The sequence below is a fragment of the Arthrobacter sp. Ms25 genome (assembly GCF_059090365.1).
Window position 1 is genome coordinate 55,424 of record NZ_JBNHFP010000002.1, and the last position, 113,476, is coordinate 168,899.

Annotated in this window: 101 protein-coding genes, 1 tRNA gene, 2 pseudogenes and 2 riboswitches (2 of these 106 cut by a window edge); of the genes and pseudogenes, 52 read left to right on the forward strand and 52 right to left on the reverse strand. The window is 66.7% G+C overall.

Features of this window, described 5'->3' with window-relative positions; genetic code table 11:
* The 3 genes from AC5RT8_RS04930 to AC5RT8_RS04940 all read left to right on the forward strand — a co-directional run.
* Nucleotides 1–521, forward strand: partial view of an MFS transporter gene (locus tag AC5RT8_RS04930; protein ID WP_494094597.1) — the 3' end only. It extends 1,045 nt beyond the left edge of the window; only the last 521 of its 1,566 coding nucleotides appear in the window; its start codon lies off the left edge, out of view; the stop codon is at nt 519–521.
* A gap of 129 nt (nt 522–650) precedes the next feature.
* The gene (locus tag AC5RT8_RS04935; RefSeq protein WP_494094598.1) at nt 651–1,724 is read left to right on the forward strand and encodes a lipid II:glycine glycyltransferase FemX; all 1,074 of its coding nucleotides are present in this window, start codon (nt 651–653) and stop codon (nt 1,722–1,724) included.
* Between the two features lie 58 nt (nt 1,725–1,782).
* Nucleotides 1,783–3,711: a threonine/serine exporter family protein gene (locus AC5RT8_RS04940; RefSeq protein WP_494094599.1), complete on the forward strand. Its 1,929-nt coding sequence runs from the start codon at nt 1,783–1,785 to the stop codon at nt 3,709–3,711.
* 66 nt (nt 3,712–3,777) lie between these two features.
* On the opposite strand, the gene AC5RT8_RS04945 is transcribed toward AC5RT8_RS04940, so the two are convergent.
* Both AC5RT8_RS04945 and AC5RT8_RS04950 read right to left on the reverse strand, forming a co-directional pair.
* Nucleotides 3,778–4,641 carry a siderophore-interacting protein gene (locus tag AC5RT8_RS04945; RefSeq protein ID WP_494094600.1) on the reverse strand — a complete coding sequence of 288 codons (864 nt, stop codon included), beginning with the start codon at nt 4,639–4,641 and terminating at the stop codon, nt 3,778–3,780.
* Between the two features lie 46 nt (nt 4,642–4,687).
* A complete protein-coding gene (locus tag AC5RT8_RS04950; RefSeq protein WP_494094601.1) occupies nt 4,688–5,467 on the reverse strand; it encodes a uracil-DNA glycosylase in 780 nt (259 codons plus the stop codon).
* 118 nt (nt 5,468–5,585) lie between these two features.
* On the opposite strand from AC5RT8_RS04950, the gene AC5RT8_RS04955 reads away from it, so the two are divergent.
* From AC5RT8_RS04955 to groL, 4 genes are all read left to right on the forward strand, one after another.
* A complete protein-coding gene (locus AC5RT8_RS04955) occupies nt 5,586–5,894 on the forward strand; it encodes a DUF3263 domain-containing protein (protein ID WP_494094602.1) in 309 nt (102 codons plus the stop codon).
* 67 nt (nt 5,895–5,961) lie between these two features.
* Entirely contained in the window at nt 5,962–6,597 is a 636-nt protein-coding gene (locus tag AC5RT8_RS04960) for a LytR C-terminal domain-containing protein (protein WP_494094603.1), read from the forward strand.
* A gap of 199 nt (nt 6,598–6,796) precedes the next feature.
* The gene (locus AC5RT8_RS04965) at nt 6,797–7,000 is read left to right on the forward strand and encodes a cold-shock protein (protein ID WP_227922942.1); all 204 of its coding nucleotides are present in this window, start codon (nt 6,797–6,799) and stop codon (nt 6,998–7,000) included.
* Nucleotides 7,001–7,356: 356 nt separating this feature from the next.
* Nucleotides 7,357–8,994, forward strand: a complete 1,638-nt coding sequence (groL, locus tag AC5RT8_RS04970; RefSeq protein ID WP_494094604.1) for a chaperonin GroEL — start codon at nt 7,357–7,359, stop codon at nt 8,992–8,994.
* A gap of 130 nt (nt 8,995–9,124) precedes the next feature.
* Here groL and AC5RT8_RS04975 read toward each other — a convergent pair whose 3' ends face one another.
* From AC5RT8_RS04975 to AC5RT8_RS05000, 6 genes are all read right to left on the reverse strand, one after another.
* Nucleotides 9,125–9,415, reverse strand: a complete 291-nt coding sequence (locus AC5RT8_RS04975; protein ID WP_494094605.1) for a WXG100 family type VII secretion target — start codon at nt 9,413–9,415, stop codon at nt 9,125–9,127.
* A 184-nt stretch (nt 9,416–9,599) separates the two neighbouring features.
* Entirely contained in the window at nt 9,600–11,066 is a 1,467-nt protein-coding gene (locus AC5RT8_RS04980) for a sensor histidine kinase (protein ID WP_494094606.1), read from the reverse strand.
* Between the two features lie 4 nt (nt 11,067–11,070).
* Entirely contained in the window at nt 11,071–11,784 is a 714-nt protein-coding gene (locus tag AC5RT8_RS04985) for a response regulator transcription factor (protein WP_227913521.1), read from the reverse strand.
* Between the two features lie 83 nt (nt 11,785–11,867).
* The gene (locus AC5RT8_RS04990; protein ID WP_494094607.1) at nt 11,868–13,514 is read right to left on the reverse strand and encodes a DNA repair helicase XPB; all 1,647 of its coding nucleotides are present in this window, start codon (nt 13,512–13,514) and stop codon (nt 11,868–11,870) included.
* On the reverse strand, nt 13,507–15,942 hold the full coding sequence (locus AC5RT8_RS04995; protein WP_494094608.1) for a helicase-associated domain-containing protein: 2,436 nt from the start codon (nt 15,940–15,942) through the stop codon (nt 13,507–13,509). Before AC5RT8_RS04995 ends, AC5RT8_RS04990 begins: the two co-directional genes overlap by 8 nt.
* A gap of 39 nt (nt 15,943–15,981) precedes the next feature.
* Nucleotides 15,982–16,278, reverse strand: coding sequence for a hypothetical protein (locus AC5RT8_RS05000; RefSeq protein WP_494094609.1), 297 nt, complete (start codon nt 16,276–16,278; stop codon nt 15,982–15,984).
* A gap of 112 nt (nt 16,279–16,390) precedes the next feature.
* Between AC5RT8_RS05000 and AC5RT8_RS05005 the strand changes: the two genes are divergently transcribed.
* From AC5RT8_RS05005 to AC5RT8_RS05020, 4 genes are all read left to right on the forward strand, one after another.
* Nucleotides 16,391–16,774: a VOC family protein gene (locus AC5RT8_RS05005; RefSeq protein ID WP_494094610.1), complete on the forward strand. Its 384-nt coding sequence runs from the start codon at nt 16,391–16,393 to the stop codon at nt 16,772–16,774.
* 225 nt (nt 16,775–16,999) lie between these two features.
* Nucleotides 17,000–17,383: a cold-shock protein gene (locus AC5RT8_RS05010; RefSeq protein ID WP_494094611.1), complete on the forward strand. Its 384-nt coding sequence runs from the start codon at nt 17,000–17,002 to the stop codon at nt 17,381–17,383.
* A gap of 42 nt (nt 17,384–17,425) precedes the next feature.
* Nucleotides 17,426–17,983 carry a DUF3027 domain-containing protein gene (locus tag AC5RT8_RS05015; protein ID WP_494094612.1) on the forward strand — a complete coding sequence of 186 codons (558 nt, stop codon included), beginning with the start codon at nt 17,426–17,428 and terminating at the stop codon, nt 17,981–17,983.
* A gap of 54 nt (nt 17,984–18,037) precedes the next feature.
* Nucleotides 18,038–19,318, forward strand: coding sequence for an MFS transporter (locus AC5RT8_RS05020; protein ID WP_494094613.1), 1,281 nt, complete (start codon nt 18,038–18,040; stop codon nt 19,316–19,318).
* Between the two features lie 21 nt (nt 19,319–19,339).
* Here AC5RT8_RS05020 and serC read toward each other — a convergent pair whose 3' ends face one another.
* The gene (serC, locus tag AC5RT8_RS05025; protein WP_494094614.1) at nt 19,340–20,467 is read right to left on the reverse strand and encodes a phosphoserine transaminase; all 1,128 of its coding nucleotides are present in this window, start codon (nt 20,465–20,467) and stop codon (nt 19,340–19,342) included.
* Between the two features lie 214 nt (nt 20,468–20,681).
* On the opposite strand from serC, the gene AC5RT8_RS05030 reads away from it, so the two are divergent.
* The 9 genes from AC5RT8_RS05030 to fdhD all read left to right on the forward strand — a co-directional run bounded on the left by AC5RT8_RS05030 (nt 20,682) and on the right by fdhD (nt 28,357).
* Nucleotides 20,682–21,380, forward strand: coding sequence for an iron-dependent transcriptional repressor DtxR (locus tag AC5RT8_RS05030; protein WP_494094615.1), 699 nt, complete (start codon nt 20,682–20,684; stop codon nt 21,378–21,380).
* 90 nt (nt 21,381–21,470) lie between these two features.
* Nucleotides 21,471–21,664, forward strand: a riboswitch (cyclic di-AMP (ydaO/yuaA leader).
* 138 nt (nt 21,665–21,802) lie between these two features.
* On the forward strand, nt 21,803–22,432 hold the full coding sequence (locus AC5RT8_RS05035) for a M23 family metallopeptidase (protein WP_494094616.1): 630 nt from the start codon (nt 21,803–21,805) through the stop codon (nt 22,430–22,432).
* 148 nt (nt 22,433–22,580) lie between these two features.
* Nucleotides 22,581–22,740, forward strand: a riboswitch (cyclic di-AMP (ydaO/yuaA leader).
* Between the two features lie 3 nt (nt 22,741–22,743).
* A complete protein-coding gene (locus tag AC5RT8_RS05040; protein ID WP_494094617.1) occupies nt 22,744–23,547 on the forward strand; it encodes an NlpC/P60 family protein in 804 nt (267 codons plus the stop codon).
* Between the two features lie 12 nt (nt 23,548–23,559).
* Complete coding sequence (locus tag AC5RT8_RS05045; RefSeq protein WP_494094618.1) at nt 23,560–24,354, forward strand: NlpC/P60 family protein; 795 nt, start codon at nt 23,560–23,562, stop codon at nt 24,352–24,354.
* 222 nt (nt 24,355–24,576) lie between these two features.
* The gene (locus AC5RT8_RS05050) at nt 24,577–25,077 is read left to right on the forward strand and encodes an HNH endonuclease (RefSeq protein WP_494094619.1); all 501 of its coding nucleotides are present in this window, start codon (nt 24,577–24,579) and stop codon (nt 25,075–25,077) included.
* Complete coding sequence (gene mobA, locus AC5RT8_RS05055) at nt 25,077–25,802, forward strand: molybdenum cofactor guanylyltransferase (RefSeq protein ID WP_494094620.1); 726 nt, start codon at nt 25,077–25,079, stop codon at nt 25,800–25,802. Before AC5RT8_RS05050 ends, mobA begins: the two co-directional genes overlap by 1 nt.
* Nucleotides 25,803–25,838: 36 nt before the next feature.
* Entirely contained in the window at nt 25,839–26,123 is a 285-nt protein-coding gene (locus AC5RT8_RS05060; RefSeq protein ID WP_494094621.1) for a DUF6457 domain-containing protein, read from the forward strand.
* Nucleotides 26,120–27,415: a molybdopterin molybdotransferase MoeA gene (locus tag AC5RT8_RS05065; protein ID WP_494094622.1), complete on the forward strand. Its 1,296-nt coding sequence runs from the start codon at nt 26,120–26,122 to the stop codon at nt 27,413–27,415. Before AC5RT8_RS05060 ends, AC5RT8_RS05065 begins: the two co-directional genes overlap by 4 nt.
* Nucleotides 27,416–27,511: 96 nt before the next feature.
* Complete coding sequence (gene fdhD / locus AC5RT8_RS05070) at nt 27,512–28,357, forward strand: formate dehydrogenase accessory sulfurtransferase FdhD (RefSeq protein ID WP_494094623.1); 846 nt, start codon at nt 27,512–27,514, stop codon at nt 28,355–28,357.
* A 33-nt stretch (nt 28,358–28,390) separates the two neighbouring features.
* On the opposite strand, the gene AC5RT8_RS05075 is transcribed toward fdhD, so the two are convergent.
* Nucleotides 28,391–30,007, reverse strand: coding sequence for an ATP-binding protein (locus AC5RT8_RS05075; protein ID WP_494094624.1), 1,617 nt, complete (start codon nt 30,005–30,007; stop codon nt 28,391–28,393).
* 292 nt (nt 30,008–30,299) lie between these two features.
* Between AC5RT8_RS05075 and AC5RT8_RS05080 the strand changes: the two genes are divergently transcribed.
* Nucleotides 30,300–32,183 (forward strand): ABC transporter ATP-binding protein, encoded by a 1,884-nt coding sequence (locus AC5RT8_RS05080; RefSeq protein WP_494094625.1) that lies wholly within the window; start codon nt 30,300–30,302, stop codon nt 32,181–32,183.
* 45 nt (nt 32,184–32,228) lie between these two features.
* Here AC5RT8_RS05080 and AC5RT8_RS05085 read toward each other — a convergent pair.
* Nucleotides 32,229–32,302: transfer RNA gene (locus tag AC5RT8_RS05085), tRNA-Arg, on the reverse strand.
* A 32-nt stretch (nt 32,303–32,334) separates the two neighbouring features.
* Entirely contained in the window at nt 32,335–32,868 is a 534-nt protein-coding gene (locus AC5RT8_RS05090; protein ID WP_494094626.1) for a MarR family winged helix-turn-helix transcriptional regulator, read from the reverse strand.
* An 84-nt stretch (nt 32,869–32,952) separates the two neighbouring features.
* Between AC5RT8_RS05090 and AC5RT8_RS05095 the strand changes: the two are divergent.
* Nucleotides 32,953–34,914, forward strand: a pseudogene (locus tag AC5RT8_RS05095) (MMPL family transporter); the annotation flags it as partial.
* A gap of 21 nt (nt 34,915–34,935) precedes the next feature.
* Here the strand turns inward: AC5RT8_RS05095 and AC5RT8_RS05100 are convergent.
* Complete coding sequence (locus tag AC5RT8_RS05100) at nt 34,936–35,580, reverse strand: hypothetical protein (RefSeq protein WP_494094627.1); 645 nt, start codon at nt 35,578–35,580, stop codon at nt 34,936–34,938.
* A gap of 89 nt (nt 35,581–35,669) precedes the next feature.
* Between AC5RT8_RS05100 and AC5RT8_RS05105 the strand changes: the two genes are divergently transcribed.
* From AC5RT8_RS05105 to AC5RT8_RS05125, 5 genes are all read left to right on the forward strand, one after another.
* A complete protein-coding gene (locus AC5RT8_RS05105) occupies nt 35,670–36,473 on the forward strand; it encodes an inositol monophosphatase family protein (protein WP_494094628.1) in 804 nt (267 codons plus the stop codon).
* Nucleotides 36,474–36,582: 109 nt separating this feature from the next.
* Nucleotides 36,583–39,033, forward strand: coding sequence for a DNA helicase PcrA (gene pcrA / locus AC5RT8_RS05110; RefSeq protein ID WP_494094629.1), 2,451 nt, complete (start codon nt 36,583–36,585; stop codon nt 39,031–39,033).
* 202 nt (nt 39,034–39,235) lie between these two features.
* Nucleotides 39,236–40,405, forward strand: a complete 1,170-nt coding sequence (gene sucC / locus AC5RT8_RS05115; RefSeq protein ID WP_494094630.1) for an ADP-forming succinate--CoA ligase subunit beta — start codon at nt 39,236–39,238, stop codon at nt 40,403–40,405.
* A 35-nt stretch (nt 40,406–40,440) separates the two neighbouring features.
* On the forward strand, nt 40,441–41,343 hold the full coding sequence (sucD, locus tag AC5RT8_RS05120) for a succinate--CoA ligase subunit alpha (RefSeq protein WP_494094631.1): 903 nt from the start codon (nt 40,441–40,443) through the stop codon (nt 41,341–41,343).
* An 84-nt stretch (nt 41,344–41,427) separates the two neighbouring features.
* Complete coding sequence (locus tag AC5RT8_RS05125; protein WP_494094632.1) at nt 41,428–42,837, forward strand: sugar porter family MFS transporter; 1,410 nt, start codon at nt 41,428–41,430, stop codon at nt 42,835–42,837.
* 62 nt (nt 42,838–42,899) lie between these two features.
* Here AC5RT8_RS05125 and AC5RT8_RS05130 read toward each other — a convergent pair whose 3' ends face one another.
* The 3 genes from AC5RT8_RS05130 to AC5RT8_RS05140 all read right to left on the reverse strand — a co-directional run bounded on the left by AC5RT8_RS05130 (nt 42,900) and on the right by AC5RT8_RS05140 (nt 48,060).
* Nucleotides 42,900–44,462 (reverse strand): alpha/beta hydrolase, encoded by a 1,563-nt coding sequence (locus AC5RT8_RS05130; RefSeq protein ID WP_494094633.1) that lies wholly within the window; start codon nt 44,460–44,462, stop codon nt 42,900–42,902.
* A gap of 263 nt (nt 44,463–44,725) precedes the next feature.
* Nucleotides 44,726–46,633: a BCCT family transporter gene (locus AC5RT8_RS05135; protein ID WP_494094634.1), complete on the reverse strand. Its 1,908-nt coding sequence runs from the start codon at nt 46,631–46,633 to the stop codon at nt 44,726–44,728.
* Nucleotides 46,634–46,935: 302 nt separating this feature from the next.
* Nucleotides 46,936–48,060, reverse strand: a complete 1,125-nt coding sequence (locus AC5RT8_RS05140; RefSeq protein ID WP_494094635.1) for a VIT1/CCC1 transporter family protein — start codon at nt 48,058–48,060, stop codon at nt 46,936–46,938.
* 317 nt (nt 48,061–48,377) lie between these two features.
* Between AC5RT8_RS05140 and AC5RT8_RS05145 the strand changes: the two genes are divergently transcribed.
* Together AC5RT8_RS05145 and AC5RT8_RS05150 are read left to right on the forward strand one after the other, a co-directional pair.
* Nucleotides 48,378–50,171 (forward strand): long-chain-fatty-acid--CoA ligase, encoded by a 1,794-nt coding sequence (locus AC5RT8_RS05145; RefSeq protein ID WP_494094636.1) that lies wholly within the window; start codon nt 48,378–48,380, stop codon nt 50,169–50,171.
* A 16-nt stretch (nt 50,172–50,187) separates the two neighbouring features.
* Nucleotides 50,188–51,354: an AI-2E family transporter gene (locus AC5RT8_RS05150; RefSeq protein ID WP_494094637.1), complete on the forward strand. Its 1,167-nt coding sequence runs from the start codon at nt 50,188–50,190 to the stop codon at nt 51,352–51,354.
* 6 nt (nt 51,355–51,360) lie between these two features.
* Here the strand turns inward: AC5RT8_RS05150 and AC5RT8_RS05155 are convergent, their stop codons facing one another.
* Nucleotides 51,361–52,893 (reverse strand): sodium:solute symporter family protein, encoded by a 1,533-nt coding sequence (locus AC5RT8_RS05155; RefSeq protein WP_494094638.1) that lies wholly within the window; start codon nt 52,891–52,893, stop codon nt 51,361–51,363.
* Nucleotides 52,894–53,034: 141 nt separating this feature from the next.
* Here AC5RT8_RS05155 and AC5RT8_RS05160 point away from each other — a divergent pair, with 141 nt between their 5' ends.
* Nucleotides 53,035–53,610, forward strand: a complete 576-nt coding sequence (locus tag AC5RT8_RS05160) for a helix-turn-helix domain-containing protein (protein ID WP_494094639.1) — start codon at nt 53,035–53,037, stop codon at nt 53,608–53,610.
* Nucleotides 53,611–53,621: 11 nt separating this feature from the next.
* On the opposite strand, the gene AC5RT8_RS05165 is transcribed toward AC5RT8_RS05160, so the two are convergent.
* Nucleotides 53,622–55,319: an FAD-dependent monooxygenase gene (locus tag AC5RT8_RS05165; protein WP_494094640.1), complete on the reverse strand. Its 1,698-nt coding sequence runs from the start codon at nt 55,317–55,319 to the stop codon at nt 53,622–53,624.
* A gap of 123 nt (nt 55,320–55,442) precedes the next feature.
* On the opposite strand from AC5RT8_RS05165, the gene speB reads away from it, so the two are divergent.
* The 4 genes from speB to AC5RT8_RS05185 all read left to right on the forward strand — a co-directional run bounded on the left by speB (nt 55,443) and on the right by AC5RT8_RS05185 (nt 60,394).
* A complete protein-coding gene (gene speB, locus AC5RT8_RS05170; protein WP_494094641.1) occupies nt 55,443–56,417 on the forward strand; it encodes an agmatinase in 975 nt (324 codons plus the stop codon).
* Nucleotides 56,407–58,077, forward strand: coding sequence for a thiamine pyrophosphate-binding protein (locus AC5RT8_RS05175; RefSeq protein ID WP_494094642.1), 1,671 nt, complete (start codon nt 56,407–56,409; stop codon nt 58,075–58,077). Before speB ends, AC5RT8_RS05175 begins: the two co-directional genes overlap by 11 nt.
* Nucleotides 58,078–58,187: 110 nt before the next feature.
* On the forward strand, nt 58,188–58,694 hold the full coding sequence (locus AC5RT8_RS05180; RefSeq protein WP_494094643.1) for a MarR family winged helix-turn-helix transcriptional regulator: 507 nt from the start codon (nt 58,188–58,190) through the stop codon (nt 58,692–58,694).
* A gap of 41 nt (nt 58,695–58,735) precedes the next feature.
* Nucleotides 58,736–60,394, forward strand: a complete 1,659-nt coding sequence (locus AC5RT8_RS05185) for an MDR family MFS transporter (RefSeq protein ID WP_494095177.1) — start codon at nt 58,736–58,738, stop codon at nt 60,392–60,394.
* Nucleotides 60,395–60,400: 6 nt separating this feature from the next.
* Here AC5RT8_RS05185 and AC5RT8_RS05190 read toward each other — a convergent pair whose 3' ends face one another.
* The 6 genes from AC5RT8_RS05190 to AC5RT8_RS05215 all read right to left on the reverse strand — a co-directional run bounded on the left by AC5RT8_RS05190 (nt 60,401) and on the right by AC5RT8_RS05215 (nt 66,588).
* Nucleotides 60,401–61,603, reverse strand: coding sequence for an FAD-dependent oxidoreductase (locus AC5RT8_RS05190; RefSeq protein ID WP_494094644.1), 1,203 nt, complete (start codon nt 61,601–61,603; stop codon nt 60,401–60,403).
* Entirely contained in the window at nt 61,593–62,321 is a 729-nt protein-coding gene (locus tag AC5RT8_RS05195; RefSeq protein WP_494094645.1) for a class I SAM-dependent methyltransferase, read from the reverse strand. The genes AC5RT8_RS05190 and AC5RT8_RS05195 overlap by 11 nt, the downstream gene beginning before the upstream one ends.
* Nucleotides 62,321–63,532, reverse strand: coding sequence for a type III polyketide synthase (locus AC5RT8_RS05200; RefSeq protein WP_494094646.1), 1,212 nt, complete (start codon nt 63,530–63,532; stop codon nt 62,321–62,323). The genes AC5RT8_RS05195 and AC5RT8_RS05200 overlap by 1 nt, the downstream gene beginning before the upstream one ends.
* A 65-nt stretch (nt 63,533–63,597) precedes the next feature.
* Entirely contained in the window at nt 63,598–65,268 is a 1,671-nt protein-coding gene (locus AC5RT8_RS05205) for a RecQ family ATP-dependent DNA helicase (protein WP_494094647.1), read from the reverse strand.
* A gap of 56 nt (nt 65,269–65,324) precedes the next feature.
* Nucleotides 65,325–66,107, reverse strand: a complete 783-nt coding sequence (locus AC5RT8_RS05210; protein WP_494094648.1) for a cytochrome c oxidase assembly protein — start codon at nt 66,105–66,107, stop codon at nt 65,325–65,327.
* The gene (locus tag AC5RT8_RS05215) at nt 66,100–66,588 is read right to left on the reverse strand and encodes a DUF2243 domain-containing protein (RefSeq protein ID WP_494094649.1); all 489 of its coding nucleotides are present in this window, start codon (nt 66,586–66,588) and stop codon (nt 66,100–66,102) included. The genes AC5RT8_RS05210 and AC5RT8_RS05215 overlap by 8 nt, the downstream gene beginning before the upstream one ends.
* A gap of 79 nt (nt 66,589–66,667) precedes the next feature.
* Here AC5RT8_RS05215 and AC5RT8_RS05220 point away from each other — a divergent pair, with 79 nt between their 5' ends.
* The gene (locus AC5RT8_RS05220) at nt 66,668–66,961 is read left to right on the forward strand and encodes a DUF503 domain-containing protein (protein ID WP_494094650.1); all 294 of its coding nucleotides are present in this window, start codon (nt 66,668–66,670) and stop codon (nt 66,959–66,961) included.
* A gap of 54 nt (nt 66,962–67,015) precedes the next feature.
* A complete protein-coding gene (locus tag AC5RT8_RS05225) occupies nt 67,016–69,532 on the forward strand; it encodes a Tex family protein (RefSeq protein WP_494094651.1) in 2,517 nt (838 codons plus the stop codon).
* 30 nt (nt 69,533–69,562) lie between these two features.
* Here the strand turns inward: AC5RT8_RS05225 and AC5RT8_RS05230 are convergent, their stop codons facing one another.
* Genes AC5RT8_RS05230 through AC5RT8_RS05240 form a run of 3 tightly spaced genes read right to left on the reverse strand, consistent with a single transcriptional unit; the run spans nt 69,563 to nt 71,017 of the window.
* Nucleotides 69,563–69,787 (reverse strand): hypothetical protein, encoded by a 225-nt coding sequence (locus tag AC5RT8_RS05230; RefSeq protein ID WP_494094652.1) that lies wholly within the window; start codon nt 69,785–69,787, stop codon nt 69,563–69,565.
* 13 nt (nt 69,788–69,800) lie between these two features.
* A complete protein-coding gene (locus tag AC5RT8_RS05235; protein ID WP_494094653.1) occupies nt 69,801–70,493 on the reverse strand; it encodes an HAD family hydrolase in 693 nt (230 codons plus the stop codon).
* 11 nt (nt 70,494–70,504) lie between these two features.
* Nucleotides 70,505–71,017: a very short patch repair endonuclease gene (locus AC5RT8_RS05240; protein ID WP_494094654.1), complete on the reverse strand. Its 513-nt coding sequence runs from the start codon at nt 71,015–71,017 to the stop codon at nt 70,505–70,507.
* Between the two features lie 126 nt (nt 71,018–71,143).
* Here AC5RT8_RS05240 and AC5RT8_RS05245 point away from each other — a divergent pair, with 126 nt between their 5' ends.
* On the forward strand, nt 71,144–71,380 hold the full coding sequence (locus AC5RT8_RS05245; protein ID WP_494094655.1) for a YegP family protein: 237 nt from the start codon (nt 71,144–71,146) through the stop codon (nt 71,378–71,380).
* A gap of 117 nt (nt 71,381–71,497) precedes the next feature.
* On the opposite strand, the gene AC5RT8_RS05250 is transcribed toward AC5RT8_RS05245, so the two are convergent.
* The gene (locus AC5RT8_RS05250) at nt 71,498–71,641 is read right to left on the reverse strand and encodes a hypothetical protein (protein ID WP_494094656.1); all 144 of its coding nucleotides are present in this window, start codon (nt 71,639–71,641) and stop codon (nt 71,498–71,500) included.
* A gap of 187 nt (nt 71,642–71,828) precedes the next feature.
* Here AC5RT8_RS05250 and AC5RT8_RS05255 point away from each other — a divergent pair, with 187 nt between their 5' ends.
* Nucleotides 71,829–73,493, forward strand: coding sequence for an FAD-binding dehydrogenase (locus AC5RT8_RS05255; RefSeq protein ID WP_494094657.1), 1,665 nt, complete (start codon nt 71,829–71,831; stop codon nt 73,491–73,493).
* Nucleotides 73,494–73,561: 68 nt separating this feature from the next.
* Here the strand turns inward: AC5RT8_RS05255 and AC5RT8_RS05260 are convergent, their stop codons facing one another.
* A complete protein-coding gene (locus tag AC5RT8_RS05260; RefSeq protein ID WP_494094658.1) occupies nt 73,562–74,095 on the reverse strand; it encodes a hypothetical protein in 534 nt (177 codons plus the stop codon).
* 240 nt (nt 74,096–74,335) lie between these two features.
* On the opposite strand from AC5RT8_RS05260, the gene AC5RT8_RS05265 reads away from it, so the two are divergent.
* Entirely contained in the window at nt 74,336–74,986 is a 651-nt protein-coding gene (locus AC5RT8_RS05265) for a CE1759 family FMN reductase (protein WP_494094659.1), read from the forward strand.
* A 20-nt stretch (nt 74,987–75,006) separates the two neighbouring features.
* Here the strand turns inward: AC5RT8_RS05265 and AC5RT8_RS05270 are convergent, their stop codons facing one another.
* From AC5RT8_RS05270 to AC5RT8_RS05280, 3 genes are all read right to left on the reverse strand, one after another.
* Nucleotides 75,007–75,459, reverse strand: a complete 453-nt coding sequence (locus AC5RT8_RS05270) for a MarR family winged helix-turn-helix transcriptional regulator (protein WP_494094660.1) — start codon at nt 75,457–75,459, stop codon at nt 75,007–75,009.
* A 78-nt stretch (nt 75,460–75,537) separates the two neighbouring features.
* A complete protein-coding gene (locus tag AC5RT8_RS05275; protein WP_494094661.1) occupies nt 75,538–75,798 on the reverse strand; it encodes a hypothetical protein in 261 nt (86 codons plus the stop codon).
* A 184-nt stretch (nt 75,799–75,982) separates the two neighbouring features.
* Nucleotides 75,983–79,318 (reverse strand): DEAD/DEAH box helicase, encoded by a 3,336-nt coding sequence (locus AC5RT8_RS05280; protein ID WP_494094662.1) that lies wholly within the window; start codon nt 79,316–79,318, stop codon nt 75,983–75,985.
* 173 nt (nt 79,319–79,491) lie between these two features.
* Here AC5RT8_RS05280 and AC5RT8_RS05285 point away from each other — a divergent pair, with 173 nt between their 5' ends.
* The 3 genes from AC5RT8_RS05285 to AC5RT8_RS05295 all read left to right on the forward strand — a co-directional run bounded on the left by AC5RT8_RS05285 (nt 79,492) and on the right by AC5RT8_RS05295 (nt 83,290).
* On the forward strand, nt 79,492–81,210 hold the full coding sequence (locus tag AC5RT8_RS05285) for a hypothetical protein (RefSeq protein WP_494094663.1): 1,719 nt from the start codon (nt 79,492–79,494) through the stop codon (nt 81,208–81,210).
* Nucleotides 81,211–81,335: 125 nt separating this feature from the next.
* Entirely contained in the window at nt 81,336–81,857 is a 522-nt protein-coding gene (locus AC5RT8_RS05290) for a gluconokinase (RefSeq protein ID WP_494094664.1), read from the forward strand.
* A 29-nt stretch (nt 81,858–81,886) separates the two neighbouring features.
* Entirely contained in the window at nt 81,887–83,290 is a 1,404-nt protein-coding gene (locus AC5RT8_RS05295; protein ID WP_494094665.1) for a GntP family permease, read from the forward strand.
* A gap of 189 nt (nt 83,291–83,479) precedes the next feature.
* Here AC5RT8_RS05295 and AC5RT8_RS05300 read toward each other — a convergent pair.
* From AC5RT8_RS05300 to AC5RT8_RS05315, 4 genes and pseudogenes are all read right to left on the reverse strand, one after another.
* Nucleotides 83,480–84,175: pseudogene (locus AC5RT8_RS05300) on the reverse strand (GntR family transcriptional regulator); the annotation flags it as partial.
* Between the two features lie 45 nt (nt 84,176–84,220).
* Nucleotides 84,221–85,246, reverse strand: a complete 1,026-nt coding sequence (pdxA, locus tag AC5RT8_RS05305) for a 4-hydroxythreonine-4-phosphate dehydrogenase PdxA (RefSeq protein WP_494094666.1) — start codon at nt 85,244–85,246, stop codon at nt 84,221–84,223.
* Nucleotides 85,243–86,541, reverse strand: coding sequence for a four-carbon acid sugar kinase family protein (locus AC5RT8_RS05310; RefSeq protein WP_494094667.1), 1,299 nt, complete (start codon nt 86,539–86,541; stop codon nt 85,243–85,245). The genes pdxA and AC5RT8_RS05310 overlap by 4 nt, the downstream gene beginning before the upstream one ends.
* Nucleotides 86,541–87,566: a 2-keto-3-deoxygluconate permease gene (locus AC5RT8_RS05315; protein ID WP_494094668.1), complete on the reverse strand. Its 1,026-nt coding sequence runs from the start codon at nt 87,564–87,566 to the stop codon at nt 86,541–86,543. Before AC5RT8_RS05315 ends, AC5RT8_RS05310 begins: the two co-directional genes overlap by 1 nt.
* Nucleotides 87,567–87,720: 154 nt before the next feature.
* On the opposite strand from AC5RT8_RS05315, the gene AC5RT8_RS05320 reads away from it, so the two are divergent.
* A complete protein-coding gene (locus AC5RT8_RS05320) occupies nt 87,721–88,320 on the forward strand; it encodes a GNAT family N-acetyltransferase (protein ID WP_494094669.1) in 600 nt (199 codons plus the stop codon).
* Here the strand turns inward: AC5RT8_RS05320 and AC5RT8_RS05325 are convergent.
* From AC5RT8_RS05325 to AC5RT8_RS05340, 4 genes are all read right to left on the reverse strand, one after another.
* A complete protein-coding gene (locus AC5RT8_RS05325; RefSeq protein ID WP_494094670.1) occupies nt 88,290–89,084 on the reverse strand; it encodes an alpha/beta fold hydrolase in 795 nt (264 codons plus the stop codon). The two genes, AC5RT8_RS05320 and AC5RT8_RS05325, sit on opposite strands and share 31 nt — an antisense overlap.
* Before the next feature lie 56 nt (nt 89,085–89,140).
* Entirely contained in the window at nt 89,141–89,878 is a 738-nt protein-coding gene (locus AC5RT8_RS05330; protein ID WP_494094671.1) for a FadR/GntR family transcriptional regulator, read from the reverse strand.
* A gap of 93 nt (nt 89,879–89,971) precedes the next feature.
* Nucleotides 89,972–91,018 carry a polyphosphate kinase 2 gene (gene ppk2 / locus AC5RT8_RS05335; protein WP_494094672.1) on the reverse strand — a complete coding sequence of 349 codons (1,047 nt, stop codon included), beginning with the start codon at nt 91,016–91,018 and terminating at the stop codon, nt 89,972–89,974.
* A 158-nt stretch (nt 91,019–91,176) separates the two neighbouring features.
* Nucleotides 91,177–93,495, reverse strand: a complete 2,319-nt coding sequence (locus AC5RT8_RS05340) for a S8 family serine peptidase (RefSeq protein ID WP_494094673.1) — start codon at nt 93,493–93,495, stop codon at nt 91,177–91,179.
* A gap of 243 nt (nt 93,496–93,738) precedes the next feature.
* On the opposite strand from AC5RT8_RS05340, the gene AC5RT8_RS05345 reads away from it, so the two are divergent.
* The gene (locus AC5RT8_RS05345) at nt 93,739–94,722 is read left to right on the forward strand and encodes a GmrSD restriction endonuclease domain-containing protein (RefSeq protein WP_494094674.1); all 984 of its coding nucleotides are present in this window, start codon (nt 93,739–93,741) and stop codon (nt 94,720–94,722) included.
* A 69-nt stretch (nt 94,723–94,791) separates the two neighbouring features.
* Here AC5RT8_RS05345 and AC5RT8_RS05350 read toward each other — a convergent pair whose 3' ends face one another.
* Genes AC5RT8_RS05350 through AC5RT8_RS05360 form a run of 3 tightly spaced genes read right to left on the reverse strand, consistent with a single transcriptional unit; the run spans nt 94,792 to nt 98,083 of the window.
* Nucleotides 94,792–96,627 carry a glycoside hydrolase family 15 protein gene (locus AC5RT8_RS05350; RefSeq protein ID WP_494094675.1) on the reverse strand — a complete coding sequence of 612 codons (1,836 nt, stop codon included), beginning with the start codon at nt 96,625–96,627 and terminating at the stop codon, nt 94,792–94,794.
* A 27-nt stretch (nt 96,628–96,654) separates the two neighbouring features.
* Nucleotides 96,655–97,551 (reverse strand): tRNA glutamyl-Q(34) synthetase GluQRS, encoded by an 897-nt coding sequence (gene gluQRS / locus AC5RT8_RS05355; protein ID WP_494094676.1) that lies wholly within the window; start codon nt 97,549–97,551, stop codon nt 96,655–96,657.
* 43 nt (nt 97,552–97,594) lie between these two features.
* Nucleotides 97,595–98,083 (reverse strand): carboxymuconolactone decarboxylase family protein, encoded by a 489-nt coding sequence (locus tag AC5RT8_RS05360; RefSeq protein ID WP_494094677.1) that lies wholly within the window; start codon nt 98,081–98,083, stop codon nt 97,595–97,597.
* A 140-nt stretch (nt 98,084–98,223) separates the two neighbouring features.
* Between AC5RT8_RS05360 and AC5RT8_RS05365 the strand changes: the two genes are divergently transcribed.
* A complete protein-coding gene (locus AC5RT8_RS05365) occupies nt 98,224–98,481 on the forward strand; it encodes a hypothetical protein (protein WP_494094678.1) in 258 nt (85 codons plus the stop codon).
* A gap of 66 nt (nt 98,482–98,547) precedes the next feature.
* Here AC5RT8_RS05365 and AC5RT8_RS05370 read toward each other — a convergent pair whose 3' ends face one another.
* The 6 genes from AC5RT8_RS05370 to AC5RT8_RS05395 all read right to left on the reverse strand — a co-directional run bounded on the left by AC5RT8_RS05370 (nt 98,548) and on the right by AC5RT8_RS05395 (nt 102,662).
* Nucleotides 98,548–99,921 carry an amino acid permease gene (locus AC5RT8_RS05370; RefSeq protein ID WP_494095178.1) on the reverse strand — a complete coding sequence of 458 codons (1,374 nt, stop codon included), beginning with the start codon at nt 99,919–99,921 and terminating at the stop codon, nt 98,548–98,550.
* A 238-nt stretch (nt 99,922–100,159) separates the two neighbouring features.
* Complete coding sequence (locus AC5RT8_RS05375) at nt 100,160–100,585, reverse strand: hypothetical protein (protein WP_494094679.1); 426 nt, start codon at nt 100,583–100,585, stop codon at nt 100,160–100,162.
* Nucleotides 100,586–100,847: 262 nt separating this feature from the next.
* On the reverse strand, nt 100,848–101,285 hold the full coding sequence (locus AC5RT8_RS05380) for a VOC family protein (RefSeq protein ID WP_494094680.1): 438 nt from the start codon (nt 101,283–101,285) through the stop codon (nt 100,848–100,850).
* A gap of 2 nt (nt 101,286–101,287) precedes the next feature.
* Nucleotides 101,288–101,791 carry an SRPBCC domain-containing protein gene (locus AC5RT8_RS05385; RefSeq protein ID WP_494095179.1) on the reverse strand — a complete coding sequence of 168 codons (504 nt, stop codon included), beginning with the start codon at nt 101,789–101,791 and terminating at the stop codon, nt 101,288–101,290.
* Entirely contained in the window at nt 101,791–102,297 is a 507-nt protein-coding gene (locus AC5RT8_RS05390; RefSeq protein ID WP_494094681.1) for an SRPBCC family protein, read from the reverse strand. The genes AC5RT8_RS05385 and AC5RT8_RS05390 overlap by 1 nt, the downstream gene beginning before the upstream one ends.
* On the reverse strand, nt 102,294–102,662 hold the full coding sequence (locus tag AC5RT8_RS05395) for an ArsR/SmtB family transcription factor (protein WP_494094682.1): 369 nt from the start codon (nt 102,660–102,662) through the stop codon (nt 102,294–102,296). Before AC5RT8_RS05395 ends, AC5RT8_RS05390 begins: the two co-directional genes overlap by 4 nt.
* Nucleotides 102,663–102,916: 254 nt before the next feature.
* Between AC5RT8_RS05395 and AC5RT8_RS05400 the strand changes: the two genes are divergently transcribed.
* The 7 genes from AC5RT8_RS05400 (at nt 102,917) to AC5RT8_RS05430 (ending at nt 110,439) form a co-directional block, all read left to right on the forward strand.
* Nucleotides 102,917–103,879 (forward strand): VOC family protein, encoded by a 963-nt coding sequence (locus tag AC5RT8_RS05400; protein WP_494094683.1) that lies wholly within the window; start codon nt 102,917–102,919, stop codon nt 103,877–103,879.
* Nucleotides 103,880–103,972: 93 nt separating this feature from the next.
* Nucleotides 103,973–104,623, forward strand: a complete 651-nt coding sequence (locus AC5RT8_RS05405) for an alpha/beta hydrolase (protein ID WP_494094684.1) — start codon at nt 103,973–103,975, stop codon at nt 104,621–104,623.
* A 2-nt stretch (nt 104,624–104,625) separates the two neighbouring features.
* Entirely contained in the window at nt 104,626–105,690 is a 1,065-nt protein-coding gene (locus tag AC5RT8_RS05410) for a maleylacetate reductase (RefSeq protein ID WP_494094685.1), read from the forward strand.
* Between the two features lie 92 nt (nt 105,691–105,782).
* Nucleotides 105,783–106,658 carry an MBL fold metallo-hydrolase gene (locus tag AC5RT8_RS05415; RefSeq protein WP_494094686.1) on the forward strand — a complete coding sequence of 292 codons (876 nt, stop codon included), beginning with the start codon at nt 105,783–105,785 and terminating at the stop codon, nt 106,656–106,658.
* Between the two features lie 71 nt (nt 106,659–106,729).
* Complete coding sequence (locus tag AC5RT8_RS05420; protein ID WP_494094687.1) at nt 106,730–108,055, forward strand: NRAMP family divalent metal transporter; 1,326 nt, start codon at nt 106,730–106,732, stop codon at nt 108,053–108,055.
* Nucleotides 108,056–108,336: 281 nt separating this feature from the next.
* Nucleotides 108,337–109,554 carry an NRAMP family divalent metal transporter gene (locus AC5RT8_RS05425; RefSeq protein WP_494094688.1) on the forward strand — a complete coding sequence of 406 codons (1,218 nt, stop codon included), beginning with the start codon at nt 108,337–108,339 and terminating at the stop codon, nt 109,552–109,554.
* Between the two features lie 45 nt (nt 109,555–109,599).
* The gene (locus tag AC5RT8_RS05430; RefSeq protein WP_494094689.1) at nt 109,600–110,439 is read left to right on the forward strand and encodes a putative hydro-lyase; all 840 of its coding nucleotides are present in this window, start codon (nt 109,600–109,602) and stop codon (nt 110,437–110,439) included.
* 21 nt (nt 110,440–110,460) lie between these two features.
* On the opposite strand, the gene AC5RT8_RS05435 is transcribed toward AC5RT8_RS05430, so the two are convergent.
* From AC5RT8_RS05435 to AC5RT8_RS05445, 3 genes are all read right to left on the reverse strand, one after another.
* Entirely contained in the window at nt 110,461–111,126 is a 666-nt protein-coding gene (locus AC5RT8_RS05435; RefSeq protein ID WP_494094690.1) for a GntR family transcriptional regulator, read from the reverse strand.
* Nucleotides 111,127–111,217: 91 nt separating this feature from the next.
* Nucleotides 111,218–112,957 carry an acetyl/propionyl/methylcrotonyl-CoA carboxylase subunit alpha gene (locus AC5RT8_RS05440; RefSeq protein ID WP_494094691.1) on the reverse strand — a complete coding sequence of 580 codons (1,740 nt, stop codon included), beginning with the start codon at nt 112,955–112,957 and terminating at the stop codon, nt 111,218–111,220.
* Nucleotides 112,954–113,476, reverse strand: partial view of a 5-oxoprolinase subunit B/C family protein gene (locus tag AC5RT8_RS05445; RefSeq protein WP_494094692.1) — the end only. The gene runs 1,178 nt beyond the window's last position; only the last 523 of its 1,701 coding nucleotides appear in the window; its start codon lies off the right edge, out of view; its stop codon occupies nt 112,954–112,956. Before AC5RT8_RS05445 ends, AC5RT8_RS05440 begins: the two co-directional genes overlap by 4 nt.

Genomic DNA, 113,476 nt, shown 5'->3' on the forward strand with positions numbered 1-113,476 from the left:
TGGTCGCCGCCGGCACGCAGGCCGTGGGCGCCGTTTTCTGGGGCTCCGGTGCCACGGGTGCCGGATATGCCCCGACCCTGGCGTTCGCCGCCGGCGTCCTGCTGCTGGCCGGAGCCAGCGTCGCGGTGTTTCCGCTGCTGCCGGGTACCGGCCGCCTGGACCGCAGCGTCGCCGGTACGGAGTTGGAGCTTCCGGACGGTGACGAACCGAAGCCCGGTGCCGGTCCGGTGACAATCCTTATTGCCTATGAGGTACCTGCGGACCGGGGTGAAGAGTTTGTGGCGGCCATGCACAGGGTCCGCCTGTCACGCCTGCGCACGGGTGCCACCGACTGGGAACTGGTGCACTCGGTCACCGACCGGGACCAGTTCCGGGAGATCTACGATGTGCCGACCTGGCGGGAGTATCTCCGGCAGGAACAGACCCGGACGACGGGGGAGGACCGCCGGATCATCCAGCGCGCGTGGGACCTGGCGGAGGCGGAACCGCGGGTGCGGTGGTTCCTTCCCGCCTCCGCCTAGGCGTTCGGTGCCGCGGCGGTGCAACGGATAGACTGGGACCCGGTTCGAAGGCCGTTTCCACGGCGGGCCGGCGCGTTGGAAGCGATGCGCTGAGAACGATGCAGTGAACAAACCGTTAGTTGAGGTATTTTGCGAGATTTTAGTGCACGCCTGGCCACTGCCGAGGAGATCGCCAACTGGGACAAGCACGTGCTGGCCAACCCCGGCGGCGGCAACGTCCTCCAGTCTGCATCCTTCGCGGAAGTGAAGTCCCACCACGGCTGGAATCCTGTGTACCTGGCCTTCACCGGACCGGAGTACGTCACGTATACGCTGGCGATCGAGAAGAAGGTTCCGGCGCTCGGCAGCCTCTGGTACTTGATCAAGGGTCCCGACGTCGCCGCCCCCGAAGACGTGCCGCTGGTGGTCAACGCGCTGTCCCGGTTCATTAAGCAGACCCGCCGCAAGGTATTCGCCATCAAGGTCGAGCCGGACATCGTGGACAGCGAAGAGGTCCAGGCCCTGTTCACCGGCGCCGGATTCATCAAGACCTTCAATCTGCAGCCCAACGATTCAACGGCCCTGCTGGACACCACCCCGGATGAGGAGCAGCTGCTCAAGAACCTCTCCTCCCGCGGCCGCAACGCGGTACGCCGGGCGATCCGCGAGGGCGCGGACGTCCGCCGGGTCGAGCCGACCGAAGAAAACATGCGGACCATGTACCAGCTGATGGCCCACATCGAGGACCGTTCCGCAGCACGGCTGCGTTCCTATGAGTACTACCACCGGTTCTGGTCGAACTTCGTCGCCGCCGGCCAGGGGCGCTTCTACTTCGCGTTCGAGGACGGGGAGCCCACCGTGGGCGCCTTCGTGATTGCCTACGGAAACAAAGGCACGTACAAGGACGGCGGGTCCAAGCCGCGGCGGTCCCAGTATGGGGATTCGCACCTGGTGCAGTGGACCGCGATCACCGAGCTCAAGAAGGAATGCGGCATTGTCCAGTACGACTTCTGCGGCACACCGCCGAGCAGCCAACTCAAGGACAAGAGCCACCCGCACCACGGGCTGGGCCTGTTCAAGACCAGTTTTTCCAAGACTGTTACGGATTTCGTCGGCTGCTATGACTTCGTGGTGGACCCGGTCCGCTACCGGATCTGGAACACCATCGGTGAGCGGGTAGCGCGGCAGATTTACTGGCGCCGCCACCAGCAGCCTTTCTACTAAGCAGCAGTTCCACAGGCAACAACCCGGGGGGTCCCGGAACAGGCGAAAGGGTGAATCCTTGGAGAACACGTCCGATCCGGGTGGGCGCAAGCCCGGATCGAATCCGGATTCGGCACCGAATCCGGACCCGGTTGCGGGGCCTATCCCGCTGATCAGCGTGCCGTCCGGCCGGCGGGCCGGGGGAGAGCCCCGGGACGCCTCGGCACGGAAAGAGTCGACGGGCAAGGGCGCGAATGGGAAGCCGGGAACCTCCCCGACCCAAAGGGCCAAGACCGGCAAGGGCTCCCGGCAGGGGCAGGGTACGGCCGCGCGCTCCCTGCGGCCTGCGGCGAAGGTGCCGGCTCCGCCTGTGAACGCGCCGGGGCAGCCGCGCATGGAGGTGCCCACCACTGCCCTGCGGAGCACCCGGCCCAAGCCGCCGCCGGCCACTACTTCGGTGACTATCCCCGCAGGCACCAAGTCACTGCGGTCCCAGCCGGGCCGCGGCAGGACCCCTGCGGAACCGCGTGAAAAACGCCCTGTCCGCGCGCGCAAGAGCGTTCCCCCTGGGACCACGCCCCTGAGTCCTGCGGGCGTACGCTCCGACCGCTCATCTGCTGCGGCGCGACGGATGCTGCGCAAGCTGGTCCAGGGGGAGAACCCTCCCACGCAGGCCATGTCCATCGTGGAACGCCTGGCCGGCAGCCCCTACGCCAACCCCCTCGTGCGGACGGCCGGACCGGACGCGAATGCGCGCAAGACCCTGGACCTGGCCCTGGGCATGGCCGAAACCATGTTCCGCTACGGCGCCGGTGCCCTGGAGGTGGAAACCGCGATCATCGCAGTGACCGCCGCATTCGGGTTGGAGAGCATTGAAGTGGACATCACCAACCAGTCGGTGCTGCTCAACTATTCCCCGAAAGACCAGACCCCCATCACGGTCATGCGGGTGGTGCGGTCCTGGACCAACAACTATGCCGGGCTCGGCCTGGTCCACCAGCTGGTCACGGACATTATTGACGGCGGGCTCTCCCGCGCGGAGGCGGCCAACCGGCTCAACGAAATCACCCGCCAGCCCAAACCGTTCCCGCGCTGGGCCGTGACCGTGTCCGCGGGCGTCTTCGCCGCGGCCATCGTCGGGTTCATCGGCGGCGGTCCGCTGGCGTCCATGGTGGGCTTCGCCGGCACCATCATGGTGAGCCTGCTCCAGCGGGTGCTGGGCAGGTGGCGGGTCCCGGACTTCTTTACGACGGCGGCCAGCGGCTTCGTGGTTACCGCCATGGCGATGCTTTTCTGGTCCATGGAGGTGCCCATTTCGCCGGGTATCGTCGTGGCCGGCGGGATCCTGCTGATGCTGCCCACCGGCCGGCTGGTCTCCGCTGTGCAGGATGCCATCAACGGGTTCCCGGTCACTGCGTCGGGCCGGTTCCTTTCCGCCTTCCTGACCTTCGGCGCGCTGGTGGCCGGCATCGCCGTCGCGCTGGTGATGGGTGCCCTGATGGGGATGGGCCGGCTGAACGTCACCGACGTCGCGTCGTCGCAGTACTCCTTCCCGGTGACGCTGCTGCTGCTGGCCGTGGCGCTGGCGACCATCTGCATTGTGGAGCAGTCCCCGCGGGAGCTCATGCTGCCCACGGTGCTGATCGGCATTGCCGGTTTCCTGGTGTACCAGGCGGCCGAGGCCGGCGGGATGGGCCCGCGCCTCACTCCGGCGGTCTCGGCCATCTTCATCGGGATGGTTGCCCGCATCGTGGCCTTGAGGATGGGCGCGCCGCAGCTGATCGTGGCGGTGCCGGCAGTGCTCTTCCTCTTCCCCGGGCTGGCGATCTTCCGGTCCATGTACGGGCTGAGTATCGGCACCGACGAGATGTACCAAGGCGTGGTGGGACTTTTCGACGCCCTGACCGTCATCCTGGCCATCTCCGGAGGCGTGGTGCTAGGCGACAACCTGGGCCGTCCCTTCACCCGGAACCTCAACGGCAACGACCGCCGCAACCGTCGGCGCTAGCGGCCCCCTTAAATACGAGAGCCCGGCCCCGCTGCAGCAGCGGGACCGGGCTCTTTGCTATCCGGGCTAGAGAATCTTTCCGACGGGTGTGCGTTTCTCCGCCTGGAAGACGTCTTCGGTCCGGCCGGCCGCCCAGTAGCCGGACAGGGAGACCTGCCGGCGGTCCAGCCCCCGGTGGCTGAACAGGACGTCCCGCAGGGACTTCATTGCCTCCCGCTCGCCGTGGGCAAAGACCTGCACTGTCCCGTCGCGCCAGGGTGCCGCCGCAACGGCGTCGGTCAGTATCCGGCTCCGGCCAGCGGGGACCTCGCCGCGGAACAGCCAGGTCAGCTCCACTCCCGCAGGTTTCGGCACCGCCTGGCGGTCATCGGGGCCGGCCACTTCGATAAAAGCGTGCCCGACGGCGTCCTGCGGCAGGGCACGGAGCACGGTGGCAAGTGCCGGCAGCGCTGATTCATCGGCCGCCAGAAGGTACCAGTCGGCGTCGGGGTCCGGGTTGAAGGCGCCGCCGGGACCGGAGAAGGTCAGCGGTTCGCCCGGCTGCGCCGACGCCGCCCACGGTCCGGCCAGGCCTTCATCGCCGTGCACTACGAAGTCGATGCTGATTTCGCGTGCTTCAAGGTCCACGTTCCGGACGGTGTAGGTGCGGGACACCGGCCAGTGCTCCCGTTCACTCCGGGCCCGGATGGTCTCCAGGTCCTCCGTGCCGTCGATCGGTCGGCCGTCCGGCCCGAACCAGATCTTGCAGTAGGCGTCTGCGCAGCTGTTGGGGGAGAAACGGTCAAACCCGGGGCCGCCGGCAACCACGCGGACCATATGGGCGCTGATCTGCTCCCGACGGAGAACCTCGAGGGTCAGCAGCGGGCGTTGCCTCCGCGGAGCCGGAGCTTCGGGCTCGGGCAGGCGCGGGGGAGTTCTGGGTTCTGGCATGGGTGTCTCCTAGGGAAGTGCCTGCAACTACCGTATCGCGCTGCCCTTACCGTTCTCCGTGCAGGCGCCAGTCCACGGGGTCGGCTCCCTGCTGCGCCAGCAGTTCATTGACCCGGCTGAACGGCCGGGAACCAAAGAAGCCGCGTGAAGCCGAGAGGGGGCTGGGATGCGCGGATTCGACGGTCGGCGCACCCCCGAGGAACGGGACAATGCCCTGGGCGTCCCGGCCCCACAGGACAGCGACAAGGGGAACCCGCGTGCCGTCCGGGCGGCGGCGGGCAGCCAGCGCGCGGACGGCGAGCTCGGTGATTTCCTCCCACCCACGCTTCCGATGTGAACCCGCTTCCCCGGCCCGAACCGTGAGCACGCGGTTCATGAGGACCACGCCCTGGTCCGCCCAGGCGCTGAGGTCCCCGGACAGGGAGGGGCTGATGCCCAGGTCGGCATTGAGCTCGGTGAAGATGTTGTTCAGGCTCCGGGGAAGCGGACGCACCCCCTTGCCCACGGAGAAGGAGAGACCCACGGCATGCCCTGGGGTCGGGTAGGGATCCTGGCCCACGATCAGCACGCGGGCATCCGCCAGTGGACGTTGGAAGACCCGCAGGATGTTGCCCGGCGCGGGCAGGATGCGCTGCCCCGCACGGCGCTCTGCTTCCAGCTCTTCGGCTATCTCCTCAAGGTGCGTCTTCACAGGGGCCAGCACATGGGCCCAGTCGGGAGCCATGAGGTCTTCGAGCCGAGCGGGAGCAGCGAAAGGGAACTGCTCGTCCTCACCCGGTGCGGTCGGGCCGGAGTAGGAAAAGAGCTGCGGTTCATCAGTGGTCACTTCTCCATTTTGTCATCGCTCCGCCCGCAGTGCCTGCCGGTCCTTTGCGTAAATGACAACCCTGTTATTCCCAATTAGCATTGGCGTAGATGTATACGGGAATCTTTTGGGAGTGAATGTGGCGGAATCGACTGAAGCTGAGCGGTTCTCCCTCGATGATGCAGTGGATCCGGAAAGTCCTCTGGGCGTCCAGGAGCAGCAGATACTCGCGTTGGAGCGGGCGTGGTGGAAGTACGCGGGCGCCAAGGAACAGGCCATCAAGGACCTTTTCGGGATGTCGGCCACGAGGTACTACCAGGTGCTGAACGCATTGATCGACACCGAGGACGCCCTCGCCCATGATCCGATGCTAGTCAAGCGGTTGCGTAGACTACGTACGACCCGCCAGCGTGCCCGTACCTCCCACCGCCTGGGTGCCGGTATTTGACGCCGGTTCCCACCACCGATGGCAGCCTAGGATGCGGTGCCACCAGAACAAGGATTGAAACTCCACTATGAGCCAATACCCCCGGGACGAGTTCGACAAGGTCCCCGAGTCCTCGGCGCGGCAGGGCGTGCACCGTGAACGCCTCATCCCGTCCCGGTCAAACGGGCTGGGCCTGCTGATCACCGTGGGGGTCCTCGCGCTGCTGATCGGGCTGGCCGCCTACTTTGTCCTGCCGCGGCTGGGTATCGGAGCCGGCTCCGATGATCCGTCCCCGGCGGCAGAGGATGCGGCGACCGCCTCCGCCTCTGCCTCTCCTACGCCCGGCACCGGGGAGGGAACGGCCTCACCGACCCCGACCCCGACGCCGACCCAAGCTCCGTCGTCGTCGCCGACTCCGACCCCGAGCCCGACTCCTGCCCCCACGGAGCCGGCGATTGATCCCACTCAGCCGGTGTCGGTCTTCAACGCCACCGGCGTCACCGGACTCGGTGCCGGCGTTTCCGGGCGCATGTCCGCTGCAGGATGGGCCGTGGGAACAGTGGCGAACTGGACCGGTGCACCCCAGCAGGGATCCGGCGTCTACTACAGCGCCCCGGAACTTGCGGCCAATGCACGGGAAATCGGCGCCCAGCTGGGCATTCCGGCAATGGAAGTACCCGGCTTCTCCAGCGTCACCGTGGTGCTGGGCCCGGGATTCCAGTAACCGGACCGCTCCGGTAAAAAGACCATAACGTTATCAATACCTTCATAGGTGATCCGGACCACCGTGGTTAGAGTGATGCCAGCCGGCCTGCGCCGCTGATTTCGGCCTCTCCCGGCCGACGACGGCGCCGGTTCCGGCGCCTCCGTCGGCCAAGCATGCCGCCGGGGGGCGGCATTGGAATCTAGGTTGGAGAAACATCATGGCGCAGGGGATCGTCAAGTGGTTTAACGGCGAAAAAGGGTACGGCTTTATTACCCTCGACGAGGCAGAAACGGACGTCTTCGTTCACTGGTCGGCCATCCAGGCATCCGGTTACCGGACCCTGGAAGAAGGCCAGCGGGTGGAGTTCGAAATCGGCCAGGGCCAGAAGGGGCCGCAGGCCGAGGAGGTTCGTGCGCTGTAGGCCACTCTGAGGTGCATCCTCCCGGCTTGGGGGCGGGAGCGGCAGCGGCGGAGCCTCGGCTCCGCCGCTGCTTTTTGCCGTCCGGGCCGGCACGCCTGCCGGTTCCTGTGAACCGCGCGGTATCTCGGCGTGATCGCTTGCACTCAGTGTGTGGGAGTGCTAATTATTGACTTAGCACTCTTGCCGGATGACTGCTAAATGTCCGACGGTGTTGAGTGAACCAGCAAACCCACTGGGGTGAGGAACGGGAAGCGCGTAAAGAGATCGCGCGAGCCGGTCCGTCCGTCGCGGGCACTCCAGCCAGGACTGCAACATTTTGCTCCAAGCATGACTGTTCCGGAAGGACGATAGCCGTTATGGCCAAGATCATTGCATTTGAAGAAGAGGCACGCCGCGGCCTCGAGCGCGGGCTGAACACCCTCGCCGACGCCGTCAAGGTGACCCTCGGCCCGCGTGGCCGCAACGTGGTCCTCGAAAAGAAGTGGGGCGCCCCCACGATCACCAATGACGGTGTTTCCATCGCCAAGGAGATCGAGCTGGACGATCCCTACGAGAAGATCGGCGCCGAGCTGGTCAAGGAAGTTGCCAAGAAGACTGACGATGTTGCCGGTGACGGTACCACCACGGCAACCGTCCTCGCCCAGGCACTGGTCAAGGAAGGCCTGCGCAACGTTGCCGCCGGCGCCGACCCACTGAGCCTGAAGCGCGGCATCGAGAAGGCTGTCGCCGCCGTTACCGCCGAACTGCTTGCTTCCGCCAAGGAGATCGAAACCAAGGAGCAGATCGCTGCTACGGCTTCCATCTCCGCCGGTGACCAGCAGATCGGCGACCTGATCGCCGAAGCACTGGACAAGGTCGGCAAGGAAGGCGTCATCACGGTCGAGGAGTCCAACACCTTCGGCCTGGAACTGGAACTTACCGAAGGCATGCGCTTCGACAAGGGCTACATCTCCGGTTACTTCGTCACCGACGCCGAGCGCCAGGAAACGGTCCTCGAGGATCCGTACATCCTGATCGTCAACTCGAAGATCTCCAACGTCAAGGACCTCGTTGCCGTCCTCGAGAAGGTCATGCAGTCCGGCAAGCCGCTGCTGATCATCGCCGAAGACGTTGAGGGCGAAGCCCTGGCGACCCTGGTGGTCAACAAGATCCGCGGCACCTTCAAGTCCGTAGCCGTCAAGGCACCGGGCTTCGGCGACCGTCGCAAGGCCCAGCTGGCCGACATCGCCATCCTCACCGGTGGCCAGGTCATCGCCGAAGAAGTTGGCCTGAAGCTGGAGAACGCCACGCTGGACCTGCTGGGCAAGGCCCGCAAGGTTGTCGTCACCAAGGATGAGACCACCATCGTGGAAGGCGCAGGCGACGCTGAAGAAATCGCCGGCCGCGTCAACCAGATCCGCGCCGAAATCGAAAACTCCGATTCGGACTACGACCGCGAGAAGCTGCAGGAACGCCTGGCCAAGCTGGCCGGCGGCGTCGCAGTCATCAAGGCCGGTGCGGCAACCGAGGTTGAGCTGAAGGAACGCAAGCACCGCATTGAGGACGCTGTCCGCAACGCCAAGGCTGCCGTGGAAGAGGGCATCGTCGCCGGCGGCGGCGTGGCCCTGATCCAGGCCGGCCTCAAGGCCTTCGCCAACCTGTCCCTCGAGGGCGACGAAGCAACGGGCGCGAACATCGTCCGCGTTGCCATCGACGCTCCGCTGAAGCAGATCGCCTTCAACGCCGGCATGGAGCCGGGCGTTGTGGTGGACAAGGTCCGCGGCCTGCCGGAAGGCTTCGGCCTGAACGCCGCCACCGGCGAGTACGAAGACCTGCTGGCAGCCGGCGTCAACGACCCGGTAAAGGTAACCCGTTCTGCCCTGCAGAACGCAGCCTCCATCGCCGGTCTGTTCCTGACCACCGAAGCGGTAGTTGCGGACAAGCCGGAGAAGGCAGCTCCCGCCATGGGCGGCGCTGACGAGATGGCCGGCATGGGCGGCATGGGCGGCTTCTAAGCCTCCAGCAGTTCCTGTCTGAGTAACCAGGCGCGGCACCCGGTCCGGGTGCCGCGCCTGGTCGTTTAACCCTGTATCGGCCGCAGGGACCACCGTGCCAGCCTGGGCGTCGCCGCCGGCCGGTACGGCGTCAGTGCATAAAAAGCGAGGTGTTGGCGGCCTCCGTTTCGGCATACTGTGCGGAGGCGAAGGCCAGGGCCTGGTTGATGCTGTCCAGGGATTCCTCCACGCGGGCCTGCGTGGCCCGCCAATCGGTGACGAGGCTCTGGAAGTTGGCCGAAGCCGATCCCCGCCAGATTTCGCTCAGCGAGGCCAGCCCGGCCTGCATTCCGTTGACGTCCGCCCGCAGGCGCTCAATGGTTCCCTGTACTTCGGCACTCTTGGCGGCCAGTGCTTCACTGTCCACGGCAAATAACGGCATGTTGTCCTCCTGGTGGCGGGTTGGATCCGGTACCGGCAGGCTAGGCGGTCCGTGAAACCGTCCGCGCCGCGAGGAGGAAGGGATGTGGGCAGCCGCAGCAGTCCGCTGCGGCGGCAGCGGGCTGTGGAGGACGGCATGCCCTGGGCCGCCGTCTGCTGTGGCGTTGCCGGAGCGGGCAGGGCCGTCAGCGGCTGTCGGCGTCGTCCGGGTGCTCGGGGAACTGCTCCGGGGCGTGGTAGGGCAGCCGGATGGCCAGAGTGGCACCGCCGCCCTCCGTCTCGGCCAGCCGCACTGTTCCGTCATGCTGGGCCACCAGGGCGGCCACGATGGCCAGCCCGAGGCCCGTACCGCCGGTTTCCCGGTAGCGGGAGGAATCGGCGCGGTAGAAGCGCTCGAAGACCCGGGCGGCGTCGTCCTCCGAAATCCCGGGGCCGTGGTCGCGCACCTCAAGCACGGCGTCCATCCGGTCGTGGATGACGGGGGCAACCCCCACCGCCACTTCGATGGGCGATCCTGCCGGGGTGTAGCGCAGCGCGTTCGTCATCAGGTTGGCCACGACCTGGCGCAGGCGGGCCTCGTCCCCCATGGTGGGGGCGCTCTGCGGTGCATGGCCGTCCAGCCCCACCACCCGAATCTCCCGGTCCGGGGCGCTGGCACGGGCGTCCAGGGCGGCGTCGTTGCCAAGGATCATCAGGTCCACAGGTTCGTATTCCAGCGGCCGCTGCTCATCCACCCGGGCCAGGGTCAGCAGGTCCTCGACCAGCTGCCCCATGCGTTTGGCCTCGCTCTCAATCCGGCCCATGGCCGCGGAGATCTCTTCGGGTTTCTGGAGTGCGCCGTGCCGGTACAGTTCGGAGAATCCGCGGATGGTCACCAGCGGGGTCCTCAGCTCGTGGGAGGCATCCTGCACGAAGCGGCGCATCTTGCGTTCGGACTGCGTACGCGCCGCGAACGCGGTTTCGATATGGGCAAGCATGGCATTGAGGGACCGGGACAGCCGGCCGATTTCGGTGGCCGGGTTGCCGACCTCCACGCGGCGGGACAGATCGCCGGCGGCAATGGCTGCCGCGGTCTTCTCCACCTGGCTCAGGGGGCGGAACTGCCGGGTGACCGCCCAGTAGGCGATGCCGGTGGCGCCGAGAGTGCCGAGCAGCCCGACGGAAAACACGAGTGACGCCGCCTCATCCACCGTCGCCGCAACCGAGTCCAGGGGGATGGCCACGGCAACCGAACCGGGAAGGTTCTGGAAGTCGTAGATCCGCACCCGCCAGCCTTTGGACGTCGGGGACGTGCCGCGGACATCGAAGCCCTCGGTGTCCATGGCGGCCACCTGGTCCGCGGTGTAGTTCTTCAGATCGGGAATGTCGGCGGCGGATTCCGAATGGGTGGCCGGACCGTGGCTGCCGTCTTCGTTCAGGTAGAGCCCGTAATAGCGGAACAGGGACGCGTCGGTGCTCGGCTCGTTGACAAGCAGGTAACGCGAAACCTTGGAAGCGTTTGCATCAATGTCAGCGTCCAGCCGGTCCACCAGGATCTGGCGCAGCAGGGTGATCGTGGCAATACCCGTGATGGTCACCGTGACCACCATCAGCACCGCCATGATGGCGACCAGCTGCGACCGCAGGGAAGCGGATTTCCAGCGGCGTACCAAGGTCCTAGCGCTTCTCCGAGGACCGCAGGAGGTAGCCCACGCCGCGCTTGGTCTGGATCAGTGCCGGCGCATCCGGGCTGCGGTCGATCTTGCGCCGCAGGTAGGAAATGTAGGACTCCACGATGGAGGCGTCGCCGTTGAAGTCGTACTCCCAGACGTGGTCCAGGATCTGTGCCTTGGACAGCACGCGGTTGGGGTTAAGCATCAGGTAGCGCAGCAGCTTGAACTCGGTAGGGGACAGGTCAATGGTGACCCCGCCGCGGCGCACCTCGTGCGCGTCGTCGTCGAGCTCCAGGTCGTCCACGCGGATGACGGCGTCGTCGTCCTCGAGCGGCTGGGTGCGGCGCAGCACGGCGCGGATACGCGCCACCACCTCATCGAGGCTGAAGGGTTTGGTGACGTAGTCATCCCCGCCGACGGTCAGTCCGGTGACCTTGTCCTCGGTGTCGTCGCGGGCGGTCAGGAACACCACGGGGAAGTGCTGCCCTGCGGCGCGCAGGCGGCGCGTGAGCGTGAAGCCGTCCATGTCAGGCAGCATCACGTCCAGGACCGCGAGGTCGGGGTTGTGGGAGTCGACGGCGGCGAGGGCTTCACGGCCGTTGGCGGCGGCGACGACGTCGAACCCTGCGAACCGCAGCGACGTGGACAGCAGTTCGCGGATGTTGGGTTCATCATCGACAACAAGGAGGCGTGCTTCGGGTGCAGACGATTTGTTCACCCGCCCAGTTTCTTACATTTAGCTGGACGTTGTCTGTAGGCAACCGGAGTGGTTTCTGGAAACAGCCGGTGAGCCCAATGACGCTACACCGGCTTTTCGATGTCCGCGGCATCCAGGATGGAATAGGCGTAGCCCTGCTCCGCGAGGAACCGCTGCCGCTTGGCGGCGAAGTCCTGGTCCAGGGTGTCACGCGACACCACGGTGTAGAAGTGCGCGGCCTTGCCGTCCGCCTTCGGGCGCAGCAGCCGGCCGAGCCGCTGGGCTTCTTCCTGCCGGGACCCGAAGGAACCGGAGACCTGGATGGCCACGGACGCCTCGGGCAGGTCGATGGAGAAGTTCGCGACCTTGGAGACCACCAGGGTGCTGAGGGCACCTTCCCGGAATTCGCCGAAGAGCCGCTGGCGTTCCTTCACCGAGGTGTCGCCCTTGATCACGGGAGCGTCGAGCCGTTCGGCCAGTTCATCCAGCTGGTCCAGGTACTGTCCGATCACCAGGGTCTGCTCGCCGGCGTGCCGTTTCACCAACTGTTCGACGACGCCGGTCTTGGTTTCCGACGTCGAGCACAGCCGGTACTTGTCCGCGTCTTCGGCCATGGCGTAGGCCACCCGTTCATCCCGGGGCAGGTCCACCCGGACCTCGATGCACTCTGCCGGGGCAATATAGCCCTGTGCCTCGATATCCTTCCACGGCGCGTCGTAGCGTTTGGGTCCGATCAGGGAAAAGACTTCACCCTCGCGTCCGTCCTCGCGGACCAGGGTGGCGGTCAGGCCGAGCCGGCGGCGGGCCTGCAGGTCCGCGGTCATTCGGAAAATCGGTGCGGGCAGCAGGTGCACCTCGTCATAGATGATCAGGCCCCAGTCATTGGCGTCCAGCAGCTCCAGGTGCGGATACAGGCCGCCGCGCTTGAGCGTGAGGACCTGGTAGGTGGCGATGGTGACCGGGCGGACTTCCTTTACCGCGCCGGAGTATTCGCCGATCTCGTCCTCCGTCAACGAGGTGCGCTTCAGCAGTTCGTCCTTCCACTGCCGGGCGGAGACGGTATTGGTGACCAGGATCAGGGTGGTGGTGGAACTGGTGGCCATGGCCGCAGCACCCACCAGGGTTTTTCCGGCGCCGCAGGGGAGCACCACCACGCCGGAACCGCCGGCCCAGAAGTTTTCGGTCGCGAGCTTCTGGTACGGGCGCAGCGCCCAGCCGTCTTCCTCGAGCAGGATGGGGTGCGGCGTGCCGTCCACATACCCGGCCAGGTCCTCGGCGGGCCAGCCGAGCTTGAGCAGCAGCTGCTTGAGCTGTCCGCGCATGGCCGACTGCACCACCACGGTCTCGCCGTCGATCCGCGGGCCGAGCAGCGGCTGGATCTTCTTCGCGTGCAGCACTTCTTCCAGCACCGGGTAGTCGGTGGTGCGCAGCACCAGTCCGTGCTGGGGATCCTTCTCCAACCGCAGCCGGCCATACCGGGACATGGTTTCTTCGATATCGATCAACAGGGAATGCGGCACCGGGAACCGGGAATAGGTGAGCAGTGTGTTCAGGACCTGTTCGGCGTCGAGTCCCGCGGCGCGCGCATTCCACAGGCCCAGCGGAGTCAGTCGGTAACTGTGGATGTGTTCGGGGGCGCGCTCGAGTTCGGCAAACGCCGCTATGGCGTGGCGGGCTTCAGTTGCCTGTTCATGATCGACCTCCAGGAGAATCGTCTTATCGCTCTGGACAATCAACGGTCCGTCAACCATGCGCCGGGGTACCCTCCACTATTTCCACGTCCATAATCCGATGTACTGACACTGTGCGTTCGACGTCGCGGCGCGGGTCATAGACCCGGACCCTGCCGTCACTCACTGACAGGGGAACGAAAATCTCCTGCCGCTGATTCCCCTGTGCATCGACTACGCCCATCCGGACCGAACTCCGGGTCCGGATCGCCTTGCGCAGGGTTTCCAGGCTGACCAGGGACTGGCTTTCACCGCCGGCATGCGGGACCGGTCCGCCGCCGCGCAGGGCGGCAAGCTGCCGGTCCATGTCCTCCTCCGTGAGCTCCCACGGGTTCAGCCGGGTCGGGGAGGAAGACGGTGCCGGCACCGGAACCATCCGGTGGGACCCGACAGGTTTGCGGGCCGGGCCCTCGAGCGCCGGGGGATAGCCCAGCTCCCGAAGGGAGAAGGTGAGTTCCTTGGCGGGCACGCTGGCTGCGACAACCGTCGGGGCAAGCCGCACCAGTCCCAGGGACGCGGTCCGCGGATCCGCCAGCAGGGCGTTCAGCCCTGCTTCGTCGTCGCTGCGCAGATACGAGCCGGCAGCTCCGACCCGCAGCCGGCCGTACCGGGCCGCAGTGTCCTCCACCAGGTAGCGCAGCGGCTGGGGAACCTCTGTTGCCGAATGCCGCTGCAGGAAGGCCAGGATGCCGTCGGCGTCGAGCCCTTCATCCAGTGCCCGCCGCACGGAGTCGGCCGAGAACCGGTAGATCGTTGCGGGCCCCTGGCCTTCCGCCGTGGCCACCAGTGCAAGTTCGCGGGCGACGTCCGGTTCCAGGTAGCCGGGCGCCACCGCGGTGAGGTCGGCCTGGAGCAGGAAGGAGTTCAACGGTGCCGGCAGGGCGTCCCGCAGGAGAGAGGCGGCACGGGAATAGTCGCTGCCGGCGACGGCCGAACCCAGGACGGTCAACGCGCCGGAACCCAGCAGGCCCAGCTGTGCAGCTTCCTTCAGGATGCCCGGAACCAGGCGGGCAAAGCGCCGCTGCAGCCGCGGCTGGTGCCAGGTCAGGGCGCTGATCAGGTCCTCGGTTTCGAAGGCGGCGACCGTTTCGTCCTCGCCCGCACTCTCGACGTCGGATAGCGCGGCAAGCATTTCCAGGGCCCGGCGGCGGACAACGGGGGCGTCCGGGCGGGAAACTTCGGCTGCCAGCGCATTTACTGCCCCGCCGGCGGGCAGGGGCGCGCCCACCAGGGACGGTGCCCGGTCCGCGGCCAGCCAGGCTTCCACCAGCCGGCGCCACTGCTCTTCGCGGTTCTGGGTAAGCCAGCTTCCCTCCGTGGCTCCCCAGCGTGAGGTTGCTGCATCCAGGGTGATCAGCCCGGCAATGGCCGCCAGTTCCAGCAGCCAGGATGTAGTTCCGCCGTCCAGCCGCAGGGATTCCGAGAGGCGCCGCACCTCGCGTACGCCCACGCCTCCGGAGCGGAGCGTCCCAACGGGGTTGTCGCCGGCAAGGGCCACCAGTTCCGTCACCAGCCGGAGGGTTTCAGCTACGGCACCGAAGGCAGCGTTGTCCCGGAGGCTGCGGGCAACCCGGCGGGGCACGGGCCGGGGAGCGTCCAGTTGGAAGTCGGCGACAATGACGTGGCCCCGGGAAGCCTGGCCGACGGGCCGGGGGAGTTCCACATGGAGCGCGTCCAGGGGGACCAGGAGCCCGCGGGCCACCAGCCATTCCACCGGGGTGGGAGAGGGGTTGTCCAGGACAGCCCGTCCCAACGCGGCTTTCTTGGGGATGGTGCCCACCGGGGAGTATTTGAACCGGCGCAGCAGCTCGGCCGTCTGGGGTGGAGCTCCATCCATGAGCGCGGCCCAACCTGCAGGGTCGGATACCAAATGATGCAGGGAATGCGCGGCGGTGCCCGGGGTGTCAGCCTTCTCCACCGGCAGTCCGCTGCCCCGCAGTCCGTCGACAATGCCGACCAGGCGCTGCCCGAACTCCGGGTGCTGGGCCGCCAGGGTGGAGTAGGGCCGGCCAAGCCCCGCGGGGTAGGCACCCAGTGCCTCGCCGAGGACGGAGACCGGGAGGTAGAACCGGCGGGACGCATCGGCCTTCGGTGCTCCGGGGTGGGGTTTGGCGCGCCGGAGCAGGGCCAGGGAATGCAGGCGCCCCAGGATCGCGTCGAGGGACTTGATGGTTGAGCCGGCGATAGCGGCTTTCAGCCAGGAGGCAGTGGTGCTGAGCTGGGAATCCTCGTTGGTGGTCAGGTCCACCGTTTCCAGAACCTGCAGCTCCGGAGCGGTCAGTTTTTCGAGGATCCGCTGGACACTGACCCGGGTGGAGGCACGGGCGGCCAGGGCCTGGAAATCCGGGACGGGCGGCAGCGCCAGGTCCGGCCTGGCAGTAAGCAATTCACGCAGTTGTTCGTCACTGCGTGCGGCGAGATCTTCGGCCAAAGCTCGAATCGCGGACATCAAGACCACGTTACCCGAGTGAGGCGGAAAACGGACCGATCAGTTCAGGCGCCGGCGCCTGATTCCGTCGATCATCAGGCCGGCCATCAAAAGGAACGCGAGGGGCAGTGCGTAGAAGGACGCTGCCACCAGCCACGGTGCAACTGCCTGGCCCCCGAGGGAAAGAAGCAGCACCGCCGCAAGCGTTCCCAGGCCGAACAGTGCCAGCACCGCCGCAAGGGCGGCAGCGGTCCGACGCAGCGGAGACCGGCGCGCCGGCAGGGACGGCGCCTGGGGCACCTGCCGCGCCGCGGCTACCTCGGAGGCCCGGAGCTGCTCCGGTGGGGTGTTGCTCATGGTCCTTAACGCTAACAGCGCGAAACCGCGGGACAAAGGGGACCCTCATGGGTGGCCCCGGCCGTCGACGGCCCCGGCACCAGGGCCACAGGCTCTCGGCTAGCATGCCCCCATGATGAACATCGTCTGGTGGGAGGTCGAGACCGCGGCGCCCGAGAAATTCATGTCGTTCCATGGCGGGCTCTTCGGTTGGGTGTTCGCTCCCGCGTTCGAGGATTCCGAGCTCGACGCGGGCTACTGGATTATCAGAAGCGGCGGGTCCGGCATCGGCGGTCTGCAGCGTGCGACCGAAGGAACAGTGCCTACGGCCGGAACCCGGGTCTATTTCGAAACCGACGACCTCGAAGGCTTCCTCTCACGAGTCCGGGAGCTCGGCGGCCACGTCGAGCGAAGCAGAACCGACCTCGGCGGCGATGACCGCTGGTTCGCAACGTTCCAGGATCCCTGCGGGGTGTCCTTCGGCATCTGGACGGATAGAGCCCGCAGCAGTTCTTGACCGCTACGATCCCTTCAACCTGGAGTCCGGGGGTGTTCTCCCGGATCGGTTTGTAGACCACGGGTGTCCCAATCCCTAGTCGGGATATTCTAAAGGGAACAGACTTCCCCGTAGTATCTCTGCAGGTACTCCGGCGCCGCTTCGGGCCTGGCGGGCCAACGCGGGTCACGACCACTCCTGCAGCAGGTGTCCTGCTGCAATTAAACTAAGAACGAGGTAATCGAAGTGCCCATCGGCAAGGTCAAATGGTTCGACACTGGTAAGGGTTTTGGGTTTCTCGCCACGGACGAGGGGCAGGAAGTATTCCTGCACGCTTCTGCCCTGCCTGCAGGGGTCACCGAGGTCAAGCCCGGTACCCGCATGGAGTTCGGTGTCGCTGACGGCCGCCGGGGACCGCAGGCCCTTTCCGCCCGCATCCTCGAGGCTCCGCCGTCGGTTGCCAAGGCAACCCGCAAGGATGCCGAGGACATGGCCGTGATCACTGAAGACCTGATCAAGCTGCTGGACGCGATTTCCAATGGGCTGCGGCGGGGCCGTTACCCGGACAAGAAACACGCGGCCAAGGTGGCTGCCGTCCTGCGGGCCGTCGCCGACGATCTGGATATGTAAGGTTCGTGCGCTGAAGTGACTATGACACCGCTAACACCCCCTATGCCTGAATCCGGGTCCGTCCCGGAAAACGCTGCTCCGGCTGCGCGCAAGCGTGCCCCCCGGCGGCCGGGAAAGCCCGACGCCGTCCTCGCGGACGCCGCTGCCGAGGCCCGCGCCGGCCTGCTCGAAGTGGCGTCCGAGGATGAGATCGGCAACTACCTCGGCGCAGTTGCAGACGCCGACCGGCTCGTGACGCACCGTTTCACCTCCCTCCGCCCCGGTTACCGCGGATGGTATTGGTACGTCACGGTGGCCCGGGCACCTCGAAGCAAGAAGGTGACGGTCAGCGAGGTGGGGCTGCTTCCCTCCAACGAGGCGCTGCTGGCGCCGGAATGGGTGCCCTGGTCGGACCGGCTGCGTCCTGAGGACATCGCGGCCGAACAGGAACTGCAGGCCCAGGAGCGCGCTGCCCAGGAGCAGGCAGACCAGGACCGGAGCGCCCAGGACCAGGGCGGCCAGGATGGGGCCGGCGATAGCCGGACGGACCAGGAACAAACGGATCAGGACCGGTCCGGCGGGCAGCATGCCGGCGCGACGGAAGCCGAGGAGGACGAATAATCCCGTGACGGTTGCGGCAACAGGGTTCACTATCCCCAAGGGGGCGTTGAACTGATGTTCCGTTCCCTTCGCATTTTCAACTACCGCATCTGGTTCCTCGGTGCCCTCGTGTCGAATATCGGCACCTGGATGCAGCGCACGGCGCAGGACTGGCTGGTCTACGACATCCTGACGGACCAGGACGCGGCAGCCATGGGTGTTGTCATGGCGCTCCAACTGGGGCCGCAGCTGCTCCTGGCCCCGTGGTCCGGCCTGATCGCCGATACCTACAACCGGCGCAAGGTCCTCCTCCTGACCCAGATCAGCATGGGTGCGCTGGGCCTCGCCCTGGGCCTACTGGTCCTGTCCGGGCACGCCGAGCTGTGGCACGTCTACGCCTTCGCGCTCGCGCTGGGCGTAGTGTCCGCGGTGGACGGGCCGGCGCGCCAGGCCTTTGTCTCCGAGGTGGTCTCCGAACGGGACCTGCCCAACGCCGTCGCCCTCAACAGTGCCTCCTTCAACGGAGCACGCATGGTCGGCCCCGCCGTCGCCGGCCTCCTGACCGTGGCCGTGGGACCGGGCCTGGTCTTCGTGCTCAACGCCGTCACGTTCGGGGCGATGGTGATTGCCCTGCTGAAGATGCGTGCCGGCGAGCTGCGGATCCTGCCCAAGGCGCCTCCGGGGAAAGGCCGCATCAGGGCGGGGCTTGCGTATGTGCGCCACCGGCCCGACCTGATCATGGTGATGCTGGCCATCTTCATCGTTGGCACTTTCGGCATGAACTTCGCCATCTACATAGCAGCCATGGCACGTACGGAGTTCGGCCGGGACGCGGGCATCTTCGGCGTCCTCAATTCGGTCATGGCGATCGGGTCGGTTGCCGGTGCCCTGCTCTCCGCGCGGCGTGACCGGCCGCGCCTGCGGTTTGTTTTCGGCGCCGCCGGGGCCTTCGGTGTGGCCTGCATCCTGTCCGCAGCAGCCCCCACCCTGGTCCTGTTCGCCCTGTCGCTGATCCCCGTCGGCCTCTTTGCGCTGACCCTGATGACCAGCGCCAACGCCTATGTGCAGACCACCACCGCCCAGGTCATGCGCGGACGGGTGATGGCGCTGTATTTCGCCATCTTCATGGGTGGAACGCCCTTGGGGGCGCCGGTGGTGGGATGGGTGTCGAACTCCTTCGGCCCTCGCTGGAGCCTCGGGGTTGCCGCAGCCTCGGGCCTGGTGGCCGCCGCCATCGGCTTCGTCTGGGCCTGGCGGACCTACGGCATGCGTTTCCACTATGACCGCAGCCTGCCGCGCCGGCTCAGCATGACTACGGACGCCACGGAAAAGCAGCAGGACCCGGACAACGCCTAGTCCGGGTCCTGCCCGCGGGGATCAGGAGTTGGCAATCACGTAGTCAATGCACTCCAGCAGGGCGCTCACGTCGTCGGGCTCGATGGACACGAAGGTGGCTATGCGCAGCTGGTTGCGGCCCAGCTTGCGGTACGGCTCAACATCCACCACGCCGTTGGCGCGCAGCGTCTTGGCGATGGCCGAAGCATCGATGCCCTCATCGAAGTCGATGGTGGCAATGACGTTTGACCGGTCCTCCGTTCGTGCCACAAACGGACTGGCCACGGACGACTTCTCCGCCCAGGCATAAATCCGCCCTGCCGAGTCGGCCGTGCGGCCCGTGGCGAAGGGAAGCCCGCCGTTGGCGTTCATCCATTCGATCTGCGCGTTCAGGGTCACCAGCGTGGACAACGACGGCGTGTTGTAGGTCTGGTTCAGGCGGGAGTTGTCGATCGCGGTCTGGAGGTTGAGGAAATCCGGGATCCAGCGGTCCCCGGCATTGATCCGTGCAGCCCGTTCCAAGGCAGCCGGGGAGAACATGCCCAGCCACAGACCGCCGTCGGAGGCGAAGTTCTTCTGCGGGGCGAAGTAGTAGACATCGGACTGGGCCAGGTCCACGTCCAGGCCGCCCGCCGCGGAGGTGGCATCGATCAGGACGAGGGAACCGTCGTCGGCGCCTTCCACGCGGCGCACCGGAGCGGCCACGCCCGTGGACGTTTCGTTCTGCGGCCAGGCGTAGACGTCCACGCCGTTCTCCGCCGCCGGCTCCGGACGGGTACCGGGCTCGGCCTTAATGATGCTCGAGGCCGAAAGGAACGGTGCCTTGTTGGTTGCCGCTGCGAACTTGGAACCGAATTCACCGAAGGACAGGTGCTGGGCCTTTTCCTCCACCAGCCCGAAGGCCGCAATGTCCCAGAAAGCGGTGGAACCGCCCACACCCAGCACCACCTCGTAGCCCTCGGGTGCGGAGAACAAATCCGTCAGGCCCCGGCGAACACTGCCCACCAGGTCCCGTACCGGAGCCTGCCGGTGGGACGTGCCCAGGAGGTGGGCGCCGGCACCGGCAAGTGCCGCCATCTGTTCCGGGCGGACCTTGGACGGACCGGCACCAAAACGGCCGTCCTTGGGAAGGAGTCCAGCGGGAATTTTCAGTGCGGCTGTATCGCCCATGAGGGAACGCTCCAAGCGTGTTTCGTAGGTGGCGGATATGCTCTTCCATTCTGCCGCACCTGCACGGGCAGCGGGGATATATGACCCGCACCACGAACGCCTGTGAAGGGCGCCGCGCAATTATCCGGGGGTCCGGCGGATAGGCTAACGTGTTGGCGTATCCCCGGGCAGCGGCGTGTTGCCCTTCTTTCTCCCTTACTAGGAGCGGCCCGTCATGACGGATCTCATTGACACCACTGAGATGTACCTCAGGACCATCCTGGAATTGGAAGAAGAGAACATTGTTGCCCTGCGTGCGCGCATTGCCGAACGGCTGCGCCACTCCGGGCCCACTGTGTCCCAGACCATCGGGCGGATGGAACGCGACGGACTGGTGGTGGTTGCCGGCACCCGGCGGCTGGAGCTGACGGAACTGGGACGCCGCCGGGCCACCGAGGTCATGCGCAAGCACCGGCTCGCCGAAAGGCTCCTTTCTGACGTGATCGGGCTCGACTGGGCCTATGTTCACGACGAAGCCTGCCGATGGGAACACGTGATGAGCGAACGCGTGGAACGGCGGCTCTACGAGTTGCTGGGCCACCCGACGGAATCGCCGTACGGCAATCCGATCCCGGGCCTCGAAGGAATCGGCGGAGTGGCCGCAGAAGCCGACCACGACGGCGTCGTGGACCTGGTGTCCGCCGTAGCTGCCACCGGGGCAGGGGCGAAGCTCCGGCTGGTCCGGCTCGCGGAACCCATCCAGGTTGAACCCGAACTGCTGTCGCAGCTGGATGAAGCGGGGCTGCGGCCCGCGGCGCAGATCACCGCCGAAGTGGTCGGCGGTTATATTTCCGTGCGGGTTCCGGGGGTCGAAGGTGCCCTGGAACTACCTGCCGAAGTGGCTGCGCACGTCTTTGTTTCCACTATTGGGTAACGGAATGGTCACTTTTGTGACATTTAACCTATAGTAAGTCCCGACGCTGAAACACCATCGTTATCCGGTCCGTCCGCCGAGCCCTGCCAGCGGACCGGAGCACCAAACTCGTCCAGGCAGGGGCGGAGGACCCATTATCCGGCAGTTCCACTGCCTTGGGGTGAAGCCTTCCGGGGATGTCGGTCTTTCCTGCACGGTTGCAGGTAATGTCCGCATTTCCTAAAGGCCGAGTTTCTCTACTCGAATCCGACAGCTAACTTCGCAGGCGATCCATGAGAGGGAAACACTTGTCGAAGCATGCTGCTTCGGGCCGGCGCCGCGCGCCTGCTCACACTGCGCCACTGCGCCCCCGCAACGCCTCCACGTCAGGCCGCCGGCGCGCCGAAACCAAATCCGTGTCCGTTGGCGGTGCCGCCCAGAAAGTGGCAATTACCGCTGCAACTTCCGGACTGATCCTTACCGCCGCCATGCCCACGCACGCAGCGGCCGATGATCCGGTACAGCTTGAGCCGGTTGCTGTCGATGTACCCGTCTCCGCTGATCCGAATGCCGACATCGGATTCGACCGCACCGGGCTGAGCAGCAAGTACGACCCGGACGCCGCGCTGGCCTCCATCACGGTCGCCGCGGGATCGCATGCGGTTCCTGCTGCTGCCAAGGGCACGCTGTCCACACCGCTGGACGCTTCGCTGGTGCAGACCTCCGGGTTCGGGCACCGCGTCAGCCCCATCACCGGAGAAGCCGGCGAGATGCACAACGGACAGGACTTCGCCGCCACCTGCGGGACCGCCGTCAATGCTGCAGCATCGGGCACCGTGGTCTTCGCCGGCTGGCACCCCTACGGCGGCGGAAACCGCGTAGTGATTGACCACGGCAACGGGGTCGAAACCACGTATAACCACCTTTCCAACATTGCGGTCACCGTCGGCGCCGAAATCGACCGGGGATTCCTGGTGGGGGCAAGCGGCACCACCGGTTCTTCAACCGGGTGCCATCTGCATTTCGAAGTCATGGTTAACGGCGAAGTTGTTGACCCTTTGAATTGGCTCTAACCCGCCAAATCAAAGGTCCGTAACCGGTTGAATATCATTTCGTGATCGGAACGTGACATACCTCAAATGTTGCTGTACGCTCGTCCTCGTGCCTGATTCGCCAACGATGGGGCACCTTCGAACAGATCGCCTAGCTCTGCCACTGTTTGAAGTCCGTTCGCAGAATCGCATGGCAGAGGCGGGGGAACCAATTTCGGGTTTCGCAAGAAACCCTTGGGGTTAAGTTGCAAAAGGCCATTAGGCCGGGCAACCGGGTGACTCCCATCCGAATCCGACAGCTCACCTCGTAGGCAATTGGGAGAGGCAAACCTGTGTCATCAAACGCTCATGGCCGCCGTCGTGCTGCCACCGTACAGACCAACCCGATCACTGCACTTTCCAAGGCAGTCAGCAGCAACGCCGGAACCGTAGGCCGCCAGGCCGCCGTCGTAGTTGCAGCATCCGGCCTCGTGCTGGCTGCCGGACTTCCTGCACAGGCTTCCGTAAGCACGGACCGCCAGGCACTCGCAGCAACCCCCCTGAACATCGTGGCCGGCAGCGTCACCGCTCCCGCCGACGCACCGTTCCAGCTTCCCCTGGTGGCCCCCAGCTCGACTTCCGGCGCTGACTACCGCGCACAGGTTGCCGCTGAAGAGGCCGCAGCCCAGGCAGCCGAAGAACTGGCCGCAGCCCAGGCTGCTGAAGCCCAGACCGCCACCCGCAACGCCGCAGCCCAGACGGCCGCTCCGGCCGCTCCGGCAGCCGGCGTCACCTTCCAGGCCGCCAGCAACGCCGCGCCTGCCGCCGCAGTTGAAGCACCGGCCTCCGGAAACGTCGCCTCCGGCCTGGTGGCTTCGGCCTACGGCCAGATCGGCGTTGCACAGGACTGCACCGCCATGGTCGAGAAGGCACTCCGCTCCGTGGGCAAGTCCGTTGGCGACCTCGCTCCGGGCCAGTTCTTCCAGTACGGTTCCGTGGTTTCCTCCCCGGCTCCCGGTGACCTTGTGATCACCGCCGGCCACGTTGCCATCTACGTGGGCAACGGCCAGGTCATCAGCGGTGGCCTGAACGGCATGAACACCGGACTGCACAGCCTCTCCGATCTGCCGGGCGCCAGCTTCGTCCGCGTGAGCTAAGCCCGGGACATCATGACCTCGTCGATTGAGCGCGCCCGCCACCGGGCGCCGGTGGCACGCGCCACCACGCTGAACGCCTTCGCCGGCGCCGTCAGTGCCAATGCCGGAACAGTGGGCCGCCAGGCAGCCGTCATCGCGGCAGCCTCGGGGCTGGTGCTGACAACCGGTGTTGCTGCCAACGCCTCCGGTGCAGACGCACCCCGCGACGTCCGGACCAGCGCACTGAACCTTTCCACGTCACTCCACGTCCCTGCGGACGTGGCCGTGTCGTTCGAACGCGCCGGTATCTCGGGTTCGACGCCGGCACCCGTGGAAGAGCCGGTGCCCGCGCTTGAGGCAGCAGCTGCCGCCGCACCCGCGGCCGGTGCCCAGGAAGCAGCCGCTGCTCCCGTCCAGCAGGCCGGCGGCAATGCCGGTGCTGCGGCTCCCAGCCTCAGCACGGCCTCCGCCGCCCAGCCGGCGCCGGCTGCCCCGTCCGGTGCAGCGTCCACGATTGCCGCCGCTGCCTATGCGCAGCTTGGGGTCAATCAGGACTGCACCATGTTGGTGACCAATGCTTTGGCCGCGGCCGGAATCAGCCACCACGGCTGGCCTGCCAGCTACCTCTCCCTTGGACGGACGGTGAGCGCAGCTGAGGCTATGCCCGGCGACCTGATCTACTACGCCGACGGCGGGATGGGCATGGCCCACATTGCTGTCTATGTCGGCGGTGGACAGGCAGTGCACGGCGGTTTCAACGGCGGCTCCACCGTCGTGGCTCCGGCCGAACTCGGTTCGGGTGGCGTCTACATCCGGGTCGGCGGCTAGGCAGTTCCGGCAACTCAGCGGCAGGGCCCCTCTTTCGAGAGGGGCCCTGCCGCGTTAAACCGGTACGGGCCACCGCCAACGGTGCGCCGGCTGCCGTAACGCAGGGCTAAATGGCCAAGATCGCGTTCCCGTTCTACTCTTGCATAGACAATCCGAAGTGCCGTCTGTGGAACGGTGTCTTGTACTCACCGGTTCGTGGGCGGCAGACGAAGAGGTATGTGCATGCGCACTCTCGTTCTGAATGCTGGATACGAACCACTGGCCGTGATCACCTTCCGCCGCGCTTTGGTGCTGGTTTTGAACGGAAAGGCAAGCGTGGTGCTGGAAAGCGGCGAGCCGGTGGTTGGCCCCAACGAAATCCTTCCCCGGCCGTCGGTCATCCTCCTTCACCGTTACGTCAAGATCCCTTACCGCGAGGGCACTGTTGCCACGCGCCGGGGCGTACTGCGCCGGGACAACCACGAATGCGCATACTGCGGCAAGGCTGCCGCCACCGTTGACCACGTAGTCCCGCGCTCCCGCGGCGGCGACGACAGCTGGGAAAACCTGGTTGCGTGCTGCCTGCGCTGCAATAACACCAAAGGGGACCGGACACTGGCCCAGTTGGGCTGGGAACTGCGGACCGTGCCGAAGGCGCCCCGGGGTGCGCGCTGGCAGATCCGGGAACTCGAACGTCCTTCCCCGCAGTGGGATCCGTTCCTGCAGAACGATACGGCTGCCTGATGCCGGCTGCCCTCCGCTACGACGCGGTTATCCTCGCCGGCGGCCGGTCCACGCGCCTCGGCGGCACCCCCAAGGCACTGCTGCTGGCTGAGGGCCGGACCCTGCTGGAGAGCACCCTTGCCGCTGCGGCCGGTGCGCGGCACGTCGCCGTCGCCGGGCCGCCCGAGCTGGCGGCCCTGTTAACGGCAGCCCCTGTCGGCAGGGTCCCGGGGACACCGGTGCTCGTCCGCGAAGAACCGGCCTACGCCGGGCCGGCCGCGGCGGTTGCAGCCGCCGTCACCGCCCTGGCTGCCCTCGAGGCCAGCGGTGACGGAGACGGCAACGCCCGTGACGACGACGGCGGGGGAGACCAGGGCGGCAGCTGCCCGTGGACGTTGGTCTTGGCCTGCGACATGCCCCGGGTTGCTGCGGCCGTACGGGTCCTGCTGGCAGCGGCGGACGCCGCCCCGGCGGACGCCGCCCCGGCGGACGCCGCCCCGGCGGAGAGCCTGCTGGCAGTGGATTCCACCGGAAACCGCCAGCCGCTGGCAGCGCTGTACCGTACGGCGGAACTGCGCGCCGCCGTCCGGTCCGCCGCTTCGGAAGGGTTGGCGAACAAGTCCATGAAGGCGTTGCTTGCTAGGGTGCAATGGAGGGGTATTGATGTTCCCCCGGGAAGTACAGCCGATGTTGACACCTGGAACGATGCACAGTCCCTAGGTGTGAGCGCCGGGGACCTGCCGTAGGACCGGGCAGTCCCCAAGCGATACGAAGGAGCACGAATGGCAAGCCAGAAGGAACAACTCGAGGCCTGGAGCAGCAGGCTGCTGCAGGCATTGGAACTTGAAGGCACGCCGGTGGATGTCTCTGCTGTCCTCGACCTGGCCGCGGCAGCCGCGCACAGCGTGGTACGGCCGGCGGCGCCGCTGACCACCTACATTGCCGGATACGCCGCAGGCCTTGCAGCCGGTACCGGGCAGGCCGACGGTGCCGTTGCCATGCGCTCGGCCATGGCGGTGGCCGCCGACCAGTGCCGTGCCGCCGCCGCCGAAGGAGACACACAGTGAGCGACTCCGCCGCGCCCGTGATCCTTCCTGCCGGGCCCAACGCGTCGTGGGCCCAGGCCCGGCACGCCGCCTATGCGGCCGCCCGCCCGCTGCCCTATGAAACCGTGCCCCTGGACGAGGCGCTCGGCCGGATCCTGGCCCTCGACACAGTGGCCCTGCAGCCCGTTCCGCACTACGGCTCGGCGGCCATGGACGGGTGGGCCGTCGCCGGTCCGCCGCCGTGGACAGTCATCAGCCACGAGGAACCCGAAATCGAACGCTGGCAGGTCCACCGGGAATCCGGGCGCCGCGCCCTGCAGCCGGGCGAAGCCGTGGAGATCCTTACCGGCGGACTGATCCCGGACGGCGCCGAAGCCGTGCTGCGCTCCGAAAGCGGCGCGGTCTCCGCTGCCACGCCGCCGGTGCTTACGCTCGGCGAACGGGCACGGGAGTCGGAACCGCGGGCCGGAGAGCATATCCGGCCTGCCGGCGAAGAGGCATCGGCGGGGGAGACCGCCATTCCTGCCGGGAAGCTGCTCAACCCCGCACACATTGCCCTGGCCGCCGTATGCGGACATGACACGCTGCCGGTGCTGCGCTCCCCGCGCGTGTCCCTGCTGCTGACCGGTGACGAGGTCATCGAAGCAGGCCTGCCCGAGCCGGGCCAGGTCCGCGACACCTTCGGCCCGCAGCTGCCGCAGCTGATCACGATGCTGGGCGGGCGGATCGACATCGTGCGCCGCCTCCCGGACCGGCTGGAGGAAGTGGTGGCCGCGCTGAGCAGCGAGGCCACCGATGAAGACTCCATCGCCATGTCTTCCGGCGACGTCCTCGTCACCACGGGCGGCACCGGGCGGTCCGCCGCGGACCACCTGCGCCGTGCCCTGGAAGAGGTCGACGCTGAGCTCCTCATCGACGGAATTGCGATGCGTCCGGGGCACCCCACCATGCTCGCCCGCCTGCGGGACGGACGGCTGCTGGTGGCGCTGCCCGGAAACCCGCTGGCGGCCATGATGGCTGTCTTCACCATCGTCCAGCCGCTGCTGGACGGACTCCGGGGCGCCCCGATTTCCCGTGAGCGCCATGTCCTGGCCGGCGTGGACCTGGAACCGCTGCCCGGAAGGACCCGTGTGGTGCCGTGCACCATCCAGGAGGACAGGGCCATGCCTTCTCCCTATTTCCGGTCCGGGATGCTCCGCGGCCTGGCCGAAGCCGACGCCGTAATGGTGGTGCCGCCGGAAGGCTGTATCCGGGACCAGGCCGTCATGGCGCTGCCCCTGCCATGGCAGGTCAACCGCGCACCGGCGGGGTAAGTTCCGGCGGCGAAGGGGTAACCCCGGACAACGGAGAACCCGGGCAGCATCAGCGGCCCGGCTACAGAACCACAGCATCAAAGACAGGAAGACATCATGGGACGGGTTACCCAACGAGGACGGGTTACGCGCTTCCGGCTGGACGGCAACGTCAGCCGGCGGGACGACGTACTGGCAGGAGAGGAACCGCTGGAAATCCGGATCGGAGGCAAGTCCTTCACCGTCACCATGCGGACGCCCGGTGACGATTTCGACCTGGTCGCCGGCTTCCTGGTGTCCGAAGGAGTGATCTGGGACCCGGCGCAGCTGGTCAGCCTGCGGTACTGCTCCGGCGTGGATGAGGAAGGCAACCAGACCTTCAACGTGGTGGACGTCCAGCTCCGGCCCGGCACCAAGCTTCCGGATACCGGAATGGAACGGCACGTCTACACGTCCAGTTCCTGCGGCATCTGCGGCACTGCGTCCATTGAGGCCGTGCGGAAGTCTTCGCATTTCCACCCGTCCGAGGACCAGGTCCGGCTGCCGCTGGACATGCTTGCGGCCCTGCCGGACCGGCTGCGTGAAGGGCAGAAGGTCTTCGACCGGACCGGCGGCGTCCATGCGGCAGGGCTGTTCAACGCCGACGGCGAGCTGCTGTGTCTGCGTGAAGACGTGGGCCGGCACAACGCCGTGGACAAGGTGGTGGGCTGGGCGCTGCGCGCCGGGATGCTTCCGCTGCGCGGCATGGTGCTGCAGGTGTCCGGGCGGGCGTCCTTCGAGCTGGTCCAGAAGGCCCAGCTGGCAGGGATTCCGGTGCTCGCGGCCGTCAGTGCGCCGTCCGCCCTCTCCGTGGAGCTTGCCAAGGACGGCGGAATGACGCTGATCGGCTTCAGCCGCGGCGCGTCCCTGAACTGCTATTCCGCGCCGGAACGGATCCTCGCAGCAGCTCCTGCCGCGGTGTAGGCACCCGGGTTTCCGGCCGCCGCTTCGGATTCCCTAGCGGGCGGCCGGGAGCTGGACGGTGGCTGTTGTGCCCTGTCCCACCGTCGACACGATGCCCAGTTCGCCGCCGTGCTGGAGCACGATGTCCTGGACAATGGCCAGGCCCAGCCCGGTCCCCGGGATGGCAGCGGAGGTGGCATTCGAGGCACGGAAAAAACGCCGGAACAGGTTGGGCAGGTCGGCCTCGGGAATGCCTATGCCGGTATCCCGGACCTGCACCCGCACACCGGGACCGGCGGCGTCGGTCTGCACCAGAGCGGCACTCACTTCCACTGATCCGCCGGCCGGCGTGAATTTCACCGCGTTGGAGCAGAGATTGGTGAATACCTGCTCCAGCTGGGCCCGGTCTCCGTCCACCAGCAGGGCCTCGGAACCAAGTTCCAGGCGCAGGTCCAGGTTGCTGGTGCCGGCGGCGGGCGCCAGTGAGGCCGCAACGGCGCGGAGGAGTTCCTCCAGGTCCACTTCTTCCACCTCGAGGCTGCTCTCGTGCGCATCCTGCCGGGAGATGGTCAGCAGGTCGCTGATCAGCTGATTGAGCCGTACGGCGTTGCGTCCCACGATCTTGAGCATCTGGGCAACGCCGTCCGGCAGGTCCCCGCCGGAGCCGTCAAGGATGAGGTCCAGATACCCGGTGATCGAGGTCAGCGGCGTCCGCAGTTCATGGTTGACCGTGGCCACGAAATCGGTCTTGGCCTGGTCAAGGTCGCGCTGGCGTTTGAGCACCATCCGCTGGGCGGTGATGAGGTTGCCCTGCACAAGGCCGTGTGCGAGGTTTCCGCTGACATGCTGGATCAGGGAAATCTCCGTACTGGTCCAGTCCCGCGGGGCGCCCTCCCCGGCAAGCCAGAGCAGGCCGAACGCCTTGTCCCCGTGGCCCAGCGGAACAATGACCGAGTTCCGCAGCCCCGCGGCACACGCCGCCGGGCTGACCGGCAGCGGCTCATCGGAGGGGGAGCGGTGATCCTCCACCGCCAGTGCACGGCCGCGCTCCCACAAGGCCTCGGCCAGCTCCCCGGCGCTGTGGCCGCCCAGCTCGGGCATACCCGCGGCGACGGCTTCCTCCCGGCTCCAGCTCAGCGCCAGTTCCGGAACGCGTTCATCCGGAAACGTCACGAGCAGGACATGATCGGCTTCGAACGTGGCCCCGAGCCCGTGAACCACCACCTCGGCCATTTGCTGGGGATCGTTCGTGGCCCGGATCGCAGCGGAAATGCGGCGGGTATCCTCCCTCAGTCGGGCCGCTGCCATCCGCCGCCCGCGGCGTGCCTGGGCGGTGGCCAGGATCAGGTTTACCCGCCGGGCGAGGTCCTCGGGATCCACCGGACTCGCCACGAAGTCCGCTATGCCCAGTTCCACCATGAAGTCCATGTCCACGCCGGCCTCGCCGGCCACCAGGATGACCGGCAGCTTGGTGATGGCGGGCTCATGCCGCAGCCGCTTGAGCATGTCCATGCCGGCAACCTCGCGGACGGTGGAGTCCACCACTGCCAGCACCGGCGAGGCAGCCCGGGCAGCTTTCATGGCCTCATCCACGTCCTGCACCGGGACCGCTTCCAGTCCGGCGTCGGAAAGAATGCCGGCCACAACGGAGAAGACCTGTGGGTCCTCCACGGCCACCAACGCTTTGGGGCGGGACCCGGCGCCGGGTTTATCGCCCTCCGTCGATGAGTCGGCGGACGGGAAAGCAGGAGGAGTCAGTGCCGGGGACATAACGACCTTTCGTCAGCGCCCGGTTGAGCTCAAGGGGCAGCGATAGGAAGTGTAACAGCCCCCGGGAAGCTGGAAGTGATGTGACTCACCGTCCGGCAGGAGGTATTGCTGCGGTGTTCAGCCCCTGGCGATCGCCCGGAATCCTCCCCCGTACGGGCTTAAGCTGGAACGTGCAGATTACGGAGGATGCGACATGAGTATGGAAGGCGCAGCGTGGGGTTCGCTGATGCAGATCTCCCGCGCCAAGGGCGGCGACGGGAAAATATCGAGGGAGACGCTGAAGCGGATTGTCCGTTTCGCAGCTCCCTACCGGACGCGGCTCCTCGGGTTCGTGCTCTTGTCGGTGGCGGGGGCATTCCTGGCCGTGGCCACGCCGGTCCTGGCGGGCGAAGTGGTCAACTCCATCGTGGCCGGCACCGCTCCCGGCGTGGTGATCCGGCTCGCGCTGCTGATTGCCGCCGTCGCCGTCGCCGACGCGGCCGTCACCCTGGCCACGCGCTGGTTCTCCTCCCGCATCGGCGAGAGCGTCATCCTCGACCTGCGCACGGCCGTGTTCGACCACGTGCAGAAGATGCCCGTTGCCTTCTTCACCCGCACCCGGACGGGTGCGCTGGTCAGCCGGCTCAACAATGACGTGATCGGAGCCCAGCAGGCGTTCAGCGGAACCCTTTCCGGTGTGGTGAGCAACGTCGTCGCACTGGTGCTGACCCTGATCGTGATGCTCGGAACCTCCTGGCAGGTCACGGTGCTGGCCATGCTGCTGCTGCCGGTGTTCCTGCTCCCGGCACGGCGGATGGGGGGCCGGCTCGCCGCCCTGCGCCGGGAGGCCGCCAACCACAACGCCTCCATGGGCACGCAGATGACCGAGAGGTTCTCCGCCCCCGGCGCCACCCTGGTCAAGCTGTTCGGCCGGCCCGACGCCGAATCCCGCGAGTTCGCGGTCCGCGCCTCCCGGGTGCGAGACATCGGGGTGAAGATGGCTATGATGCAGGCGGTGTTCGTGACCGCGCTGACCCTGGTCTCCGCGCTGGCCCTGGCTTTGGTTTACGGACTCGGCGGCTACCTGGCGCTGCGCGGGAGCCTGAACACGGGCGACGTCGTGACCCTGGCGCTGCTGCTGACCCGCCTGTACGCGCCGCTGACCTCGCTGGCCAACGCCCGGGTGGAAATCATGAGCGCCGTGGTCAGCTTTGAGCGGGTTTTCGAGATCCTGGACCTCCGCCCGCTGATCCGTGAGAAGGACTCCCCGGCTCCGGTGCCGGCGGGACCGCTGAGCGTGGAGTTCGACGACGTCCGGTTCGCTTACCCCACGGCGGAGAAAGTCTCGCTCGCGTCCCTGGAGGAGGTGGCCGTCCTGGATACCCGAGGCGGGGAGGAGGTGCTGCACGGAGTGTCCTTCCGGGTTGAGCCGGGGCAGACCGTGGCCCTGGTCGGGACCTCGGGAGCAGGGAAATCAACCATTGCGCAGTTGCTGGCACGGCTGTACGACGTCGATTCGGGCGCGGTGCGCTTTTCGGGCACCGATGTGCGGGACCTGAGTTTCGCGGGCATCCGGCAGGCTCTGGGCATGGTGACCCAGGACGGGCATCTGTTCCACGAGACCATCCGGGCCAACCTGCTCCTGGCCCGCCCCGAGGCCAGCGAGGAGGAGGTCTGGGATGCCCTCCGCCGGGCCCGGCTGGAGGATATGGTCCGTTCGCTGCCGGACGGCCTGGAGACGCTTGTGGGGGAGCGCGGCTACCGGCTCTCCGGCGGTGAACGCCAGCGCATGACGATTGCCCGGCTCCTGCTGGCCCAGCCCCGGATCGTGATCCTGGACGAAGCCACCGCCGCGCTGGATTCCACGTCCGAGGCAGCCGTCCAGGCGGCACTGGGAGAGGCGCTGGAGGGACGGACCGCCGTGGTCATTGCCCACCGGCTCTCCACCATCCGCAACGCCGACCGGATCCTGGTGATCGAGGGCGGACGGATTGCCGAACAGGGAACGCATGCGCAGCTCCTTGCGCAGGACGGACGCTATGCGGAGTTGTACAACACCCAGTTCGCGGCCGAGCCGGAGACGGAAGCGGCGGAGTAGCGGTTCGCAGGGAGCCGGACTCCTGCCGGTGGTTAAAGAAAAAAGTGCCCCCGGCCGGAATCGAACCGACGACCTGCCCTTTAGGAGAGGGCCGCTCTATCCTACTGAGCTACGGAGGCGGACCGCCGGGCTACCGGCGGGCGCTACCAGCTTACCCGTTTCTTCCGGGCTCTGGTTGCAGCCCGTTCGGTGCGTCCCCGGGAACCGCGGCCGGGGATCCGGTTAGCTGCAGTCCCGCAATATGCTGGGCATAGCTGGCCCGGATCGCCTGCATGAAGCCGAGGATGGTGCGCAGTTCGGTCTCCGTGTACCTCGACAGGACCTCGTCGGTGAGCGCACCGAGCGGGCCGAAGTAGGCACCGGCGAGCTGCATGGCCAGCGGTTCGAAGTGCAGTGTCACCTTCCGCCTGTCCGCGTGGGTGCGGTTGCGGTGAATGTGCCCGATGCGCTCCAAGCGGTCGATCACTGCCGTGGTGGTGCCCGAGGAGGTGCCCAGGCGGGCACTGAGCTGGCCCGCCGTCAGCGCCTGATCCCGGATTTCGGCTTCCATGATGAGCACCAGTGCGCGCATGTCCGTTGCATTGAGTCCGTGCGCGTGCGCGAAAGCATCCGCGACACGCTGGCCGTCCAAGCTCATGCCGCGGAGCGCGTCGACGATATCGCGTCGTAGCTCTTTGTCCTCCACAGCCCAATAGTAACTGGGAATTGAAGTATCTCGATATCTGAGATACTTTCAATCGGAGATACTTCGGACGGCTGGGAGAAGCAGATGTACGCAGGGATAGTGAAGAACGCCAAGTCGGCGTGGATCACTCTGTTGATCGGGGTGGCCGTCATCGTCGGCTTGTTCGCCCTGCCGGCAGAGGAAAACGACGCCACCGGCGTAGGCGGACTGGACGATAAATACCAGTCCACCCAGGTACAGGAGCTGCTCGAGGAATTCCCCGATGCACAGGAATCTTCCGCCATCGTGGTGGTCTCCCGTGAGGACGGCGGGCCGCTGACGGACGCGGACACCGCGGGGATCGCGGAAATCAACGCCGCGGCCACGGAGGCCGGCGCCTCCGGCCCGCCGCCGCAGGTGCCGCCGGTGGTCTCGGAGAACAAGCTCGTTGCGATTGTTCCGCTGACGCTGCAGGCGGCCGCGGACGACGGCGATGCCGTGTCCGCCGAGGTCGAGGACCTGCGAAGCGTCGTTTCCGATGCAGCGCCGGAAGGCGTCAAAGCGGAACTGACCGGCGGGGCGGCCTTCAGCGCCGACCTGGCCGGGGTGTTCTCGGGGGCGAACTTCGTGCTGCTGACCGTCACGGCCGGCGTCGTCGCCATACTGCTGCTGATCACTTACCGCTCGCCGTGGCTCTGGATTGTGCCCCTGGCCATTGTCGGTGCCATCGAACAGCTGGCGGCCAAGGTGGTGGACCTGCTGGCTCCGGCCACCGGGATCACCGTGGACCCGTCCGCCGTCGGTATCACCAGCGTGCTGGTGTTCGGTGCCGCCACCAACTATGCGCTGCTGCTGATTGCCCGCTACCGGGAGGAACTGCGCGCCCATGACTCGGTGTACGAGGCCATGCGCAAGGCCCTGACCCGTACGCGTGAGGCAATCATCGCCAGCGGCGGGACCGTCATCCTGGCGCTGCTGACCCTGCTGTTCACCGATACCCAGAGCTACCGCGGCCTGGGCTTCTCCGCAGCCATCGGCATTGTCCTGGCGATCCTCAGCGCCCTGTTCCTGCTGCCGGTTGCCCTGGTCCTCCTGGGCCGCAAACTCTTCTGGCCGTTCGTACCCAAGGTCGGGGACCCGGCCAAGGAAGGCAAGTTCTGGGGCCGCCTGGGCGAAGCCACCGCACGCCGGCCCAAGACCATTGCCGGCACCGCCGTCATCGTCCTGCTGGCACTGGGCAGCGCCCTGTTCACCCTGCAGATCGGTTTGAGCGAGAACGAACAGTTCCGCGAAAAGCCGCAGGCAGTGACCGCAGCGGAAACCCTCTCCGAAGGCTTCCCCGCCGGCTCCTCCTCGCCCGTCACCGTCCTGGTGGACACCGATTCCGTGGATGAGGCCGTCACCGAGCTTTCCGGGCTGGAAGGCGTCACCTCCGCTACGCCCGGCACCGAACATGACGGACGCACCCGCGTGGAGCTGATTACCGGATACGAAGCCGGCACCGACGAAGCCAACACCTTCATCACCGACCTGCGCGAGGATCTGGCCGGGCAGGACTATGAGGCCCTGGTGGGGGGAGAGGCTGCCGAGCGGGTGGACCAGCTTGCGGCGAACCAGCACGACACCGTCCTGGTGGGCACCTCCGTGATTGTGCTGGTCTTCCTGGTCCTGATGATCCTGCTGCGTTCCCTCGTCGCGCCGGTGCTGCTGGTGGCCTCCGTGCTGCTGACCTTCCTGGCTGCGACCGGGCTCAGCTGGCTGGTGTTCGAGAACGTGCTGGACTTCCCGGCCATGGACGTGCAGACGCTGCTCTACTCGTTCCTGTTCCTGGTGGCCCTGGGCGTGGACTACAACATCTTCCTGACCACCCGGGCACGGGAGAACGCGGTCACCATGGGCACCAAGCAGGGCATGCTGGCGGCCCTGCGCTCCACCGGCGGCGTGATCACGAGCGCGGGCATCCTGCTGGCTGCCGTGTTCGCGGTCCTCGGCGTCCTCCCGCTGGTGACCCTGACCCAGGTGGGCATCATCGTGGCCATCGGCGTCCTGTTCGACACCCTGCTGGTACGGACCGTGGTGGTCCCGGCCCTAACCTTTGTCCTGGGCGACAAGTTCTGGTGGCCGTCCCACCCGGCGGGTAAAGACAGCCACCACGGACGCCACCAGGCTGAGGCCGAGCAGGATCCAGCGGGCGAGGGTCAGCGCGCCGGCCAAAGCGGCATCGCCGCCGGATAGCTCAGCTGCACCGAGGGCGTTGTCGATGGCAATGTTCTCCCAGAGATCGGCCACCACGAAAAGGATCGGCGCACTAAAGAGCACCCAGCGCAGCGCCCTGCGCTGGGTGTTCAGCCCGATGATCAGCAGCCAGGTCAGGCCGAAGACCAGGGGGAACAGCGTGCCGGCGGTCTTGTGCACGTAGCTGAGCTGGCCCAGCGCATCGGCGTCCATCGCCGCACGAAGGGCGGCCAGATGCTCCTGGCCATAGCCGAAGACCATCGAATCGGGCATGGCCAGCCCGTCCGAGAGCTGGGTCAACTGTCCCAGGACCAGCAGGTGCAGGTACCAGAACAGGAACAGGGTGGTCACCACCCCGGCAACGACGATGAGTCCGGGGCTGCTCTTGCCCTGCGGCCCGGTTCCCGGGCCAGCCCCTGCGGGTCCCGGCTTTCCCGTTGGGCCGAAGCCGGCCTGTGGTCCGTGTTTGGCAGCGCGCTGTGCGGCGGTTTTTCCCATAGATACAGTATGGCCGCACCCGCGCGGGCCATGCTTCCCCGCCCAACGGCCTCCTGTCCGGGGCGGTAGCGGACGGCTACGCTGGGGGTATGACTGCCGTTGCGCCTGCCGAAGACCTTGCCCTGGCCGCCCAGCTGGTCCGCGAAGCCGGTCGGCTTGCCCTTCGGATGCGTGCCGAAGGCCTCACCGCGAGCGAAAAAACCTCCGTGTCCGACGTCGTCACCGCCGCGGACCGCGAAGCCGAGGCCCTGGTCGTCCAACGCCTGCGCGAGCTGCGGCCCGAGGACGGAATCGTGGGGGAGGAAGGCGCCAGCCACCAGGGCACCTCCGGCAGGTCCTGGGTCATTGACCCGGTGGACGGAACCTACAACTTCTTTGCCGGCTCCACCTACTGGTGCTCGGCGATCGCGCTGCGGACCGAACCGGGCCCGCACGAGACGCCCGGGGATCCGGAGGTCCTGCTCGGTGCCATTTACCAGCCGCAGGAGGACCAGCTGTGGATCGGAGGCAAGGGAGCCCCGGCCACCCTCAACGGCTCGGTCATCGTCCCGCCGGCCGACGAGCCGCTGGACCGCCTCTCGGCCGGAACCTACATCCACCCCACCTGGCTGCTGCGTCCCGAGGTAACCGGCCCCTGGACGGCGGCGGCCTCCCGCGCCGCGACCATCCGGATGATGGGATCCGGCTCCTGCGACCTGGCCCGCGTGGCGACCGGCCAGTCCGGAGCCTGGTTCCAGCACAGCTGCCCGGAATGGGACTGGCTCCCCGGCAAGGCCATTGTGCTGGCAGCCGGCGGCAGCACCGCCGTCGTTGAAGTCAACGGCTTCCGCTGGCACATCGCCGGGACCGCTTCGGCCGTGCGCGAAATCCACGGAGCCCTAACCGCGGCGTGAAGCGCAGGCGCTCTGCGGGCATCCGCAGGACCGACGCCGGCCGGTCCGCGGAGCCTCCGGTTGCCTGCTCGCCGGAATGTCCGCCGCAGCGCCTAGACTTAAAGCCATCATGGACTATCTCTTTGATCCACTCTTTCCCGCACCCCGCAAAGCCGAACCGTCGCCTGCCGCAACGGCGCCGCACCCCGGCACCGAGCGCAGGGGCTCCTCCCATGCGGATGAAAGCCGCGCTGCGGACCTGCTGCAGGGGTTGAACCCCCAGCAGGAGGAAGCGGTCAAACACGCAGGTTCCCCGCTGCTGATCGTCGCCGGCGCCGGATCCGGCAAGACGCGGGTGCTCAGCCACCGGATCGCCTACCTGCTGGCCACCGGGCGGTCCAACCCGGGGCAGATCCTGGCCATCACCTTCACCAACAAGGCCGCCGCGGAAATGCGGGAGCGGATCGAAAACCTGGTCGGCGGCGTCGCCAAGACCATGTGGATTTCCACCTTCCACTCCTCCTGCGTCCGGATCCTGCGCCGGGAAGCCAAGACAGTGGGGATGAACTCGAACTTCTCCATCTATGACTCGGCCGATTCGCTGCGCCTGATCACGCTCGTGGCCAAGGGCCTGGACCTGGACCCGAAGCGGTTCACGCCCAAGTCGATCATGAACAAGATTTCCGCGCTGAAGAACGAACTCATCGACGAAGAGTCCTACGCCGACACGGCCAACTACGCCGATCCGTTCGAATCCGCCGTTGCCGAGGTCTACAAGGGCTATGCCCAGCGGATGCGCCAGGCCAACGCCATGGACTTCGATGACCTGATTGCGCAGACCGTGTTTATGTTCCGCGCCTTCCCCGGCGTGGCCGAGTACTACCGCCGGCGCTTCCGCCACATTCTCGTGGACGAATACCAGGACACCAACCACGCCCAGTACGCACTGGTCCGCGAGCTCGTAGGGTCCGACGACGACGCCCTGGACGTGCCGCCGGCCGAGCTGACCGTGGTGGGTGACTCCGACCAGTCCATCTACGCCTTCCGCGGCGCCGACGTGCGCAACATCAATGACTTCGAGAAGGACTACCCGAGCGCGCGGACCATCCTGCTGGAGCAGAACTACCGCTCCACGCAGACCATCCTCAACGCGGCGAACGCGGTCATCTCCCGCAACCCCAACCGGCCGGAGAAGCGGTTGTGGACCGCGGAGGGCGACGGCGAGAAGATCATCGGCTACGTGGGCGAGAACGAACACGAGGAAGCCCGGTTCATTGCCGAGGAGATCGACCGGCTGCAGGACGAGGAAAACCTGCGCCCCGGCGACGTCGCCGTGTTCTACCGGACCAACGCCCAGTCCCGTTCCCTCGAAGACGTCCTGGTGCGCGTAGGGCTGCCCTACAAGGTGGTCGGCGGCACCCGGTTCTACGAACGCAAGGAAATCAAGGATGCCCTGGCGTACCTGCGCGTGCTGGTGAACTCCGACGACGTCGTGAACCTGCGCCGGATCCTCAACGAACCCAAGCGCGGCATCGGTGACCGCGCCGAATACTCCGTGGCCGCGCTGGCCGAGCGGGAACGGATCTCCTTCATGGCCGCCCTGCGCCGTGCCGAGGAAGCTCCGGGACTGGCCACCCGTTCGCTCAATTCCATTAACGGCTTCGTGAAACTCATTGATGACCTCGCGGAGGTCGCCAGCGGCTCCGGCGCATCCGCCGCGCTGGAGGCCGTCCTCGAACAGACCGGCTACCTGGCCCAGCTGCGGTCCAGCAGCGACCCGCAGGACGAGTCCCGGGTGGAGAACCTGGCCGAACTGGTGGCGGTGGTCCGCGAATACGAGCGCGACAACCCCGAGGGCTCGCTCGGCGAGTTCCTGGAGCAGGTCTCCCTGGTGGCGGACGCCGATTCCATCCCCGACGCCCCGGGCGGTTCGGCGGAGGAAGTCGCCGCCGCCGTCGAGGAATCCCGGCGGCAGGGCGTGGTGACCCTGATGACCCTGCACACCGCCAAGGGCCTGGAATTCCCGGTGGTGTTCCTCACCGGCATGGAACAGGGTTTGTTCCCGCACCAGCGTTCGGCGACCGATCCGGCGGAACTGGCTGAAGAGCGCCGGCTGGCCTATGTGGGACTGACCCGGGCCCGGCAGCGCCTGTACCTCACCCGGTCCGAGGTCCGCAGTATGTGGGGCCAGAGCCAGTACAACCCGGCCAGCCAGTTCGTCGGAGAAGTGCCGCCGGAGCTGATCGAATGGAAGCGCGAGGGCATGGACCGTCCCACCTGGGGCGGCGGGGGCAGCATCACTTCCAGCCGCTACAGCGGATCCTCCTGGGGGGCGGGATCCCCCATGGGCACCGGCGGCAGCACCGCCAACTCGCCCGTGGCCAAGGCCATCGGCCGCGTGCAGCCGCAGAAGGAAGTCGTCTCCGTGGCCGCCGGGGATCGGGTCAACCACACGTCCTTCGGGTCCGGCACCGTGCTGGCCGTGGAAGGCGCGGGAGACAAGACGGTGGCCAAGGTGAAGTTCGACGTCGGCGAAAAACGCCTCCTGCTGCGGTACGCGCCGCTGACTAAAGAGGTTTGAGCGGGAAGATTTTCATAACCTAAAGTGCCCAATTTCTACAAACGATAGAACTGTGTCCTTTATCACGAAAGGGGTACTCTGGGATCGGCCTTCAGCCCTGAGGGACTAAAGTTCCTCGTGGGGCAGACCGGCCGGATGCATCTGCTCGGCGATCTTCCGGATCGCATGTAAACCCTACTTCGACGTAGAAGGACACTAGCCCGTGGACCTGTTTGAATATCAGGCGCGCGATATGTTTGAGGCGCACGGTGTACCCGTGCTCGCCGGAATCGTGGCGCACACTCCTGAAGAAGCCAAAGCTGCTGCTGAGAAGATCGGCGGCTTTGTAGTCGTCAAGGCGCAGGTCAAGGTTGGTGGCCGAGGCAAGGCCGGCGGCGTGAAGGTCGCCAAGACCGCCGATGAAGCCTTCGAGCATGCATCCAACATCCTCGGCATGGACATCAAGGGCCACACCGTCCACACGGTCATGATCGCCCAGGGCGCCGACATCGCCGAGGAATACTACTTCTCGGTCCTGCTGGACCGCGCAAACCGCAACTACCTGGCCATGTGCTCGGTGGAAGGCGGCATGGAAATCGAGCAGCTGGCCGTGGAGCGTCCCGACGCACTGGCCCGCGTTGCCGTTGATCCCGCCGTGGGCATCGATTCCGCCAAGGCTGCGGAAATTGTCGACGCCGCCGGTTTCGCTCCCGAGCTGCGTGAAGGCGTCATGGACGCCATCATCAAGCTGTGGGATGTCTTCACCAAGGAAGACGCCACCCTCGTCGAGGTCAACCCGCTGGTGAAGACCGGCAACGGGCAGATCCTCGCCCTCGACGGCAAGGTCTCCCTCGACGAAAACGCCGACTTCCGCCAGCCCGGCCACGCCGCACTGGAAGACAAGGACGCCGCGGACCCGCTCGAAGCCAAGGCCAAGGAAAACGACCTTAACTACGTCAAGCTGGACGGCGAAGTGGGCATCATCGGCAACGGCGCCGGCCTGGTCATGTCCACGCTCGACGTCGTCGCCTACGCCGGCGAAAAGCACGGCAACGTGCGTCCCGCCAACTTCCTGGACATCGGCGGCGGCGCGTCCGCCTCCGTCATGGCTGCCGGCCTGGACGTCATCCTGAATGACTCCCAGGTCCGCTCCGTGTTCGTGAACGTCTTCGGCGGCATCACCGCCTGTGACGCCGTGGCCAACGGCATCGTCAAGGCCCTGGAAATCCTGGGCGACGAAGCCAACAAGCCGCTGGTTGTCCGCCTCGACGGCAACAACGTCGACGAAGGCCGCCGCATCCTCGCCGAGGCCAACCACCCGCTGGTCACCCTGGCCACCACCATGGACGAAGGCGCCGACAAGGCCGCCGAGCTCGCTCACGCCGCCCGCTAACCGAGCCTGTCGAAACCTAGAAGAGAGAATCACCTATGTCTATCTACTTGAACAAGGACTCCAAGGTCATCGTTCAGGGCATCACCGGCGGCGAAGGCACCAAGCACACCGCCCTGATGCTCAAGGCCGGGACCCAGGTTGTCGGCGGCGTCAACGCCCGCAAGGCCGGCACCACCGTCACCCACGGCGACGTTGAACTGCCCGTCTTCGGCACCGTCGCCGAAGCCATGGACAAGACCGACGCGGACGTCTCCATCGTCTTCGTACCGCCGGCCTTCACCAAGGACGCCGTGATGGAAGCGATCGACGCCGGCATCGGCCTCGTCGTCGTCATCACCGAAGGCGTTCCGGTGCAGGATTCGGCCGAGTTCTGGGCCCATGCCCAGTCCAAGGTGGACGCCGACGGCAACCAGGTCACCCGCATCATCGGCCCGAACTGCCCCGGCATCATCACCCCCGGCGAAGCGCTGGTCGGCATCACGCCCGCCAACATCACCGGCAAGGGCCCGATCGGCCTGGTCTCCAAGTCCGGCACCCTGACCTACCAGATGATGTACGAGCTGCGCGACCTGGGCTTCTCCACCGCCATCGGCATCGGCGGCGACCCGGTCATCGGCACCACCCACATTGACGCCCTGGCTGCGTTCGAAGCGGATCCCGAAACCAAGGCCATCGTGATGATCGGCGAAATCGGCGGCGACGCCGAAGAGCGTGCCGCCGAGTTCATCAAGGCCAACGTCACCAAGCCCGTTGTCGGCTACGTGGCCGGCTTCACGGCTCCCGAAGGCAAGACCATGGGCCACGCAGGCGCCATCGTTTCCGGTTCCGCCGGAACCGCCCAGGCCAAGAAGGAAGCCCTCGAAGCTGCAGGCGTGAAGGTCGGCAAGACGCCGTCCGAGACCGCCACGCTGCTGCGCGAAGTCTACGCAGCCCTGTAGTTCTTTTCGGCGCATGCCCCCGTCCAGCGGATTTATCCGGCGGACGGGGGTTTTGTGCGTCCTGATCCGGTAAGAAAGTTAGACATGTCCACCTCAGTATCAAACGGCTCCTCCGCAGCCGGCACCGGCTCCCGGCCTAGACGGACCCTGCGCCGCGCGTCCTGGATTGTCACCCTCGGCGGGTTCCTCTTCGGCTACGACACGGGTGTCATCAACGGCGCGCTGCCCTACATGGAAGACGACCTGGGCCTCACCCCCTTCACAGAAGGACTGATCACGTCCAGCCTGCTCTTTGGCGCAGCGTTCGGCGGGGTTATCTCCGGCAAGCTGACCGATCGGTTCGGCCGGCGCCGTGTGCTCATGGGGCTCGCCGTCGTGTTCCTGCTGGGAACCCTGGGCACCTCGCTGGCCCCGGGCATTGCCGTGATGGTGATTTCCCGTGTGGTGCTTGGCCTGGCTGTGGGTGGCGCGTCCGCGCTGGTCCCGGTCTTCCTGGCCGAACTGGCGCCTGCGGAGCGCCGCGGGCAGATGGTGACCCGGGACCAGCTGATGATCGTCACCGGGCAGCTGGTTGCCTTCATTGCCAACGCCGTGATCGGAAACATCTGGGGCGAGGACCAGGGCGTCTGGCGCTGGATGCTCGTGGTGGCCACGCTGCCGGCCATCGCCCTGTGGATCGGGGTCAGCTTTGTTCCGGAAAGCCCGCGCTGGCTGGCCTCCAAGGGCCGCTTCGCTGAGACACTCGCTGCCCTCCGCCGGATCCGCAGCGAGGAAGTGGCGCAGGCTGAAAGCGCCGAAGTCCGGGGACTGGCGGAGAAGGACTCTGCGGAAACCGGCACCCTGCGTGACTTCGCCGAGCCCTGGCTGTTCCGGGTGCTGCTCATCGGTATGGGATTGTCCGTTGTCCAGCAGATCACCGGCGTGAACGCCATCATGTATTACGGCACGCAGATCCTGGAGGACGCCGGCTTCGGCACCGAAGCGGCACTGACCGCCAACATTGCCAACGGTGTGGTGTCCGTGGCCGCCGCTATCTTCGGTATCTGGCTCCTGGGCCGGGTCCGCCGGCGGCACATGCTGATGACCGGCCTGATCGGCACCGGCTCCTCGCTGCTGCTGATCGGCCTGGTGTCGATCTTCGTTGCCGAAGGTGATGTGCGCGGTTACCTCATCCTGGCCCTGACCGTGATGTTCCTGGGCTTCCAGCAGGGTGCGGTTTCACCAGTCACCTGGCTGATGCTCTCGGAAATCTTCCCGCTGAAGGTCCGCGGTCTCGGCATCGGCCTCTCGGTCTTCGTGCAGTGGATGACCAACTTTGCCGTCGGTTTCTCCTTCCCGATCCTGATGGACGCCATCGGCATCTCGAAGACGTTCTTTATCTTCGTAGTGCTGGGACTGCTGGCGCTGGCCTTCGTCCGCCGCTTTGTCCCTGAAACCAAGGGCCAGAGCCTCGAGCAGGTGGAAGCGCAGCTCCGCGCTGCGGGCACCAAATAGCCGGACGCACATAACGAAGGGAGCCTGCCGCGGGCAGGCTCCCTTCGTCTGTTAAGCGGCCGCTAGGGTATTGCCGGATAGGCGGCCACGGTGGGAACGGCCACCGATGCCGTGAAGCTGGTCAGCGCCGTCGCCTTCGGCAGCGCATAGACGGAGGTCGCCGGAGTGACCTGCAGGACCAGCCGGGTGTTGGGACCGGCAGTGTAGGAAACCTCTTCCAGGGGGAGGGTCAGGGTATGTTCCTTCCCGTCCAGGATCAGCGGGACCGGCGTAACCTGGTTGCCCAGCACCAGGGAGGCACGTGATTTGTCGATGATCTGGGCGTAGACGTGGGTGTTTGCCTGGCGGGCGGAACCGCGGTACGTCAGCGTCAGCTGTGGTGCGCCGAAGACCGACGTCGTCACGGCAGGGGCAGCGATGGGCACGTTGACAGCCACCGGTGCGACGGCGGCCGCGACGACTGCTCCGCTGACCGCGGCGGGGGAGAGGACAATCGCCCCCTTTCCGGTACCGGACAGGGTGCCGGTGGCCTCCGGGTAGCCGGGTGCCCCGCGGGTCACGCCGTTCTGGTCGATGAACTGGAACGCCGCGCCGGTGTCCACCGGTTCATCGCGCAGGTATGTGGCGAACCAGTCCAGCACGGCCGGGGTGATGCGGTCCGGCCCGGCCGTGGAATTGCACAGGCCGTGTCCGCCGCAGAACTGCAGCATCTTGGTGGGTGTTCCGGTGCTGCTGATCAGGCGATAGTTCCGCGTTGCTTCATCCAAGGTGAAAAGCGTGTCCGCGGTGCCCTGGATGATGAGGGTGGGCGCCGTGATGGAAGTGAACATCCTTTCCGGGGTCAGGGATTCGAAGTAGGCGATGGACTCCGGGCTGAGCTGGTTGGGGTAGGTCAGGCCTTCCGTGCAGGCCTTGCGGACGGGAGCGGCGAGGGCTCCCTGGTTCCCCACCAGGGAACCAAGCTGGCCCAGGGCTGTTCCTTCCGCGCAGAGCAGGGCGCCCCATCCGCTCTTGAATGAGCCCGCCTTGTACAGGCTGGTGGTCAGGTTGTTCCAGGCGATGGTGGGCGTGATGGCGTCCACCCGCTGGTCCTGGGACGCAAGGACAAACTGGATGCCGCCGCCGTAGGATGCCCCGGCCATGCCGAGGACGGGGTCGCCGGGGGACTCCAGTTGGGCTTCGGGCTGGGCCGCGATGTAGTCAATGATGGCCGAGCCGTCGCGTCCTTCGTAGGCCGGGTTGTTGACGTAGGCTTCACCGCCGCTGAGCCCGAACCCGCGCGGATCCCAGGTCACTACGTTGTAGCCGGCGTCCCGCAGCGGGGCGATACCGATGGAGCCGATGAGGGTGCTGGTGGTGGTGACGGGGAGGCGTCCGCCGGGGAGCCCGAACCCGGGGCCGACCATCACGGTGGGTGCCTGCTGCCCGGCGGCAAGCCCGGTGGCAGGGAAGAAGTTGGTGTGGATGGGGGTGCCGTCGAAACTGGTGACGACGACGTCGGTGCGGCTGGCAGGTGCTGGTGCAGCAACCGGAGCTGCGGGTGCTGCGACGGCGGGTGCTGCGGCCAGGGATGAACCCAGCAGCAGTGCGGTGGACACCGCCACGATGCCCAGATGTTTCCTCATAGTGACCTCATTGTCGTGGGGAACGTGCGGATAGTTACCGTTCGGTAACTTTCCGCAGACTATGAGGAGGAGGGTGTGGCTACAAGGCCACCGGGGAAACTCGCCCGAGGGGAGCCGGATTTCGGTGGTATCTGTTGCACATTGATCGTGTCCGGTGATACGGCAGCCATCACAAAACACTGGAAGGCCCCCGCACGGATATCGTGCGGGGGCCTTCCATGATGAGGTGCTGCCTCGTAGGTGAGGGTCTTCCTGCTTTCCGGCTACCTGTGTCCCGGCGCCGGAACCTTGGGCTCGCTGGCATCCGGGCCGTCGTCGTGCTCGGTGGTGTGCAGATCGAAGGAGGAACCGTGTTCTTCCACCCCTGCCTGGATGGCCCGGTCCACCACGGACACGGCAAGCCGCCGGCGCAGTGAGAGCGGATCCTTGGCCAGGTCCTTGGCGAGGGCAATGGTCATCAGCAGCATCACCACGGCGAACGGCAGTGCCGCGACAATGGTGATGCGCTGCAGGCCGTCCAGTGCTTCGGCAGGTTCGTCCCCGCCGGCCAGCAGCATCACCGCAGCCACGGCTCCGGTGAGGATCCCCCAGAAGACGATGACGCCGCGGGACGGATGCTCGGCACCGTTGGAGCTCAGCGACGCCATGATGATGGAAGCCGAATCCGCCCCGGTCACGAAGAAGATGGCCACCAGGACCATGGCCAGGATGCCCACTGCCGTTGCCAGGAGGTTCGGCATGGGCAGGGCCGCAATCAGGTCGAACAGGGAACCGTCGAAGTCGATGGTGGGTTCGCCGTCGACCATGGTGGTGAGCCCCGGCGTGCCTTCGGCTGCCGCGTCGCGCTGGATGCCGATGGAGGCACCGCCGAAGATGGAGAACCAGGCCACGCTGACGATGAAAGGAACCACCAGGACGCCGGTGACGAACTGGCGGATGGTGCGTCCGCGGCTGATGCGGGCGATGAACATCCCGACGAACGGGGTCCAGGACAGCCACCAGGCCCAGTAGAAGATGGTCCAGCTGGAGAGCCAGGCACGCATGGACTCGTCGCCCGAAACCTCGGTGCGGGACGCCATGGAAGCCAGATTGGCGGCGTAATCACCGATGGCAGCCGGAACCACGTTAAGGATGAACAGGGTCGGCCCGACCACAAAGACGACGGCGGCCAGCACCACGGCCAGGACCATGTTGATATTGGACAGCCACTGGATGCCGCGGGAAATCCCGGAAACGGCGGACGCGACAAAGCAGCCGGTCAGGATGGCGACAATCGCCACCAGGACGGTGGTGCCTGCGGTCCCGAGGAAACCGACGGACTGCATGCCGCTGCCGATCTGCAGGGCGCCGAGCCCCAGGGACGCTGCGGTGCCGAAGAGCGTGGCGAAAATGGCGAAGATGTTCAACACCTTGCCCAGCGGTCCCTCCACCCGCTTCACGCCGAAGAGCGACGTGAAGGCAGAGGAAATCAGCTGGCGGCGGCCCAGACGGTAGGTGCCGTAGGCCATGGCGATGCCGACGACGGCGTACATTGCCCACGGGTGCAGGCCCCAGTGGAACAGCGAAGTGCCCATGGCGGTCTGCAGTGCCTCCGGCGTCTGTCCTTCCACGGTGCCCGGGGGAGGGGAGATGTAGTAGAACAGGGGTTCGGCCGCGCCGTAGAACATCAGTCCGATGCCCATGCCGGCGGCGAACATCATGGAGATCCAGGACACCGTTTTGAACTGCGGTTCTTCGCCGTCCTGGCCCAGGGGGATCTTGCCGTACCGTCCCACGGCAAGCCAGATCACGTACACGACGAGGAACGACGCGAGCAGGACGAAGAACCAGCCGGCGTTGGTGATGACCCAGTCGAGGGCGGTCTGCGAGACGGAGGAGAGATTGTCGGTGGCGAACAGGCCCCACGCGATGAAGGCGAGGGCGAGGACGCCGGTGACGGCGAAGATGACTTTGTCCAGCCGGGCGGGGATTCCGCGGCGAAGTGCCTCCTCCTGCTCCCGCTGCGCCTCGATCACCTGCTGGACGAGCTCGTGCTCCTGTTCCACAACGGGAAGCGATGAGGTGGAGGAATCCTCCGTCGCCACGGAGGAGTGGATGGAAGCGGGAACCGGGGCAACGGGGTCAGCTGCATGCCTCCCGGCGTCGCGCGGTGGACCGTCAGTGGTAGCCATAGGCCTTCCTTATGTCAGCGCAAAAGGGCCCGAGCCCTCATGGAGGTCTCGGGCAGGCAGAATGGCAGCACTCATCATTGGAGTCTGTGGGGGCGGGTTTCCCGTCCACGGGAATCTATAAAGTAACGCTGCCTAGCTTCTGCGTCCCTTTACATAATTCGCAAGTGTGTTATTTCCAGAGTCGCGGCCTGCGGCGTGTCAAGTCAAATTGGGCGGCTTCCGCTCCGGACGCCGCAGGGCCGGTTCCATCCTCATCCGCTGCCGAAAAGCGCCGCCCCCGGTGGGCGGCGCCGGGCAGGTAGCTACAGTGCCGTCGTGCCGAAGATCATACCCAGCAGATAGGTGGCGCCGGCCGCACCCAGGCCGATGGCCAGCTGCCGCAGCGCCCGCTTGACGGGAGAGGCACCGGAGAGCAGGCCGACGACGGCGCCGGTCATCAGCAGTGCCAGGCCCACCAACACACAGGAGAGGACAACGGCCGTCATCCCGGTCAGGCCGAACAGATACGGGAGCACCGGAACCACCGCTCCGGAGGCGAAGAAGCAGAAGCTGGACGCCGCAGCGCCCAAACCTGTCCCCACCGACTCGTGGTCGTTCCGCGTGTCGTCCTCTTCGGGGTTGAGCGAGAAACTCGGATCACAGTCGCAGCTGAACAGGCCCATCCGTTCCGCGGCCCGGTGCTCGGCAGCTTCCTTGGTCATGCCGCGTGCACGGTAGACCAGCACCAGCTCGTTGGCGTCGATGTCCAGTGACTTGGCCGCGGAAAGCGTGATCTGGGTGGGCCGGGAGGCGTCCAGGAGTTCGCGCTGGGACCGGACCGACACGTACTCTCCTGCACCCATGGACAGCGCGCCGGACAGCAGTCCGGCCAGTCCGCTGATCAGGATGAAGGTGCTGGACACTCCGGTGGCACCGATGCCCATGATGAGGGCCAGGTTGCTGACGAGCCCGTCATTGGCGCCGAACACCGCCGCGCGGAAGTTCCCCGACAACCGGGTCCGCCCCCGGGTTGCCAGGCCGCGGATCACTTCTTCGTGGATCTGTTCATCCGCAGCCATGGCACTGGTGGCATTGGGATCGCCTGCATAGGGGGAGCGCCCTTCGGCGCGCTGGGCCAGGGCCAGCACGAAGACGGAACCGAAGCGGCGGGCCAGCAGCCCGAGAACCCGGTTCCGGAAGGAAGCGCGCACCCCGGGTCCGGCGTCGTCGCCCAGCAAGGTGCGCCAGTGTTCCTCATGCCGTCCCTCGGCGTCGGCCAGTGCCAGGAGGATGTCACGCTCTTCACCGTCACGGCGTTCGGCCAGATACCTGTAGGTGGCCGCCTCCGCCCGTTCATCGGCCAGATACTGGCGCCAGCGCTTCAGATCGGCATTGGACGGCAAGGACGGTTCGCTGGAGGAAGGGTCCGGCGGGGAATCGGAATTCACGGTGCTCCTGACAGGGACCGGAAAAAGGGGATCCGGTCAGTTAACAGACATCTCTTCTGACCGAAGGTCTCGCTCGCCCGCGGCACGTGCCGGCAGGTGGACTGCCGGGACGCTGCGGCGTCCAGTATGTCGACAGGCCTCGGCGTGCCAATGGCCACATGGCCCATGGTCGCCGGAGCTACTCCCCTTCGCGTGTCCAAGTGTAGCCGAATCCGGCAGCAGGGCCGGGCGAAAACCGCGCGATACGCCCGCTGCTGATGTCGGTTCCTCAGTACCCTGACTTCTTGTCCCTGTCGGGCAGGCGCTAGAGTCGGATTGTGAGCAAAAACTTCCCTCTTACGGATCCGGACCGGCCATGGACCCGCCACTACAGCGAGGGAGTTCTGGAAGGCTTCAGCCTTCCGGACGAGTCCCTCGTTGATGTGGTGGAGCGCTCGGTCCGCAACTACCGGTCAAAGACCGCCCTGCAGTTTTTTGGCGCCACTACGTCCTATGAGGAACTGGGAGACCAGATCCGTCGGGCAGCAGCAGGATTACTGAAGCTCGGTGTCCGCAAGGGGGACCGGGTGGCGCTTGTGCTGCCCAATTCGCCCCAGCACGTCGTTGCGTTCTACGCAGTGCTGCGGCTGGGTGCCGTGGTCGTGGAGCACAACCCGCTCTACACGGACCGTGAACTTCGGCACCAGTTCGAGGACCACGGCGCCACCGTCGCGGTGGTCTGGGACAAGGTCGTGGAGAATGTCCAGAAGCTGCCGGCGGACATTCCCGTCCGCAGCATCGTGTCGGTGGAACTGATCCCGGCCATGCCGCTGGTGAATCGGCTGGCGTTGAAGCTGCCCGTGCCGGCCCTGCGCGCTGCCCGCGCCGCGTTGTCCGCGGAAAAGCGTCCGCCCCGGCACCCGCGGAAACTCGTCCGCTGGCAGGACCTCCTGGACAACCGTCCGCTGCGCAAGCGCTATCCCCGCCCGGAAGCCGCGGACCTGGCGGCCATCCAGTACACCAGCGGAACCACGGCCGATCCCAAGGGCGCGATGCTCACGCACGCGAACCTCGTGGCCAACGCCGCCCAGGGACGGGCCTGGGTTCCGGGGCTGAGGCCCGGCAAGGAAACCTTCTACGCCGTGCTGCCCATGTTTCATGCGTACGGGCTGACGCTCTGCGTGACCACGGCCATGAGCCTGGGTGCCAAGGTGGTGCTGTTCCCCAAGTTTGACGTGGACATGACGCTCAAAGCCATGAAGAAGACCCCGGCGACCTTCCTTCCCGCCGTGCCGCCGATTTACCAGCGTCTGGCCGAAGCAGCCAAGGAACAGAACATTTCCCTCCAAGGCGTCCGGTCGGCCATCTCCGGCGCCATGAACCTCCCGCCGGAAACGGTCGATATCTGGGAAGAAGCCACCGGCGGGCTGCTGATTGAAGGCTACGGCCTGACGGAAACCTCTCCGATCGCGCTGGGCAACCCGTTCGCGAAGTCACGGAAACCAGGGACGGTGGGTGTGCCCTTCCCGCTGACCGACATCCGGGTGGTGGATCCCGAGCATCCCAGCGTCGAGGTCCCCCGGGGCAGCCGGGGCGAGCTCTTGATCAAGGGTCCGCAGGTCTTTGCCGGCTACTGGAACAAGCCCCGCGAAACCGAGGCAGTACTGCTCGACGGCGGCTGGTTCCGGACCGGGGACATCGTCACCGTGGACGAGGACGGTTTTGTCACCATCGTGGACCGCATCAAGGAGCTGATTATTACCGGCGGCTTCAACGTTTCCCCGTCCGAAGTGGAAGCAGCGCTGAAACGCCATGAATCGGTCGACGACGTCGCCGTCGTCGGTCTCCTCCGTTCCGGCGGCGGTGAGGACGTGGTGGCAGCGGTGGTGCGGAAAGCCGGGGCCCGGTTCAACGCCGAGGAACTGCGGGCCTATGTCCGCAAGGAACTCGCAGCATACAAGGTCCCGCGCCGGATCGTGGAGATCCAGGAGCTGCCCAAATCCCTGATCGGCAAGGTCCTGCGCCGGCATGTGCGTGACAGCCTGCAGAATGATCACAACGCATCCGCGGGTACAACCACGGATGGTGCAGTCGACGCGATTTCCCCTACCGACCTCCAGAACAAACCCTGACCAGGAAGAAGCGAACATGAGCGCATCAAGCCCGAACAGGGCTAACCGGCCTCCCCAGCAGGACCATGCAGGGCCCGGACGCTACTGGAGCGGTGCCCTCGGCCATGCCGGGCAGCGTTCGGCCCAGATCCTGCTGATCCTGCTTCTGGTCTCGGTAACCGTCTACGGGCTGATGCAGGTCACGCTTGTGGTGATTCCTGTGTTGCTGGCGTTGATCCTTGGCGCTGCGATTGCTCCGTTCGTGAACTGGCTGCGCCGGAAGGGCTGGCCCAGTGCGCTGGCAACGGGCCTGTCCTTCCTCCTGCTGCTCGGTATTTTCGGCGGGCTGGTCACCGGCATCGTCTTCGCCATCCGGAGCGAATGGAGCGACCTGGTGGACCAGGCGGTTGCCGGGTTCGACAAGCTCTACGATTTCGTCCGCAACGGACCGCTGCCGGTGGATGAGAACATGCTCAGCAACGCACGGGACGCGGTCATTGATTTTGCCACCAGCAGCACGGTGAGCAACGGGGCCATTGCCGGCATCTCCGCCGCCACCTCGTTTGCCACCGGCTTCCTGCTGATGGCAGTGGTGCTGTTCTACTTCCTCAAGGACGGGGACCGCATCTGGGCCTTCTTCCTGCGCATGTTCCCCGAGGGGGACCGGCGGGAAAAGGCGCGGCTCTCCGGCTTCCGCGTCATGGAGGTCCTCGGCGGCTATATCCGCGGCACCGCCATCGTGGCGTTGGTTGATTCGGTCTGCATTGGCGCAGCACTGTTCATCCTGCAGGTTCCGCTCGCGCTGCCGCTGACCGTCATTGTCTTTGTCGGCTCGTTCATCCCGCTGGTCGGCGCCACGGCGGCCGGTGTCTTCGCGGCCCTGATCGCCCTGGTGGCCAACGGGCCGCTCGTGGCCCTGATCGTGGTGATCGTGATCATCGCCGTGAACCAGCTCGAGGGCAACTTCCTGCAGCCGGTGGTGATGGGCAAGTCCCTGAGCATCCACGCCCTGGTGATCCTGCTGGCCCTGACCGCGGGAACCATCCTCGCCGGCATCATCGGCGCGATCCTGGCCGTTCCGATCGCTGCCGTGGGCTGGGCCGTGATCAAGGTCTGGACCGGAGAGGACGACGGCGAGGACCTGGATGCGAAGGAAATCCCGAATCCGGAGGACCAACCGGAAATGGAATCCTTGGAGAAGTAAGCCCTCCTAGGGGGTGGGTACCTCTTCCGTCCGTGCGGCGGGGGAGGTGCCCGCTACCCGCTTCTCCCATGCTTCCCGTACCTCGGGGGCGGTGGGCCGGGAGAGCAACGAAACCGCCCAGTAGGAGATTCCTGAGGCGAGGAGCCCGAAGTAGATCGGCTCATTCGCGTATACGCCCTCGTACGGGGCGGCGGCCCGGACCTCCAGGTAGATCATGGTTCCCAGCGTGACGACGGTGCCGACCCCCATGGAGACCCCTGCACCCAGTCCTGTGCCGCGCTTCCACACCAGCCCGCCCAGGATGCTCACCAGCAGCCCGCCCACCAGGATGTCGTAGGCGATGGTCAGGGCCGCGACCACGTCCTGGACCACGATGGCCACGAGGATCGCGACGATCCCCAGGCCCAGCACCCAGTAGCGGTTGGACGCAATGTCCTCCCCGTCTTCCCGGGCATCCGCTGCTGTTCCTGCGCCCTGCGCCGGGGCGGAGCTGCCGGAACGCCGGAACCAGCTGTTGACGAAGGGGACAACGTCGGTCCGGGCGACGGTGGCGGCGGCGATCAGCGCCCCCGAGGCGGTGGACATCATGGCGGCCACCGCAGCGGCGAGGACGAGTCCGCCAAGGCCAACGGGCAGCAGGTTCATGGCAACGTCCGCGTACACGTCATCCTGGGACTCCACCGCGGAAAGGGCAACGCTGGCACCCATGCCGATCAGGGCGCCGGCCACCCCGTACAGGATGCAGTAGATGCCGGCCGCGGTGCCGCCCCAGCGGGCGACCAATGGCGTGCGTGCGGTGAAGACCCGCTGCCAGATGTCCTGGCCGATCAGCAGGCCCAGCGTGTAAACCACGAAATACGTAATGATGCTTTGCGCGCCGATACCGGTGATGCTGAAGAATTCCGCTCCCGCCCGCTCCCGGATGCCGTCAAACCCTCCGGCTGCGGAGAGCGTGAAGGGCAGCATCAGGGCGAAGACGCCAATGGTCTTGATGACGAACTGCGCCATGTCGGCCAGCGTGATCGACCACATGCCGCCGATGGTGGAATAGATGAGGACGACGGCGCCGCCCACGGCGATGGCCAGCCACCGTTCGAAGCCGAAGAGGACCACGAAAATCGTGGCATACGCACCGGTGGAGGTGGCGCAGAGCATCAGTGTGTAGGCAAGCATCACCATCGAGGAAACCTTGGTGGATTCGGTTCCGTAACGCAGGGACAGCATCTGCGACACGGTGTAGATCCGCAGCTTCTGCAAGGTGGAGGCGAAAAGCAGGCTGAGGAGCAGGACACCGGTGCCGATGGCGACCACGAGCCACATGCCCGAGATGCCGTAGGTATAGCCGAGCCCCACCCCGCCCACTGTGGAGGCACCGCCGAGGACCACGGCTGCCATGGTGCCGGTATAGAAGAGGGGGCCCAGCCGGCGGCCGGCCACCAGATAGTCGCTGACGTTTTTGGTGCGTGACTTACCCCACCAGCCGAAACCCAGCATGGCCAACAGGTAGAGAACCACGATGGTCCCGTTGATGTATTCCATTTGCGATCCTCGGGGTTCGGGAATTGCCTGCGCGGCAACAAGTGTTTACCGAAGCTAGTGTGTGTCCGGTCACTGCGTCAATCCGGCAGCCCCAGCCGCCCGGCACATTACGCGCAGCTATCCCTCGGTATGCTCGTAAACATGAAGGCCTTGCCCGTAGAACCAACCAACGCCCCGGTGGCCATCGGTGTGCGGATCCGCTCTGCCCGCCAGGCCCGGCACCTGACCATTGAGCAGGTGGCGGATGCCACCGGGCTTACTAAGGGTTTCCTGAGCCGGGTGGAGCGGGACCTGACCTCTCCGTCGGTAGCCTCGCTGCTCACCCTGTGCCAGGTGCTGTCCATTTCCATCGGGGACCTGTTCGCTGCACCGGAAACCAATGTGACGCGTTGGGAGGATGCCCCGCGCATCAGCCTCGGCGGCGAAGGCATCGTGGAACGGCTGGTGACGGCGCGGACCGAGCGCCGCGTCCAGGTGGTGCGGTCCGTGATTGCACCGGGCGGATCGGGAGAAGCCGATCTTTATTCGGTGGACTGCGAGGTGGAGGTGCTGCATGTGGCCCAGGGCAGCTTCGAACTGATCCTCGGCAGTGAGCGGATCGAACTCACCACGGGCGACACAGTGACCTTCCCGGGCCGGGAGCCACACTCGTGGCACAATCCGTCCGACGAGGAGGCCATTGTGCTCTGGACCCTCGTCAGCCCGGGCGGTGCCTAAGCCTTAGGGTCTCAGGCTGATGTGCTTCCGGCTGCTGCCGCCTCGGCCACCGGCTCGCCCGTCAGCTGCTGCAGGTACTCCACGGCGCCGCTGATGTCGCGCCCCGCGGACCGGTAGCCCACATAGCCGTCGGGGCGGATGACCAGCAGCTCAGGCCGCCGGGAGCTCAGCCCCAAGCGGTGGAAGGCCAGGCCGCTGACGTCCTTGATGATGCCGGGAGCGTTGGCAATGAGGTTGCTGCCGACCGTCAGTTGCTGGATGTTCAGCAGGCCGGTGAGCTGCGGCAATGCCGAGCGGAGCTGCTGCGGGGCATCCTGCGGCCAGCCGGGTCCGCTGAGGAGGACGGAGAAGCCGGGCAGGGCCACGAGATCCTGCAGGCGCCGTTCCCGGTCCTGGTAGATAACATCGGCGTCCGGCAGCCGGTCTCCCGGGCGCGGGCCGCGGGAAAGGATATCCGGCAGGCGGGACGCCCCGGCGTCCACGATGCTGCTGCCGCGGTAGTTGATGTTCAACTGCGCCATAGAGCGGAAGAGCCGGGAGCGCAGTCCGTCCCAGGCCACGGCCTTGGGTGCCAAGGCGGGCAGCAGCTTGGTGCGGGGGAGCTTCGTAAGCCCCTTCCGGCTGGTGGCCAGCTTGAAGATGCGGTCAGTGGTCGACACCACGTCGGAGCCAACGGGCCGGCGCTCGGCATGGTAGCTGTCAATCAGTTCGTCGCTGGCAAGCCCCCGGGCCCCAAGGGCAAGTTTCCACCCCAGGTTCAGGGCGTCCTGGATGCCGGTGTTCATGCCCTGGGCGGCCACGGGGGAGTGGACGTGTGCTGCGTCGCCCGCGAGGAACACGGAGCCCTGCTGGAAGTACTCTGCCATCTGGTGCGACAGACGGAAGGTGCTGATCCACTGCGGATCCCGGAGCTGCAGTGCGCCGTGGGTAAAGGTGTCGGCAAGCCCCTGGAGTGTTTCCCGTGTGGCCGGCTCGTGCGGCGGCTTGATGGCGATCATGCGCCAGGTGGCCGGGCCGCCGAGCGGGAACAGGAAGAGGAAGCCGTCTTCGGTGGGGTAGGAATGCACCGTGTCGGGTTCCGCGCCGTCGATTTCGAGGTCCGCCAGGATGAAGGTGTCCGGGTAGGCGCCGCCGCGCCAGTCCATGCCGGCCTTGGCCCGGACCGTGCTCTCGGCACCGTCTGCACCCACGACGTACCGGGCACGGATGCGTTCGATGCCGCGGTCCATCCGCTGGATCTTCGCTTCCATGCCGGCAAACGGGTCCTCGGGATCCAGCCGTTCCAGGTCCTGCAGCTCGACGCCGCGTTCAACCCGGACCCGGCGGGAAAGCAGGTGCTGGGTCAGGATGCGTTCGGTCTCTGTCTGGGACAGGAAGAGCAACTGCTGGAAGGCGGAATCCTCCAACCCGGAATCGAACAGGTCCACTTCCAGGGTTTCCTCCGGGAGGTGGAGGTGCAGCTCGCGGGCCGGCCGTCCGGCGGCGACCAGTTCCCCGCTGACGCCGAAGGGCCGCAGCGCTTCCAAGGTGCGGGGCTGGATGGCAATGGCCCGCGATTCGGTCCCGGGAGACTGGCGCCGGTCAATGATGCGGAAGCTGGCACCGAATGCGGCCAGCTGTGCAGCCAGGGCAAGGCCCGTGGGGCCCGCGCCCACAATGAGGACATCGACGTCGTAATTAGGGTCTGCGCTGTTATCGTGGGCGGCCATGCTCTCAGCCTAGTCTTGACCATGAGGGCAGTTCCACTTTAGCTTTTCGGTAAACTTTTGGTTACCCTCAGGTAACCCTCGCGCCGTTCAACGGCGCGCCCACCTGAACCGGAGACAGTGCTTATGGATAACCTTCCCCGCGTAAATGCCAACGGCCACATCGGACCCGTGGATGCCGCCCAGGTTCCGCGCTACGCGGGGGCCGCGACCTTTGCCCGCCTCCCGCGGCTGGACCAAGTGGAGCAGGCAGATGTGGCCGTCGTGGGCGTGCCCTTCGACAGCGGCGTGTCCTACCGGCCCGGCGCCCGGTTCGGCGGCAACCACGTGCGTGAGGCCAGCCGGCTGCTGCGGCCGTATCACCCGGCACTGGACGCCTCACCGTTCGCGAACCTCCAGGTGGCCGACGCCGGCGACATGGCGGTCAACCCCTTCAATATCAACGAGGCCATCGAAACCGTCCAGCAGAACGCCCTGGACCTGACGGAACGCGGCACCAAGCTGCTGACCCTGGGCGGGGACCACACGATCGCCCTGCCGCTGCTGCGCGCCGCGGCCGAGCGTGCCGGGTCCCCGGTCGCCATGCTGCACTTCGACGCCCACCTGGACACCTGGGATACCTACTTCGGCGCCGAATACACGCACGGCACCCCGTTCCGCCGCGCGGTCGAGGAAGGCATCCTGGACACCGAAGCCATTTCCCACGTCGGAACCCGCGGCCCGCTGTACGGCAAGAAGGACCTCGAAGATGACCGCCGCTTCGGCTTCGGCATCCTGACCTCCTCCGATGTCTACCGGCAGGGTGTGGATGAAGTGGTGGCGAAGCTGCGCGACCGGATCGGCAGCCGGCCGCTGTACGTCTCCGTGGATATCGATGTCCTGGACCCGGCCCATGCACCGGGCACCGGCACCCCCGAAGCAGGCGGCATCACCAGCCGGGAACTGCTGGAGATCCTGCGCGGACTGCGGGGGCTCAACCTGGTGGGGGCCGACGTCGTCGAAGTCGCCCCGGCCTACGACCATGCCGACATCACCGCCGTGGCCGCCTCGCACGTGGCATACGACCTCATCACCCTGATGGGACTGCCGGATGGGCACTGACTCCGCTGCCCCGGGGCCGGCCGTCTCCGGGACGGTCCGGAACGGGGGAGACCTGGTGGTGGAAACCCTGGAGGCCCTCGGTGCCAGCAAGGTGTTCGGCATCCCCGGCCAGCACGCCCTGGGCCTCTTCGATGCACTCTCGCGCTCGCGGCTGGAATTCATCTCCTCCCGGGTGGAAAACAACTCGGCCTTTGCCGCCGACGGTTTTTCCCGGGCGACCGGGCAGGTCGGGGTGTTGTTCCTCTCCACCGGTCCCGGTGCCCTGACGTCCCTGGCCGGGCTGCAGGAGGCCTATGCCACCGGCGTGCCGATGATAGTGGTGGCCAGCCAGATTCCCCTTGACGGCCTCGGCGCACGGCGCCGGGGGATGCTGCACCAGCTCGATGACCAGAAGGCCTCGGCGGCCAATGTCACCAAGAGCCAGCGGCTGATCCAGCATGCCTCCGGCATACCCTCCGCGATCCAGGATGCCTGGACCGAAGCCATTTCCTCTCCGGCAGGACCGGTCTGGATCGAGGTCCCGCAGAACGTGCTGCTCAATCCGGTGATGGTTCCCGCCGTGGAGGACGCGCTGGCCGAGCCGTTCGACAACCCGCCGCGCAGCGAACTGGTGAAGGAAGCGGTGCGCTGGCTGGCGGAGGCCCGGCGGCCGGCGATCATTGCCGGAGGCGGCGTGCGGCGCAGTGGTGCCGAGGCGCCGCTGCTGTCCATCGCGGAGAAGCTCCATGCCCCCGTCATCTGCACTCCCGGCGGCAACGGCGCCTTTCCCTGGGAGCATCCGCTGTCCCTGCAGTCCTGGATGGAGGACCGGTATATGACGGAGGTGCTGGAGGATGCCGACGTCCTGGTGGTCATCGGCTCTTCATTGGGGGAAGTGACGTCCAATTACTTCACCATGGAACCCCGCGGCCGGATCATCCAGATCGACGCGGAGCCGCGGGTGCTGGAGTCCAACCGCCCCGGGCTGGGGATCCGCGCCGACGCCCGCCAGGCGCTGGACGCCCTCGACGCCGCCCTCCCGGACGCCGAATGCCGTCCCGACTGGCACGGCCAAACCGCCGAGGAGCTGGTATCCGGCGCCCTGGCCCGGGTGTCCGCACGGCTGGACGCGCAGGGCCTGGAGATGGAACGCACATTCATGGCGGACATCCGCGCCGCCGTCCCGGACGACATGCAGACCTACTGGGATATGACCATCTCCGCCTACTGGGCCTGGAGCTGCTGGGATGCGAAGTCGGGGCAGTTCCATTCGGCCCAGGGTGCCGGCGGACTGGGGTACGGCTTCCCCGGGGCGATCGGCGGGGCCGTGGGGCTAGGGAAACGGGTGCTTGCCGTGTCAGGAGACGGTTCGGCCATGTACTCCATTGCCGAGCTGGCAACCGCCCGGCAGCATGACCTTCCGGTCACCTGGCTGATTGTCGACGACGGGGGCTACGGCATCCTGCGCGAATACATGGAGGACGCCTTCGGGGCAGCCACTGCCACGGAACTCGCCCGCCCGGATTTCGTGAAGCTTGCGGAATCCTTCGGCGTGCCCGCACGCCGCTGCGCTCCGGCCGATATCCGCACTGCGTTGGAGGAGTCCTTCGCTGCGGAAGGCCCCAACGTGGTGGTGGTCGAGGCCCGGATAGGACTGTTCGCCCCGACCCATCTGGCATAGCACCCGGGCCCTGCGGGAGCGGGAAGCCCACTTAGTTAGTTGACCTAGGCAATTTTCGCTGTATAGTTGCCTAGGTCAACTATCAATGCTTAACCTCCGGAGACCCATCCATGCCCATGCAGCAGGACACTGCGGATGACCTGATCCGGAAAATCTTCGCCCTGCAACGGACGTTGCGGTGCGTGACCCAGCACAGTGCCGATACCGGCGGACCCGGCGTGGCGCTGCAGGGCGTCATGAGGATGGTCGGCGAAGACGGCGAGCTGAGGGCCACCGAACTCGCCGCCAAGCTCGGCATCGGCCCGGCCGGACTCAGCCGCCACGTCGCCGAACTGGAAGAGCTCGGCTACGTTCGCCGCCGCCAGCACCCCCAGGACCGCCGCGCCTACCTCATCAGCCTGACCGAGCTGGGGGAGTCTGTCCTGGGCGAGGCCATGCAGGGCCGTGCGCTCCTGCTGCAGGAGGCCCTTGCCGACTGGTCCGAGGACCAGGCGCGCCTGGCCTCCTCCACATTGGGAACGCTTGCCGACTCCCTTTTCACCACCATCCGCCGCGCCCCCGGACTTCCCGGACCTACGCAGACATCCACCGATTCCCAGGAGCAAACACCTCAGTGACCGATACCAAGACCGTCCGGGAGAAACACGTCCCCGGTGAGATGAGCCACCGACAGATCCTGCAGGCCCTGACCGGGCTGCTCGCCGCGCTGTTCACGGCCATGCTGAGCACCACCATCGTGGCCAACGCACTGCCTACGATCATGGCCGAGCTGCACGGAACGCAGACGGACTTCGCGTGGGTGGTCACTGCCGCCCTGCTCGCCAACGCGGTGAGCACACCCATCTGGGGCAAGCTCGCGGACATGTTCAACAAGAAGCTGCTGGTGCAGCTGAGCATCGTCATCTTCGTTGCCGGATCGGTCATCGCCGGTTTCTCCGAGTCCATGCCGCTGCTGCTCACCGCACGCGTGGTCCAGGGCCTGGGCATGGGTGGCCTGACCGCTCTGGCCCAGGCCATCATCGGTTCGATCATTCCCCCGCGTGAACGCGGAAGGTATTCCGGCTACATGGGTGCGGTCATGGCCGTAGCCACCGCCGGCGGCCCGCTGCTGGGCGGCTTCATCGTGGACAGCCCGCTGGGCTGGCGCTGGACGTTCTTCCTCTGCGTGCCGCTGGCCGTCGTCGCGCTGGTCCTGCTGCAGGTAACCCTGCGCCTGGAACACATCCGCCGCCCCGCACGGATTGACTGGCTCGGTTCGATCCTGCTCACCGCAGGTGTCTCGCTGCTCCTGATCTGGGTCTCCTTCGCCGGCAAGCCCGACTACTACGACTGGTGGTCCTGGGAGACGGCGGCAATGCTCGCCGGCTCGGCGGTCCTGCTGGCCCTGCTGGTCCTGGTCGAGGCCAAGGTTGCCGAACCGATCATTCCGCTGAAGATCATCAGCGAGCGGACCACCGCCCTGGCCATCGTGGCCTCCGTGGCCGTGGGCATTGCGATGTTCGGCTCCACCACGTTCCTGGGCCAGTACTTCCAGCTCGCCCGTGGCTTCAGCCCCACCGAAGCCGGCCTGCTGATGCTCCCCATGATTGCCGGCAACCTGCTGGGCTCCGTGGGATCCGGACAGCTGATCACCCGGTACGGCAAGTGGAAGCGCTACCTGGTCATCGGCACCATCCTGGTGATTGGAGGCACGGCGCTGGCCGGCTTCATCGACCATGAAACGGAAATGATCCTGGTCAGCCTGTTCATCTTCATCCTCGGTGTGGGCATGGGCCTGCTGATGCAGAACCTGGTGCTGGCCGTGCAGAACACGGTCAAGGTCACCGACATTGGCTCTGCGAGTGCCTCCGTGGCCTTCTTCCGCACCGTCGGCGGTGCCGTCGGCGTCTCCGTGCTGGGCGCCGTGCTCTCCAGCTCGGTCAGCCGGCGGGTCAGCGAAGAACTGGCGGGGGCGGGCATGCCGTCCAGCGGCGGAAGCACCACGGCGACACTGGACATCGGGGAACTGCCCGAGCAGGTCCAGATGTTCTTCCGGATCGCCTACGCGGAGGGTACGGCGGACATCTTCAAGATCGCCGCGGCGGTTGCCGTCATCGCCCTGGTTGCCGTGCTGTTCATCAAGGAGAAGGCGCTGCGCCGGACCCTGGACATCAAGCCGACGTCCTCCAACCCCGTGGAGCCGGGCCTGGCAGGCGGCGCGGAGATGCTGCACACCGGTGCCATGTCCACGGTGCCGCCCGCGCCGGCGTCCACAACGGCCCCGGATCCGGCGCCCCGGACCGGTGCCACGGACCAGGCGGGCAGCACAGCCCCGTAATCACTCCTACTGCATGGTGAAACGCCGTGCAACGGCCCCGCCCAGCGCCGGGACCTGGAACATCCGTTCCAGCCCGGCGTTGCGCAGGGCCATCATTCCCGCAGGCAGCGGACGGCCCAGCACCATGTTGATCCGGGCCTGGGCCGAGGCGACGGCGGCGCTGCGGCGCCGCCGTCGTTCGTAGTCCTGCAGTGCCCGTCCCACGGGGTCGCCGTGCAGCGAGGCGGCAATGACCGGAGCCAGGGCAGCGGCGTCCAGCCAGCCAAGATTCATCCCCTGGCCCCCGATCGGACTGATCTGGTGGGCGGCGTCCCCGACCAGGACCGTGCGTCCGTGCACCAGCCGGCGCGCGGCGCCGATCCGGACGCCGAAAGCACTCAGCATGGAATTTCTCCCGGCGTCCAGCCGATGCCCGGTCCGGCGCCGCACCAGCTCCGCAAGCCCGGCAGCGGAGGGATCGCGGTCCAACGCGTCCGTATGGACCACCCAGCGGCGCAGGCCCCCCGGCAGGGGAAAGGACTCCACTATGCCCTCCGGTTCGAGGTAGAGCACAGCGAGTGTCCCGTCGCCGGTGCCGTCGGGGTAATCACCCATGAGGTAGGTATCCGGCAACTCGCGGGCGGCCCAGCGGGTTCCCAGCGCGGACCGGATCGCGGACCGGGCGCCGTCGGCCGCCACCAGGAGTGATGCTTCCACCGTGAACGGCCCGCCGCCCCCGGTACCGTGCACCCGGACCGCGCTGCCGGTGTCGTCAACGGAGTCCACCCGTGCTTCACGGACCAGTGCCCGGGGATCGAGGGCACACAGGCGTTCCTCCAGCAGCTGCTCGGTCCGCACCTGCGGCAGGGTGAGGACAAAGGGATAGCGTGCCGAAGCGGCGGCGAAGTCCAGCCGGGCAACCATCCGTCCGGAGCTGCGGGCTTCCCCGGAGGCGATCCGGATACCCTCCCGGGTCATGGGTCCGGCAATACCTGCCCGCGCCAGGGACTCCAATGCCGGCGGGTGGACTCCTATCGCCCGGGAGTGCCTGCTGCGGTTCGGGCGCTGTTCCAGGACCTGGACGGACACCCCTTCCTGCAGCAGCAGGACGGCCAGGTACATGCCGACAGGACCGCCGCCCACCACCACCACGTCGGCAGAACTGCGGGGAAGACCTGCGTGGACAGCGGCGCCGGGGGCAGCATCGGCGGACGGCAGCTCACTCCGCACGGCGCTCCGCTGCCGGAGAGCGCGGCGGCGACACCAGGAGGTTCTGCCACGGCCGCTGCTGCAGGCTTTGCCATCCCGGGGGCGTCACTTCGGCGAGTTCCGCTGCGGTGAAACTGCGCCGGATGGAGGTCAGCCCGTCTGCCCGGATGAAGGATCCGGGGAAAAACGGCAGGGTGCCGAGCGAGAACAGGGCATAGGCCCAGCGGCTGCGTTCTATATCGCTGTGCAGGCAGAGCCTTCGTCCCAGCCGCTCCGAGTCAGCCAGCAGCGCCTGCAGCTCCGCCGGTGCCAGATGGTGCAGCATGTGGTTGGAAATAACGACGTCGTAGGACCGGCCCTCCGCGACCAGTTCGTTGCTGTAGGCCCGGCGGAAGGACAGTCCCGGCTGCGCCGGCCTGGCGGAGGCGAAGGCGTGCGCCCGCGGATCGGGGTCGATGGCCGTGATTTCCACGGCGAACCCGTCGCGGCGCGCCCAGCGGGCGATGCTGCGGGGAACATCCCCTCCGCCGGAACCGATGTCCAGCAGGGTGCCGCCGCCGCTTTCGGCGAAGAGGGGCCGAAGGTAGCGGATGTAATTGCGCCGCCACCCGGAAACCACCGCATTGATCAGCCCGAACTGGGTGTAGGTGCGGTCCAGGCGTTGCCGGTCGGCGTCGGGCCGGTCCATTTCCTCCACCGCGTCCACCGCGCGGGTGGCCAGCGGGGGGAAAACAGCCATCACACGGAGGCGGGGACTTCCTCCGCCGACCCCGCCTCCCCGGCTTGTTCCGCCGGCACGGCCGCGATCGGCTGCACCGGGCCGCCCACCCGGGTGAACAGCCCGGTCTCAACGGTGAGCCCGGGGCCGAAGGCCATGGAGCAGATCCGCTCGTTGCCTCCGGTGAAGGGCTGGTCCAGGATGCGCTTCAGGACGAACAGGACGGTGGCGCTGCTCATGTTCCCCACGGTGCGCAGTGTTTCCCTGGCCGGCATCAGCTGTTGTTCGCTGAGTTCGAGTTTCGCCTCGACTTTGTCCAGGATGCTGCGTCCGCCGGGGTGGATGGCCCAGTGTTCTATCTCCCGGTAGGGGCGGAGCCCCACCGATTCGTCGTGGGCCAGCAGGGGTTGCAGTGCCCCGACAATGTGGTCGTCGATAATGTGCGGAACATAGGTGCCCAGCACCATCTCGAAGCCTTCGTCCCCGATGTTCCAGGCCATGGCCTCCTCGCCGACCGGCGTCAGGATGGTCTCGAAGTGGTCCAGCGCAATGGCCGGTCCGGAGTCCGGCAGGTCCTGGCGGGCGGTGATGACGGCGGCGGCGGCACCGTCGGCGAACAGGGAGGATCCCATGATGGCGTCCGGGTCATTGGAGGTACGCACATGCAGGGAGCAGAGTTCCGCGCTGACCACCAGCACTACGGCCCCGGGGTCGGACTCGCAGAAGGATTTGGCGGCACGCATGGCCGGGAAAGCTCCGTAGCATCCCATAAAACCCAGGTGGTAGCGCTGCACGGAGGCATTCAGGCCCAGTGCGCGGGTGACCTTATAGTCCGGGCCGGGGTTGAAGAAACCGGTGCAGGACACGGTGATGACGTGGGTGATATCCGCCGGGCCAATCCCGGCACAGGAATCCAGCGCTTTGGACGCTGCTTCGATGAAGAGTTTCGTGGCCTCCACCGCGAAGATGTCATTTCGGGTTTTGGTGCTGGGCCGCAGCAGCAGGCCGCTGCGGGCATCGTAGAAGCGGGGATGCTCCGAAGTGTCGGTGAGCGAGAGTTCGGCCAGCGCCGTGCGGCGGGTGTCGATGGCTGCAGAATCGAAGCAGGTGCGCACCAGCCGCTCGCCCAGCCGGGTCAGGCCTGGCTGGGCGGCGAACGTGTCGCGCACTTCGGACTGCACCAGGACAGTGGGCGGGAGTGCAGTTTCCAGGGACCTGAGGGTAACCGTCATAGTCCATTGTTAAGTGATCGTGATGCTCTGCACAATGGTTGGGGTTACTGAACGGTTGGCCCGGGCTACTGGTTTCGCGGCTTGAGGAGTTCTTTTTCCAGCACGAGGTCCACCGACAGGGTCTTGTACCCCTCGGTTTCGAACAATACGGTCACGGTGCCTTCCTCGTAGCTCATCACGACGCCGGGACCCCATTCCGCGTGGACGACGGCGGACTGCAGCGCGAACGGCATGTCCGGCGCCTCGTCGGGGGTCAACTCCGCAAGGTCCTCCAACGGGATGTCTGCCGCGGCGGCGGCTTTTTCGCAGTTGTCACAGTTTCCGCACGGGTCGGGCAGCTCCTCGCCGAAGTACCCCAGCAGGAACTGGCGCCGGCAGCCTGAGGTTTCGGCATACTGGCGTGCCATGTCCACCCGGGACTGGTCGATGTTTTCGCGCCGCTCGGCATACTCCACGGCCGCAGCCACAGCGTTGTCGGGGGACATCTTGCGGGCCCGGTAGCCCTTCTTCGTGGCGTTGACGGCTCCGGCCTCGGTCAGCAGGTTCAACAGCCCGGACAGCTTCCGGGAGCTCAGGCCCAGTTTTTTGCCCAGCTGTGCCTGCGTTACGGTGCCTCGTTCGGCCCGCAGCGCCGCGAGCAGCTGGCGCAGGTCTGGATCGGCCGGACGCTTGCTGGCGAAGAAGCGGCGCAGGCCCAGGTCTTCGGGCCGGTAATGCAGCACGGCGGCCGCCGGGTCGCCGTCCCGGCCGCCGCGGCCGATCTCCTGGTAGTAGCTGTCAATGGAATCCGGGATGCCGGCATGCACCACGAACCGGACGTTGGGCTTGTCGATGCCCATGCCGAAGGCCGTGGTGGCCACCACCACATCCAGTTCGTCATCGAGGAACTGCCGGTGGACTTCCTTGCGCTCCCCCGCGGGACGGCCCGAGTGATAGGGCGCCGCGCGCAGGCCGGCCTTCTCCAAGTCCTCGGCGTACTGCTCGGTCTCTTTCCGGGTGGCGACGTACACCAGGCCGGGGCCGGTGAGTTCCGGCACGCTGTCCACGACAGCACGGCGCTTGTCTTCGGCATCCACGTGCATCTGCACGGCGAGGTGCAGGTTGGGACGGTCAAAGCCCTGGGCGATGAGGAAGGGGTTCTTCAACCGCAGGATTTCGGCGATTTCGGTCCGGACCGGGGGAGCGGCGGTGGCCGTCAGGGCGACCACCGGCCGGCCCAGGGAATCGATGAAGGGACCCAGCTGCAGGTAGTCCGGCCGGAAATCGTGGCCCCATGCGGAGACGCAGTGCGCCTCGTCGATGACCACCACGGACACGTCCAGGGCCTTCAACCGGCCGGCCACGTCTTCGCGGGCCAGCTGCTCGGGCGCCAGGAACAGGAACTTCGCCCGCCGGTCCTCGTCGCGGTCCTCGGCGGCGGCCCACGCGGCATCGATGGAGCTTTGGGACTCTCCCGAGTTCAGGACATAGGCACGGGTGGACCCGGCGGCGGCATTGATTGCCTCCGCCTGGTCGCGCTGGAGGGCAATCAGCGGAGAAATGACGACGGCGACGCCGGGCATGGCGAACGCCGGCACCTGGTAGACGGCGGACTTTCCGTGCCCCGTGGGCATAACGCACAACACATCCCGGCCGGAGGCCAGGGCCGTCATGGCCTCCAGTTGGCCTTCGCGTGCTGTGTCCCAGCCGAAGACCTCCGATGCGGTTCGGGACAGTGTTTCACGCGTGACGTTCATATAAGTGTTCCTTCAGCGAACCCGGGCCGGCGGTGCCGGCAACCAACTTAGTAAGCCTACTGATGGCGGGCGGTCGGCGCGAGTCGGCCGCGCGGCCGGGCGGATAGGTACCATTGGCGGCACAGGAGCACGATCAGCACCAGCTCGAGGACACCGCCGCCGTAATACATCACCAACGCGCCTTGTTCGGCCGCGGCCGCGGAGAGGCCGGGAGGGGGATCGGCATAGATGGTTTTGGCCAGGATATTGTGCGCGGCGATGGACAGCACCAGGACTACCGCTCGGAGCCGGTAGCCGGCCCGGTGCGGGGAGGGGTCCCGCCCAATGATGGAAGCCGTGAACAGGTAGCCGGCCGCCAGCAGATGGAAGGTCACCAGCCAGTGCACCGGCATGGATTCCTGCATGGCCTGCAGCAGCCCGGTACGGAACATGAGGATCATCCCCCCGGTGTTCAGCACCGCCGCGGTGACCGGAAAGGAGAAGAAACGGGCCAGTCGGCTGCGCAGCACCCGGGAGAGCCGGCGGGCAGGAAAGACATCCAGCGTGCGCAGCGCCAAAGTGAACGGACGGGAAAGCACGAGCAGCAGAGGGGAGAGCATCCCGGCCAGGAGGTGGGACAGGCTGAGGACGGCGAAATCCTCGTGGGCTCTCGAGGCCAGCGGGTTCAGGACCGTCACCAGGACGGCGGCCACGCCCAGGGTGAAGAACGCTGTGCGGTACCAGGGCCACCGTCCGGACCTCGGCGACACTGCTCCCGCCCAATAGGCCACCAGGGCCGCCACGGCCGGAATGAAGAACAGCGATTCCGCACCGCCGCCCCCGGCCCCGTGGCTATGCATCGGCCGAAACCGCCGATTCCCGCGGCACCGCCGCCCTGGTGCGGTAGGTCAGCCACGCCCCGGCAATGATCAGCAGTACTGCAACCGCGTTCCACACGGTGTCGTACGCCAATAGGTCCACGTCGTAGCGGATCTGGTGCAGTCCCAGCAGTTTGTGCTGCACCGTTCCGTCGTACAGCTGGAACACTCCCGTGCCCAGCAGTACCCCGCCGATCCAGCGCTGCAGGAGGGTCTCGTGCCACCGACGCAGGTCGGCGAAGAGGAAGAGGCCGGCCACCACCGCAAACCAGCCGAAGGCGTGGAACAGCCCGTCGGAAAACAATCCGACGGAGGTGGTGGAACGGTCATAGAAATGGTGCCACTGGAGCAGCTGATGGAACACCACTTCGTCGACGAAGGCAGCCAGTCCCATACCGAACAGTGCGCCGGAAACGAGGTTGCGCAGGCGCGGGGACCTGCGCGTGCGGCGGTCAGAGCTCATGCTTCGAACATAACACCGGTCCGGCCGACGCTGCAGGGCTGCGTGACATGCACGGCTGCCCCGGGTGAGGATGGGAACCATGTGGATAGGGGCACTTGAACTGGACCTGTTGCTGGGGGACGTACATTCCCTCAAGGCGAAGCGATCGGTGGTCCGGCCGATCCTGGCCGAGCTGCGGCGCAAGTTCGACGTTTCCGCCGCCGAAGTCGGAGCCCTGGACCTGCACCGCCGATCCGGCATCGGCGTCGGCCTTGTGGCTGCCGACCGCTCCCATGTGGTGGAGGTACTCGATGCCGCGGAACGGCTGGTGGCTGGCCGGCCGGAAGTGGAGCTGCTGAGCGCCCGGCGTCAACTGTTCACCGAGGAGGACTAAGCGCAACGCCCGGCATCCGCCCATCCGCGGATCAAATGGGGAACAATTGGCCGGGTGAGTCTAAGTGCCGTAGAACCAGTCAACGTTTCCGGAGCGACCGATGGGCAGGTGATCGCCCAACTGGCCGCCGAGCTGGGGGTGGCACCGTGGCAGGTCCGGGCGGCGGTGGAGCTGCTCGACGGCGGCGCCACGGTTCCCTTCATCGCCCGCTACCGCAAGGAAGCGACCGGTACGCTGGACGACGCCCAGCTGCGGGAGCTGGATGAACGGCTGCGGTACCTGCGTGACCTGCAGGACCGGCGGCGCGTCATTCTCGAGGCAATCGAAGCCCAGGGGAAGCTGACCGCCGAGCTGCGGGCCGCCGTCGTCGGCGCCGAAACCAAGTCCCGGCTGGAAGACATTTACCTGCCCTACCGCAGCAAGCGGCGCACGAAGGCGCAGGCCGCCCGCGAGGCCGGCCTGGAACCGCTCGCGGATGCACTGCTGTCCGATCCCCGCCGGGTCCCCGAAACCGAAGCCGTCCGCTACCTGCGCGAGGGCGTCCCGGACGCCGCCGAGGCCCTTGCCGGTGCGCGTGCCATTTTGATTGAACGGGCCGCCCAGGACGCGGACCTGCTGACCGAACAGCGTGAAAAGCTGTGGCGGCAGGGCAGGATGCGCTCGCAGGTACGCCCCGGCAAGGAAGCCGAGGGGCGGAAGTTCACTGACTATTACGACTTCTCCCAGTCACCCTCCGGCATGCCGTCCCACCGCGTGCTTGCCCTGCTGCGCGGTGAGAAGGAAGGCATTCTGGAACTGGCGCTCGCCGAGGCGGACCCCGCCGATGCCGATGCCCTGGCCGCGGCCAGGGCCCGTTACGAGCGTGCCGTTGCCGCGCGCCTGGGCGTGGCGGACCGCGGATGCCCCGCCGATGCCTGGCTGCAGGGCACCGTGCAGCAGGCCTGGCGCCGGATTCTGGCCAAGCTCTCGGTGGACCTGCGCGTGCGGCTTTTCGGCGACGCCGAAACCGAAGCCGTGCGGGTCTTCGCGGCAAACCTGCGGGATGTGCTGCTCGCCGCACCGGCAGGGAACCGCACCACCCTGGGGCTGGACCCGGGCCTGCGCACCGGCGTGAAGGTGGCGGTGGTGGACGGCACCGGGAAGGTGATGGCCACCGATACTGTCTATCCACACGCTCCGATGCGCCGCTGGGACGATGCCCTGGCGACGCTCGCCGGGCTGGTCCAGCAGTACGGGGTGGAACTGATCGCCATCGGCAACGGCACGGCATCACGCGAAACGGATCGTCTCGCGGCCGAGCTGATGCGGCTGGTCCCCGGGGGATCGGTCCGCAAACTGGTGGTGTCCGAGGCCGGTGCATCGGTGTATTCCGCTTCGGCCCTGGCCTCCGCGGAGCTGCCCGGAATGGATGTCTCCCTGCGTGGTGCCGTGTCGATTGCCCGGCGGCTGCAGGATCCGCTGGCGGAGCTGGTGAAGATCGATCCGAAGTCCATTGGGGTGGGGCAGTATCAGCATGACGTAACGCCGGCGAAGCTGGGGCGGTCCCTCGACGCCGTAATCGAGGACTGCGTGAACGCCGTGGGTGTGGACGTGAACACCGCGTCCCCGTCGCTGCTGACCCGGGTGGCCGGCGTCGGTCCGCTGTTGAGCGAAAACATTGTGGCCTACCGCAACGCCAACGGTCCGTTTACCCGCCGCAGGGACCTGCTGAAGGTTCCCCGGCTCGGAGCGAAGGCCTTTGAGCAGTGCGCAGGGTTCCTGCGGATCAGCTCCGGCTCCGAGCCGCTGGACGCTACGAGCGTGCACCCGGAGTCCTACCCGACCGCCCGGAAGGTGCTCGCCGCGGCCGGGGAGAGCATGAGCTTATCCGGGGCTGTCCTGGCGGGAGTCGATCCGGCTGCTTTCGTGGACGACCAGGTGGGTCTTCCCACTGTCCTGGACATCATTGCCGAGCTGCGCAAACCGGGGCGGGATCCGCGGCCCGCCTTTGAAACGGCCGCTTTTTCAGAAGGGATCGAACGGATTGCCGATCTGCGTCCGGGGATGATCCTCGACGGCGTGGTCACCAATGTCGCCGCCTTCGGGGCGTTTGTGGACGTGGGGGTGCATCAGGACGGGCTGGTGCACATTTCGGCCATGTCGCACACCTTCATTTCGGATCCGCGCGAGGTGGTCCGGTCCGGCCAAGTGGTGAAGGTCAAGGTGCTCGATGCGGATCCGGAACGCAAGCGGATCTCGCTCACGCTGCGGCTCGACGACGACGCCGAGGAGTCCGGTCCGCGGTCCGGCAGCGGCAGGGCGGCGGCCAAGGGCGGCGCCCCGAAGCCCGGCACGGGCAAGCCCGGCCGTGCCGCCGGCGGAGGCACGGCGACGCCCGGCGGAGGCAAGGGCAAGCCAGACGGCGCCAGGGCCGGGGCGGCTAAGCCAACGGCCAAGGCCGGTACGCCCCAGCCCGGTGTATCCAAGGCGGGTACGTCCAAGGCAGGGGCACCGAAGGCAGGTTCGTCCAAGGCAGGGGCGCCCACCGGAGCGATGGCGGATGCGCTGCGTGCGGCCGGGCTGCTGAAATAGCCCGGCCGTTTCCCCTCCCGCACCAGCCGTCTACTCGCGGTCGGCGGGCCCTTCAGCGTCCGCGGCGTCGTCGGCCTTTTCCGGCGACGCCGGGACTGCGCCGGCGGCGTGCGTACCCTGGTCGTCGCGGATGTTGCCGGCCGAATGGGCGGCCTTTCCCGGTGTCCGCGGTCCGCCTGTAGGCCCGGGCTGCGGGGCGCTGGGGCCGAGCGGATCTTCGGCGTCGTTGGCCGGCCCGGTGGGTTCAGTAGTCACGGTGTCCTCTCGGTTAGCTGCGGGCGATCAGTGTGCCCAGCAGGCTGGTGTCCAGGGCCTCGATAAGCGCCCGGGGGTCTTCGTAGACTTCCTCCGCGCCGGCTTCGCGCAGTTCCGCTTCACTCGTGCCGCCGCAGGTGAGGCCAATGGTCGGAATGGACAGCTTCCCGGCTGCCGAGACGTCCCACACCGAGTCGCCCACGAAGACGGTGTTTTCCGCTTCCAGGCCGCCGGCTTCCAGGGCAGCTTCCAGGATGTCCGGTGAGGGCTTGCTGGCCTCGGCGTCCCCGGAACTGGTGGCGCCGGCGATCGCGGAGTCAGCGTCAATCACGGTGCGCAGGAATTTCAGTTCGGCCGCCGATGCGGAGGAAGCCAGGACCACGGTGAGGTCCTGGTCCGAGCAGGCCTTCAGGAGGTCTCCGGCACCGTCAAAGGAGCGCAGCGAGGGCCACCAGGTGGAGAAGATGGCCCCGTGGGTGGTGTCGAGCTGCTCATCCTCGTCCTTGTTGCGGTCCTCGCCCAGCAGATGCTCCACGAGCTTGTCACCGCCCATGCCGATGGCACGGTGAATGGCGGACATGGGGACATCGTGCTCCATCCGGCGGAAGGCCTGCCACCACGCGACGGCGTGCAGGTAGTTGGAGTCCACCAGGGTTCCGTCGACATCGAAAAGGACGCCGCGCTTGCCGTTGTTCGTGCTGCTCATGGGATGCCGCCTCAGTCGTGGTTGGTGCTTGGGTCTGGTTGGAAGTCTAGTGGGCGTGCGGGCTGAGGCGCCGCCGACGTCGTTGTCGCCGAACTGTCGCCGGGCGGACCCAGGAAGGTGCGCAGCTGTTCTTCGAGGATGCTGCGGTCCCGCAGCTCGCATTCCCAGACCACCAGGACATCCCACCCTTCGGCGCCCAGCCGCACCTGGGCTGCCGCATCCCGCTCGACGGTGCGGTTACGTTTCGCCGACCAGAATTCGCTGTTGGTCTTTGGCGCGTGCTGCCCGGCACGGCAGGAGTGGAAGTGCCAGAAACAGCCGTTGACGAAGAGGACTTTCCTGCGTCCGGCGAACACCAGGTCGGGCTTTCCCGGGAGCCGGGTGCTGCCGAACGAGCCGTGCAGGCGGAACCGGTACCCGGCCGCATGCAGGATGCGGCGGATCAGGAGTTCGGGCTTGGTGTCCTTGCCGCGTATGCGGGACATATTGCGGCTGCGCTGCTCCGGACTGACGGTATCGGCCATGGTTCCAGTCTAGGAACAGGTCACGATTGCATCTCGCGCTACCTAATTTTACGGAAGGGGATTCTCGGACTCATAAGGTGCCTTAGTATTAGAGGCACTGATAGGCCCCTTACAAGGAGGTAAGTGATGTCGGGCTACTTCAAGCTGGTAGACGCCCACGAAGGAAGCTACCGGATTAAGCTCATCGCCGGCGACGGAACGCTGATGGCGGTGTCCACGACTTTTGAGACCAAGCAGGAAGCGGCTGCCGGCATTGCCCAGCTGCGCGAGATTGCAGGAACAGGTCCCGTGGTCGACCAAAGCCACGATTCGGACGTGCTGAGCGAGGCCCGGAACTCGAGCCGCAAGGCGGCCGCCAGCTGACCGCGCGAGGCACACAGCACTACGCCAGCAGGCCTCCGGTTTCCCTGTGGAATCCGGAGGCCTGCTGGTTTTGCTGCGGTCAGCACCTAGGTGGCGTTGAATCCCGCCAGGGCCTGCTTAGCTCTGGTCCTCGCCGCCTTCGGCCGGCTCCTGCGCGTGTTCCTGCGGTTGGTTCTGCTCCCCGTTGGTATCGCCCTCGGACGGCTCCTGCGGATGCGTCCGGTTGGAGTCATTCTTCTCTGTGGCGCCCTGTTCGCTCATGCGGTTCTCCAATTCATTTCCGGCCGACGCCGGCATTCGCCGGCTCTCCAGGGAGCGGCCCTACACTCCAGTCTAGAAACCTCCGGCGAAGTCTTGAACCCCTTGCACCTGCACGCCGGTGCGGGTGCAGACACGCCCGGTCGGTGGCTGGTGGCCGGGACCGGCAGGCGCCGGTAGCCTGAGCCGAATGCAGCCAAAAGACGCAGACGTCATTGTTGTAGGAGCCGGGTTGGCCGGCCTGGTAGCCACCGCCGAACTGGTGGACGCCGGGCGTTCGGTGATCCTGGTGGAGCAGGAGGGACCCCAGAGTCTGGGTGGCCAGGCCTGGTGGTCCTTCGGCGGACTTTTCCTAGTGGATTCGCCTGAACAGCGCAGGCTGCGGGTGAAGGACTCCGTGGAGCTTGCCTGGCAGGACTGGCTGGGCACCGCAGGTTTTGACCGGGACGAGGATTTCTGGCCCCGCCGGTGGGCCGAGGCCTACGTGCACTTTGCTGCAGGGGAAAAACGCGCCTGGCTGCAGCAGCTGGGCCACCGGTTTTTCCCGGTGGTGGGCTGGGCGGAGCGCGGCGGGTACGGGGCCAACGGCCCGGGCAATTCCGTTCCGCGCTTCCATATCACCTGGGGTACCGGCCCCGGGATTACGGCGCCGTTTGAAGCCAAGGTGCGCGCCGGCGTCGAACAGGGACTGGTGCGGCTGGCCTTCCGCCACCGGCTCGATGACCTGGTCCTGACCGGCGGCGCGGTGACGGGAGTGCGCGGCAGTGTCCTGGAGCCGACGACGGCGCCGCGCGGCACTGCTTCCAGCCGCACCGCCGTGGGGGATTTCGAGTTCACTGCCTCTGCGGTGGTGCTCACTACCGGCGGCATCGGCGGGGACCACGATGCCGTCCGGGCTGCCTGGCCGCAGCGCATGGGATCTGCTCCCGTGGAGATGCTCAGCGGAGTGCCCGAATACGTGGACGGCCGTGGCATCCGCATTGCCCAAAATGCCGGCGGGCGGGTCATCAACCCGGACCGGATGTGGCATTACGTGGAAGGAATCCGGAACTGGGACCCGGTGTGGAAGAACCACGGGATCCGCATCCTGCCCGGTCCGTCCTCGCTGTGGCTGGACGCGGCAGGCAACCGGCTGCCCGTGCCGCTGTTCCCGGGCTTCGACACGCTGGGGACCCTGGAGCACCTGCGGCGCAGCGGGCAGGACTACAGCTGGTTTATCCTCAACAAGGCCATCATCCGCAAGGAATTTGCGCTGTCCGGTTCGGAGCAGAACCCGGACCTCACCGGGAAATCCCTCCGCGATGTCATGAAGCGTGCCACGGCGTCAGTTCCGGCCCCCGTGCAGGCGTTCCTGGACCATGGCGAAGATTTCATTACTGCTGATTCGATCGAGGAACTGGTTGCCGGCATGAACCGGCTGGCAAAGGGCTCCCGGGACGATGCCCCCGAATTGTCGGCCGAGGCGGTCCGGTACGAGCTGGAGTCCCGGGACCGCGAAATCCGCAACCCGTTCACCAAGGACTCGCAGGTCACTGCCATCCGCGGGGCGCGCACTTATCTGGGGGACAGGCTGATCCGCACCGCCGCCCCACACCCCATCCTGGATCCCCAGGCAGGACCCCTGATCGCGGTCCGCCTGTCCGTGCTGACCCGCAAGACCCTCGGCGGACTCGAGACCGACCTGGATTCCCGGGTCCTCGCCGACGACGGTGCTCCGGTCCCCGGCCTGTTCGCGGCCGGGGAGGCCGCGGGCTTCGGCGGCGGCGGAATGCACGGCTACCGGTCCCTGGAAGGAACGTTCCTGGGCGGCTGCCTGTTCAGCGGCCGGGCTGCCGGCCGGGCAGCGGCCGGTTAAAGCGGCGGGTCTGCAAAGACCGCTGGCCGGGACACGGCCCCGGCCAGCGGAGATCACGTTGTCTGACGCTAGCCGGCGTATCCCAGGGACTTTGCCTGGCGGTACTGCTTCATCTGATCGAAATAGGCGGTGGCCGGCTTGGTGAAGAACAGCACCACGGCTCCAACGATCAGAAGGATACTCAGGAGGTTGAAGATGCCCTCAAGTGAGCCGTTGATGCCTATCAGGCCAAACAAGGAAATACCGGCGAACACTGCGATAACGATCCTTGCCCAGTTGTGGCCCTTGCGTGCAAAAACGGCGAACAGGACGCTCACCGCGATGCTGATGACGCCAATGACGAGGGCGGTGACAATTCCGATGGTTATGGCGGTATCCACCTCGGCGGAGCTGAGACCGCTGGTTCCAGCCAGTTCGGTGCGGCTCTCATCCGACGTTAATTGGACAATGCCCAGAATTCCACCCACGAGGCTGAGAACAGCTGAGGCGATCAGCATCCAGAAGCCGCGCTCCACGGCTGCCGGCCGCGGCGGCGCTGCCGGCGGGGGCGTGGGCTGCCCGCTTCTATAGGCGTTGTAGTTGTAGTTCGGCGGCATGCTCATGTTTTCCCCTTTAAGAGTTGTTTTCTCGCGAACAATGAATGACAAAGGCCGTCCCGGCCAGCCTAGCCAGTAATGGCACCCGCGGGCTCCCCACTGCGGGGGAGAAAACCATGGTTTTCCCGGTGTGGAGAGCGCCGCCCCGCCGCGGGATCCGCCAAACGGATGACCCGGGGCGCACCGGGGGCTTCGCTCCTCCAAAGCAGCCGGAATAAGGCCGCACCGGCCGCTGTTGGAACCAGCATGCAAACGCATGAAAAGGAGGACAGCGTGGCGGATCGTAGGATTGTTGTGGTTTCGGGCGGACTGGGTGTCCCGTCGTCGTCGCGGATGCTTGCCGATGCCCTGGCCTCGGCAGCCAAGGCTGAGATTGAGGGACTGGGGCGAAGCACCGATGTCACGACCTTCGAACTGCGCGAATACGCCGTCGATATCGCCAACAACATGGTGACGGGCTACGCGGCCCCGCGGTTGGAAGCGGCCATCAACGAAGTTGTTGCGGCCGATGCGCTCGTTGCGGTAACGCCCGTCTTCACCGCATCGATGAGCGGGCTGTTCAAGTCCTTCTTCGACGTCATCGACAACACCGCCTTGGACGGCAAGCCGGTACTGCTCGGTGCCACCGGCGGCAGCGCACGGCACTCGATGGTCCTGGACTACTCCCTCCGCCCCATGTTCAGCTACCTCCGGGCACGGATTGCGCCGACCGCCGTGTACGCCGCACCGGGGGACTGGGGCACCGGTGAGACGGGTACCGGATCGCTGGACCAGAGGGTCCGCCGCGCCGCAGGTGAACTGGTGGCGCTGCTGGGCGATGCCCCCGCACCTGCGCGCCGGGATCCTGCGCAGTCGCTGCCCTTCGAAGAGCTCCTCGCCCAGACCCAGCGCCAGTAGGGCGGTCCGGGGTCAAATCCCTAGGTGTCGACGCGGGGACCGGAGGCGACGTCGCCGTCCCAGCCCAGATTGGTGGCCATCCGCTGCAGGACCGTCAGGAGGGCCGCGTATTCCTCTTCGGTGACGTTGTCCGTCATCAACTGCCGGATCCGGTCCACCGCACCCCGCAGGTTTTCCAGGCTTCGGCTGCCGAGATCGGTGAGGTGGTACTGGCCGTCTTCGAGCAGCACCCACCCGGATTCGCGCAGCTCTTCAATGAGTTCCGCGGACGTCCCTGTCTCCACCGCCGGGAAGAAGGGGCGCAGCCCGTCCGACAGCTCTTTCTGCGAGGCGGGGCCTTCCACCAGCAGGTTCATCATCTGCCACTGCCGACGGGTGACGCCGTGTTCTTCGAAGCTGGCGCCAAACTGGTCATCGACCAACTGGTCCACGAGCTTGAGCCAGAATCCGATGGGACGCTCCTGATTCACCATCACTCCACTGTACAAATCAATCACCCGGCAGGGAATGGCAGCGGCACAGCGTACCGGGCCGGGCCCGGGCGCTGTCCCTCAGTCGAAGCGGGCTTGGGTCCCGCACCGGGGGCACGGAGCCGAGCGGGCCAGGTCCAGGCATACCGCGCAGACGGGAAGGTTGCCCGTGTCGTCCTGCAGCGGACGGTTGGGCATCTGCTTGCCGCAGTAGGGAACCGGGCGGCGGGCACGGCTGCGGGCCCGCCGCTTGCAGGGGGTGCAGAAAACGTGCACCAGATCGTCTTCGTCCTTCGGGCGGGTCTCAACCGGCCGGACCAGCGTTGAATCCTGGACGCTCATTGCCTTTCCTTGGTATGCATGTGGCTCGGCCCGCAGCCGTCCGACGGCGGAAGCGGGCCCTGCTTCCAAGGTAGCGTTTTCTACGCACCGTAGAATTCGACGGCCGCCGCTGACGGGGCGGAATGAAGCGGGCGTCCGGCGGTGCGCCGTGCCCGAATTCACTTTCCGGTGCCGGCGTCCGCCGCTACTGGAGCAACCCGCGGATGTCGTCGGCCGTGAGTGCCGAGCTGAAGACGGCGTCGTCGTCCATGACGGAGGTGAACAGCTTCGCTTTCTGCTCCTTGAGCGCCATGACCTTTTCCTCGATGGTGTCCCGGGCGACCATGCGGTAAACCATCACGTTGTTCTTCTGGCCGATCCGGTGCGTGCGGTCCACGGCCTGGGATTCGGCTGCGGGATTCCACCAGGGATCGAGCAGGAACACGTAGTCCGCCTCGGTCAGGTTCAGGCCGAAGCCGCCGGCCTTGAGGCTGATCAGGAACACGGGCACTTCGCCGTCCTTGAAGGAGGCGATCACCTCGGCCCGGTTGCGGGTGGACCCGTCGAGGTAGGCGTACTTGATGCCCTGTTCATCCAGCCGCTCGGCCGCCTTTTTCAGGAAGGAGGTGAACTGGCTGAAGATCAGGGCACGGTGGCCTTCGGCGGTAATGTCTTCGAGCTGGTCGAAGAGGACATCCAGCTTGGCCGACGGTACGCCGTCGTACTCCTCCGCCTCGACGAGTGACGCGTCCAGGCTGAGCATGCGCAGCAGGGTCAGGGAGCGGAACACGATCATGCGGTTCCGGTCCATGTCCTGGATCAGGCCCATGAGTTTCTGCCGCTCGCGCTGCAGATGTGTCTCATAAATCTTGCGGTGCTTCGGATGCAGCTCCACTTCCAGAACCTGCTCCTGCTTCTCCGGCAGGTCCTTGGCCACGGCCTCCTTGGTGCGGCGCATCAGCAGCGGACGGATCCGGCGGCGCAGCCGTGCCAGCAGGTCCGGGCTGTCACCGCGTTCAATGGGCCGCTGGTATTCGTCGGCGAACTTCCGGGCTGAGGGGAACAGGCCGGGCGCCACAATGGCGAACAGCCCCCACAGCTCCATCAGGTTGTTTTCCATCGGGGTACCCGTGATGGCCAGTTTGAACGGGGCAGGCAGGTCCCGGGCGCACTGGTGGACCCGGGTCACCCGGTTCTTGACGAACTGCGCCTCATCCAGGATCAGCCCGTCCCAGTCCAGCTTCCGGTAGGAGGCGAAGTCCAGTCGGAACACGGCATAGGAGGTGAGGACGACGTCGGCTCCCGCCACCACTTCGGCCAGCGGTATGCGGGACTTGCCGGTGGTGTCGGAGACGGAAACCACCTTCAGACCGGGGGTAAAGCGGGCGGCTTCCGATGCCCAGTTGGGGACCACGGAGGTGGGGGCCACCACGAGGAACGGCCGGCGGGCAGGTTCTGCGGCGGCGGTTCCATCCTGCGCCTGCCGTTCGCGGGCATGGGCCAGCAGGGCCAGGGTCTGCAGGGTCTTGCCCAGTCCCATGTCGTCGGCCAGGATGCCGCCGAGGCCGTGGTCCCAGAGGAAGGCCAGCCAATTGAAGCCTTCATGCTGGTACGGCCGCAGGTGAGCGTGGAGCCCGGCCGGCAGCGGCACCGGGTCCACCGATTCCAGGTCCAGCAGGGCGGAAACGGACTCGCGCCAGGCGACCGCTTCCTCAGTTTCTTCCGCGAGTTCCTCCAGTTCGGACCACAGCCCGGCCTGGTAGCGGCTGATGGACAGTTCTCCGGTGTCCCATTCCTGCAGGCCCTGCGCCTCATTGATCAGGGCATGCAGGTGTTCGAACTCCGGACGGTCGAGGGACAGGTAGGTGCGGTCCACGAGCATGAGCTTGGTTTTGCCCTGCGCGATGGCCTTGAAGATATCCGCGAACGGAACCAGCCGGCCCTCCACTGTGACCATCACTGCGAGGTCGAACCAGTCACGGCGTTCGGTTTCCACGGTGGTGATCTTCAGCTTCGGTGCCTCGAGCAACTCCCGGTAATCGGGCCGGGTTCCGGAAATCTCCACCTGCACTCCGTCGAGCTTCTCCAGCTCCGGCAGGACATGCTCGGTGAACTCCGCTGCCGCTATCTCGCGCAGGGTTCGGTTGCGGGGGACGGCGTGCAGTGTTTTTCCCACGGCGGCCAGGAGTTCCGCCTCGGCGGGGATGTCGCGGTAGGAGGTGTCGCCGTCGTCCGCTGCCCCTGCGTTCTGCGGGGTGCGGGTGAGCGGCAGCCGGGTGGAGGAGCTGCCGTGCCGATACAGCCACTCCCAGGTCAGGGTCAGGGAGTCTTCGGTGCCGAAGGCGGCAGTCAGGACCAGGACGGGCGGCTCGATCTCGGGGAACTCCACGGAATCATCACTGCTGGTGACCGGCAGGACCTGCCGCAGCCGCGGATAGAACTTTTCGAGGAAGACGGGGGCATCGGCCTTCGGCACTACAACCGGGGCGCCCTGGAGCAGCAGGCCCTTGTCCTGTTCCGTCAGGGTCTTGACGGTAGGCGCCAGCGTGATGGTGTTCTGCGGCGACCGGAGGTAGATGCCGTGGCTGCCGATGATCCCGGCGTCATCCAGCGGTACGGGTGAGCCGTCCACTTCGAGTGTGGGCAGCAGCTGCAGCGGCGCCGGAGTGTCCCCGCCGGCGGCCCGGACGTCGAGGGACAGGGTGGCGAGTTTCCCCACCCGGACATTGACGTCCTTCTTGGTGCCGACAAAGGGGATGCCCAGGCGCACCGCTTCGTCCAGCAGCTGCCAGAGCAGGGGATTGGCAAAGTCGTCCAGGTACAGCCAGGAATCGTTCTGCCCGAAGTAGCTCACGCCGTTGGAACGGTGCAGGGCCGGGAACTGGGAGAACCAGCGGTGCTGGTCCGGATCCAGCCGCAGCCCGTAGGTCTGGTAACTGATGTTGCTCCACGCCAGGTTGTTCTTCACCCAGTTGCCCTTGGTGTTGCGGACCACCGGACGCACCCCCAGACGGAAGGGTGTGGCCCGGTGCCGGCTGCGGGGGGCCGGGGCGGCACCCCACCGGGGCGCCGCTGCGGCGACAACATTACGCAGTTCGAACTGCAAGGCCAGGGGGGTGGTTTCAACGGGCTTGGTGCCCTCTGCCACGTCCGCATCGATCAGGGTCTGCAACGACTGCTGCCATGCCGGCACGGACGGCCGAGCGGCCGGGGCGGAGAGCTCCTGGCGGGAGATCAGATGCTCGGTGTTGCTCTGCAGGGCGGCAGCGGCAACATGCTTGCAGTCGAAACCCAGCGGGCAGCTGCAGTGGTTGTCCAGCAGGCGGTAGTCGCCCTGGCGCTTGGCGCCGAGCTGGAGCATGGTCCGGTAGGGAACGGCCGCACTGCCGCGCACCTGCGCACGCAGCACCTCGCCCTGCGGATCCCACTCCAGGGCTTCCACGGCGCCGGCCTTGGCATAGGTCTGGCCCCGCTGGAACGCCGATCCGCCGACCACGCGGATGACGTCGGTAACGTCTACGAGCGGAGCGGTTTCGAGCATGTTTTTATCGTCTCACGCAGTACTGACGGTTTCCGCCGCCGTGTTCACCGAAGCGGATTTGGCGGCGGGCCGGGAGTCGTGCCTAGGATAGTCGGTAACGCGGATCACAACGGCGTGGTCTGCGTGTTAATTCTTGCCGGGATACCTCCCGGCTGCATGGGGGACAAAAGAATATGAAGACTCGGACCATCTATGCGGCGCTGCTTGCAGCCGTGGCACTCTCGGCGTCGGCCTGCAGTGCCGCCCCGAATGCTGAACCGTCCCGTGGGGCCACATCGGCACCAGCAGTGACGCAGACTCCCGCCCCGCCGGAAACCGGCCCCGTGTCCGTAGTCTTCGGCACTGCCGATACGGCTCTAGGCGGGGACCGGATGACGATGCCCGGGTTGGCCAATGCGCAGCAGTGTGCCCTGGCCGCCAACCTCCGGACGCTTTGTTTCACGCAGGGAAACGAAGGGCCCGAATCCCTCGCCTTCGGTGGAATCTTCGGCTTCGACCAGTACCGTGATTCGCCGTCCCTGGAATTTAATCCCCCTGCTCCGCTTGCCGGACTGCCTGCGGACGCCCGGATCACCTCGGTGGAACCGACGGACCGTGGCTTCCTGGTTGCCTATAAGCAGGGCGTCGACGACGAGTCTGTCCTGCATGCCGACTTCGAAGGAACCACCCTCTGGACCCAGCCGGTCGAGGGGCTGCAGGACATGGCCGTGGCGGAATCCGCCCTGCTGCTTTCCGTGGAGGCCGGGGTCCAGGCGCTGGACCCCGCCACCGGCGAGGCAGCGCCTGCGGCAGATGCCGGGACTCCGCTGCTCGGCTACAGCCATCCGCTTTCCTGGTACTCGACCTATGCTCCGCAGGCCCGCGGCCTGGCCGATGCCGACGGGGGAGACCTCGTAGATCCCCGTCCTGTCGCCGAATCCCTGCTCAACGGCTGCCTGACGGGCGAGTGCCTGACGCCCCGGGTCCTGCACACGGACGCGAGCCGCGCACTCCTGCTGGTCACGGCCCCGGACGGCACCGGGGAAGTCCGGGCCTACGACGCCGACGGCGGCCTCGAGTGGACGGTGCCCGGCACACCGACCAGCGCCGCGGCGTACCGCGGGACCTACGTTTTCGGTTTTGAAGTCGAAGCTGCCACCGCCGGTGAGCTACTGGCCGTACATGCCGAAACCGGCCGGGAGCTGGGACGGGGTGCGCTCGCCGGGTACGGCGCCCAGGTGCTGGGCGCCGTGGACCAGGGTCTGTTGGTGCACTTCGGTATGGATCCGGTGGGTGCCTATGACAGCAAGTTTGCGGTGCTCCCGGTGGAGGTCACCGAGGGGCCGTTGCCGCCGTCGTCCACCGCCTCCGCGTCAGCCGATCCGGCGCCGTCGTCCGCTACTGCTCCCGAGGCCGTGGGAGAAGGCGTGCCGGCGGGCTGGACACGGTACACCGCCGAGCAGGACCCGTTCAGCCTTGACCTGCCGGAGGGGTGGAGCGTGGCGTACACCGCGGGTGACGGCCAGCTGATGGGTGGACGCTATGACATTAAGGATGCCTCAGGAAAGGATGCGGCGAGCCTCATGACCCACATGTCCGGCCTGGGCGGCGCGTGCATGGGCGGCGGAGAGTGGCCGGTGGCCGAGGACCGTACTGCCCTGCCCTACCAGAACCGGGTGTCGAAACGGATTGGAGCGGAACCGGTCCATCTGGAAGCCGTGCCGGCCGAAACCGGCGCGTGGACCTTGGTGGTGACGGACCTGCTGGGCCATCCCGATATCTGCCCCACCCACAAGCTGGCCGAGCTGCCCGGCCTGGGCACCACGTCCTTCAGCGGCACACTTGCTCCGGAGGAAGCCGGCACCGCCAAAGAGTGGCAGCTGCGCGCCATGATGCTTTCACTGCGCCCCTAGCCGCCGCGTCCGCGACACAGAAAAAAGCAGACGCACTGCTGTGCTACCTTGTGGAAGATAAATCTGATTTATTGTCCGCCAGGTCACACGAATCAGAAGTGATGATGCTCTGAGGGAGTGTAGCCATGCCGCTGTCCAGTATTCCGCCGCTGATCGTCATGGGCGTGCAAGGCAGCGGTAAGTCCACGTCCGGCCGCGCCATTGCCGATGCCCTCGGTCTGCCGTTTATTGACGGGGATGACCTGCATCCAGCGGCCAACAGGGCAAAGATGGCCTCGGGCCATCCCCTCGACGATGCGGACCGGGAGCCCTGGCTCCGGGCCATCGGAACCGCCCTGGCCGACGGACTCGCCCGCGGCGAATCCACCGTCATCGCCTGTTCGGCACTGAAACGCCGGTACCGCGACCTCATCCGCTCCTTTGCGCCGGAAACCCGGTTTGTGCACCTGACCGGGGAACGCACGCTCATTGCCGAACGGCTTTCGCGCCGGAACCACGAATACATGCCCGCTGCACTGCTCGAATCCCAGTTCGAAACCCTGGAACCGCTCGGACCCGACGAAGCCGGTATCCCGGTGGACATCTCCCTTCCGCCGGCTGACATCGCCGCGGCCGTCACTGCCGCCCTCACCACCAGCGGACACTGACGTCCGCCCCCACCCCAGATAGGACGAAAATGACCGACCTAGAACTCAACTGGACGTTGAGTACTCCCGGCCTGCTCGCCGTCGCCGTCGCAGCCATCGCGCTGCTTCTGGTGATGATCATGAAATTCCGGATCCACGCGTTCCTGGCACTGATCACGGTCAGCCTGCTGACCGCCGTGGCCACCGGCATTGCCGCCGCGGACCTGGTGCCCACGCTGCTGAGCGGTTTCGGCACCACCCTGGGCAGCGTGGCGCTCCTCGTTGGCCTCGGTGCGATGCTGGGACGGATGCTCGAAGTCTCCGGCGGTGCGGAGGTCCTGACCAACGCGCTGATCACCAAGTTCGGGCAGAAGCGGGCCTCGCTGGCGCTGTCCGTCGCCTCGCTGATGTTCGGGTTCCCGATCTTCTTCGACGCCGGCCTGGTGGTGATGCTGCCGATCATCTTCACCGTGGCACGGCGCATGGGCGGTTCACTGCTGACCTACGCCTTCCCGGCGGCCGCGGCGTTCTCCGTCATGCACGTCTTTGTCCCGCCGCACCCCGGACCCGTCGCCGCCACCGGCCTGCTCGGTGCCGACATCGGCCTGGTCCTGATCTTCGGCCTGCTTGTTGCCATCCCCACCTGGTACCTCGCCGGTTACCTCTTCGGCACCTTCCTGGGCCGCAAATTCGACATCCCGGTGCCCTCCATCCTGGACGCACCGAAGGGCTCCGCGGAGTCCGAATTCCGCTCCGCCCCGAAGCTGGGCACCATCGTGCTCCTGCTGCTGCTCCCGTTTATCCTGATCTTCCTCAATACGGGACTGAACATGCTGGCCACCGCGGAGGTCGTCTCCCTGGACAGCGGGTGGGTGCAGGTCCTGCGCAGCCTGGGCGAGACCCCGGTTGCCCTGCTGATCACCGTCTTCCTGGCCATGTGGCTGCTGGGCAGCCGGGAGGGCAAGAGCGGTTCGCTCATTGAAACAGTGGTGGACAGTGCACTGGGCCCGGTCTGCTCCATCATCCTGATCACCGGCGCCGGCGGCATGTTCGGCGGTGTGCTGCGTGCCAGCGGCATCGGCAACGCGATTGCCGAATCGCTGGACGCGGTGGGCCTCCCGGTGATCGTGGCCGGCTTCCTTATCGCAGCCATTGTGCGCATGGCGCAGGGCTCTGCAACGGTCGCCCTGACTACTGCTGCGGCGCTGGTCCAGCCGGTGGTCCTGGACAACCCGGACTTCAACGGCGTCCAGGTGGTGGCCATTGTGCTGGCACTGGCCGGCGGCTCGGTCTTTGCCGGTCACGTCAATGACTCAGGTTTCTGGCTGGTGAGCCGTTTCTTCCAGATGGACACTAAGACCACCCTCAAGACCTGGACCGTCGGCCAGGCGCTGATCGGCGTGATCGGGTTCGTCTTCGCGCTGGTCATCTATCTGGTCGCGTCTGGGTTCTAGAGCATCCAGGTTGCCGGCCAGGCGGAGAAGTTCCCCGCCCAGCATCCGGGCGTGCTCGGCGACCGCGTGGACGTCGGCGCCCTCATCGGGCCGGACGACCGGCAGCCCGACGGCGGACCGCACCGGTGCGGCGCTGTCCGCCGTCCGGTCCGGCTCCACATTGATGTCGAACACCACGTGGTCCGGATGATGCCAGGTGGAAAAGACTTCGACGGCATGCCCTTCGGCATCGTAACTGGTCCCCTCCAATAAGAGGACGGGTGAGGAAGGCTTCAACCCGAGCAGCGAGGTGAGGTCCCGGTCACCTGGAACGGCGCGGATCTGGCGTTTGCCGGAAATGATCTCAACACCGTACGTGCTGGCCATCACTGCGTGCAGCGAGGCGTTCCTCAGCTCTGCGGCCGTGAGGGAAGTGAACTGCGGCAGCGGGAGCCAGGTGTGGATGACTGCTATGGGTACCCCGTCAGCCGTCCGGAGCCGCTGGATGGACAGGACCTGCCGGGTCCCCAGTACCGACGTTGCCGCATCCGACTCCTGCACGGTCAGGGCAAGCACTTCCGTGCCCACGGCTGCCCCGGTGCCGGCCACCTGGGTGGAAAGACCCGAGGTCTGATGTACCAGGCGATGGTGTTCCCTGCGGGGGGCAACGGTACTGCCGCGGCCGCGGCCCCGGAGGATAAGGCCGTCCGCTTCCAGGGCGCCAAGGGCCTGGCGGACCACCGAACGGGAGACACCGAAGCGCTCCTGCAACTGCGCCTCACTGGGAAGGGAAGTTCCCGGGGGCAGCGAGTGGTTTAGGATTTGTGCCCGCAGGTGCTCACGCAGCTGCAGGTGGAGCGGCTCGCTGCCGCCGAGCGGGCGTCCCGGGTCGTCAGATGTATGCATCACAGCAATTATGGCTGTACTGGACCCGGGACGAAGATTCCGCTCCTAGTCCTTCTGCGCTGTCTGCCACACATGGTCCCAGCCGGGGGCAAGTTCGGCCGCGCGGCGGATGGAGAGCACAAGGCTTGTTTCCCGGGCTATTCCCTTCCCCGCGATATCGAAGGCCGTGCCGTGGTCTACGGAAACGCGGACCACCGGGAGCCCCACGGTGATGTTGACCCCGTCGTCGCCGTACACCGCCTTGAAGGGGGCGTGGCCCTGGTCGTGGTAGCAGGCGATAACCATGTTCCATTTGCCGTTGACGGCTGCAGGAATCAGGGCGTCCGCGGGAAGGGGCCCGTGGACATTGATCCCTGCTTCGCGTGCAGCTGCAACCGCCGGCGCCAGGATGTCCGCATCCTCGTCGCCGAAGAGCCGGTTTTCACCCGCGTGCGGATTCAGTCCGGCCAGGCCAATGGGTTCGTCCGGCCGTCCCAGGGCCTTGGTGAAGGCGCTGACCAGTTCAATGACGTTGCCCGTGCGCTCCGGGGTGATCCCGTCGATCGCCTGACGGAGGGAAACATGGGTGGTCAGGTGGAAGAAGTACAGATCGCCTGCGGACAGGACCAGGCTGAAATTGTCTACGCCGAATTCATGGGCCAGCAGCTCGGTGTGGCCGGGCCACTTGTGCCCGCCGGCGTGCATGGCTGCCTTGTTCAGGGGCGCGGTCACGATGCCCTGGACCTTGCCTTCGCGGGCCAGCCGACAGGCCTCGACCACGAAGCGGTAGGAGGCATCGCCGGCCACCGGGCTTAGTTCGCCCAAGGGAACGTCGGCCAGCGACGGGCCGGTCTGCAGGAGCTCGATGGTGCCGGGCTTGTTGGTGGCGTCCTCGATGGAGTCCAGGACCCGGACCACGTCGGGATCTCCGCCGACGTTGGCTACTCCGGCGCGCATGGCCGCTTCGTCGCCGATGACGACCGGCGTGCATTCCAGGCGAAGATCGTCGTGTCCGAGCAGGGCTTTCGCCGTAATCTCCGGACCGATTCCCGCTACGTCGCCAAGTGTGACGGCCAGGACGGGGTTGCTCATGAGTGTGCCTCCGATGGTAGTGCTGTGTAATTGGTCAGTTCATTAACGGTGTCCAGCAGGGCGGAGAGATCTCCGAACCCGCCGGCCTTGGTGGCGACGGCTCGTCCCGAGGCGCTGCCGCCTTCGATGTAACCGCGCGGAATTCCTTCCTGCACGGCTCCGGTGATCAGCAGGGCAGTGGTGCCGAGGGCATCGAGGACTGCGTGTGCGCCGTCGCCCCCCACCAGCACCAGGGAACCAACGGTGACTGTGTCAACGGTTTGCCGCACCACTGCGGCCAGTCGCCGTGCGACAGCGGCGCCGGACAGGGGCAGCTGCGCATCGGCGTCGGGGGAGAGCACGAGGATCACCCGCGGAAGCAGGGCAGGAGCGGCCAGCTGCTCGGCCGTCCACTCCTCAAGGGCACTGTCGCTGTGCAGCACCGACGGGTCCGGCTGCAGGACCTGCAGGACGGCAGGATCCAGGCTGGAGCACAGATGGGCTGTCTGGGTCCGGGCGACGTCGTGGACGGAGCTGACGACGACGACGGTTTGCGCCGCAGGGACTACCGGAGGTGGTTCCGGGGCGGTCTGGGCCGGCGTCGCCGTTGCCCATGACACGGCCATGGCGGTGGCCAGCCCCGCGGAGCCTGCGGGAACGGCGCGCGGTCCCACGGCGGCAACAGCGTTCGCGAGAACCTGCAGCTCCGCCTCCGACGCGGCGTCGACGGCTACCATCCCGCCCTCTCCGGCCGCCTCCTGAAGTATGAGGGCGTTGCCCTCGGCCGTGCCGGCGGTCAGCGCCGCGGTGCGGGTGCCGGGCAGCAGGAGGGACAGGTCGCTGGTGGCCACCGGTGTCACTGGATCCCGCCCCGCGGGGGAGTCCTCAACCGGCAGGCCGTGCACCCTGAGCATGCCGTTCTCTACGGTGCGGCCCATTGCGGGGTAGGAAGGGCAGATGACCGCAAAGCAGCCGGGGTGGAGCTTGTCCCATGCGGACAGCGCACCGGCCAGCTGGCCGCCAACGCTGCCCCGCATGGTGGAATCGATCTTCAGGTAGAGATGGTCGGCGCCGGCGCGGACCAGGTTTTCGACCACTAGTTCCGTGGCCGCCCTCGCCGTCCCCGGGTCCATCGGGCGCGCGTCCGAGGTCATGGCCCCTGCACTGCCGGGTTCAAACCGGCGCGAGCCTGCGCCATCCAGCAACAGCCGGGAAGGCCAGCCCGAGCGGGAGAACTGCACCACTGAGTCCGTGGCACCCGTTACATCGTCAGCGGCAATGCCGACCGTCCGTGGCGTGCCAAGGGGCAGGGACATCAATTCACCTTTTCCACGCCGGGCCGGTCCTGCGTATCCCCGGCATCTTCGGTGGTCAGTCCGCCTTGGCGTTTCAGCACCCACGTTGCCAGAAGGGGAGCGAAGATCGCGGTAACCAGAACCGCGGAGGCGACCTGTGCCGTTGCCACATCCACGTAGGGGGCAAAGGTGGGATCAGCGGCTGCCACAATGGCCGGGGTTGCTATCGAGTTCCCGGCAGTGGTGGCGGTGGCGATTCCGACGCCGGATTTCGCACCGCGGCGCAGGACGAACCGGTAACCAATGTAGACCAGCGCGCCCGTGATCAGGGTTGCCGCGATGCCGACGAAGATGCCGCCGATTCCGCCTGCCAGAACGGCGCTGAGGTCAATGCCGGTGCCCAGGGCGAAGGCAAAGAACGGGATCACGATGTTCGGAACGGGCCGCATGACCTCAGTCCACTTGGCGTCCAGGTTGCCCACAATGAAGCCCAGGACAAGCGGGATGACCGCCGCAAGCAGCGTCAGGAGGGGAATGTTTCCCAGCCCGGACAGGCCCAGGAACAAGAGCGTGAAGAAGGGGCCGTCATTGATGGCCGAGGCCATGTAGGCCCCGCGGTCGCGGTAGTCGCCGTACCGGCCGGTGAAGGCGAGCCACAATCCGCCGTTGCTGTTGTCGAAGGATGCCAGCAGGGCAAGGATCGAGATGCCCAGGATGCCGTCAACGCCCACGAGCAGACCCAGAGCGGCAACCAGTGCCGCCGGAATGATCGTTTTGAAGAGCAGGACTACGCCTGTGGTGGCGAGGACGGGGCCGGAGGCTTTGGCGGTGATCTGCATGCCGGTGGCGAAGATCAGCACGGCGATCAGCGGTAGGGCGGAGTCCGCGAAGAGGGCAGTGGTGAAGCTGCCTATTTCCAGGAACCCCGGGGCGAACGTGCCCACTACCGACCCCAGGATCAGCGGGATCAGCATTAGGCCGCCGGGGATCCGGTTCATGCCGTCAAAGAGGGGGACGCGGGACTTGGGAAGTGATTCGGCTGCCATTGGCGAATCTTCTCTCTTTAAAGTGTCGGTAGGTACTTTTAGTACGGACAAGATGTACTAAGAGTAAGAGTGTCGACCGGATCACACAAGCGGGGGCGTGGCGCGCCGCTGCCGACCATGGGCGGAAGGGCGCGCACCGGGTAGTCTCTGCGGCGTGAACAACATCGGAGATCTGCAGGAATGGTCGTCGGCGCTCCTCATCGGCGAAGGGATCCGGTTCCGGGAACTGCGTGAACCGGACCTCGCGCACCTGTCCGAGTGGTGGAATGATCCGTCCCAGGCCGTCCTGCAGCAGGAGCGGGTGGCTGCACGGCCGGAGGAATACGCCGCCGGCATGTTCCGGACGTGGAGCAAGAACGAGTCCCCGTCGGGCTTCGGCTACAGCATCGTCAATCCTGCCGAACGGCTCATCGGGCATATCAGCGCCTGGGGCATCTCGGTGCCGGAACGGATCGCGACCGTGGCGATCATTATCGGCCCGGACTTTCAGAACCAAGGCCTGGGCCGGGAAGCCCTGCGTCTGGGCCTACGCATTGTTTTCGAGGAAATGGGTGCGCACAAGGCCGAGCTGCAGACGTGGTCCTTTAACGAGCGGGCGCTTCACTTGTACCGGTCGCTGGGGTTCAAGGAAGAAGGGCGACGCCGTGCGGCCGTCTTCCACCGGGGAACCTTCCATGACCAGGTGCTGCTGGGGCTGCTCGAGGATGAGTACCGGGCGGTTGCTCAGGAGCCTGCGGCAAGAGCGGGCGCGTAGGCGTCAACGGCGTCCAGCCAGTCAGTCAGCAGCGCGGCGACCACCGCCGGGCGTTCGAGATACATGCTGTGCCCGGCGGCATCCAGCACGGCGAACGTTCCCCGGACATAGTGTTCACGCAACGCCACGCCGTCGTCGTAACCGGTGATGTGGTCCTGCCGTCCGAAGATGTGCAGCGACGGGGCGTCAAAGGGCTGGGGGAATTCCTCTTCGGGTTCGCGGGACAGTCCGTAGTTCGCGGCCACCCGGGTCAGGACGGTCTGTTCCGCTGTCTGCAGGCCGGGCAGGATGAATTCATTGAAGGCTGCGAGCGTCTCAGGTGTCTGGATCACTGCCGTCTCCAGGAAATCGTCCGCCGCGGCTGCTCCCAGTGCCGGGTCCCCGACCAAGACCTGCCGGGGCGGAAGGCTGCGGTCCTCGTGCCGGGCGGTGAAGACCGCCCCGAGGGTGGCCAGGCCCAGCACCTGGGCACGCATGGTGTGGGCGACATAGCGGGCAACCATGCCGCCGAACGAGTGTCCGATGACGGCGAACGGCTCTCCGCCCAGATAGCTCCGGAGTTCGGCGGCGACGCCGTCGGCCACGTCCTGGCTGCCGGTTACGGCTGCGTGGCCGCCGTGTTCAGCCCAGGGCAGGTCGAGGTAGATCCGGCGCCATGGGCCGAACGCCAGCGAATCCTCAAGCGGCAGCATGCTGCGGTGGTCCAATTCAAAACCATGTACCAGTACCAGCGGCCGGCCTTGTCCTATGTCTCGTGCTATCACCGCATCATCCTAAGCGGGCCGGCCCGATGTGGATGGCTTCAGCGTGAACGGAACCGTCAGGCGGGCCCGGAAGGGGGCAGTGGCGTGAAGATCCGCGGCTCGTGCGCCCAGACGCCGCCCACTTCGTCCATGGTCCGGCGCATGATCTGGTCCATGGACTGCCGGGCAGCCTCGGGATGTCCCGCCTGGATCGCGCAGGCAACGTCCATATGCAGCTGCAGGGCTTCTTCATGCGGGTGGTCCGGCATCAACCCGTAGTGGGTCCGGCCGCGCAGCACTTCGGCGATCATCGATTGCATCTGGCCGAACATCTCGTTCCCGGACGCCGCCAGTACAAGGCCGTGATAGCGGATATCGAGATCCAGGAACAGCTCCAGGTCTCCTGCCCGCCCGGCGGCACGCATCTGCACTGCGACCGCCAGCAACTGGGCCGCCAGCTCGGCGGGGGCGTGTACTGCCGCCAATTCTGCGGCAGCCGGCTCAACCGCTGAACGCAGCTCCGTCAGCGAGCGCAGCTGGACGCCCTTCTCAGAGGCAGCCAGCCGCCAGCGGATGACAGAGGGATCAAACGCATTCCAGCGCTCCGCGGGGAGGACCCGGATCCCCACGCGTTTGACGGACTCCACCAAGCCCAGGGACTGCAGTACCCGAACGGCTTCGCGGGCGACGGAGCGCGATACCTGGAGCTCGGTTTCCACATGTTCCGAATGCATGGTGTCTCCGGCAATGAGTTCCCCGGAGACTATGCGCATCCCCACCGTCTCAATGACGAGGTTGTGCAGCCGCGAACTCATGCGGGCTGCCGGGTCATCGCGGCGGAAGGAATCACGTCCGTAGTCTACCGTCGTCGATAATCCCCGCCGTCGTTGTTCCGGCTGCCGGCGCCTCTACCCTGCAGCCTGCGTTGCGGCGTTGCCCTGGGGTTTCACCACCGGGAAGCTGCCGTGCGGTTCGTCGTCCTCTTCGAAATGGTTGTAGGCCCGTCCCACAATCAGCGGGTCCGGGGCATGTGCAATGGTTTTGTCCTTATTCGGATACTCCACGGCGTTGAGTACGTGGCGCATCGCTTCGAGCCGGGCGCGTTTCTTGTCATTGGATTTCACCGCGGTCCAGGGAGCGTCGCCGGTGTCCGTGTAGAAGAACATCGCTTCCTTCGCTTCGGTGTAGGCGTCCCATTTGTCCAGGCTGGCGAGGTCGGTGGGGGAGAGTTTCCACTGCTTCACGGGATCGGTTTCCCGGGCAGCGAATCTGGCCATCTGCTCCGCCCGGCCCACCGAGAACCACAGCTTATGCAGCAGGGTGCCGGAATTGACGAGCATCCGTTCAAGCTCCGGAACCTCCCGCATGAACTCCAGGTACTGCGCGGGGGTGCAGTACCCCATCACGCGTTCGACGCCGGCCCGGTTGTACCAGGAGCGGTCCATCATCACTATTTCCCCGCCGCTGGGAAGGGTCCGGACATACCGCTGGAAGTACCACTGGGTCTGTTCCTCGGAGGTGGGTTTTTCCAGTGCCACCACCCGTGCCCCGCGGGGATTCAGATGCTCGTCAAACCGCTTGATGGCTCCGCCTTTTCCGGCGGCGTCGCGGCCCTCGAAGATGATGAGCATTTTCTGGCCGGTTTCCTTGACCCAGAGCTGCATCTTCAGCAGTTCAATCTGGAGGCGCCGCTTCTGCCGGTCATAGGTGCGCCGGTTGAGCTTGGTGTCGTAGGGATAGTTCTGGCGCCAGGCGTCGTCGTCGACCTTGATTTTGAGCTTTTTGCCCTTTTTCTTCAGCTCCTGCAGCTCATCGAGTTCCTGGGCATAGTCCTCCGTGACCGCTACACGCTGCCCGTTCGGGCTTTGCCCGCCTTGCTCATCCAGTGTAGGCCCGTCGGTTGAGGGCGGCTGCTGGCTGGAAACTTCCTTGGTGCCGTTCTTATTGGTTGCCATGACATCTCCTGCGGGAGGTCTGCGGAACGGATATTCGTTGGCTTACGAACCTACTGTGAAGCGGCGGGGGAAGGAAGGGGCTTCCCCTTGCAGAAACGGACCGGGAGGCCCGGAAAACTCCGGACCTCCCGGTTCTACCGTTGCGTGGTGCCGCGGAGTCAGCCGCCGAAGCGGGCGTCAAAGCGGTGCATGAAGGCGGCCATCGCATCCCGGTTCACTGCCTGCACCGGACGGTAGGCCTTGGTGCCGTTGGCTCCGGTCCATCCGGTGGAGATACCCATCGATGCCAGCCACGATATTTCCTTGTAGAACTGGTTGGTGGTGGCTGTGTCCGCGAACGGAGACTTTTTCGGCGGGATGAATGACGGTTTTTCCGCCAGCCGGTACATGAAAGCAGCCATCGCGTCCCGGTTGACGGGTTGCCCGGGACGGTAGGTCTTGGTGCCGTTGGCTTCCGTCCACCCGGTCGAGATGCCCTTTGATGCCAGCCAGGTGATCTCTTTGTAGAACTGGTTGGTAGTGGCTACGTCCGTGAACGGAGACTTTTTCGGCGGCGTGAACGTCGGGCTGCCGGCCAGCCGGTACATGAAGGCGGCCATCGCATCCCGCTTCACGGGCTGCAGCGGACGGTAGCTCTTGGTGCCGTTGGCTTCCGTCCACCCGGTGGAGATGCCCTCGGCGGCCATCCACTGGATGTCGGCGTAGAAATCCATTCCGGCAGGGACATCCGCAAATTTCGGCTGCGGGGCCGGAGTCGGCTTGGGGGTCGGTGTCGGGGTCGGCTGTGGGGCGCCGACGGCGGCAGTGGCGGCGGAGCGTACGGTTGCCGAGGCGTAGCCGGCCTTGCTGCCGGTGACCTCCACGCTGATGCGCTTGCCCTTATCGGCAGCGGCGAGGACATAGGTCGGTTTGGTGGCTCCTGCAATGACGGTGTCGCCGCGGTACCACTTGTAGGCCAGGGTCACCGGCGCCGGACCCCACGTGCCGGGGTTTGCCGTCAGAGTTGATCCGACGACGGCGGTGCCCTTGATCGTGGGCACCGTCCCGGCCAGTGTTGCCAGGCCAACGGCGGCCGCAGTGTCCAGGAGTTTCGGCCCGCAATGGGGATCACAGCCGTTAGGCAGATCCCGGGCAGTTGCTTTCAACTGGGATTCAATCTGCTGGGGTGTCAGTTTGCTGTCGGTGGACAGCATCAGGGCGGCGGTTCCCGCAACGTGGGGGGCCGCCATGGACGTGCCCTGGTAGAAATCGTAGGACTCTTCCTCGGGACCGTAGCCGCCGTTATTCAGGGTAGAGAGAATGCCGTTAATGATCTTTCCGGACATGTCGCCGCCGGGGGCCATTATGTCTATGCCCGGACCGAAGTTCGAATATGAAGCCCGCCTTCCTTCGCGCCCGGTGGCGCCGACCGCAACAACGTTGTTGCAGTTGGCGGGCTGGGAATCTGCAACGGGGCGGTTGTAGTTTCCTGCGGAGACCACAACCACGGCATTACGGCTGTTCGCATAATCCACCGCAGCCTGGGTGGTCGCTGCACAGGTGCTGATTCCCTGGATGCTGAGATTGATAACCCGCGCGGGATGGGGATTGACGGGAATTCCGGGGAGGCTGCCGCCGGCGGCCCAGATGATGCCGTCCGAAATATCGGACATGTAGCCACCGCATTCGCCCAGCACCCGGACGGGAACGATTTTGGCGGCAGGGGCAACACCGGTGATGCCCTTCCCGTTGTTGGAAGTGGCAGCGATGGTGCCGGCAACATGCGTTCCGTGCCACGACGAGAACTCGTTGTAATCGAGACCGCAGCGCCCCGGATCGTGCCAGTCGCCTTCGTCCCGGGCGTTGTTATCCCGGCCATCGCCGTCCCGCGCCTGTTCCGCGTCACTGATGAGGTCATAACCGGGCAGGACCTGGGCGTTGAGGTCACTGTGGTCAGTGATACCCGTATCGATCACTGCGACAGTTTGACCCTCGCCGCGGGTGGCTTCCCATGCAGCAGGAACATTCACCCCGCCGATCGGATCCCACAGATCCCATTGGCTCGGATAATGCGGATCGTTGGGATCCGCGGAAGATACAGTCAGCAGGACATCCGGCTCGACGTACTCGACCTCGGGATTGTCGGCCAGGACATCAATGACGGCTGCCGACTCCGCGGCCGTCAAATCCTGGTCCACGGTCATGACGGACGCACCGGTGGCGGTCTGGAAGAGTTCCCTTGCCGCACCTCCCACCTCCGTAGCGGCCTGGTCGTAGGCCTTGGTGCGGTCGGCGGAGCCGATTCCGGCCCTGTCCCGGAACTTCACGACGAAACGGTTGGCGGGTGCCTCCGAAACATCATTCCCGCGGACGGTGGCCGGCGTCGGCGTTTCCTCGGTGGCCAAGGCGGGTGTGGCAACAACAGTGCTGCCTAAGAAAGCGGTAATGGCAAGTGCGGCCCCGGTGCGGCGTGCGCGCACCGAAAGTGATTTCCCCATATTAATCCTGTCAAAACGCGGGCACCGGAAAAGCAGGCATAAAGCGGATCGGCGACCGGCTCGGAGACTCGTCTGTTGACGTGCGCCGTAACTCTAATGGATGCAGCAAAAAACGCCTATTTGGAAATGTTGCACTCCAGGGAGGTCCCGGCCGGGCCGGTCCGGTGCATCCCGATAAGGCTGCCCCCGGCACGCCAAGCGGGTGCCAAATACTTCCCGGTGAATCCTCCATAATGGATAGTGATGATTTCCCCGCGCATTAAAGCTCTGTCCTTTGTTGTCCTGCTTGCCCTCGGCGTCGTCGGCTGCACCCCCGTTACCGGTTCCGAGCCGGCTCCGTCCACCCAGACCGCGGCTCCGTCAGTCGAAGCTCCAGCTCCGAATGCACCTGCCGAGCCCGCCGCACCTCCGGCCGCGGCCGGCACGGCACTCGACCAGCTGGCCGGCATCCCGATCAAGGGACGCGCGCCGAAGACCGGCTACGACCGCGAGCAGTTCGGCCCGGCCTGGGCCGATACGGACCGCAACGGCTGCGACACCCGCAACGACATCCTCGCCCGGGACCTCGTGGACGTGGTGTACAAGGACGGCACCAAGGAATGCGTGGTGGCTTCGGGGACGTTCCTTGACCCCTACACGGGAACCACCATCTCCTTTGTCCGCGGCAACACTACCAGCACGGCCGTCCAGATCGACCATGTGGTGGCGCTGTCCGATGCCTGGCAGAAAGGCGCCCAGCAGCTGTCCGCGGAAGAACGCCGGCAGTTCGCCAATGACCCGTTGAACCTGATGGCGGCCGACGGCCCCGCCAACGGCGCCAAGTCCGACGGCGACGCCGCCACCTGGCTGCCGGCCAATAAGGCCTTCCGCTGCGAATACGTCGCCCGGCAAACCGCGGTCAAGGCCGAGTACCGGCTGTGGATGACGCAGGCCGAGCATGATGCGATAGCCGCCGTCCTGTCCGGATGCCCGGATGAGCCGGTTCCTGCGCGGGACGGCACCGTACCCGCCGCAGGGGTTGCCGCAGGCGATGCCGCGCAGCCCGCCGTCGAACCTGAGCAGCCCGCACCCGCCCTCGTAGAACCAGCCCCCGCCGCTCCGGCTGGAACGACCTACGCCAACTGCACGGCAGTCAAAGCAGCCGGTGTGGCACCGATCCGCCCGGGCGACGCCGGGTGGGATCACAAATTTGACGGCGACGGCGACGGAGTCGGCTGCACGTCCTAGCAGTTGGCCCACCGGCGGGCCCCGGATCCGCACCATCGGCGGAAACGGGGCCCGTTGCCGTTGCGGGTCCTACCGTTCTTCGGCCAGGGTCAGTGCCGCCGTAATCAGCGCCAGGTGGGACAGGCCCTGCGGGAAATTCCCGAGGAAGGAATGGTCTTCCTCGGCGATCATCTCCGTGAACAGACCCACATCATTGGCGAGCGGCACCAGCTCATCCATCAGGGTAGCGGCTTCCTCGCGGCGGCCCACGCAGTCCAGGGCCGCTGCCATCCAGAAGGCGCAGGCAACGAAGGTGCCTTCTTCCTTCTCGGCCCCGCTGAACCGGTAGAGCAGGGGGCCGCGGCCGAGCTCGGTGCGCAGCGCGTCAAGGGTGGAGGACATCCGCTCGCCCCGGTCAAAACCGCTGATGGCGTGCAGCAGGATGGAGGCGTCCAACCGGTCGCTTCCGGGGTACCAGACGTAGCTGCTGAGGTCCTCGGACCAGCAGTTGGTTTCCACCCAGTCACGGATGCGTTCCTGTTCCGCGCGCCAGCGTTCCGGTCGGCCCGGAATCTGCCCCAGATCGGCCAGATGCGCTGCGCAGCTGAGTGCATGCCAGCAGCCGAGTTTGGAGGTGGTGTAGTGCTGCTCCTCATCCAGCTCCCACATTCCCGAGTCTTTCCGCTGCCAGACGTCGCAGGCCAGATCGGCCAGATCCGCGAGGTACCGTCCGGTGCCGGTATCCAGGACATGGCCCGCGTCCACATACATCTGGACAATGTTGAACAGGTCGCCGAAGACGCCCATCTGCAGCTGCTTGGCGGCGTCGTTGCCGTTGACCACCGGTCCAATGCCCCGCCAACCGGGCATGTCCAGGATTTCGACGCCCTCGGCCCGGGTGCCGTTCAAGCGGGTAAAGACCTGCAGTTCGTTGCCCTGCCGGCGCACGCTCTTGAGCATTCCGGAGACGGCGGCGTGGACTTCCTCCCTTAGCCCGAACCGGATCATGGCGTGCAGGGTGTACGCGGTGTCCCGGACCCAGGCGTAGCGGTAGTCCCAGTTCTTCCCGCCGTGCAGGTTCTCGGGCAGGGAGGTGGTGGCTGCCGCGGCGATCGCACCGGTGGGGCTGTGCAGGAGCAGTTTCAGGGCCAGGGCGCTGCGCTCGACGGCGTCCGCCCACGGTCCGTCATATTGGAACTCCCGTGACCAGTCCTGCCAGTTGTTGATGGTGCGGTCCACGCCGTCGTCGATCGTGTCCAGTTCGGGCAACGGCAACGGTTCTTCGTGGGTGGTAATCACCGCCAGCAGGTGGCGGGAGCCGGACCGGGCGGTGAAGCTGCCGCTGATGCTGCGGTCCGAGACCTCGTAGGAGCCGGTGTCCCCGCGCGGGGTGCCGTCCGTGCCGGCATCCTCCGTGTCATCCATACCGACGTTCCGTCCGCGCACGGCCATGGTGGTGCCCTGCACCTGCAGGACGGGTCCGTGCACCGTGTGCTGCACCCAGGGGGAGGCGGTATTGAAGCTGCTGCCGGGGGCAACCGCCCAGCGCATGGCGACGTCGCCGTCGAGGCCCTCAACCCGCCGGGCCAGCTCGCCCCAGGGCAGCCGGCCGGCCACTCCGGTGTTCAGCGAGTCGGTGACCCGGACACGCCCGGTTTCGGTGATGAAGGTGGTGGCCAGGACATTGGTGCCCTCCACATAGGCGCGCTCCACGGTGAAGTCCGCAGCGGGACGTAGTTCTATGCAGCCGCCGTGTGCGGCGTCGAGCAGACGCGCGAACGCCGGGGTCGAATCCATGTCCGGGGTCGGGTACCAGTCGATGGACCCGTCCAGCGCCACAAGCGCAACGGTCCGTCCATCGCCGATCGCACCGTACGAGCGCAGATCCACGTAGCCGTCGCGGCGGTCCGGTGCGGGCAGGCTCATGCGTAACTCCTTGTTTCGGGGAACGGGTCAGCTGGGGGAAGGGGCCCGGAAGATCCAGGGCTCCGACGGGATTCGGGCGGGGGAGAACTCTTCGAGCGCTTCCTTGAGGTCGCCGGACAACCCCAGCGAACCGAGGATCAGGGTGCGGACGGCATCGGCGTCCAGTCCGGCGGCTGCGAGATCAGGGAGGGTGACGGCGCCGTCGCGCTTGGCGAGCCGCTGGCCGGCGGCGTTGAGCGCCAACGGAACGTGGGCGTAACGGACGTCAGGCAGCCCGAGGAGGGAACCCAGGTAGGCCTGCCGGGGCGCCGAACTGAGCAGGTCGTCGCCGCGCACCACCTGGTCGATGCCCTGCAGCCCATCGTCCAGGACCACCGCAAGGTTGTAGGAGGGCACGCCGTCGTTGCGCAGCAGCACCAGGTCATCCACGGCGGAGGTGTAGCTGCCGTGCAGCTCGTCGGTCACGGTGAACTCAGCCACCTGCGCCCGGAGCCGGAGCGCGGCAGGGCGTTCGCGCCGTCGTCGGGCCCGTTGCTCTTCGGTGAGGTGCCGGCAGGTGCCCGGATAGGCGCCGGGCGGGGCATGAGGGGCGGATGCGGCTTCGGCCACTTCGCGGCGGGTGCAGAAGCACTCGTACACCAGGCCGGCTTCGCGCAGTTCAGCGATGGCCGACAGGTAGATGTCCGTGCGTTCGGACTGCCGGATGATGTCGCCGTCCCACTCCAGGCCGACGGCGGCAAGGTCGCGCAGCTGCGCGGTTTCGGCGCCGGAGCGGACCCGGTCGAGGTCCTCCATCCGCAGCAGGAACCTGCGGCCGGTGCTGCGCGCGAAGAGCCAGGCCAGCAGGGCTGTGCGCAGGTTCCCTACGTGCAGCTCGCCCGTGGGACTGGGCGCGAAGCGGCCGGCGGCGGAGGAGGTAGGCACAGCCCCAGTCTATGCGGGTGCGCCGCGGCCCGGGCCCGCGCGGTCAGGGCTCTGCCTTCTTCGGCGGCCGCACGGGATGGCGGCTGACCACCGAGACACGGTTGAACGCGCCGATCGTGATGGCCACCCAGTTCACGGCCGAGAATTCCTCGGCCGTGAGGTCGCCGTCGGCCACGGGGTCCCAGCCGCCGGGCAGTTCCGACGCCGGAACTCCCGCTGCGTTTTCCGCTACGGCCAGTGCTGCCCGCTCCCTGGGGGTGAAAAGTTCCGTGTCCCGCCAGGCCGGCAGCACATCCAGGCGCTCCGCGGATTCGCCCAGCTCGCGTGCAGCCTTCACATGCAGGCGCAGGCAATACGCGCACCGGTTGATCTGGGAGACCCGGATGTTGATGAGTTCCACCAGACCGGGGGAGAGCCCCGCAGCCAAAGCAGACTCCCGGACCGAGGCGCGCAGGTCGCGCAGGGCACTGAAGGCAGCCGGATCGGATTTGTCCAGGAAGATCCGGCGCTGCCGGGATTGCTGATCGGACACTGTCCACCCCTCAGGTACGCCGTATGGAACGCGATGACGGCATTCCATCACACCGGCCCGCTGCGGGCTACAACAGCCGAGGACCGCAGGTGTCCGCAAGGGCGTGGTCCTGTTTCCGGGGCCTGCCTAGCGTTGCGGGCATGGGACTCATGGAGCTTGAACTGGCCCGGATGGAACACCGGCTGCAGGTGGCAGAGGCGGAGCAGCGGAGCCGCAGGCTGCGTGCCATCCGGGACCGGAAACTCAGCACGGAAGCGTCGCAGCAGGCCGGCCCGGAGCCGGCGAAAACGGACTGGCCGCTGATCACGCTGCGGCTGGGGCCGTTCCAGCTGGCGCTGCTCCGTACGGTCCGCCTGCCCTCCGGGTGCCCGGCCGGCCGGTTGGACGGGGCCGCCTGAGGTCTCCCTGCAATCCGGAGAACGGGGCAGGCGCAGAACCGGCCGTGGTGAGGCTGCGGGGTCGGGTCAGGCCCGGCTTTCCGCTGCTTCCTGCGCCCCGGCGTCGCCCGTTTCATCCGCCAGATCCGCGCGGACCCGGCCGTCGCCGCGCACCCACACCCGGTAGGCCACGAACAGCAGCGCAATCCATGCTGCCCCGACCACCAGGGCCACCCGGGTGTCCGGCATGACGCCCAGCAGCACCACGATGAACACCATGAAGGCCAGCGCTGCGTAGGACGCTGCCGGCCAGAACGGCACGCCGAACTCCGACGCCGGCAGGTTCCGGCGCCGAATCTCGCGCTTCATGGCGATGTGCGAGAGCAGGATCATCACCCAGACCCAGACGGTCGCGAAGGTGGCAATCGAGGCAATGATGGTGAACAGCGATTCGGGCAGCAGGGCGTTGAGCACGACGCCGACGAGCAGCACCACGGCCATGACCGCGGCGGTCAGCCAGGGGACGCCGTGCCGGGAGACCTTGGCGAACGCGGCGGGCGCCTGGCCCTGCTGCGCCAGCCCGTACATCATCCGGCCGGCGCCGAAGGTGTCGGAGTTGATCGCCGAAATGGCGGCGGTGATGACCACGGCGTTGAGGATGTGCGCGGCCGCGGGGATGCCCAGCGAGTCGAAGATCTGCACGAACGGGCTGGTCTCGCCGTTGATGTCCTGCCAGGGGAAGATCATCATCAACACCGCAAGGGTGCAGACGTAGAAGAGCAGGATCCGCACCGGCACGGTGTTGACCGCGGCCGGGATGGCCTTCTTCGGGTTCTCGGCCTCGCCTGCAGTGATGCCGATGGTTTCGATGCCGCCGAAGGCAAACATCACGATGGAGAAGGACGCAAGAAGCCCCCAGAAACCGTTGGCGAAGAACCCGCCGGAGCCCAGGAGCGTCTCGAAACCGGGGTTGGCGCCGTCGGGCAGGCCGAAGCCGAACACCACAATGGCCAGGCCGCCGAGGATCATCGCAATAATGGCCGCCACCTTGACGATGGAAAGCCAGAACTCCGTCTCGCCGAAGACCTTCACGCGCATCAGGTTCAGCGCACCGATCAGCAGCACGACGGCGAGGATCCAGATCCAGCGCGGTACGTCCGGGAACCAGAAGCCCATGTAGATGCCGAATGCGGTGACGTCGGCAATCGCGACAATGGCCATCTCGAAGGCGAACGTCCAGCCGGTGATGAAACCGGCGAACGGACCGAGGTAACGGCTGGCATACTGCCCGAATGACCCGGAGACCGGATGGCGGACGGCCATCTCGCCGAGGGCCCGCATGACCAGGAACACGGCGGCGCCGCCGATCATGTAGGCCAGCAGGACGGAGGGTCCGGCCGACTGGATGGCTGAGGCGGACCCGTAGAACAGGCCGGTGCCGATGGCCGATCCGAGCGCCATGAAGCGGATGTGCCGGACATTCAGCCCGCGGGCTAACGCCTGGGTAAAGGAGGACTTCAAGAAAACGCACCTTGGAATGTGGGGGTAGGCCCAGTTCAGGGGCCAATCCATATTACGCCCACGGCGCGTAGCCGGTTTCCGCGGGGTCCGGGTAACGCCAACGACGGCGGGTCCTCCACCGGGGAGGAACCGCCGTCGTGCTGCCGGCTATGGCTACCGGCTACGGAACTGTTACCGGCTAGGGAACATGGGGCTGTGAGTAATTGTCCACATAGGTGCCGGTCGGTGCGGTGCCGTCAAAACGTGCCTTAGGACCGAACTGGCCGTCCAGCTGGCAGGTCTGCTGCGATCCGGAAAAGGAAACGATGGTGAAACCGTACTCGGCGACTTTCGACTCTCCCGCAGGCATCGGTCCGGACACCTGTACGGGCTCGCGGCCGCTCCAGCTTTCCCGGGCTGATGCGTCCGCGCTGACCTGCGCCTGCAGGGCCGCCAAAACTTCCTCGAGGGGGACATCCCCGGTTACCGACGCGGTGGCGGTGGCGGTGGAGGGTCCTGCGGTTACCGAGACCGGTCCCTCCACCCCGGAGGTGTTCGCCAGCGTGACCGAGGAGACAACTTCCTTGCTGGTGGTGACGTAGTGGTGGTTGAAGCTTGTTGTCACGTCACCGGGTTCACATTCCGTGCCGGCGGCTGAGGCCGACGTCGGGAGGAACAGGGATCCGGCGATAATGCCAGCGGTTGACAGTAGGACGGCGGTTCTTTTGCTCGTGCTCAACATGTCGCTCCTTCGTGCAGCGGGATCGTCCCGCTGCCTTTGGGGAGCCCCCACGTTACTCCTGCGTATGGAAGTGTCAACCGTGAGGAAGGCATATTCGGGCCGGTGCGCCCGCCTGTCAATAGCGTGCAGTCGGATTGGTTCGGGGTCAGGGTTGGTCGGTGCCGTAGCTGATGCGCGACTGGTGCGGAATGAGGGGCTGCTCGGCCCGGACCTTCATTTCCTGCACCGCCCAGGTGTTGCCGTCCGGGTCTGCAAAGATACAGAACCTGCCGCCGTCACGCGGCTCGATGACGGTGATATCGCCAACCTCCACCCCGCGGTCCAGCAGTTCCTGCCGGGCCGCCTGCACATCCGACACCACGAGCTGCAGTCCGCGCAGGGAACCGGGCGCCATGCCCTGCCGGGTGTTTTCATCCCCCACCACAATCGAGCAGCCAGAGCCCGGCGGAGTCAGCTGGGCAAAGTCCATCTGCTCGATGGACGTTCGGAAGTCCAGATTGAAGCCAACCTTGTCGCGGTAGAAGGAAATCGCCTGATCCAGATCGCTGACCGGTACGTTCACCACCTCGAGGGTCCAGTCCATGGTCAGTCCCTGCCTTCCGTTGTCCGGGCGGGGACGGAGGCGAGCAGGCCGTCCAGCAGGTCATAGCCGTCAGACATGGCCTCCCCGATCCCGTTTGCCAGGAATTCATCCCGGGATTCGACCGAGGGATACAGGGATCGCCCGGTCAGCCGGCTCCTGCCGTTGGGCAACTCCGTGAAGGTGCTGTATTCCAGCGTCACCACGTCCGGGTAGCCTTCGAACTCGAAGGTGGAGAGAATGAATTCATCCTGCCGAACGCTGTGGAAGACGCCCCGGGAGACGTACTCCGCGCCGTCGTCGCCGTCCAGCACCCAGCGGTACGCTCCGCCGGGCCGCGGTTCGAAAACCTCGATCCGTGGGGTCGTGGTCCCGGAACCGGTCCACTGGGCATAGAGGCCTGGATCGGTGTGTGCAGCGAAAACCGACTGCACCGGTGCCTCGAACTCGCGGTGATAGTCGAAGATGGGGAGCCCTGCGGGCGCATCGATGGTCAGGGGATTGCCCATCACGCACCCCGCCCCTGCACGGTTTCGGGCTGGAGCTGGGCCAGCATCTCCTCCATCCGTTCAAACCCCTCCGAGACACCGCCCTCCATGCCCGAGGCAGCCATCCCGTCCCGTGCCTCCAGGCTCGGATAGACGGCGTGGGTGTGGATCCGGGAGCGCTCGCCGTCGAGGGCTTCAAACGTCAGGAATTCCAGGCTCGTGATGTCGGGATAGCCGGAAAACTCGAAGGTCTGGACGGCAAACTCGTTTTCCCGCACGGTATGGAAAATGCCCCGGAATTCGTAGGGCACGCCTTCCGGGCCGGTGTGGATGTAGCTGTAGGAGCCGCCGGTGCGGAAGTCGTAGTGGTTGATGTGCATCTCCATTCTCCGCGGTCCCAGCCACTGGACCAGCAGGTCCGGCTCGGCATAGGCGCGGAAGACCTGCTCCACGGGGTAGTCCACCTTGCGGCTGAAATCGATGAAGGGGACACCCTCCGGTACGGAAAGCTGCAGTGCGTTGGTCATGATGGATCCTTTGCCTGCGGGCCGCCTTTCGCTGCGGCCTGTGCATGAAGCACGGCGTCAAGGCTGCGGAACTGCTCCTCGCGGACCAGCCGGTACTGGCCGATCCAGGCGGTGAGTGCCTCCAACCGTGCGGGGTTCAGGTGGACGGGCCGGCGCTGCGCGTCACGGCTGCGCGTGACCAGCTGCGCCTGCTCGAGGACCTGGATGTGCTTCGAGACAGCCTGCTTGGATATCTCGAAGGGTTCCGCCAGTTCGTTGACCGTGGCAGGGCCCCGGGAAAGCCGGGCAATAATGCGGCGGCGGGCCGGATCGGCCAGGGCCAGGAAGGCCTTGTCCAGAAGGGGTTCGTCGCTGGAGGATGCCATGCGCTGGGTCAGTTTCTGTCGATGAGTAATCAAGTTGCCGGTTGTTCAACCTCTCGGTTGATTACGAAGCTACGCGCGGTGTTTGGGACGGTCAAGGGTGGTGCACCAATTTTCCGGCCGTCGTCGCGGGGGATCGCACACAGTCCACCGGGACGGCTTGGCCAATCCGTAAATTACGGATCCGCACTCGGCCCCGCTCGGGGTACGGTCGCCTTCCTCTGGACAACCCTCACGGCGATTAGGACGAACCTGCCATGGCATATCTCATCGGCTCCCACCACGTGACGCTCTCCGTGGCCGGGGCACAAGAGGACGTAGACTTCCACACCCGGGTCCTCGGCATGCGCTTCATCAAAAAGACCGTGCTCTATGACGGCTCCACTCCCGTTTACCACCTGTACTACTCCAATGCCGACGGCGATCCTTCCTCCGTGGTGACCACTTTCCCGTGGGCCCAGCACGGCCTTTTCGGCACCCGCGGCACCAACCAGGCCCGCGAGGTGCTGCTGGCGGTTCCCGAAGGGGCCCTGGACTTCTGGGCGCAGCGCCTCACCAACCACGGCATCGAGAACGCGCAGACCGAGATTTTCGGGGAGAGGCGAGTAACCTTCCACCACCCGGCCGGGTTGGAGTACCAGCTGGTGGGTACGGCGGCGGACCCCCGCCGGGGTTTCACCGGCCACGGCGTGCCGGACACGGCTGCCATCCACGGTATCCACGGCGTGGGTATCCACGTGTACGACGCCGACCGCATGGTGGATTTTGGCAACGAGGCCTTCTTTGCACGGGACCAGATCCTGGAGGAGGGCGACCGCGCCCGCTTCCGGGTGGGCAAGAGCGATTTCGGCAACTGGATAGAGCTCACCGGCAACCGCACCGACGCCCAGGGAACGTGGCGCTACGGTGCCGGGACGTATCACCACTTTGCGTGGAATTTCGACACGCTGCAGAACCAGGAAGAGGCGAAGTTCGACATCGAGGGTGCCGGCTACACCGACATCTCCGAACTCAAGGACCGTACCTACTTCAAGTCCCACTATGTCCGGTCTCCCGGCGGGGCGCTGTTTGAGCTCGCGGTGACCCATGAAGACGGCGGATGGGACTGCGACGAGTCGCCCGAGGAACTGGGCCGGGCTTTCATGCTGCCGCCGCAGTTTGAGCACGAACGCGAACACATCATGTCCCAGCTTGAACCCCTCACCACGGATGACGACTGATTCCGGTGCATGCCCCGGGCGGCGCGGGCCCTGCCCGGGGCCGGGCCACCGCCGCCCGGTCCCACACAGTGCCCCTAACCTGCAGGAGGATCCGTGCCGCCCAATCCGCACCTGAGCCAGGAACCCCTCTGGTTCGGACCGCCCGTCGGGGAGGCCTCGTTGGTTGTCTATGCAGTCCACGGCCGGGGGCAGGGTCCGGACTTCATGGCGGAGGTGGCAGACCGCGTGGACCTGCCCGACGTCGCGTGGGTTCTGCCCGCCGCCTCCAACCACAGCTGGTACCCGCAGAGCTTCCTGGCGCCTATGGAAGACAATCAACCGGAGCTTGGTAACGCACTGGAGGCCGTCCGCATCCACATGGATGTCCTGTTGGGCCAGGACGGGCCGCCAGTCAGTGCCCTGGGATTCTCCCAGGGCGCATGCCTGCTGTCGGAGTACCTGTTGCAGGACCGGCCGCCGCTAGCCGGGGCTGTTCTTCACACCGGAGGCTACCTTGGCCCAGCACAACGGGAATGGCCGGTGGATCCCCACCTGGCCGGATTGGCCGTGGAGCTATTGACCGCCCAGGACGATGCCTGGGTCCCGCTCCACCGCGTCGAGGCCACGGCCCTTGCCTTCCGTTCGCTCGGGGCTACGGTGGAGCTGACAACCTACGACGATCCTGAGCACCACCTCAATGACGATTCCATCCGGAGGATACGCCGCTACCTCAGGCAGCGCACCTCCAGTAGCAGGAGCAGCTGACCATGGCCCTGGCTTTTGAACATGTGACCCTCGGCCAGCGCGTGCTGTTCGGCTCCGGCAAGGCGGCGGAAAACCTGGCGTCCGAGGTCGAGAGGTTGAATGCTAAGCGGGTCATGGTGATCGCAACGGAGAGGGGCGCAAAGGTCGCTGCTGACGTTTCCGCCGGAATCGACGTGGTCCTCCGGTACTCCGACGTGGCAGCACACGTGCCGATCGACAAAGCCGAGGCAGCCAGATCCGCCGCAGCCGGTCACCGCATTGACCTGGTCGTGAGCATCGGAGGCGGCTCAGCCATCGGACTGGCCAAAGCGGTCGCCATGACCTCGGGCCTTCCCATCGTTGCCGTCCCCACCACGTACTCCGGCTCGGAGGCAACGAACGTCTGGGGTCTGACCGAAGCCTCTCGCAAGACCACCGGCACCGACGACGGGGTGCTTCCGGCAACCGTTATCTATGACGCGGCCTTGACCCTCTCCCTGCCGGTGGACCTATCGGTGGCCTCCGGGCTGAACGCCGTGGCTCACTGCATTGATTCGATGTGGGCGCCCCGAGCAGACCCGATTAACAAGGCCCTCGCGGCAGAGGGCATCCGGGCACTGAGCAGCAGTTTGCCCTCGGTTTTCGAGGACCCGCAGGATCTGCCCGGGAGGGAAGAGTCGCTCTATGGCGCATACCTTTCAGCTGTCGCCTTGGCCTCGGCCGGTCCCGGGATGCACCACAAAATCTGCCATGTCCTCGGCGGCACCTGGGGGTTGCCCCACGCGCAGACCCACGCCGTCGTGCTGCCCTACGTGCTCGCCTTCAATGCGCCCCAGGCGCCGGATGCTGCTGCCCGGATCGCCGGCGCTTTCGGCTCCGAGGACGCCCTAACCGGCCTGAACCACCTCCGTGCCGCCGTTGGCGCGCCTGCAGCACTCAAAAACTACGGGTTCGCGGAGAGCAGCATCCCCGAAGCCGTGGAGCTCATCCTGCCCCTCATCCCAGAGTCGAATCCGCGGCAGCCCACCCCCGCGAACCTCACCGAGCTGCTCACGGCGGCGTGGGCCGGAAGCATGACCGAAGCCTGACGGAGCGGCCACGGCGAACGACAAGGCACAAATTGCCGATTTTCGGACGGAAATCGGTAATTTGTGCCTTCTCGATCCCTTAGGGAGGGAACATGACCATCAATGTCCGGTCCAGCCGCCGCCGGGGCTCCGCTTGGAAGATCACCGAACCGGCCCCCGGAGTCTTCTTCGTGGAGGGGCCGGCGTCGAACTGGGTCCTGCTGCGCCAGGATCAAATGTTCACGCTGGTCGACGGCGGCTACCGCAGGGATGTGCCGCTGGTCCTGGCCTCCATACGTGAGGCTGGGCTGGACCCGGCGGGCGCCGTCGCCGTCGTGGTGACGCATGCGCACGCGGACCACACCGGGGCAGCGGCGTATTTTTCCCATGTCTACGGCACCCCGGTGCTCAGCAGTGCCGCCGAGCACAAGCACCTCACCGGCGAGGAAAAGTTTTCGGTCACCCTGCCCCAGGTGCTGGCCCGCGCCTGGCAGCCCCGTGTCTTCCGCTGGGCCGGGCATGCGCTGCGCGCCGGCGGGTTGAAGGGCGTACCGGTACCGCAGGCGGCGGTGTGGAACGACGCGCTGCTGGCGGGACTCCCCGGGAAGCCGGTGGCGGTCCCGACGCCGGGACATACGCCCGGACACACGGCTTTCTACCTGCCCGACGCCAAAGCGGTGATAACCGGCGACGCGCTGGTGACCGGGCACGCCATCAGCACCCGCAGCGGTCCCCAGCTGCTGCACGCCATGTTCCACCACGACGGCCCGGGAGCGGACGCCGCGCTGGCGGTCCTTGCGCGTCTGGACGCCCGCGCGCTGCTGCCCGGGCACGGTCCGGCACTTCGGGTGGCAATCCGTGATGCCGTGGCTACCGTCCGCACGCAGCGGGTGGCCAAAGCCAAACCGGTCTTTGTTCCGGGCGCCGGCTGGGTGGGGAAGCCCACCTACGGCCGGGTGGAGCCAGCCCCGGCCGCTGCGCCGAAGTAACGTCTTCCGGCCCGCGTTCTGCCGCCGTACACTGGCCGCGGACACCGCATCCGCGTGGAACGGAGACCCGCATGGACGAGCAGGCTGCCCCCAACAACCGGCCGGATCCGCAGGAGGCCGACGGCGAACACCAGGGCAGTGCGGGCCGGCCGGCCGGCGCCACCTCCGCGGCGCAACGCGGCCGGAACAGCGGCAAGCGGGGACGGAAGCCGCCGGACCCGAAGCGGGCCGCCATCCTCGGTGCCATGTTCCTGATGGCCACCAGCGCCATCGGCCCCGGTTTCATCACCCAGACCACGGTCTTCACCGTCCAGCTGGGCGCGGCCTTCGCGTTCGCCATCCTGGTCTCGATTCTCGTGGACATAGCCGTCCAGCTGAACGTCTGGCGGATTATCGGCATTTCCGGGCTGCGGGCCCAGGTTTTAGGCAACAAGGTGCTGCCCGGAGCCGGCGTGGTGCTCGCCATCCTGGTCTTCGTCGGCGGGCTGGTGTTCAACATCGGCAACGTGGCCGGGACCGGGTTGGGCCTGAACGCCATGCTCGGCCTGGATCCCCGGATCGGTGCCGGGATTTCCGCCGTACTGGCCATCCTGATCTTCCTGTCCAAGCGGGCCGGGCTGGCCCTGGACCGGGTGGTGGTGGTCCTCGGCGGCCTGATGATCCTGCTGATGCTTTACGTGGCCATCGTCGCGAACCCGCCCGTAGGCAGTGCCCTTCGAAACACCGTTCTGCCCGAGCAGGTGGATTTCCTGGCCATCACCACCCTGATCGGCGGCACGGTCGGCGGCTACATCACCTATGCCGGCGCGCACCGCATGGTGGATTCGGGCAACTCCGGGTTGGAGAACATCCGCCCGATCACCAGGGCGGCGCTGTTGGGCGTTATTGTCACCGGCGTGATGCGCGTGCTGCTGTTCCTGGCCGTCCTGGGCGTGGTGGCCGGGGGAGCGGTGCTGACCGGTGCGAACCTGGCGGCGGATGCCTTCGAGGTTGCCGCCGGGGAAATCGGCATCCGGCTGTTCGGCATCGTGTTCTGGGCGGCCGCGCTGACGTCGGTGATCGGCGCGTCCTATACGTCGGTGTCCTTTATTACCAAGCTGACCAGCAGCACCCGCACCCGGAACCTCCTCACGGTGGCGTTTATCGCCGTGTGTGCAGCCGCGTACCTGCTGGCCGGCCAGCCGCCGCAGACGCTGCTCGTCTTCGCCGGAGCGTTCAACGGGCTGATCCTTCCGCTGGGTTTCGCGGTCCTGCTGTGGGCCGCCTGGCGGCGGAGTGATTTGCTCTCCGGCTACCGCTACCCGCGCTGGTTGCTCCTGGCGGGGGTGCTGGCCTGGCTGCTGACCCTGTACCTGGGCTGGAACTCCCTCGCCGGGCTGGTCGCCCTCTGGACGTAAAGAAATCGCGGCTTCGACGGCGCTCGCCGCCGAACCCGTTCGCACACCGCAAGATCCATTCGCTCCCCGCAGCACCCGTTTGCGCACAGCGAGACCCGTTCGCTCACCCGCAGGGCCGGAAACGTCCATGCGGTACACAGGGGCAAGGACCCGGTTAACAATCCCAGGGGTGTTTCACAAAACGCCGAAGATTGTTCAACAACCCATAGACTGCTGGAAGCCCGCGTGGCACCCCCACGCCACCCAGCGTGCCCCCACACCAACCAGCGATCGGAATAACCATGGACAGCACTTCCACCAAGGTCAAGATCCGGCCCAACGCCAAACGCACCGCCCTGCTCGGTGCCATGTTCCTGATGGCCACCAGCGCCATCGGCCCGGGCTTCATCACCCAGACCACGGTCTTCACCGTCCAGCTGGGCGCGGCCTTTGCCTTCGCCATCCTGGTCTCGATCCTGGTGGACATAGCCGTCCAGCTGAACGTCTGGCGGATCATCGGCGTCTCCGGCCTGCGCGCGCAGACGCTAGCCAACAAGGTCTTTCCCGGTGCAGGCTGGCTGCTGGCCGGGCTGGTTTTCCTGGGCGGCCTGGTCTTTAACATCGGCAATATCGCCGGTACCGGGTTGGGCATGAACGCCATGCTGGGCATGGACACCAAGATCGGCGGTGCCATCTCGGCAGCCGTGGCCATCTTCATCTTCCTGTCCAAGAAAGCCGGGCTGGCCCTGGACCGGATTGTGGTGGCACTCGGCGCCCTCATGATCCTGCTGATGCTCTATGTGGCCGTCAGCGCGGCGCCGCCCGTGGGGGAAGCCCTGAAGAACACCGTCATGCCCGATCGAGTGGACTTCCTGACCATCACCACCCTGATCGGCGGGACCGTCGGCGGGTACATCACCTACGCCGGCGCGCACCGCCTGCTCGACTCCGGCACCACCGGCCCCGGGCACGTCAAGGACATCACCAAGGTCTCGCTGCTGGGCATCATTGTCACCGGCGTGATGCGCGTGCTGCTTTTCCTGGCCATCCTGGGCGTTGTGGCCGGCGGCGTCACCCTGGCCGGCGACAACCTCGCGGCCGACGCCTTCCGGCACGCCGCCGGCGAAATCGGCCTGCGGATGTTCGGCATTGTCTTCTGGGCAGCGGCACTGACCTCGGTGATCGGCGCGGCGTACACCTCCGTATCCTTTGTGACGACGCCGGAAACCAAGGACCGCACCCGGAGCTGGATCACCGTGGCGTTCATTGCCGTCTGCACGGTGGTTTATTTGCTCCTGGGCCAGGCGCCGCAGACCCTGCTGGTCTTCGCCGGCGCCTTCAACGGGTTGATTCTTCCGCTGGGCTTCGGCATCCTGCTCTGGGCGGCCTGGCGGCGCCGTGACCTGCTGCAGGGATACGTATATCCCAAGTGGCTGCTGATCGTCGGTGTGCTGGCCTGGGCGCTGACGCTCTTCCTGGGCTGGAACTCCCTCTCCAGCCTCGCCGCGCTCTGGCAGTAGCGGGCAGCGGCTTCGCTCAGGAACTCCCGGGAAAGGAAAGCTGACATGGAAAATCTCACCGAAGTCTCCGCGGTGGGCTCCGCAGGGCTGGACCCGGCCGCTCCGGCTCCGGCAGCCCTGACTCCGGCGCAGGCCCGTGCCCTGTTCCGGGACGGGCTGGTCACCCCGACCGCCGGCTGGTCCGCCGGCTATGCCCAGGCCAACCTGATCATCGTGCCCAGGGAACAGGCCTTCGACGTCCTGCTCTTCGCCCAGCGCAACCCGAAATCCTGCCCCCTCCTGGGGGTCCTCGACGCCGGGGAAACCACCGGACCGCTCCTTGCCGACGGCGACATCCGCACCGACGTGCCCCGCTACACGGTGTACGAAAACGGTGTCAAGGTTGCCGAACCCATTGACATCACCGAATACTGGCGAGATGACCTGGTGACCTTCATTGTCGGCTGCAGCTTCACCTTCGAGGCGGCCCTGCAGGAGGGCGGGATCCGGATCGCGCATATCGACCAGGGCACCAACGTGCCGATGTACCGCACCTCGGTTCGCTGCGAGCCGGCTGGGTCCATGGCCGGTCCGCTGGTGGTGTCCATGCGCCCGGTGCCTGCCTCGCAGGTTGCCGACGCCGTGCGGATCACCTCCCGCTATCCGGCGGTGCACGGGGCACCCGTCCATGTGGGCAACCCGGCCGAGATCGGCATTGCGGACCTCTCCCGGCCGGACTTCGGTGATCCGGTGCAGGTCGCAGACGGCTACGTGCCGGTGTTCTGGGCGTGCGGGGTGACCCCGCAGGCCGCGGTGATGGAGTCCAAACCGGCGCTGGCCATCGGCCACGCGCCGGGGCACATGCTCATTACCGATGCCCGGGACAGCTCCTACCTGGTGCCGTAGTTCCGGCTGCCCGAAATCCGCCTACGGGTGCATGTGCGCCAGCAGTTCGGCTTCGGCGGCCTCCAGATACGTCTGCAGCACCTTCGCGGCGCGGGAGCGTTTGCCCTGCCGCAGCAGTTCCACCAGCCGGGCGTTCTGCTCCACGTAGGTGGAGTGGAAGTCCGGCTGGCTGCTCATGGCGTGGAAGACCAGCCGCATCTCGGCTAACACCCGCTCCATCACCTGCTGCAGATGCACGCTGCCGGACATGGCCACAATCGCGGCATGAAAGGCCTGGTTCGCCGCGGCCATTTCCACCACGTCGCCGCGCTCCCTGGCCTCCCTCGCCCGGACAATCACGGCATCCAGCGTCTCCAGGTCCAGATCCGGTCCCCACAGTGCGGCAGAGGGTTCCAGCATCTTCCGCACCCGGTAAATCTCACGCACGGCATCCGGGCCCGGAGCGGCCACGAATACGCCGCGGTTGGGATAGCGGGTGACGGCACCTTCAAGGCTGAGCATGGTGAACGCCTCGCGCAGGGTATTGCGCGAAACCTGCAGCGACGCGGCCAGCTGCTGTTCGGAGAGCTTCGTGCCGGGCAGCAGTTCTCCGGCGGCAATGCTGCCGCGCAGCACATCCGCCACCCATACGGTGGTGTTGGCGTGGTCGCCGCGCTCGGTGCTGACATCCCCCAGGTTCACAGGCATCTCCCTAATCTAGCCGTACGGCGGCAGCGCAGCTGCCGGGGGTGGAACCCGGAGAACCGGCCGCTGGGGGACGGCCGATCCTCCGGAGCATTTAGGGGCGGAGCTCTCCCAGTGCATCGCCGCGGCCGACGGCGGTGCCCGGTTCCAGCGGGGGCCGGGCGAAGGTGCCGGCCCGGTGGGCGCGGACGGTGGTTTCCATTTTCATCGCCTCCAGTACGGCCACCGGATCACCCTCGGCCAGCTGCGCGCCGTCGTCGGCCACCCATTTGACCAGGTTCCCGGCCATCGGCGAGGTTAGGACACTCTCATCGGCAGTGCCCGTCCCGGCGGCCGGGGCTGCCGCGGTTGCGGTGCCGCCGGAGCGCAGTGCGTTCAGCAGCGCGGCCGGCACACCCACGGCAACGGCTTTGCCGTCGACGTCGATCGTCACCGTTTCGCGTTCGGCGCCCGGCAGGGACGCGGCGATTTCCGGGGAAGCGGCCAGCGGCTCGGCGAACTCGGACTCGATCCAGGTGGTGTAGACGCCCAGCTGGTCCTCCCGGGTGAAGGCCTCGGAGCGGACCACTGCCCGGTGGAAGGGCACCACGGTGGGCACCCCGCGGATCACCAGTTCATCCAAGGCGGCACGGGCCCGGCGCAGGGCCTGCGGCCGGTCCTCGCCCCAGACAATCAGTTTGGCCATCAGCGAGTCGTACTCGGCCGGCACCACGGACCCGGACCGCACGCCGGAGTCCATCCGGATGCCCGGTCCGGTGGGCGGTTCGAAGGCCTCCACGGGACCGGGGCCGGGCAGGAACCCGCGGGCGGGATCCTCGGCGTTGAGCCGGAATTCGAAGGCGTGCCCGTGCGGCACCGGATCTTCGGTGAAGGACAGCGGCAGGCCGTCGGCAATGCGGAACTGCTCGCGGACCAGGTCCACGCCGGCGGTTTCCTCCGTCACCGGATGCTCGACCTGCAGCCGGGTGTTCACTTCCAGGAAGCTGATCAGCCCGTCGGGGGAGACCAGGTATTCCACCGTGCCGGCGCCGGTATAGCCGGCTTCGCGGCAGATGGCCTTGGCCGATTCATGAATGGTGGCCCGCTGCTCATCGGTGAGGAAGGGCGCCGGGGCTTCCTCCACGAGTTTCTGGTTCCGCCGCTGCAGGGAGCAGTCGCGGGTGCCGACGACGACCACGTTGCCGTGCGTATCCGCGAGTACCTGGGCCTCCACGTGCCGGGGCTTATCCAGGAACCGTTCGGCGAAGCACTCTCCGCGGCCGAAGGCGGACACCGCTTCACGGACCGCCGATTCGAAGGCATCCTCCACGTCGTCAAGCCGGCGGGCAATCTTCATGCCGCGCCCGCCGCCGCCGAAGGCCGCCTTGATGGCCACCGGCAGGCCGTGTTCCTCGGCGAAGGCGCGGACCTGTTCCGCGCTTTCCGCCGGGCCCTCGGTGCCGGGTACCAGCGGGGCGCCGGCCCGGACGGCGATTTCGCGTGCGGTCACCTTGTTGCCCAGGTCGCGGATGGCCTGCGGCGAGGGGCCGATCCAGGTGAGACCGGCGTCGAGCACCGCCTGGGCGAACTCGGCGTTTTCAGAGAGGAACCCGTACCCGGGATGCACGGCGTCCGCGCCGGCGGCCCGGGCGGCGTCGATGAGTTTGGGAATGTTCAGGTAGGTGTCCGCGCTGGCGGAGCCGTGCAGCGGATAGGCCTCTTCCGCTAGGCGCACGTGCAGGGCGTCGGCGTCGGGGTCCGAGTACACGGCGGCGGAGCCGATGCCGGCGTCGGCGCAGGCGCGGGCCACGCGCACGGCAATCTCGCCGCGGTTGGCGATCAGGACCTTCTTCATGGGGTTCCTTCCGTAAACAGCCCGGCGGTTTCCTCCGCGGAGAGCGGGGCCAGGGTGTCGGGGTTCGAGAAAACAAAGCGGACCGGGTGTCCGGGCGGCAGCTGGGCGGCAACGGGCAGGTCCTGCGGCACGACGACGGCGATCACCGGGTAGCCGCCGGTGACGGGATGGTCGGCCAGGAACAGCACGGGCAGGCCCGACGGCGGGACCTGCAGCGAGCCGGCCACCACGCCTTCGCTGGGCAGTTCCCCGTCCCGGACACGCTTCAGCGGAGCGGCGTCGGGGTCTTCCGGATCGGTGGCTAGCCGGACGCCGATCCGGTTGGATTCGTTGGTGGTCCGCCACGTGTGCCCGGTCAGGGCTGCCGCGGCGTCGGGGCCGAACCAGTCGTGCCGGGGGCCGGCGGTGACCCGAAGCAGGGTGGGGGAGCGGCCGTCGCCCAAAGCGCCCGGGGTGGTGCCCTCCGGCAGGGGAGAGGACTCGGCGGCGCCTACCGGTGCGCTGCCGGCCACTTGGGCG

Bases quoted from the DNA above. Each gene is read 5' to 3' on its own strand.
- AC5RT8_RS04945 (WP_494094600.1), bottom strand. From the start codon at position 4,641: ATGCCAGAACCCAGAACTCCCCCGCGCCTGCCCGAGCCCGAAGCTCCG.
- AC5RT8_RS04960 (WP_494094603.1), top strand. From the start codon at position 5,962: ATGAGCCAATACCCCCGGGACGAGTTCGACAAGGTCCCCGAGTCCTCG.
- AC5RT8_RS04965 (WP_227922942.1), top strand. From the start codon at position 6,797: ATGGCGCAGGGGATCGTCAAGTGGTTTAACGGCGAAAAAGGGTACGGC.
- groL (WP_494094604.1), top strand. From the start codon at position 7,357: ATGGCCAAGATCATTGCATTTGAAGAAGAGGCACGCCGCGGCCTCGAG.
- AC5RT8_RS04975 (WP_494094605.1), bottom strand. From the start codon at position 9,415: ATGCCGTTATTTGCCGTGGACAGTGAAGCACTGGCCGCCAAGAGTGCC.
- AC5RT8_RS04990 (WP_494094607.1), bottom strand. From the start codon at position 13,514: ATGGTTGACGGACCGTTGATTGTCCAGAGCGATAAGACGATTCTCCTG.
- AC5RT8_RS04995 (WP_494094608.1), bottom strand. From the start codon at position 15,942: ATGTCCGCGATTCGAGCTTTGGCCGAAGATCTCGCCGCACGCAGTGAC.
- AC5RT8_RS05000 (WP_494094609.1), bottom strand. From the start codon at position 16,278: ATGAGCAACACCCCACCGGAGCAGCTCCGGGCCTCCGAGGTAGCCGCG.
- AC5RT8_RS05005 (WP_494094610.1), top strand. From the start codon at position 16,391: ATGATGAACATCGTCTGGTGGGAGGTCGAGACCGCGGCGCCCGAGAAA.
- AC5RT8_RS05015 (WP_494094612.1), top strand. From the start codon at position 17,426: ATGCCTGAATCCGGGTCCGTCCCGGAAAACGCTGCTCCGGCTGCGCGC.
- AC5RT8_RS05020 (WP_494094613.1), top strand. From the start codon at position 18,038: ATGTTCCGTTCCCTTCGCATTTTCAACTACCGCATCTGGTTCCTCGGT.
- serC (WP_494094614.1), bottom strand. From the start codon at position 20,467: ATGGGCGATACAGCCGCACTGAAAATTCCCGCTGGACTCCTTCCCAAG.
- AC5RT8_RS05030 (WP_494094615.1), top strand. From the start codon at position 20,682: ATGACGGATCTCATTGACACCACTGAGATGTACCTCAGGACCATCCTG.
- AC5RT8_RS05045 (WP_494094618.1), top strand. From the start codon at position 23,560: ATGACCTCGTCGATTGAGCGCGCCCGCCACCGGGCGCCGGTGGCACGC.
- AC5RT8_RS05050 (WP_494094619.1), top strand. From the start codon at position 24,577: ATGCGCACTCTCGTTCTGAATGCTGGATACGAACCACTGGCCGTGATC.
- mobA (WP_494094620.1), top strand. From the start codon at position 25,077: ATGCCGGCTGCCCTCCGCTACGACGCGGTTATCCTCGCCGGCGGCCGG.
- AC5RT8_RS05060 (WP_494094621.1), top strand. From the start codon at position 25,839: ATGGCAAGCCAGAAGGAACAACTCGAGGCCTGGAGCAGCAGGCTGCTG.
- fdhD (WP_494094623.1), top strand. From the start codon at position 27,512: ATGGGACGGGTTACCCAACGAGGACGGGTTACGCGCTTCCGGCTGGAC.
- AC5RT8_RS05080 (WP_494094625.1), top strand. From the start codon at position 30,300: ATGAGTATGGAAGGCGCAGCGTGGGGTTCGCTGATGCAGATCTCCCGC.
- AC5RT8_RS05100 (WP_494094627.1), bottom strand. From the start codon at position 35,580: ATGGGAAAAACCGCCGCACAGCGCGCTGCCAAACACGGACCACAGGCC.
- AC5RT8_RS05105 (WP_494094628.1), top strand. From the start codon at position 35,670: ATGACTGCCGTTGCGCCTGCCGAAGACCTTGCCCTGGCCGCCCAGCTG.
- pcrA (WP_494094629.1), top strand. From the start codon at position 36,583: ATGGACTATCTCTTTGATCCACTCTTTCCCGCACCCCGCAAAGCCGAA.
- sucD (WP_494094631.1), top strand. From the start codon at position 40,441: ATGTCTATCTACTTGAACAAGGACTCCAAGGTCATCGTTCAGGGCATC.
- AC5RT8_RS05125 (WP_494094632.1), top strand. From the start codon at position 41,428: ATGTCCACCTCAGTATCAAACGGCTCCTCCGCAGCCGGCACCGGCTCC.
- AC5RT8_RS05130 (WP_494094633.1), bottom strand. From the start codon at position 44,462: ATGAGGAAACATCTGGGCATCGTGGCGGTGTCCACCGCACTGCTGCTG.
- AC5RT8_RS05135 (WP_494094634.1), bottom strand. From the start codon at position 46,633: ATGGCTACCACTGACGGTCCACCGCGCGACGCCGGGAGGCATGCAGCT.
- AC5RT8_RS05150 (WP_494094637.1), top strand. From the start codon at position 50,188: ATGAGCGCATCAAGCCCGAACAGGGCTAACCGGCCTCCCCAGCAGGAC.
- AC5RT8_RS05155 (WP_494094638.1), bottom strand. From the start codon at position 52,893: ATGGAATACATCAACGGGACCATCGTGGTTCTCTACCTGTTGGCCATG.
- AC5RT8_RS05160 (WP_494094639.1), top strand. From the start codon at position 53,035: ATGAAGGCCTTGCCCGTAGAACCAACCAACGCCCCGGTGGCCATCGGT.
- AC5RT8_RS05165 (WP_494094640.1), bottom strand. From the start codon at position 55,319: ATGGCCGCCCACGATAACAGCGCAGACCCTAATTACGACGTCGATGTC.
- speB (WP_494094641.1), top strand. From the start codon at position 55,443: ATGGATAACCTTCCCCGCGTAAATGCCAACGGCCACATCGGACCCGTG.
- AC5RT8_RS05175 (WP_494094642.1), top strand. From the start codon at position 56,407: ATGGGCACTGACTCCGCTGCCCCGGGGCCGGCCGTCTCCGGGACGGTC.
- AC5RT8_RS05180 (WP_494094643.1), top strand. From the start codon at position 58,188: ATGCCCATGCAGCAGGACACTGCGGATGACCTGATCCGGAAAATCTTC.
- AC5RT8_RS05185 (WP_494095177.1), top strand. From the start codon at position 58,736: ATGAGCCACCGACAGATCCTGCAGGCCCTGACCGGGCTGCTCGCCGCG.
- AC5RT8_RS05195 (WP_494094645.1), bottom strand. From the start codon at position 62,321: ATGGCTGTTTTCCCCCCGCTGGCCACCCGCGCGGTGGACGCGGTGGAG.
- AC5RT8_RS05200 (WP_494094646.1), bottom strand. From the start codon at position 63,532: ATGACGGTTACCCTCAGGTCCCTGGAAACTGCACTCCCGCCCACTGTC.
- AC5RT8_RS05205 (WP_494094647.1), bottom strand. From the start codon at position 65,268: ATGAACGTCACGCGTGAAACACTGTCCCGAACCGCATCGGAGGTCTTC.
- AC5RT8_RS05210 (WP_494094648.1), bottom strand. From the start codon at position 66,107: ATGCATAGCCACGGGGCCGGGGGCGGCGGTGCGGAATCGCTGTTCTTC.
- AC5RT8_RS05215 (WP_494094649.1), bottom strand. From the start codon at position 66,588: ATGAGCTCTGACCGCCGCACGCGCAGGTCCCCGCGCCTGCGCAACCTC.
- AC5RT8_RS05220 (WP_494094650.1), top strand. From the start codon at position 66,668: ATGTGGATAGGGGCACTTGAACTGGACCTGTTGCTGGGGGACGTACAT.
- AC5RT8_RS05235 (WP_494094653.1), bottom strand. From the start codon at position 70,493: ATGAGCAGCACGAACAACGGCAAGCGCGGCGTCCTTTTCGATGTCGAC.
- AC5RT8_RS05240 (WP_494094654.1), bottom strand. From the start codon at position 71,017: ATGGCCGATACCGTCAGTCCGGAGCAGCGCAGCCGCAATATGTCCCGC.
- AC5RT8_RS05245 (WP_494094655.1), top strand. From the start codon at position 71,144: ATGTCGGGCTACTTCAAGCTGGTAGACGCCCACGAAGGAAGCTACCGG.
- AC5RT8_RS05250 (WP_494094656.1), bottom strand. From the start codon at position 71,641: ATGAGCGAACAGGGCGCCACAGAGAAGAATGACTCCAACCGGACGCAT.
- AC5RT8_RS05255 (WP_494094657.1), top strand. From the start codon at position 71,829: ATGCAGCCAAAAGACGCAGACGTCATTGTTGTAGGAGCCGGGTTGGCC.
- AC5RT8_RS05260 (WP_494094658.1), bottom strand. From the start codon at position 74,095: ATGAGCATGCCGCCGAACTACAACTACAACGCCTATAGAAGCGGGCAG.
- AC5RT8_RS05265 (WP_494094659.1), top strand. From the start codon at position 74,336: ATGCAAACGCATGAAAAGGAGGACAGCGTGGCGGATCGTAGGATTGTT.
- AC5RT8_RS05270 (WP_494094660.1), bottom strand. From the start codon at position 75,459: ATGGTGAATCAGGAGCGTCCCATCGGATTCTGGCTCAAGCTCGTGGAC.
- AC5RT8_RS05275 (WP_494094661.1), bottom strand. From the start codon at position 75,798: ATGAGCGTCCAGGATTCAACGCTGGTCCGGCCGGTTGAGACCCGCCCG.
- AC5RT8_RS05280 (WP_494094662.1), bottom strand. From the start codon at position 79,318: ATGCTCGAAACCGCTCCGCTCGTAGACGTTACCGACGTCATCCGCGTG.
- AC5RT8_RS05285 (WP_494094663.1), top strand. From the start codon at position 79,492: ATGAAGACTCGGACCATCTATGCGGCGCTGCTTGCAGCCGTGGCACTC.
- AC5RT8_RS05290 (WP_494094664.1), top strand. From the start codon at position 81,336: ATGCCGCTGTCCAGTATTCCGCCGCTGATCGTCATGGGCGTGCAAGGC.
- AC5RT8_RS05295 (WP_494094665.1), top strand. From the start codon at position 81,887: ATGACCGACCTAGAACTCAACTGGACGTTGAGTACTCCCGGCCTGCTC.
- pdxA (WP_494094666.1), bottom strand. From the start codon at position 85,246: ATGAGCAACCCCGTCCTGGCCGTCACACTTGGCGACGTAGCGGGAATC.
- AC5RT8_RS05310 (WP_494094667.1), bottom strand. From the start codon at position 86,541: ATGTCCCTGCCCCTTGGCACGCCACGGACGGTCGGCATTGCCGCTGAC.
- AC5RT8_RS05315 (WP_494094668.1), bottom strand. From the start codon at position 87,566: ATGGCAGCCGAATCACTTCCCAAGTCCCGCGTCCCCCTCTTTGACGGC.
- AC5RT8_RS05330 (WP_494094671.1), bottom strand. From the start codon at position 89,878: ATGAGTTCGCGGCTGCACAACCTCGTCATTGAGACGGTGGGGATGCGC.
- ppk2 (WP_494094672.1), bottom strand. From the start codon at position 91,018: ATGGCAACCAATAAGAACGGCACCAAGGAAGTTTCCAGCCAGCAGCCG.
- AC5RT8_RS05340 (WP_494094673.1), bottom strand. From the start codon at position 93,495: ATGGGGAAATCACTTTCGGTGCGCGCACGCCGCACCGGGGCCGCACTT.
- AC5RT8_RS05345 (WP_494094674.1), top strand. From the start codon at position 93,739: ATGATTTCCCCGCGCATTAAAGCTCTGTCCTTTGTTGTCCTGCTTGCC.
- AC5RT8_RS05350 (WP_494094675.1), bottom strand. From the start codon at position 96,627: ATGAGCCTGCCCGCACCGGACCGCCGCGACGGCTACGTGGATCTGCGC.
- AC5RT8_RS05365 (WP_494094678.1), top strand. From the start codon at position 98,224: ATGGGACTCATGGAGCTTGAACTGGCCCGGATGGAACACCGGCTGCAG.
- AC5RT8_RS05370 (WP_494095178.1), bottom strand. From the start codon at position 99,921: ATGGCGCTCGGATCGGCCATCGGCACCGGCCTGTTCTACGGGTCCGCC.
- AC5RT8_RS05380 (WP_494094680.1), bottom strand. From the start codon at position 101,285: ATGGACTGGACCCTCGAGGTGGTGAACGTACCGGTCAGCGATCTGGAT.
- AC5RT8_RS05385 (WP_494095179.1), bottom strand. From the start codon at position 101,791: ATGGGCAATCCCCTGACCATCGATGCGCCCGCAGGGCTCCCCATCTTC.
- AC5RT8_RS05390 (WP_494094681.1), bottom strand. From the start codon at position 102,297: ATGACCAACGCACTGCAGCTTTCCGTACCGGAGGGTGTCCCCTTCATC.
- AC5RT8_RS05395 (WP_494094682.1), bottom strand. From the start codon at position 102,662: ATGGCATCCTCCAGCGACGAACCCCTTCTGGACAAGGCCTTCCTGGCC.
- AC5RT8_RS05400 (WP_494094683.1), top strand. From the start codon at position 102,917: ATGGCATATCTCATCGGCTCCCACCACGTGACGCTCTCCGTGGCCGGG.
- AC5RT8_RS05410 (WP_494094685.1), top strand. From the start codon at position 104,626: ATGGCCCTGGCTTTTGAACATGTGACCCTCGGCCAGCGCGTGCTGTTC.
- AC5RT8_RS05415 (WP_494094686.1), top strand. From the start codon at position 105,783: ATGACCATCAATGTCCGGTCCAGCCGCCGCCGGGGCTCCGCTTGGAAG.
- AC5RT8_RS05420 (WP_494094687.1), top strand. From the start codon at position 106,730: ATGGACGAGCAGGCTGCCCCCAACAACCGGCCGGATCCGCAGGAGGCC.
- AC5RT8_RS05425 (WP_494094688.1), top strand. From the start codon at position 108,337: ATGGACAGCACTTCCACCAAGGTCAAGATCCGGCCCAACGCCAAACGC.
- AC5RT8_RS05430 (WP_494094689.1), top strand. From the start codon at position 109,600: ATGGAAAATCTCACCGAAGTCTCCGCGGTGGGCTCCGCAGGGCTGGAC.
- AC5RT8_RS05435 (WP_494094690.1), bottom strand. From the start codon at position 111,126: ATGCCTGTGAACCTGGGGGATGTCAGCACCGAGCGCGGCGACCACGCC.
- AC5RT8_RS05440 (WP_494094691.1), bottom strand. From the start codon at position 112,957: ATGAAGAAGGTCCTGATCGCCAACCGCGGCGAGATTGCCGTGCGCGTG.